The following is a 108,439-nucleotide window of genomic DNA, read 5'->3' as shown; positions in this document are numbered from 1 at the left end:
CTCCTCACCCGCATCGCCGTACCCGACCTCCGCCGACCGCCCTTCGCCCACGGCAGCGTTCCCAGCAGCCGTAGTCGCGCTGCCGGGCCCGAGGTCGGTGGGGTGTTCTTGGGGTGTGGGGTCGTTCCCGGCGGTCACAGGCCGTTCTGGGGTCGCGCTGCCGGGCCCCAGGTCGGTCCGGTGTCCCTGGAGTGCGGTGTCGGTCCCGTCGTGCGCAGGCCGATCCTCGGTCGCGGGTTCGAGCCCGGTGGAGGGCTCGGCCTTGACGGGCTCGGCGTCTGTGGACATGGGACCTCCATGGAGGGTCGTCGACGTGCGGTGCCGAGCCCGCACGGCGGCAAGCCGGCCCGGCAACAAAGAGAGAGCCTAGCGACGATCACGCCGCCAGGCTCTCTCAGCCGTCACTCAGCCCCCGTGCGAACTCCGGCTATTCCTGCCACCACTCGGCGTCGTCCTCCGACTTGGCCTCGGCCTTGGCGGCGGGCGCCGGCACCGGCTCCGCGGGCGAGGCCTCGACCACGGGCGCGGCGATCGCCTGCTTGGCCGGGGCGGCCGCGACCGCGGCCTCCGACGCCTCCTGACCCGGCAGGGCGGCGCCGCCGAGCAGCTGGCGCAGCTGAGCCAGGTGGCTGGTGATGCTGTCGCGCTGGCGGGTCAGCTCGTCGACCTGGCGCTGCATCGCCGTGCGGGTGCGCTCGGCTTCGTTCTTCGCCTCGGTGACGATCGTCTCCGCGCTCGACTTGGCGTCGGCCACGATGGTCTCGGCGCTCTTGCGGGCGTTGGCGACGAGCTGCTTGGCGTGCAGGTCGGCCTCGCGGCGGGTCTGGTCGGCCTGCTGGGTCGCCTTCGTGGCCCTCGACTCGGCCGTGGCGGCGCGCTGCTCGGCCTCGGCGACCAGCTTCTGCGTGGCGGCCTGGGCGGAGGCGTGGCGCTCGGCCTCCTGGCGCTCGGCGTCCTCACGGCGGGCGGCGAGCTGGATCTCGAACTCGGCCTCGTCCTGCGCCCGCTTGGCCTCCGACTCCTCCAGCACCCGCTGAGCCTGCGCGCGCATCTCGTCGGCCTGCCGCTTGGCGGTGGTCAGGACCTCGTCGCGCTCGCGCTTGGTCGAGGCCCGCAGCTGGGCGACCTCGCGCTCGGTGGTGGTGCGGAGCTTGGCGATCTCCCGCTCGGCGTCGGCCCGCTTCTCCGCCACCTCGTGGTCGGCCGTGGCCCGCAGCTTGGCGGCCTCGCGCTCGGTGGTGTTGGTCAGCTCGTCGGCCTCGCGGCGGGCCGTCGAGCGGATCTCCTCGGCATCCCGCTCAGCGGAGGTGCGCATCTCGTCGGACTCGCGCGTGGCCTGGGCGCGCTTCTCGGCGGCCTCGGCCTCCGCGGCGGCCCGCAGGTCGGCGGCCTCGACCTTGGCGGCGGCCTTGATCTCGTTGGCCTCGGACCTGGCGGCCTGCACGAGCTCGGTGGCCTGCTCCTCGGCCAGGCGGAGCAGCTGCTCGATGCGGGCGCCGAGACCGGAGTAGGTGGGGCGCTCCTGCTCCTGCAGCTGGCGCTGGGAGTCGGACAGATCGCGCTGCAGGCCGGCAACCTGCTCACGCGCCTGGCGCAGCTCTCCGTCGAGCTGCTTCAAGTGATCATGGACCTGGTGCCGGTCGTAACCACGGAGCACCACGTCGAACTCGCGCGCTGGGGCGTCCTCGAAAAAGTTGTTGAGCTGGGCGTCGATGTCGGACTGCATGGAGGCTCGATCCTGGGTTGTCGAGACGGCTACACGGGCCGGACGGGGGGTTCGGGGCATCCGATCCAGGAGCCTGTGCCTCGCGGCAGGCTCCATGTCCGGTGGAAGGTCAAGCGTACTCCGCTGGTGCCACCTGCGAAGCCCCGTCCAACTTTCTGCGTGACTAGTTACATATGCGCGTTTTAGGGCTTTTCTAGCGTCTGGCCGCCTGAACCAACTCGGTCAGCATTCCGCCCACGTCTTTGGGATGCAGGAACGCGATCCGGGAGTCCATCGACCCGTGTCGGGGACGCTCGTCCAGGAGCCTCACTCCTCTCTCGCTGATCTTATCCATGGCGTCCGTCACATCTCGTACGCCGAATGCCACGTGATGGACGCCCTCGCCACGCTTGGCGAGGAATTTTCCCACAGGGGAGTCCTCAGAGAGAGGCTCCAGGAGCTGAATGTAGGAGCCCCCACCTTCGCCGTCCGAGATGTGCAACATGGCCTCCTTGACACCTTGCTCCTCGTTGACCTCGCGAGCAACAACCGTCAGGTCGAATGTGTCAGAAAAGAGACTGATCTGCTGTTCGAGGTCACGGCACGCGATACCGATGTGGTCGATCCGCAGGAACATATGTGGCCCACCTCCATGGCGAACGGTCACCTACTCGTGGGTATGGTGTCAAAGAACCAGATGGCGAGCACAGGAGGCCCGTGTCCATGTCCAGTTCCGTCATCGTCGCCGGAGCTCGCACCCCCATCGGCAAACTGCTGGGCGCCCTGTCCGGGCTGACCGCCGTCGACCTGGGAGGCATCGCCATCAAGGCGGCGCTCGAACGGGCCGGAGTGGCGCCCGATTCGGTGGAATACGTGATCATGGGCCAGGTCCTCCAGGCCGGCGCGGGCCAGATCCCCTCCCGCCAGGCCGCCGTCAAGGCCGGCATCCCCATGACCGTCCCCTCGCTCACCGTCAACAAGGTCTGCCTGTCGGGCCTCGACGCCATCGCCCTGGCCGACCAGCTCATCAGGGCGGGCGAGTTCGACATCGTGGTGGCCGGCGGCATGGAGTCGATGACCAACGCTCCCCACCTGCTGCCCGGCCTGCGCAAGGGCGTCAAGTACGGCGGCGCCGACGTGGTCGACTCGATGGCCCACGACGGCCTGTTCTGCGCGTTCGACCAGTGCGCGATGGGCGAGTCCACCGAGCGCCACAACACCAGGCTGGGCATCGGCCGCGAGCAGCAGGACGCCCTGTCGGCCCGCTCGCACCAACTCGCCGCCGCCGCCGTCAAGAACGGCGTCTTCGAGGACGAGATCGTCCCCGTGCAGATCCCGCAGCGGCGCGGCGAGCCGGTCGTCGTCAAGGACGACGAGGGCGTACGCGGCGACACGACGGCGGAGACGCTGGCCAAGCTGCGCCCGGCCTTCGCCGCCGACGGCACCATCACGGCCGGTTCGGCCTCCCAGATCTCCGACGGCGCCTGCGCCGTGGTCGTCATGTCGAAGTCCAAGGCCGAGGAGCTGGGCCTGCCGTGGCTGGCCGAGATCGGCAGGCACGGCGTCGTGGCGGGCCCCGACGCCTCACTCCAGTCCCAGCCCGCGAACGCCATCAAGCAGGCCATGGCCAAGCAGGGCGTGACGGCCGGCGACCTGGACCTCGTGGAGATCAACGAGGCCTTCGCCAGCGTCGTGCTCCAGTCGGCGCAGGAACTGGGCATCCCGCTGGACAAGGTGAACGTCAACGGCGGCGGCATCGCGCTCGGCCACCCGATCGGGGCGTCGGGCGCCCGCATCGTGCTCACGCTGGCGTACGAGCTGAAGCGGCGGGGCGGCGGCCTGGGAGCGGCGGGCCTGTGCGGCGGCGGCGGCCAGGGCGACGCGCTGCTCATCCGCGTCCCCTGACCCCGCGTCACGCCGGACCCGCGGACGCCCGCGCGTGGCCTCCGACCATGCCCAAGGTGCTGATCACCGGAATGTCGGGCACGGGCAAGTCGTCCGCGCTGCGGGCTCTGGCGGCGCGCGGCCACCGGACCGTCGACACCGACACGGACGAGTGGAGCCGGTGGGTGACGCTGCCCGACGGCTCACGCGACTGGGTGTGGCGCGAGGAGGCCATCGCCGAACTGCTCGCGGGTCATGACGAGGGCGCCCTGTTCGTGGCCGGCTGCCGCAGCAACCAGGGCCGCTTCTACCCGCGCCGCACTCACGGGCCCGACGCTCACGGGCCCGGCGAGCACGGAGCCCGCGAGCACGGGGCCCGCGAGCACGGGGCCGTGGAGGGCCGGTTCGACCACGTCGTGCTGCTGAGCGCACCCGCCGACGTGATTCTGGCCAGGATCCGGGCGCGGACCGACAATCCCTACGGCAAACGACCGGAGGAGCGGGCCGCGATCCTGAACGACCTGGTAACCGTGGAACCGCTGCTCCGCGCCACGGCGACCGCCGAGATCGACGCCACCGCGCCGCTCGGCCAGGTCGTACGCCGGCTGGAGGAGCTCATCGAGGACCGGCGTACACGCCCGCGTTGATCTGAGGGACCGGCGTACGCGCGCCCGGGGCAGTCCTGAGGACCGGCGTACGCGCCCGGGCTAGTCTCCGGTCATGACAGCCGAGGAGTACCGGCGTTTCGCGGCGATGGAGGCCCGTGGGCGCCCAACCTGCTCTTCTCAGCCACCCGGTACGTCGCGGGCACGCCCTCCGGCTACGCGGAGTTCCGGCGGTCCGTCCTGGAGCACCGGGACGCGGTCGTCGCCATGATGCTCGCCCGCCGCGTCCAGACCAACGAGCCCGCCCGGTGCGCCGCGCTGTATCCCCTGCTCGCCTCACTCCCTCAGCCGCTGGCGTTGCTAGAGGTCGGCGGGGCTGTGCCTCCTGCCGGACCGCTACGGCTACGACTACGACGGGAGGCTCGTGGGAGACGTGGGCAGCCCGGTACAACTGCGCTGCCGCGTCGAAGGGGAGGTGTCCGGGGAGTGGCCGGGGCCGGGCGCGGTGACCGTCGTGTGGCGGGCCGGCATCGACCTCGATCCGCTCGACGTGACCGACCCCGACGACGTCGCATGGCTGCGTACGCTGGTCTGGCCGGAACACCATGACCGGCTCGACCGCCTGGACGCCGCGATCGCCGTGGCGCGCGACGATCCGCCCCGCATCGTGCGGGGAGACCTCAACCCCCGTCTCCGCGAGGTGGCCGCGCAGGCGCCCCCGCACGCCACCCTCGTGGTCGTCCGCACCGCGGTTTACGTCGTCGCGCTCGGCGGGCGGCCCGTCGCGTTCAGCGCGCTCCATGGCGGGTGGCTGCGCCGGCTCGGCTCATAGGTCCCGCCACCGACGCCCGGCGGGCCCCGGACAGCGCGATGCCCCGGTCCGACCAGGAATTGGACCGGGGCCCCGTAACGCACTGCTCAGGCCCTCGCCAGGAATTCGAGAGCCCGGGCGCGCCCCCTCAAGGGGGCTGTTCAGCCCGGCCGCGAGGGAGTATGCGGCCGGGCTGCTTGTGGGCGGTCATGGGGCCAGGAACCTGGCGACGACCGAGCGGTGGCGGCGCTCGCCCCGCGGGCCCTTGCGCGCCTCCATGACCCGGCGCTGCTCGGAGGCGGCGCGGCGCAACTCCGACGCGCGGTGCTGCATCACGGTGTATTCGAGTTCGGCGTTCATGCGAGTGCTCCTCTGCTTCGTTGCCTGCACTCTCAAGACTCGTCCTAAGGCCCTCCCCGCCACATCGGGCGGATGCCTTATCTCCGGACGCGGGCAGGTGCCAAGAGGGCGAACGCGCGGCTAAGGCCCCTGAGGTGGCGGCTAGGGCTCGCCGGTGAACTCGACCGTCACCTTCGTGAACCCGAGCGACCTGAGCATGCCCGACAACATCGCCTTGGTGTTGGCGTCGGCCCTGGCGCGCAGGTCGCTGGCCACGGCGGCCTCGGTGATCTTCTTCTCGGCCAGCAGGTAGAGCTCCCGCTGGTCACTCGGTGAACCCGACAGGAAGTCCTGCACCCGGTCGAACAGGCCCCGCTCGTGCGCGAACACGTAGGAGCGGCCGTTGTCCAGGTTGGGTTTCTCGAGCTGGGCGTGCGGCAGGCGGATGGTCGCCTGCGTGCGGTCGGGCGAGACGGTGACCGCGTCGGTGCCCATGGCGGAGAAGTCGACGTACGCGTCCACGCCGCCCGCCCCGACGAACAACGTACGGGTGCCCTTGACGGCGTCGGGCAGGAAAGCGGCGTCCTTCTCCAGGTCGACGACCACCTGGAAGGTGCCCGTCGCCGCCTCGAAGCGGCTCATGTCCTTGATGGACTGCAGCAGCGCCGGCTGGCTGCGGTCGATGGTCCGCCCGCCGAACGGGTCGAGCCACGACCAGGCCAGGCGTCCGCCCACCACGAGCAGGACCGCCAGCACCAGGAACGCCGCGAGATATCGCCACCTGCGGCGCCGCCCGGGAGCCACCTCGGGCGGCGTCGTACGCGAAGTCGTCATGGCAGCATGACTACCCGCATGACGATCATCATCGCCAGCCGATCGGTGACATCTCCGGTTCTTTCGCGTCAGCGGACCTGTACGCGACCGCGACCGCCGGCGCCGGCGTGACCGCCGCGACCGGCGAGGACGACCCCGGCACCCGCTCCGGAGGCGACGCGCTCGCGCCGGGGACGGAGGACGCCGCCGGGGTGCCGCCGGTGTCGGGGTAGACGGGGTAGACGTGGCTCGACGAGGGCGTGGGGCGTACGGGTGAAGGCGCCACCTGCGCGTGGGCGGGACCGCCGCCGAAGTGGGTGCCCGCCAGCCGGCAGCTCTGGAAGTCGCTGTAGAACATCCGCAGCCACTCCCTGCGCTGGTGCTCGGTCAGGCCCGAGAACCATGAGGCCGCGTACTGGTGCTCGGGCAGGGGCCCTCCGGGCAGCGGCTCGCCGCGCAGCCAGGCCATCACGATCTCCCTGTAGCCGTCGGCGACCGTTCCGGGGCACCGGGCGGCCAGGGACTCGATGTACTCGTACGCCGCCTCCTCCGCGAACCCCGCGGACAGGTCGGGCACGTGGATCGGCGCGAGCCCGTTGGCCGGTTTCAGCTCGTCGTCGAGCGGCCGCTGCTCCACCCGCGTGAACGCGGCGGGCGTGCCCGCCAGCCTGGAGGCGATCTGCGTGAACGACGCTCCCAGCTCGGTCAGCCCCGCCCGCATGCCCGGATGCACGCACACCGTGATCGGCCACTCCTGGCAGCTGTAGGCGATCTCCTCGGCGGCGGCCGGCTTGGACTGGGTCAGGACGCGCGAGACACCCATCCCCGCGGTCAGCACGGCCAGCAGCGCGCACGCCAGCACCAGGGCCTGCCTGGTCACCAGCGCCGCCCAGCCGAGCAGCAGCGCCGCCGTGAGGCCGAGCAGCCAGATCGTCTGGTCGAAGAAGGCGGCCCCGCTCAACCCCTGGAACAGGTCGTACGGCTCGCCGGTGCCCGGCGCCAGCTTGTCGGCCCACCCGCGGTCGTCGGCCAGCCACGAGAACACCCCATAGCAGGCAAGACCGGCGACCGGCGGCGTGAAGGGGTGCGGCAGCACCCAGCCGGCCACCCACCCGATCACGGAGTAAAGGGCCAGCCCCGCCATCCCCATGCCGAGGCCCGCCAGGCTCAGCCGGCCCGCCTGGTCGGTGAGAACCGTCTTGACGGCCAGCACCAGCACGGTCGCGCCGAACGACCCCAGCACCACCACCACGATGGCCAGCGGCGCCTTGAGCGCCCTCCACGTCGTGAGCGAGCGCCCGCGCAGCGCCTTGCGCTTGCGCAGCGCCACCCACGCGGCGAAGGCCGCGGCGACCGGCCCGGTCAGCCGGAGCGAGCCGATGACCGCGGCCACGATGTTCTCCCAGGCGTCGACGCCGGGGATCAGGACGTTCCACGCTGCGACCAGGCCGACAGCGAGCAGCACGGCCACAGTGACGGCCGCGCTCTGCTTCAGCTCCTCCCGTGAAACGCCCCCGTGCTCACGCACCCGTTTTCCCGTTGAAGTTCATCAAGCACCCCCCGTGCCCCTCGGCAAGGCGGAAACGATCAGTCCGGCCGGTCCCCACAGGCTGATGGACTTGGCGTCCGCGTCACCATTCGTAGGAGAACCATAACTGAGCGTGATGATTGATGTCCGGACTCTTGGCCAAGCGGAGAGGCCTGTCGCCGAGAGTAGCCAGACGAACCGGGACGACCGGCGCGCTACCGTATCGCTGTGATGCAGCCCAAGCCTCTCAACCTGCCGTTCGACCCGATCGACCGCGCCGCGGAGAGCTGGCGCGCCCACTTCGGTCCGTCAGGGGCCATGGCCGCGGTGACGTCGATCATGCGAGCGCACCAGATCCTTCTGTCGCAGCTCGACGCACTGCTCAAGCCCTACGGCCTGACCTTCGCGCGGTACGAGGCGCTCGTGCTGCTGACGTTCAGCAGGACGGGGGCGCTGCCCTTGTCAAAAATCGGGGAAAGATTGATGGTCCACCCCACCAGCGTCACGAACACGGTGGACAGGCTGGAGAAGTCCGGGTTCGTCCGGCGGTTGCCCAATCCCCGCGACGGGCGCGGCGTGCTCGCCGAGATCACCGAGCCGGGGCGCGACGTCGTACGCCGGGCCACGGGCGACCTGATGGCGGCGGAGTTCGGCCTGTCGATGTACGCCGAGGACGAACTCCAGGCGATGTTCGACCAGTTGCGCACCCTTCGGGTGGCGGCTGGTGACTTCGCCGGGCCGTCGATGCGGCAAGATGAGGAGCATGGCGGACTTCTCTAAACCCGGGTCGCTCTACGGAGCCGTGGACCTGGGCGCGCGCAAGCAGGCACTGGAGGCGCAGGCCCGGCGGGAGGCCGCAGGTCCCCAGGCGGCCGCGGCCTCGGTCGTCGACGTGACCGAGGAGACGTTCACGAGTGAGGTCATCGACAAGTCGATGACGGTGCCCGTCGTGCTCGACCTCTGGTCGCCGAGGGCGCCGGGCAGCGCCCAGCTCAGCCCGGTGCTGGAGAAGGTGATCGGCGACCTCGGGGGCAAGGCCGTGCTGGCCAAGGTCAACGTCGACGCCAGCCCGCAGATCGCGCAGGCGCTGCGCGTCCAGGCCGTGCCGACCGTGCTGGCGATCTTCCAGGGCCAGGCCGTGACCGGTTTCCAGCAGGTGCTGCCCGAGCAGGAGGTGCGGCGCTGGCTCGACGAGCTGATGGGCGCGGTCGAGCAGTTCTACCAGGCCAATCCCGACGCCAGGCCCGCCGAGGCCGGCGAGCCCGGGGAGCCCGGCGAGCAGGAGGAGCCGTCGGGGCCGCCCGCCGACCCCGACATGGCGGCGGCCGAGCAGGCGATCGACCGGGGTGACTTCGACGCGGCCATCGAGGCCTACGAACGGCTGCTGGCCCGCGTGCCAGGCAACGAGGACGCGAAGATGGGGCTGGCCGGGGTCGGGCTGCTCAAGCGCACGTCCGAGGCCGACCCCGCCGACGTCCTGCGCCGCGCGCAGGATGACCCTGCGGACATCGACGCGCAGCTGCTCGCGGCCGACTTCGAGATGATGTCGGGCGCGATCGACCAGGCGTTCGAGCGCGTCATCGCCGTGGTCAAGCGCACCTCGGGCGACGATCGCGACCGGGCCAGGCGGCACCTGCTCGGCTTGTTCGACGCTTTGCCCGCCGAGGACCCATCCTTGGCCAAGGCCCGTAGAGCATTGGCGAGCGCACTGTTCTAGCCTGGTTTTATGCGGGTCGTAACGATATCGGCGACATATGGCACGGCCGGAAGCCAGATCGGCCCGGCCGTGGCCGAGCGCCTGGGCGTGCCCTTCGTCGACCGTGCGATCCCGAGTGCCGTCTCCGAGGAACTGGGCTGCACGCTGGAGGAGGCGCTGGCCCACGACGACCGGGCCGAGCACGGCATCGGCCGGCTCTTCTCCGGGGCGATGCGGCTGCCGACGGTGACGTTCGGCGGCGTCGACATGTACGTTCCCGGCGCGATGCCGCTGGCGCCCGAGGAATACGTCAACCGCACCGAGCGGGTGCTGAAGGAGACCGCGCGCCTGCAGGGCGGAGTGTTCCTCGGCAGGGCGGGGGCGGTGGTGCTGGCCGACCACCCCGGCGCGCTGCACGTGCGGCTGGACGCCCCCCTGACCCGCAGGGTGCGGCAGACGGCCACGCTGGGGCAGATCGGTGAGCGCGAGGCCCGGCAGATCATCGAGGACAACGACCGGGCGAGGAGCGCCTACGTGCGCCACTTCTACCGCACCGACCCGGCCGATCCCTGCCTGTATCACCTGGTGATCGACAGCACCACCATTCCCGTGGCCACCTGTGCCGAACTGATCGTCATGGCCGCCGAGGCGCGGGATTGACCGAATGACCTCTAACATGGATGCATTCTTGGTCAGTCCCGAAGGAGCGATTGACGTGGCGACCGTCCCCAGTGTGTCGTACTCCATCACCGTGCGTCTCGAGGTGCCCGCAGGCGGCAAGGCCGTGAGCCTGCTCACGCACGCCGTAGAGTCGGCAGGGGGTGTCGTGACCGCCCTCGACGTCACCAACGCCGGCCACGAGAAGCTGCGCATCGACGTGACCTGCGCGGCCCGGGACACCGACCACGCCCAGGCCATCGTCGACCAGCTCGAGGCGGTCGAGGGCGTCGTCATCCACAAGGTGTCCGACCGCACCTTCCTCATGCACCTCGGCGGCAAGATCGAGATGGTCTCGAAGGTGCCGCTGCGCAACCGCGACGAGCTGTCCATGGCCTACACGCCCGGTGTGGCCCGCGTGTCCATGGCGATCGCCCGCAACAAGGAGGACGCGCGGCGCCTGACCATAAAGCGCAACACCGTGGCGGTCGTCACCGACGGCTCCGCCGTGCTGGGGCTGGGCAACATCGGGCCCGAGGCGGCGCTGCCCGTCATGGAGGGCAAGGCGGCGCTGTTCAAACGGTTCGCGGGCATCGACGCCTGGCCGATCTGCCTCGACACGCAGGACGTCGACGAGATCGTCCGCACGGTGCAGGTGATCGCGCCCGGCTTCGGCGGGATCAACCTGGAGGACATCGGCGCGCCGCGCTGCTTTGAGGTGGAGCGGCGGCTGCGCGAGCTGCTCGACATCCCGGTCTTCCACGACGACCAGCACGGCACGGCGATCTGCGTGCTGGCGGCGCTCACCAACGCCCTGCGGGTGGTCGACAAGAACATCGAGAACGTCCGGATCACGATGGCGGGCGCGGGCGCGGCGGGCTACGCCGTGCTGCGGCTGCTGCTGGCGGCGGGCGCCCGCAACGTCATCGTGTGCGACTACCTCGGGGCCGTCCACAAGGGGCGTGACGACCTCGACGACTCGCTGCGCTGGATGGCCGACAACACCAACTCCGAGGGCTACGCGGGCGACCTGAGAGGCGCGGTCAAGGACGCCGACGTCTTCGTCGGCGTCTCCGCGCCCGGCATCCTGACCGGCGACGACATCGCGTCGATGGCCAAGGACGCGGTCGTGTTCGCGCTGGCCAACCCCGAGCCTGAGGTCTCGCCCGACGACGCCCGCGAGCACGCCGCCGTGGTGGCCACCGGCCGCTCCGACTACCCCAACCAGATCAACAACGTGCTGGCCTTCCCCGGGGTCTTCCGCGGCCTGCTCGACGCCCAGGCGTCCGTCGTGACGGAGGAGATGCTGCTGGCCGCCGCGGGCGCGCTCGCCGCCGTCGTCACGCCCGAGGAGCTCGGCCCCAACTACATCATCCCGAGCGTCTTCCACCCTGACGTGTCCACCGCCGTGGCCGCCGCCGTCCGCGAGTCGGCCGGCGGGCGCGCGCGGGGCTTCACCGAAGCGTAGGATCTCCTGTCGCCCGCCTTCGCCGGCGGTGCGGGCCACCGCCGGCGACTCACGTGGAGGAAGTCCGCGTCACTTCCCGGGGCACAGCACCGATTCTGCCGCAGCCCGTGAGAGCGCGCTGAGGGCGGCATTGTCCTGTTTTGTCAGGGTGGTGGACACGGCGAACTGTACGCGCCCGTCGCTGGTCGTGAACGTGGTGGCGCGGAATCCCGGCGCGCTGCCCGTGACGGTGGTGATCTCGAGCCCTTTGCCCGCACAGGGCCGTTCGCCGCCGCCGCCCCCGCCTCCGAGCACGAGCCCCCGCAGCACATCTTGCAACTCCGGCGGCACCAGGCCGCCCTGAATGAACGCGCGCTCGAAGACACTGATGTCGCGCGCGGTCGAGACGACGCCGCCGGCCGCCCAGAGGGTGCTGGCGTTGATCCGGTCGACGTCGCGGAGTTCGCCCTGGGAGTCGGGTGCGTAGCCGTGTCCGTGCGGGCCACGGATACCCTCAGGAGGCTTGGTGGGCAGGTACGTGCGGTTCATGTGCAGAGGGCGGAACACTCGCCGGTCGAGCTCGTCGGCCGGGGGCTTCCCGGTCGGCCTTTCGATGATCATGCCGAGCAGGATGTAGTTGGTGTTGGAGTAGCTGAACGTTTCGCCCGGCTCCTGCTGCCGATCAGGGGAACGCGACCGCTTCACCAGCTCGGCCGGGGGGTAGTGGGTGGTGAAGTCGAACAGGGAGTTCTCGCCCAGCGCGCCGAAGTAGTCCGGGATGCCGGAGGTGTGGTCGAGTAACTGCCGGATGGTGATCTGGTCGGCCGGTTCCACCAGATCCTGGTCAGCCGTGTCCGGCAGGACGTCGCTGAGCTTGTCCTCCAGACTGATCCTGTCCTCGCCGACGAGCTGCACCACCACGGCGGCCACCATCTGCTTGGTCTGCGAGCCGATCCGGTAGCGGGCGTCGGCGGGAATCGTGCCGCCCCCGTTCAGGAGGCGGGTGCCCGCGGAGCCCTTGCCGACGAGCCTGCCGTCAACATAGAGGGCCCCGATGGCGCCCACCATCAGGTCGGACTCCGCCAGCTCGGTGAGGGCCCGCTGCACGTCGCCGAAACGGGGCAGGTCGGCGCCGGTGCTCGCGGCGGCAGGCGGGGAGGCCACGCTCAGCGTCAGCACGGCGCAGGTCAGGCCGGCCACACGCGTGGCGATCGATCGTCACGAGAAGCTCCCTGCGGTCGAAGGTCGGCACAGCGATGGGAACCGCCGGACGATCCTGCGCGGTGCCGCATTGCTGCCCTTTGTAAGGCCGCCGACGTTTCCAAGCCGTTTCCGATGCCTCGCAGAGAGGGCCCCGTTCTCCTTCGCGGCTACGTGGTCCTCCGCCCGCCGTCGGGAAGCGCGGGATTCTCGTGGCCCGGCCCCTCCCGGGTGAGGGCGGGCATCAGCCGATAGCTCTCCTGGAAGACCAGGTTGTGGGCGTCCCCGGCGGCGATCACCCGCAGCGTGCCGAGCTGCGCCGCCGCGTCCTCGGCGTCGAAGACGTTCAGCGGCCAGTCGCCGACCGTGTTACCCCGCAGGTGCGGATGGTGGAAGTCGCTGCCGTAGTGGGCGACCACCGCGACCGGCTGGGCGTGGCAGGCGCGCTGTTCCTGCCACGTCAGCGACCACATCGCGTTGAGCCCGCCCTCGCGCGACCGGGTGACGCCGCTGGCGACCACCTCCCCGGCGCCGAGCAGCAGGTCGGTGTTGAGCTCCTCGAGGGCGGTGCGCGCCACCGGGTCCAGCAACTCGACCGCCGTGATGAACACCTGCTCCTTGTCGTCCCGCGAGACGGCCCTGCCGTGGGTGCCGTCGCGCAGGTCGCGGAAGTGCCTGAGCAGGGCTTCGTTGATGGGAGTGCGCATGCCCTCCCCCTGCCCGGAGGGGTCGTCAGGCCACCTCCGCGGGCCTCAGGCGGCCTGGCCGAGCAGCTTCTCGATCCTGGCGCGCACGTCGGGTGTGTCGAGGCCGCGGACCGTGAGCGTCGTGCGGCGGCGTACGACGTCGTCGACCGTGGCCGCCCACTCGCGGTCACGGGCGTAGATCGCCTGGGCCCAGATGTCCGGCCCGTCGGGGTGGATGCGCTCGCCGAGCGCCGGGTCCTCGCGGATGAGCCGGGCCAGGTCGAACGCGATCGAGCCGTAGTGCGTGGCCAGGTGCCTGGCCACCAGCGGGTCCATGCGCGCGCCCGGGTCGCGGTCGGTCCACAGCCGCATGGCCACCGCGTCGGGGCTGGCCAGCCCCGGCAGCGGCACCGCGGGCAGGATGTCGGCCAGGTCGTCGCCGAGCGGCTGCCCCGGCAGACGGGCGAGCGTGGCGAGCACGTGCCTGCCGATGTGCCGGTAGGTCGTCCACTTGCCGCCGGCGACGGAGAGCATGCCGCCCGAGCCGCTGGTCACGACGGTTTCCCGCTTGGCCGCCGCGACCTGACCGGGGCCGCCGGGCAGCACGCGCAGCCCGGCGAAGGCGTAGGTGATGTCCTCGCGCCTGAGCTGGGAGTCGCGTACGGAGTGGCCCGCCTCGTCGAGGATCTGCGCGATGTCGGCCTCGGTGGCGCGGACCGCGGCCGGGTCACCGTCGTACGCCTCGTCCGTGGTGCCGAGCAGCAGGTGGTCCTCCCACGGGATGGCGAAGGACACCCGGTATTTGTCGATGGGCGTGGTGAGCGCGGCCTTCCACGGCTCCTGCCGGCGCAGCACCAGGTGGGCGCCCTTGGACAGCCGGATGCTCGGCGCGGCGGAAGGATCTTCCATGCGCCGCAGATGGTCGACCCACGGCCCGGTGGCGTTCAGCACGAGCCTGGCCGACACGCCGAACTCGGTCCCGTCGAGCCGGTCACGCAGTTCGGCGCCCGTCACGGTGCCGGCCGTCTTGCGCAGCCCGACGACCTCGGCGTGGTTGAGCACGACCGCGCCCGCGTCCACCGCGGCGCGTACGGTCATGACGGCGACCCGGCTGTCGTTCATCTGGTGGTCGCCGTAGACGGCGGCGGCCCGCAGTCCGTCGGAGCGCAGGGCGGGCACCTTGGCCATGGCCTGCTGCGGCGTGATCACGCGGCCCATGCCGTCGCCGAACACCGACAGGGCGGAGTACAGGAACACCCCCGCGCCGAGCTTGGCGGCGCCGTGCGGGCCGCCCCTGTAGATCGGCACCACGAACGTCAGCGGCTTGACCAGGTGGGGTGCGATGTCGGCGGCCAGCGCGCGCCGCTCGCGGTGGTTCTCCGCGACCAGCCGCACGTTGCCGGTCTGCAGGTAGCGCAGGCCGCCGTGGACGAGCTTGGAGGAGGCACTGGACGTGGCGCCGGCGAAGTCGCCCGCGTCCACCATCGCCACCCGCAGCCCCGCCTGCGCGGCCATCCACGTCACCGACGTGCCGAGGATGCCGCCGCCGATCACGAGCAGGTCGTAGGCGGTGCCGGCCAGCTCGTGCCTGGTCTCCGCGCGGTCGGTGCCGATCGCGAGTGTCATGGTCTGCTCCCCTCCTCCTGCTCGACCCAGCCGAGCGTGCGCGCCACGGCCTTCTTCCAGTTGCGGTATTCGCGGTCGCGTACGGCTTCGCCGATCGCGGGACGCCATTCGGCGGCCTTGTGCCAATTGGCCCGCAGGCTTTCGACGTCGGGCCAGTAGCCGGTGGCCAGGCCGGCCGCGTAGGCGGCGCCCAGAGCGGTGGTCTCGGCCACCATGGGCCGGATGACCGGCACCGCCAGCACGTCGGCGAGCGTCTGCATGAGCAGGTTGTCGGCGGTCATGCCGCCGTCGGCGCGCAACGTGGTCAGGTCGAGCCCCGAGTCGGCGTTCATCGCGTCGACCACCTCACGGGTCTGCCACGCCGTGGCCTCCAGCACGGCGCGCGCCAGGTGGCCCTTGTTGACGAACCCGGTCAGTCCCGCGATCACCCCGCGCGCGTCGGAGCGCCAGTGGGGCGCGAACAACCCCGAGAACGCGGGCACGAAATAGCAACCGCCGTTGTCGTCGACCGTCCTCGCCAGCGTCTCGATCTCGGCCGCGCTGGAGATCAGGCCCAGGTTGTCGCGCAGCCACTGCACCAGGGAACCGGTGACCGCGATGGCGCCCTCCAGCGCGTACGTGGCCGGGCCGGAGCCGATCTGGTAGCCGACGGTGGTCAGCAGCCCGTGCTTGGAGACGACCGGCTCGTGACCGGTGTTCATCAGCAGGAAGCTGCCGGAGCCGTAGGTGCTCTTGGTCTCGCCGGGGGAGAAGCACGTCTGCCCGAACAGCGCCGCCTGCTGGTCGCCGAGCGCGGAGGCGACCGGGACGCCGCCGGACGTGCGGCCGTAGACCTCGGCGGACGGGCGGATCTCGGGCAACATCGCGCGCGGCACGCCCATCGCGGCCAGCAGCTCGTCGTCCCAGCTCAGCGTGTGGATGTTCATCAGCATCGTACGGCTGGCGTTGGTGACGTCGGTGATGTGGCGGCCCGTGAGGTTCCACAACAACCAGCTGTCCATCGTGCCGAACAGCACCTCGCCCCGCTCGGCCCGCTCCCGCAGGCCGGGGATCTCGTCGAGCAGCCAGCGGATCTTCGGCCCGGAGAAGTAGGTGGCCAGCGGCAGCCCGGCCCGCTCCTTGAACAGGCTTTCGTGCCCGGCCAGCGCCCGGGTCAGCGCGTCGGTGCGGGTGTCCTGCCAGACGATCGCGTTGCAGACGGGCCTGCCGGTCTCGCGGTCCCACAACACGGTGGTCTCGCGCTGGTTGGTGATGCCGAGCGCGGCGATCTGCGCGTCCTCGATGCCGGCGCCGCTCACGGCCTCTCCGAGCAGGCCGCGCACGGCCTGCCAGATCTCGTCCGCGTCGTGCTCCACCCAGCCGGGCCTGGGGAAGATCTGGCGGTGCTCCCGCTGGGCGACGGAGATGATGTTGCCGGCCTCGTCGAAGACGATGCACCGGCTGGACGTGGTGCCCTGGTCGATGGCTGCGACGTAGTGCGGTCGAGGCACGTGCTTCCTCGCTTGGATCAGGGTTCGACAATGTCGAACGACGTGAAGAATGTTATGCGGTCGTCATAGGGGTGGACAAGTCAGCGGGCGAGGGCGCGCGTGATCGCGCGGGCCGCGTCGCGTACGTACGAGACGTACTCCATGTGCAGGGCTCCGTCCGGGGCCAGCCGCTCGACCGCGCCACGGATGCCGATGGCGCCCACCACGATGCCGCGCGCGTCCTTGATGGGTGCGGCGATGGCCACCTCGCCCTCCGTCAGCTCCTCCCTCTCGGCCGCCCAGCCCCGCGTCCTGACCTGGTCGAGCTCGGTCTCCAGGGCCTTGGGGTCGGTGAGCGTGGCCTTCGTGTACGCCCGCAGGGACGCCGCCGGCGCCTCGCCGTAGGGGTCGTGGGCGAGCAGGACCTTGCCGAGTGCGCTGGCGTGGGTCGGCAGGTAGGTGCCGACCTGCAGGGTCTGCATGCTGTCGTCCGGCCGGAACACGTGGTGGATCACCAGCACGTGCCCCTCGTGCAGGGTGCCGATCCAGGCGCTCTCCCTGCTGCGTCCCGCCAGGGCGTCGGCCCAGTTGATCGAGCGGGTCCGCAGCTCGTTGACGTCGAGGTAGCTGCTGCCCAGGTGGAGCAGCGTGGCACCGAGGCGGTACTTTCCCGTCGCCGGATCCTGTTCGACGAACCCCACGCGGACCAGCGTGCGCAGGATGCCGTGCAGCGTCCCTTTGGGCAGGCCCAGCGCCTTGGCCAGCTCGGCCACACCGAGCTGGCGCGGGCCCGAGGCGAGCAGCCGCAGGATGGCCGCCGCCCGCTCGACCGATTGAATCGTCTCTCCCACACCTCGCACCCTAACGCAGATCGGTTCGACAATGCCGAACGCCCACCGCGCGGCGTGAACAGGTGCATTGGACCGCCGCAAAATGCCCCCCACCAGCAGCGCGACAGGTCGAGTCGGCCTAGAATGTCGCCAGCGGTGAACCCCGGCGATTACGACGCCCCGTTCAGCTCCGCGCCCGAGCCCGGAATGCCCCCTCAGTGAAGACACGGTCGGCAGGGAGAGCCCGGCGGGCGTGTGATGGCGGCGGCGAGTCCCCCGGGCCACCTGCCATGAGCAGCACCCCCGGCGAGGTCGCCAGCCCTCCCCGTGACCGAGGAGAGCCGAGCACGCCATGCCCACAAGGAGATGCCTGCGCCGCCTGACCAGGCCGGCCCCCTGCCCGCGAGCAGGGGCACCTGGTACGCCGCGGGCCATGAAGTGCCGGGGCCGTCCAAACATGCCCGATTAACGGGATAGAAGTCCCGTTAATCGGGCATGCCGGTATGCGGTGAGGAGATTAGATGGAACAACCTTCCCGTTCGGCGGGAACCGTGCGGCCGGGGGGTCGCACCGCGCGGGTACGCGCGGCCGTGCTCGACGCCACCCAGGACATCCTGGTCGAGCACGGTTTCCATGGCCTGGCCATGGACCAGGTGGCGGCCAGGGCGGGCGTCGGCAAGACCACGGTCTACCGGCGCTGGGGAAGCACCCCGGGCCTGGTGGCCGACCTCATGAAAGAGCTGGCCAACCAGTCGTCGCCGCACGCCGACACAGGCGAGGTCGAGCGCGACCTGCTGGCCAACGCGGTGTCCGTCTGGGAGGCGGTCACCGATGGGCGGCTCGGTGTCACGCTCCAGGCGGTGATCGCCGCCGCGACCTGCGACGAGGAGGCTGCCGATGCGCTGCGGACCTTCTTCACCCGCCGGATCGAGGAGTGGGCCACCGTGGTGGAGCTGGCCGTCAAGCGGGGCGAACTGCCCGAGGGGACCGACGGCGGCGAGGTGATCAGGGCGATCTCCGCCCCGCTCTACTACCGCCTGGTGGTCACGAGGGAGCCGGTGACGCGGCGGGACGCCGAACGGTCGGTGTCACGCACGCTGGCCGCCGCGCGGGCCGGCGCCTTCGTGACCGACCCCTGACGGGCCGGCGCCGCGCGAAGCCACCGGCCTCACGGGGCTGAGCGGGGCCAGATCGATCCGTACCACCACAACACGCCTCCCATGATCACGAGCCCGCCCGCCGTGGCCAGCTTGGCCATGAGGTCCACGGGCGGGCCCGTGAAGGGGAGGCGGTCGAGGTGGTGGCCCCAGGGGCAGTCGTTCTCGACGTCGGTCGAGTCGATCAGCGTGTCGGCTTGGTGCTCGGCGACCGAGTACGCCTCGATCTCGGCGCGGCTGCCCCTTTTCACCCGCACCTGCTTGACGATGGTCTTGCGTGCCGGGATCGAGCCGCTGGCCACGGTTCTGCCGTCGGCCCGCAGGTCGTAACGTGCGAGCTGGCGCGTCACGTTGCGGAGCGTGACGGTGGCCCGGCTCGAGCGGCAGGCCACGTCGTCGACCGTCATCGTGAACGGGTCGCCCGGATCCAGCCGCGGCCAGGCCCAGGCGGTGGCGGGGAGGAGCAGCGCCACGGCCATGGGCAGCAGGGCCACGACGACACGAGTACCGATACGCATGCGCTCCCCCCGGAGTGTGATCTTTGCTACTTAAGGTGCCCAAGCGGGCACGAAAAGTAACATCGGCTCACTAGGGGAGCGCACGCCCCCGGATACACGCCATGATGGATGTATGGCGGAAGCGATCTACGTCGGCGGGTTGTTGGTGGCGACGCCGCTTCTCGACGACCCCAACTTCCGGCGTAGCGTCGTGCTGATCCTCGAACACGACCACGACGGGGGCACTCTGGGTGTGGTGCTCAACAGGCCGAGCGACATCTCGGTGACCCAGGTGCTGCCCGTGTGGGATCCGCTGGTGACAGGGCCTCCGGTGTTGTTCGAGGGCGGGCCCGTGCAGACCGACAGCGCGCTCGCGCTGGCGGCGGTCCCGAGCGGGGAGGAGCCGCTGGGCTGGCGCAGGCTGCACGCCGGCACGCCGGCCGTCTCGCGGCTCGGCACGGTCGACCTGGACGCGCCGCCCGAGATCCTTCAGGGGGAGATCGCGCAGATGCGCATCTTCGCGGGGTACGCGGGCTGGACGTCGGGCCAGTTGGAGAGCGAGATCGCCGAGGGCGCATGGTACGTCGTCGACTCCGAGGTCGGCGACACCTTTCACGCCGATCCGGGTTCGCTCTGGCGGCACGTGCTGCGGCGCCAGCACGGCGAGCTGGCCTTCGTGGCGACCTGCCCGGACGATCCGACGATGAACTGAACCCGCGAGCTGACCCCGCCGCTCAGAGGTCCCATCCCGGCCGCAGCGAGCGCTCGGCCAGCTCGATCGTCTCGGCCATGCGGCCGGTGATCTCCGGCACCCCGCCGTCGCGGCGCGGGCACTCGAAACCGACGCGCATCGCCGACATGGCGAAGGCGACGATCAGGTGGGAGAGCTGGTCCGAGTCGGCGTCGGCACCCCTGCGGGCGGCGACCAGCTCCGCGAGGCGGCGCTCGGTGCCGGCGGCCCTGGCCACCGACTGGCCGATCAGGTGCGGGTTCTCGTCGAGGATGCGGCGGAGTTTGAGGAACCTCTTGTGCTCGTCCTCCGTTGAGCCTTCCATGTCGCTCAGCACCGCGCGTACGGCGTGCATGAGCGCCGTGAACGGCGGCTCGTCCTGCGGGCGGGAGCGCAGGGTCTCCACCATGAGCTCCTCGCCGTGGTCGTGGAACCACAGCACCAGATGGTCCTTGCTGGTGAAGTAGCGGAAGAAGGTGCGGGGGGAGATCTCGACGGCCCCCGCGATCTGCTCGACGGTGGCCGACTCGTATCCTTGTTCGAGAAACAGGTCGAGCGCCGCGTCGAGGATCGCCAGGCGCGTCTTCTCCTTCTTGCGTTCACGCAGACCCACGGGCGTCACTCCCTAGAAACCTTTCTGTCACAGTGTGCCATATGTCATAGCTCGCAAACTGAAAGTCGGTTGTCACAAGTCATCGGCTGACATACATTGCTGAGGCTTGCGATATCTGTGCCCCAAGTGGGGCTTATGTCATCAGGGGGACTCATGGCTCACGCGAAGGCGGTCGGCGCGCCGTCATCGCCCGGCCCGGACCGGACGGAGGCCGGCCGCAATCCGTGGCTGGTGCTGCTGGCGGTCAGCCTGGGCGTCATCATGGTGATGCTCGACGGCACCGTGGTGGGCATCGCCAACCCGGTCATCCAGGCCGATCTGAAGGCCTCGTTGTCTGACCTGCAGTGGGTGACCAGCGGCTACCTGCTGGCGCTGGCGGTGTTCCTGATCACGGCGGGCAAGCTCGGCGACCTGTTCGGGCACAAGCGCGTCTTTCTCATCGGGGTGGCCGGCTTCGCGATCACGTCCGTGGGCATCGGCCTCAGCGCCGAACTGGCCGGCGTCATCCCCGGCCTGTCGCCCGTCGGCGCGCTCATCGGGCTGCGGGTGCTGCAGGGCCTGTTCGGCGCGCTGCTCCAGCCCGCCGCGCTGGCGCTGCTGCGTGGAGCGTTCCCCGGGCCGAAGCTGAACCAGGCGATGGGAGCCTGGGGCGGCATCATCGGCCTGTCCAGCGCCGCCGGCCCGATCGTGGGCGGCGTGCTGGTCGAGAACGTCAATTGGGAGTCGGTCTTCTTCATCAACGCGCCGGTCGGGATCATCGCCCTCGTCATGGGCATCTTCCTGATCCAGGACAACCGCGTCCAGACCATGGCGCGGATCGACTGGCTCGGCGTGCTGCTCCTGTCGGGCGCGATGTTCTCGCTGGTGTGGACGATCATCAAGGCCCCCGACTGGGGCTGGGGCGACAGCACGACGCTGAGTTTCCTGGCTGTGTTCGCGGTGCTGATCGGCGCGTTCATCTTCTGGCAGCACCGGGCGCAGAAACTCGGCAGGCAGCCGCTGGTCCCGCTGTCGCTGTTCAGGAACATCTCGATCTCCATCGGCACCGTGCTGATGATGATGGTGGCGTTCGCGATGTTCGGCGCGATGTTCTTCCTGGGCTTCTTCTTCCAGGGCGTGCACGGCCTGAGCCCGCTGGAGGCGGGTCTGCGCATGTTGCCGATGAGCGCCGGCATGATCGTCGCCTCGCCACTGGCCGGCCTGGCGATCGGCAGGCTCGGGCCGAAGATCACGATGGCGGCCGGCCTGCTCATCACCGCGTTCGCCATGTTCCTCATGTCCCAGCTCAGCATCGACGCGTCGTTCCTCGCCAGCGCCATCCCGTTCGTGCTGCTGGCCTTCGGCATGTCGCCGGTCTTCGTGGGCGCCACGGAGATCATCGTGGGCAACGCGCCACTGGAGCTGAGCGGCGTCGCGGGCGGCGTCCAGCAGTCGGCCATGCAGGTCGGCGGCGCGCTGGGCACCGCGATCCTGGGCGCCGTGATGGCTGCGGAGATCTCCGGCACGCTGCCCGGCCATCTCGGCCCCGCGGCGCAGGCCATCCCGCCCGAGCAACTGGCCGGGCTGGAGAAGGCGGCCGCCTTCGGTGCGGCGCCTCCCGGGGTGCCGCAGCCGATCGTCGACGCCGTGCACCTCTCGTTCATGGACGGCATGCATCTCGCCTTCCTGGTGAGCACCGGCATCGCCGTGCTGACCGCCCTGCTGACGCTGTTCGTCAAGGCGGGGCGCAAGGCCGAGGGCGTGCAGGTGCACGTGGGCTGACCCTTGAGGTGGCCCGCCGCGGCCCTCGCCCTCGCGGCGGGGGCCGCGGCGTTCGGTGCAGGACGTGGTCGCGCGGGCATAAACTCGGTGGGGTGAGCAGCACGAAGATCCTCCCAGAGCAGGAGACCACGCCGCGGACCTCGCACGGCGACGGCGATCACGAGCGCTTCGCCCACTACGCGGACAAACACAAGATCACCGAGAGCATGGTGACGGGCACGCCCATCCGCGCCCTGTGCGGCAAGATCTGGGTGCCCAGCCGTGACCCCAAGAAATACCCGGTCTGCCCGGAGTGCAAAGAGATCTACGAGGGCCTTCCCTCCGGCGATGGCGAGGGCGACGACAAGCAGTGAGTGTTGCTGAGCGGTGATCCTTCCCTGAGCGGCTACGGTCTGTATCCATATCGGATCATTCCGTAGTGGGGGGATTGTATGGCTCGGCGTGCGACCGCCGTCTCGTTGGCATGCCTGCTGGCGATCTGGTTCGCCCCGCCGCTGCGGGCCGGCGCCGCCCACGCGGCCGCGTGCGGCCATCGCGCACCGGAGGGGCCAGGGCCGCGCTCGCCCCAGCCGGGAGACGTGGCCAAGGTCCGGTCCGAGCTCGCCCGGCGCCTGGCCGGCGTCACGCCGCCGACTCAGATCACCGTGCCCACCGTGGTGCACGTCATCACGAGGCCTGACCGCCAGGTCTCCGACCAGGAGATCGAAGCGCAGATCAACGTGCTCAACTCCGCGTACGCCGGCCGCTTCGGCGGCGTCGACACCGGCGTGCGGTTCCGCCTCGACGGCGTCAAGGTCAGGCGGAACGCCGCCTGGTTCGGCGATCCGGTCGGCCACGAGCGGGCCATGAAGAGCGCACTGCACCAGGGCGGCCCCGGCACGCTCAACCTCTACATCGCCCAGCTCAGCAAGCAGATGCTGGGCTTCGCCAGCTACCCCTACTGGTACACCGACGACCCCGCGCTCGACGGCGTCGTCATCGACTGGCGTGGCCTGCCCGGGGGCGCGATGAGCAACTACAACCGCGGCTTCACCGGCGTGCACGAGATCGGCCACTGGCTCGGGTTGTTCCACACGTTCGAGAACGGCTGCAAGGAGCCGGGCGACGGCATCGACGACACCCCCGCCCAGGCCAGGCCCACCCAGGGGTGCCCCGAACGCTCCGACACCTGCGCGAAGGCGGGGCTCGACCCCGTGCACAACTTCATGGACTACGCCCACGACCGGTGCATGTCGGAGTTCACGCAGGGGCAGGCCAGGCGGATGCACGAGATGTGGGCGGCGTACCGGCAGGCCGCGCCGGGCGCGATGCGCCGCTGATTACGATGTGCGAGTGACAGCACCGAAAGCACTCGACACTCCCCACCAGCCGCCGCGGATCTTCGGCGCCCGCTACCGCACCGCGACCTTCGGCATCCTGCTCGTGGTCACGCTGGTCGCTTTCGAGGGCATGTCGGTCGGCGTCGCCATGCCGGCCATCGCCGACGAGCTCGACGCGCTCAACCTCTACGGCATCAGCTTCTCGGCCTTCCTGATCGCCAGCCTGTTCGCCAACGTGGTGTCGGGCCTGTGGTCGGACCGGCAGGGCTATCCCTTCCCGTTCGTGACGGGGATGGTGTTGTTCGTCGTCGGGATGGCGCTGGCCGGGGCGGCCACAACGGCGGTGATGTTCCTCGTGGCGCGGGCCGTGCAGGGGCTGGGGGCGGGCTCCACGATCGTGGCGCTGTACGTGATGATCGCGCGGGTCTATCCCGTGGAGTCGCGGCCCAAGGCGTTCGCGGCCATCTCGGCGGCCTGGGTGGTGCCCGCCATGGTCGGCCCCGCCGTGGCCGGGTTCGTGGCACAGAACTGGGGCTGGCGCTTCGTCTTCTACGGCATCATCCCGCTCGTGGTGCCCGCACTGCTGATGCTGCTCCCGTCGCTGCGCAGGCCGTCATCGCCGGACGAGGCGCCGTCGGGCGGGCCGAGGTCGCGGCCGGTGGCCATGACGCTGGCCGCCACCGCCGCGGCCGCCGGCGCCGGAGTGCTGCTGCACGGCGTCGACCGGCTGCACCTGCATCCCGTCTCGGGAGCCGTGGAGACGGCGGCCGGGCTCGCCTCGCTCATGTACGGGTTGTCCCGGCTGCTGCCTCCCCGGGCGCTGCGGTTCGGGCGCGGGCTGCCCACGACCGTGATGATGCGGGGCTTCTTCTCGGCCTCCTTCTTCGGCGTCAACTCCTTCATCCCGCTGGCGTTGCAGGAGGTGAAGGGCTTCGACCTGTCGAGCGCGGGCATCGCGCTGACCTCCGGGGCGCTCGGCTGGTCCGCCGGCTCCTACCTGCAGAGCAGGAAGGAAGGGACGGCGCACCTGCGGATGCGGCTCGGCACGAGCTGCATCGCCGTCGCCATCCTGCTCTGCCTGCTGGCCGTCCTGCCCGGGACCAGCGGGTGGATCGCCGTGCCCGCGTGGGTCCTGGCCGGCTTCGGGATGGGGTTCGGCATGACCACGGTCAGCATCACGGCGCTGAAGCAGTCGCCCGTCAACGAACAGGGGGCCAACTCCGCGGCGCTGTCCGTGACGGACATGCTGGGCTCGGCGCTGGCCATCGGCATCGGCGGCGCGCTGGTCAACCTGATCGGGCACTCCTCCGCCGAGATCGCCACCGGGTTCGTCGCCATCTCGATCCTCATGGCCTCGATCGCCCTGAGCGGCGCCGTGCTCGCCGGTCGCACCCGCTGAATCCCGTCACACCTGTCACATCGGCAACGGATCGCCTGATCGCCGTCGCGAGGAGTGATAGGACAGCGGGACAAGGAGGTGTCATGGAGGGTGATCACCGTGTCTGGCCCCCGCGGACGGGCGCCCGGCATCGCCGTACGCCTCCTGAGGACCGCGACCGTACGCCTCCTGAGGGCGGCCGTACGTCCCCTGAGCCCGGCACCCCTCCCGACGGCGCCCCGGCGGAGGGCGGAGGGGCCGTGTGGGGCGCTCACCACGGCCAGAGGCCCCGGCGGGGCAGAAACCCCTTCGAGAGCGTCAGGGACACCACCGCCAGGACTGAGCGGCCTCCTGAGCCCCCGCGACAACCCGTCCATGACACGGGCTGGGGAGGTGACCCGGAGCCTGAGCCCGCGTCGTCGCGGCGGCGGGAACGGTCCCATCCGCTGGACCTCGGCCCTGACCTGGAGGACGAGGAGCCCTGGAACCCGCGGATCCGCGGCGCCGTGGACGCCGGTAGGGGCAACGGACGTGGCGCGGGCCGAGCGGAGGCGCAGGACGGCGAGTCCCTGCCCCCGTCGGCCAGGCTCCGGGGTTCGCCGGTCGCTCCGGGACCGCGCGGGCGGGCGCGAGGCGGAGGGTGGCGCCGGTGGGCGGGCGCCCTGGTGGCGGTGCCGGCCGGGGCGGGGCTGATCGTGGTGGCCGCCGTGGTGCTGCGGTTCACGGCGCCGCCGACGGAGAACGGCCGGGTGGGCGACTCACCCGCGGGAGTGTCGGCGGCCCTGCCGCGGGGGTGGCACGAGGGAGCGGTGCCGCCGGTGACCGGGTTCACCTCGGTCGTCAGGGACGACGCGGGGGCGCTCGTCATGGCCAGGCCGATGCCGCCGGCGAAGGACGCGGGCAAGGCCGCCAAGGAGGCGGCGGAGCTCTACTCCAGGCTCCTGCTCAAAGGGGACCGCGTGAGCGTCGTCGAGGACAAGAAGCTCCCGGACGGCCACACGCGGGCGCTGCGGGCGGAATATCGGGACGTGGTCAACCGGCCGGCGTTCCTGCGCGTGATGCTGCTCACTCGCGGCACCGATACCGTCCTGCTCGTCGGACTGCTCCAGCCCGCCGACACCGATCGCAGGCAGGAGCTCGACGCGGTCATGGCGAGCATCGGGCCGGGATGAGAGCCTTGGCCCTCCTAACACGTGAGGATCACCTTGGCCAGAATCCTCGGCTCACGGCACGTCTTGTCGGTGGGCCCGATTACCCTAGGGTCACTGTGAGAAAGCGAAGCACACCAACCCCAGAGGTGATGCGGTGAGCACCTTCGCCGCGTCCCACCTTTCGCCTTCCTATCCCGACCGAGCAGCCTGGGGCACCGCCCCCAAGCTGCGCGCGTGGCAGCAGGAGGCGTTCGACCTCTACTTCAGGCGCGAGCCGCGCGACTTCCTCACCGTGGCGACCCCGGGCGCGGGAAAGACGACCTACGCCCTGCGCATCGCCAGCGAGCTGCTCGCCAAGGGGGCGATCAAGGCGGTCACCGTCGTGACGCCCACCGAGCACCTCAAGCGCCAGTGGGCCGACGCGGCCGGGCGGGTGGGCATCACCATCGACCCCGAGTTCAAGAACAGCCAGGGCGCCACGTCCCGCGACTACACCGGCGTCGCGGTGACCTACGCGCAGGTCGCCATGCACCCGGCGCTGCACCGGGCGCGCACCGAGGCGCGCAAGACCCTGGTCATCTTCGACGAGATCCACCACGCGGGCGACGCCAAGTCGTGGGGCGACGGCGTGCGCGAGGCGTTCGAGCCCGCCGCGCGGCGGCTCCAGCTCACCGGCACCCCGTTCAGGTCCGACGACAACCCCATCCCGTTCGTCGGTTACGAGGAGGACGCCGAGGGCTTCAAGCGCAGCGTCGCCGACTACTCCTACGGCTACGGTCCCGCCCTCGACGACGGGGTCGTGCGGCCGGTCATCTTCCTGGCCTACTCCGGCGAGATGAAGTGGCGCACGCGGGCCGGCGACGAGATCGCCGCGACCCTGGGCACCCCGCTCACCAAGGACCAGCTCTCCCAGGCCTGGCGGGCCGCGCTCGACCCGAAGGGCGACTGGATCCGCCAGGTCATGCAGGCCGCCGACCGCCGGCTCACCGAGGTGCGCAGAGGCGTCCCCGACGCCGGGGGCCTGGTCATCGCCACCGATCACGAGACCGCCCGCGCCTACGCCCGCCACCTGCGCAACATCAGCGGTGAGGGCGCCACCGTGGTGCTCTCCGACGACCCCGGCGCGTCGAAGAAGATCAAGCAGTTCGCGGCCTCCGAGGACCGCTGGCTGGTGGCCGTGCGCATGGTGTCCGAGGGCGTCGACATCCCCCGGCTCTGCGTGGGGGTCTACGCCACCTCGACCTCGACCCCGCTCTTCTTCGCCCAGGCCGTGGGCCGCTTCGTCCGCGCCCGCAAGCGCGGCGAGACCGCGTCCGTCTTCCTGCCCTCGGTCCCCACGCTCATGGGCCTGGCCAACGAGATGGAGACCGAGCGCGACCACGTCCTCAACAAGCGGCCCCCGGAGGACGGCCTCGACGACACCCTGCTCGAACAGGCCAACCGCGAGAAGGACAATCCCGACGTCCTGGGCGACGAGCTGCCGTTCGAGACGATGCAGACGTCGGCCACGTTCGACCGGGTGCTGTTCGACGGGGGTGAGTTCGGCACAGGGGCGGAGCTGGGCTCGGCCGAGGAAGAGGACTTCATCGGCCTGCCCGGCCTGCTGGAGCCCGACCAGGTGGCCACGCTGCTGCGCAAACGCCAGTCCGACCAGCAGGCCGCCAAGCGTAAGCAGCCGGACGCCGAGCCGCGGCAGACCCTGGCGCCGCACGAGCAGATCGCCGAGCTGCGGCGCGAGCTCAACGGCCTGGTCGGCGCCTGGAACCACCGCACGGGCCAGCCGCACGGGGTCATCCACTCCGAGCTGCGCCGCGCCTGCGGCGGGCCGCCGATCGCGCAGGCGACGGCCGAGCAGATCCATGAACGCATCGCCACCATCCGCCGCTGGGCCACCCAGCGACGCTAGACGCAACCCCCGCCTGAAACCGGTCAGCCGGTGGGGGTGAGGTCTCTGACCATGATGATGCATCGCTCGGGCCGCAGTTCGTGCCGGCCGTCCTGGCGGTAGACGACCTCGGTGGTGGCGACCTCCCCGTACGGCCATTCGGTGTATCCGCGGCGCAGGTAGAGCCGTTGCGCGTCCGCGTTGTCCAGCCCGACGCCCAGGGCGACCCGGTCGTGGCCCAGGGCGGAGAGCCGGTCCTCTGCGGCCTCCAGCAGCGCGGTCCCGATGCCCTGCTTGCGCCGCCAGGGCACGACCTCCAGGTGGGTGAGCAGGGCGACGCCCGGCAGGCGGGCGCGTAACTCGGGCTCCTCGGCGGGGGCCAGCCAGACGTACACGTCGCCCACCGCCTCCTGCCGGTCCCAGGCGACGAGCAGGTGCCCGTGGCCGGTGTCCTGCCTGGTCAGCCGGTCGGCGAGATAGGCCTCCTGCCCGAGGGAACGGACCAGGGCAGGAAGGTCGGTATGGATGGCTTTGCGAATTTCGGGGGCCCCCACGGACCACAGATTCCCGGATGCCGCCGCGCTGAATCAACGAGCGTTTACCGGGGGGCCCACCAGCGCAACGGTTCGGCACCGGGCCGGACCACCCACTTCATGGCGTCCGTCACGTCCGACTCGAGCGGCGGGATCCCGGCCAGGTGGCCGGCCCAGCGCCGGCGGTCCGCCTTCCAGGCCCGCAGATAGGCGACGCAGAAGTCCGGAGTGATCAGCTTGAGCCGGCCGAGCGCGGCGAGCAGCGACTCCTCCATGGCCGTACGGTCGGTGGAGGCCGGCCGCCGTCTGACGCGGCGCAGCACGTCCTCGACGAACGCCCTGCGCCTGGCGAGGAAGCCGGTCCAGTGCGCGGGCCGGGTCGCCGCCTCCCAGCTGGCCCCGTCGCTGTCGAGCAGCCAGTAGACGCCCTCCGCCAGCACGTCGCCCAGCTCCTGGTCACGGGCGCGGACGGGCCGGTCGAACGGGTTGTACGGGCGTTGCGTCACCATGCCCGTCACCGCGAGCCGGCGCAGCGACGTCTCGCCCAGCAGGTAGAACCAGTCCTCGTTGTAGATGTTCGGGAAGAACGAGGGCGTCCGGGTGGTCTCGACGGCGAGGGCGCCGCCGCCCACGAAGGAGTCCTGGTCGCCGCCGGTCAGCCGATGCGCGTGGCACACCACCGAGTTGTCCGGATAACCGCCGATGTGCATGCCCACGGCGTCGTACCGGTCCAGCAGATCCGCCGCCGCCGCGACCTCCTTGTGCCCTCCGACCACGATGTCGTCGTCCAGGAAGACGACCCGCTGCCAGCCCATCAGGCGGGCGAGCAGCAGGCCGGTGTTGCGTTTCGCGCTGAGGTCGGTCGTCCGGTGGAACGGCGTGCCCTTCACCAGGCGGGAGGTCGCGAAGTCGGGCAGGTTGAGCCTGGCCGTGTCGTCGACGTCGATCACGAGGTAGTTCACGCCGTCCGGCATCAGCTTCGGCGCCTCGTCCGGCCGGCTCCACCTGCGGCTGTGCAGGGTCACCAGGGGGCAGTCCAGCGCGACGGCCAGGCGGATGGCATGACCGAGCCAGCTCGGATGCCGGATCGTCGGCACGACGATCGCGTCGACGGCCGCGTGTCCCGCGTGCTCGCCGTACAGGTCGACCAGCTGCCTGTGGGAGCCGTGGTGATGCTCCGTGGTGCCCTGCGCTGCCTCATGCTCCATCGGCGGGACCCGGCCATTCGTGTAGCCGGTAAGAGGCGACGGTCCAGTCCGGTGTGACGGCGACGCGGCCCTGCACCCTGACCCGCGTGAGAAGGCTGTACGCCTCGGCGTCGCCGAACCGGTCACGCAGGTAGGCGGCATTACGGTCACGGAAGCGGGCGTCGGTGAGCGCCCGCACCACGCCGTACACGCCGCGTGAGTGCATGCCGTTGCAGATGGTCAGGCTGTGGCTGGTGTTGTCCGGGTTGACGCCACGGTAGAAGAAACCGACATCCTCCGTGAGCCGTACCTTGTCGCCTGAGCCGTTGGTGACGGTGTAGTGCCTGCGCGTCTCGCCGTCCTCGTCGACCTCGAAGTACGGCCCCCACTCGCCCTCCCAGTCGGCCACCTGCCGCACCGGCAGCTCGATGCGCGAGAGCATGTACGCGGTGACCTCGTTGTAGTCGACGCCGCCCAGGAGCACGACGTGGGTGGTGAGGTCGTCGGCGCGAAGGTCCTCCGTCGCCCGCAGCGTCACGAGGCTGTGCGGGTTGGAGGCTCTGACGTGGCCCCACAACTCGAACAGGGAGTCGAGGTCGGAGTATTTGTACAGCTCGATGTAGTCGGGGCTCGACGGGTCGGCGTAGCTGATCTTCTCGCGTTCCTCGTAGGGGATCTGCGAGCAGATGATCGTGATCGGCTCCCCGTCGGGGAAGTGCCACGGGCCCTCGTGCAGGGCGTCCGGGATCGGGCCGGGATGCTCGGCGGAGGCCTGGTGGCGCAGCGCGTTCTTGCGCAGCCGGGTCAGCTCGTCGAGCAGCGCGCGGTGCTCGGCCAGCTCATCGGCCGTCATGTCCGACAGCGGCAGCACGCGGGCGGGCCCGTTGGCCAGCGATCGCCTGGTGGCGAAGAACGCGGCGTACTTCTCGAGGCGGTGCACGGGCGGGATCTTGATCTGGTGGGTCGACTCCCACGACGAGATCAGCGGAACGCTGACCCCGAACGCGTCGCGCAACTGCCCCTGGGTGACCCGCAGGCCGGGCCACCGGCTGTCGCGGAGCTCGCGCAGCCGCAGCGCCAGCGCGGTCCGCGCGGATTCGTCGCCGCTCATGCCAAGCCTCATTCAAGTGAACTTCAGTGAATATTAGCCCCGGTGGCGAAGTTGGAGATGAAGTCGCAGCTAGGGCGCCACAAACAGGCTGCGTGTGCGAACGGGTCGCACAAGGAGCACCAGTCTAGTCACAGGTCCGTGGCCGCTGGGAGTGAATGTCCGGGATCAAGAGTGGGTAAATCTCTGTACATAGAGATTCAGTTAAGGACACTGAATTTACTGAATAGAGGTGAGGTGGTAGTGCCGGCCCGAGTTCCATGAGCCGTACCAGACAAGAGCGGCATCCCACGCGGAAACAAGCGCAGGCGACCCGGAGAGGGCCGTCGGCGGTCCGATGTTGCTGTCAGAACACGATCTCCGCACAGGGGAACCTCCATGACGACACTAGCCCTCCACCTCTCGGTGGCCACGCCCATGACATCCGACACCCGGTCCATATCCCTCCTCGTGCTGGCGACCATGATCACGCTGACGCTGGCCGTGATTCGCGGGCTGATCAGACGTACGCACTTGGTGATGGTGGTCAGCGGCACGAGCGCCCTGCTCGTCGTGCTCGCCGTCCTCGGCCTCGCGTACCTGATCACCTTCGGGGCGATCTGAGGCCGTCACCGCGCGCGGCGCACCGCCCCCCTGCGCTGCGCGCGTACCGGCCGCGCCGCCGCGGGCTCGGTCACGCTGAGTGACTCTGTGTGTTTGGACACAGAGCAGTGACCTTCTGTTAGAAGCTCGACTCAAGCGGCAACAACCACGATTGGCTGTCTCGAGCTATGCAGAAGGACTCCGCCCATGTCGTCTGAGGCCACCGGCAGGTCGACGCTGATCGTCACGTCCGGCCTCTCCCGGAACGCCGTCATCATCAGACTCGAAGGCGAACTCGACGTCAACGGGTTGCCGGTGCTGCGGGAGCACCTGCAGCGCGTGTGGGACCTGCCGCCGAAGCCGTTCCTCGTCATCGACCTGAGCGCCGTCTGGTTCTGCGACTCGATGGGCGTGAACGAACTCGTCGAGATCCTGCAGCGCTGCGAGACCAGGGGCACCAGGCTGCTGCTCGGAGGGGTGCAGGGGGTGATGGAGCGCGTGCTGTCGATCACCGGGCTCCGGCACGCCTTCGAGGTCTTCGATCAGACCGACGACGCCCTGCGGCTGGCCCAGGACTGAAGATCCTGCCGCCTTGGTGGAGATCTTCCACTCCCCGTATGAGGTTGCCGCCCGCCGCCGTTGACCTCTTCATCGGATACCTCCGAGGAAACCCCCGCCTTCAGGCGGGGGAGGGATCGGACCCCTGCGGAGCAGGACAGGGGTAGCCGATTCGCCGCCAGGCGAACCGGCGTCACAACGCCGCACGACATCGCACGGTTCGGTAGTGTGTTCGACGGTGGTGATGACCAAGCCACCGGACGAACGATCAGAAGCACCCTCGCCGCAGGGCTTGCGGAGAGGTGAAACGCCTGTGGAGCTGGTGTAAGACCTCAACGGGAGTTCCCTTTCCCGGGCGGGCGACCGGCGGTGAAGCAGGAAGGCCAGTCGGCGACGGCTGGAATCCCCGTCCTTCAGGGCCGGGAGGATGTCAAGACCGCAGGGTTGCCACATGAGTACCCTTCGTGATCGCCGGTGCCGCGAGGGTCCCGGGTTACCGTGGAAAGGTGCCTGAAGTGAGCCTGTACCTGCCCGAGGACGTCCTCAGCCGGGTCGCGGAGGCGGCCCGCGCGCACGAGATGTCCGAAGGGGACTACATTCGCGAAGCGGTCACACGCGCTCTCGCCGAAGAGATCGGCGGCGAACGCCCTCGTCCGCGCCTGCCGCTGTTCCCGCTCAGCGAGGAGAACCTCACAGCGGAACGCGTCGACGAGATCCTCGCTGAGGGTTTCGGAAAGGACGGGCTCGGCTGATGCTGGTCCTCGACACGAGCGGCCTGCTCGCCGCGATCGGCCCCGAGCAACCGCACCACGAGGAGGCGCGCCGGGTGTTGCTGTCCGAGCCCGGGCCGCTCCTGCTTTCCCCTTACGTGCTCGCCGAGGTGGACTACATGCTCCTCAAACTCGCCGGGGGAGCGCAGGGAGCTTCAGTTCCTGCACGACGTCAGCGACGGGAGCTACGAGATGGTCTCCATGACGGCCGCCGACGTCAGACGGGCGGTGCACATCGTCGAACGCTATCGAGGGATGTGCATCGGGCTGACGGACGCCTCGGTCGCGCTCGTGGCCGGACGGCATGCCACGACCAGGGTGCTGACGCTCGATCAGCGGCACTTCCGGGCGATGAAGCCGCTCTGGGGGGACGCCTTCACGGTGCTCCCCGCGGACGCCAACTGATCGGCCCGACTGATCAGCCGGGCTGATCGGCCCGGTTGATCGGCCCGGTTGATCGGCGCGGTTGATCGGCGCGCGTCAGCCGTCCAGCACGGGAGTGCCGTGCAGGGTGGCGCCGGCGGCCTCGAGTTCCGCCAGCGCCGCCTCCGTGGTCGCCGGTGCCACGCCCGCCGTGAGGTCGAGCAGCACCCGCACCTCGAACCCGTGCTTGAGCGCGTCGAGGGCGGTGGCGCGCACGCAGTGGTCGGTGGCGATGCCGGCCACGTCGACCTTGCTCACCCCGCGTTCCTTGAGCCACTCGCGCAGCGGCGCGTCCGCGCGCGAGGTGCCCTCGAACCCGCTGTACGCCGCGTCGTAGGCGCCCTTGCTGAACACCTCTTCCACCCCCGACAGGTCGAAGGCCGGGTGGAAGTCGGCGCCGGGCGTGCCCGCGACGCAGTGGGCGGGCCAGGTGGAGGAGTAGTCGGGGGTCTCGGAGAAGTGCTCGCCCGGCGAGATGTGGTGGTCGCGGGTGGCCACCACGTGGTCGTAGTCGTGGCCGGCCACGTGACGGGTGATCGCCTCCGCCACCTGCGAGCCTCCGGCGACGGCGAGGCTGCCGCCCTCGCAGAAGTCGTTCTGCACGTCGACGATGATCAGCGCGCTGCCCATGGTGCCACGATACGTCAGGTGAATTCGGTGGGGATCGCCGCATAGCCCCGGCCGAGGTGGAGGGCGTCCTGGGGGAGCGTGGCGATGGCCTTGGCGTGACGTTCGCGGGCGGCGGACAGGGGTTCCCCGCCGACGACCTCGCCGTCGCGTACGAGCTCGTGCAGCAGGGGGATGCCGCCCTCCGGGGCGAGCCCGCCGGTCGTGATCAGCTCGGTGTCGCAGTGGCCGTTCTCGTCGTACAGCCGGTACGCCTCCTTGCGCCCCCCGCGCGACGGTTTGCCGACCGAGCGTTTGGCCACGGCCTCCAGCTTGCCCGTCGCCGTCTCCCGCGCCACCAGCTTGTACACCAGCGCCGCCGTTGGCACGCCCGACCCGGTCACCAGGGAGGTGCCCACGCCGTAGCCGTCCACGGGGGCGGCCGCCAGCGCGGCGATGGCGTACTCGTCGAGGTCGGAGGTGACGAGGATGCGGGTGTTGAAGGCTCCGAGGGCGTCCAGTTGCTCGCGCACCTCCTGCGCGGCCGCCGCCAGGTCGCCTGAGTCGATGCGGACGGCTCCCAGCTTGGGGCCGGCCAGCTCGACGGCCGTGCGGACCGCCTCGGCCACGTCGTACGTGTCCACCAGCAGCGTCGTCTCCGGCCCGAGGGAAGCGATCTGGGCCTCGAACGCGTCGCGTTCCGAGTCGTGCAGCAGGGTGAACGCGTGGGCGGCCGTGCCGGCCGTGGGGACCTCGTACACGCGCCCGGCCATCAGGTTGGAGGTGGAGGCGAACCCCGCGACGTACGCGGCCCGCGCGGAGGCCACTGCGGCGCTCTCGTGCGTACGGCGCGAGCCCATCTCGATGAGGGGGCGCTTGCCCGCGGCGTTGGCCATGCGGGAGGCGGCGGAGGCGATGGCGCAGTCGTGGTTGAGGATCGACAGCGTGATCGTCTCCAGGAGGACGGCCTCGGCGAAGGTGCCCTCCACGATCATGATGGGGGAGGCGGGGAAGTAGAGCTCGCCCTCGCGATAGCCGTAGATGTCACCCGAGAACCGGTAATCGGCCAGAAACGCCAGAGTGGACTCGTCGACGACCCGGTGCTCGCGCAGGTAGGTGAGTTCTTCGTCACCGAATCGGAAGCGTTCAAGCTCGTCCAGGACACGTCCCGTTCCCGCGACAACCCCGTAACGCCGCCCGCCCGGCAGGTGCCTGGCGAACACCTCGAAGACGGCGCGCCTGTGCGCCGCGCCGCTCCGCAGGGCCGCCTGCAGCATCGTCAGCTCATAGTGATCTGTGAGCAACGCAGTGCTCATGGTCATTGTCACGAGTCGAAGACTACGGCTCAGATAGGGCAGACTCGGGGATGTGGGTAGCACCGCTCCAATCGCCGTTGAGCGTCCGTCATCGGACGTCCGACCCGATCTGCCTTGGGTGACCATCGTCTGGAACGACCCGGTCAACCTCATGTCCTACGTGACCTATGTCTTCCAAACGGTCTTCGGCTATACCAGGGAGAAGGCCGAGAAACTCATGCTGGACGTCCACCACAAGGGCAAGGCCGTCGTGTCCAGTGGCACACGTGAAGAGATGGAACGCGATGTGCAGATTCTCCACTCCTACGGCCTGTGGGCGACGGTCCAGCCGGATTCGGTCAAGTGAGGCGGCACGGGTGAGTTCGGGGTTCAAGCCGGGCAGGAACGGCGGCGTCATCGCGGTCTTCGAGGCCGCGGAGGTCTCGCTGCTGCGCTCGCTCGTGTCGATGATGCTCGGCATCGTCTCTCCGGGGCAGACGAGCGACGACCCGCTGGAGCGGGCGCTCGGGATCGGTGACACGGCGGTGCCGTCCGATCCGGTGCTGGCCAGGTTGTTCCCCTCGGCGTACGAGGACGAGAAGGACTCCGCCGAGTTCCGCCGCTACACCGAGGCGACGCTGCGCGACGGCAAGCGGGCCGACGCGCAGACGGTCTTCGACACCGCCGCTCCCGGCCATGCGGAGCTCACGCCCGAGCAGGCTCAGGCGTGGCTGCGCTCGCTCAACGACGTGCGCCTGACGCTCGGCATCAAGCTCGACGTGACGGAGGAGGTCCACGACGAGATCGCGATGATGTCGGAGGACGACCCCCGCTACCCGGCCTACGTCACCTATGACTGGCTGACCTACCTGCAGGACAGCCTGGTCCGGGCCCTCTGGTAGCTTCCGGGTCATGCTGTCGATCTCGCGAGAACTCGCCGACAAGATCATCGCGCATGCCCGTGCCGATCATCCCGACGAGGCGTGTGGCATCATCGCGGGCCGGGGCGGCGTGCCCGAGCGCTTCGTCCCGATGGAGAACGCCGAGCGTTCGCCGACCTTCTACCGCTTCGACTCGATGGAGCAGTTCAGGGTCTGGAAGGAGATGGACGAGCGCGACGAGGAGCCCGTCGTCATCTACCACTCCCACACCGCCACCGAGGCCTACCCGTCGCGCACCGACGTGGCCTACGCCTCCGAGCCGGACGCCCACTACGTCCTGGTCTCCACCAAGGACGACACCGAGGTGGAGTTCCGCTCCTACCGCATCCTCGAAGGTGTCATCACGGAGGAAGAGGTAAGGTTCATCCCATGATGGTCCGGCAGGTGCAGAGCTTCCTCTTCGCGCACACCCCGGCTGTCGTCGTCTACGACTGTCCGTGAGAGAGCCGCTGCGCGGGCTGTCGTCATGCCCCTGAAGGGCGCGGCGGCCCGGCGAGCAGATACCTGGTGAAAGTTCCCCGGAATCCGCATCCTGCCGTCGGCGTTGCTGCCGATGGGACGACGACCGACCTGAGGAGACTGACCGCGATGGCCATCGAGGTTCGCATTCCGACCATTCTGCGTAACTACACTGACGGCGCCAAGGCCGTCAACGCCGAGGGCGCCACCCTCGACGAGCTGATCAGCAATCTCGAGTCGCGCCACCCCGGCATCAAGGACCGCCTGGTCGACCAGGGCAATTTGCGCCGATTCGTCAACGTCTACCTCAACGACGAGGACGTGCGTTTCCTGGGCGGCCTCGGCACGCCGCTGTCCGACGGTGACACGGTGACCGTGCTTCCCGCCGTCGCAGGTGGCTGACATGCGTTTCGACTCGTTGATCGACTCGGTCGGGCGCACGCCTCTGGTGGGGCTGCCGAGGTTGTCCCCTTCCGCCGAGGTGCGGGTCTGGGCCAAGCTCGAAGACCGCAACCCGACCGGGTCGATCAAGGACCGTCCGGCGCTCTGGATGATCCAGGAGGCCGAGAAGGACGGACGGCTCACCCCCGGTTGCACCATTCTCGAACCCACCAGCGGCAACACCGGCATCTCGCTGGCCATGTCGGCCAAGCTCAAGGGCTACAACCTGATCTGCGTGATGCCGGAGAACACCTCGGAGGAGCGCCGCCAGCTGCTGCGCATGTGGGGTGCCGAGATCATCTCCTCGCCGGCCGCGGGCGGCTCCAACGAGGCCGTGCGCGTGGCCAAGGAACTGGCCGAGAAGAACCCGTCGTGGGTGATGCTCTACCAGTACGGCAACCCCGCCAACTGGCGCTCCCACTACGAGTCCACGGGCCCGGAGATCCTGGAGGACCTGCCCACCGTCACGCACTTCGTGGCCGGGCTCGGCACGACGGGCACGCTGATGGGGGTCGGGCGGTTTCTGCGCGAGCGCGTCCCGGACGTGCAGATCGTCGCCGCCGAGCCGCGCTATGGCGAGCTGGTCTACGGACTGCGCAACGTGGACGAGGGCTTCATCCCCGAGCTCTACGACGAGTCCGTGCTGACCACGCGCTTCTCGGTCGGCTCGGCCGACGCGCTGCGGCGCACCCGCGAGCTGCTGGCCGCCGAGGGCATCTTCGCCGGGGTGTCGACCGGGGCGGCGCTGCACGCGGCCCTGGGCGTGGCCAGGAAGGCGGTCAAGGCGGGCGAACGCGCCGACATCGTCTTCGTGGTGGCCGACGGCGGCTGGAAATACCTGTCCACGGGCGCGTACGAAGGCACGCTCGAAGAGGCGGAGGACCGCCTCGAAGGCCAGCTCTGGGCCTGACAGCCTCCCGCACCGAAGAACGGCCGCGAGGGGCGTCCGGTGCGCTGCATCACGGCACGAGACGCGTCCGGCGCGCTGACCGCAGCCGCGAGGGCGGCCGGTTCGTCGAACCGGCCGCCCTCGTCCCGTGTACGGCTGTCTCGCAACCCGTCTAGTTGACCAGCACCCGCAGCGAGAACGTCGCCGAGCTGTCGGTCATCGTCGTGCTCATGCCGACGGCCCTGAGCACCTGTGCGTTGGCCTTCTCGTCGCCCTGCATGGAGTTCAGGTACAGGCTCTCGATCTTGTCGAGGTCGACGAAGAGCGCCATGTTGGCCTCGTCCGGGTTGGCGATCGCCGTCTGGAACGTCTCCGAGTCGGCCAGCGTGCCCGTCTCGGCCAGCTTCTTGGCGTAGTCGTCCGTCGTCGCCACGGTGAAGACGCCGTCACCGGCGACCTTGGCGATCTGCGGAGCACCCTGCCCGCCGGAGGCCATCGCCTGCTGGATCTTGTCCAGGATGGCCTGGGCCTTGGCCGGGTCGGTGGCGATGCGCGCGCCGGCCTTGAACTGGTTGGTGCTCAGGCCCTCGCTGTCGAGCGCGAACGTGAAGTTCTTGCCGACGAGCGTCGCGAGGTCGCCCGGCAGCTCCAGACCGAAGCGGGTCTTGATCTGCGCGAGCATCTGCTGGACCTCGGTGGCGCCGGTGGCCGTGGCCTGCTTCTCGATGTTGGCCCAGTTCTTGGTGAGGACCTGGTCGAGGCCGGAGATCGACAGGGCGCCGGCCGTGCTCGCGGGCAGGACGCCCAGGTCGGCCGGGGGCAGTTCGCCCTCGGGGGTCATGCCCTTGGCGCCGTTGACGACGCCGGCCAGCTCGACGTAGGCGCTGTCGAAGCGGAGCGCGCCGGCGAACCTGGCGTCCTTGACCTGCTCGAGGCTCGCCGCCTGCTCGGGGGTCATCCCCTTCTTGGCCGCCTCGGCGAGGCTGCCGGCGTGGGCCCAGAACGACAACACGCCCTGCTCGCCGAGCGCGGCGAAGTCGTCGTTGAAGTCGGTGTTGTCGCCCAGGCTGCCTTCGGCCTGCGCGTACTTGTCGGCCAGCTCCTGCGTGGCGGAGAGGAGCGCGTAGTCCTCACGGAAGGCGATGCCGTACTTGTCGCCGTCCATCAGCTTGGCGATGCCGGCCTTGGCCTGCTCCTCGTCCGTGACCTGGACGGCCACGGCGAAGTCGGGCTCGTCCTTGCCGGAGGGGACGGCGGCGAAGCCGATCCTGCTGCCCAGCCACGGGTCGACGTCCTGGGCGAAGTCGACCTTGGAGTCGTCGCCCTTGGTGATGGTGTCGAACAGCGCCTTGCGCGGGTCCTCGCCGGAGAAGGTGTCCTTGGTGGCCGTGAACTTCCTGGCCAGCTGGAACAGCGCCACCTTCTGGTTGGCGGCCGGGTCGAGGTCGAGCCGGGCGTAGGCGATGCTGTCGGCGGGCAGCACCTCGTGCGGCTGCGTGCCGCCGCCGCCGATGGCGCCCACGGCCCACACGGCGCCGCCGCCGAGCAGCACCACGGCCAGCGCGGCCGCCACGGCGATGATCCACGTCTTGGGGCCCTTCTTGGGCTCCGCCGGGCCGACGCCGTCAGGGCCCTGCTGCTGCCAGCCGCCACCTTGCGCGTACTGGCCCTGCTGCTGCCAGCCCTGCTCCTGCTGCCAGCCCTGCTGGGGCTGCTGCTGTTGCCAGCCGCCCTGCTGCCACTGCTGCTGCGGTTGCTGCTGCCCGTACGGCTGCTGTGGCGGCGGCTGCTGGCCATAGCCCCCCTGAGCCTGCTGCCCGTACGGCTGCTGCTGCGGCGGCTGCTGGCCGTAGCCCCCCTGGCCCTGCTGGCCGTACGGCTGCTGCGGCGGGTACGGGCTGCCCGATGACGTCGGCATCGTCGGGGGGTGCTCCGGCTGCTGCCCCTGGTTCCAGTTGTATGCCGTGGTCCGGTCAGGATCCTGACCGGACGGGGGATTATTCACAGACATCACTCAACTCACAATGTGGACTTATGGCCACAGTGAAGGTAGCTGATGTCGGTAGACCACCGCTTGCAATGCGCTGAAGTACGGCTTCCCACCAGGAGCTCCATCCGTGGCGGTACGCCCGCTCGCCACCCGGCTACAGTAGGAAGCCACTAGAACTAAGTTCCAGACGAGGTGGGTGCGGATGACGAAGTTCGACGAGGCGACACAGGCGATCAGGGTCGACGACCACACCTATGACGTGTGCCTCGACCCGGGATACGGCATCGGCGGACCGCTCAACGGCGGCTACCTGCTGGCCGTGATCATGCGTGCGGCCGTGGAGGCCTCGCCGTTCGACCATCCGGTGACCACGAGCGCGCAGTTCCTGAAGGCGCCGGTCCCCGGCCCCGCCCAGGTCGTCATCGAACCGCTCAAGGCCGGCAGGACCGCCGCGTTCGCCAGGGCCATGCTCGTGCAGGACGGCGTGGCCCAGATCGCGAGCTCGGTCACGACCGCCACCCTGCACGGGGCCGAGCCGGTCTACGCCGGCGAACCGCCCTTCGCGATGCCTGGCATGGACGACTGCGTCCCGCTGCCCGACCCCAAGCCCGAGTCGGGCATGATGCTGAACGCCCAGATGGAGGTGCTGTTCGACCCGCCCACGATCGGCTGGCTGAAGGGCGAGCCCAGTGGCAGGCCGGAGTCGCGGGCCTACTTCAGGATGGCCGAGCCGCAGGACCCCGACCCGTACGTGCTGGCCCTGGCCGTGGACGCGCTGCCGCCCGTGGTGTTCTCCGCGGGCGCGCGCGGCTGGGCGCCGACCGTGGACCTCACCCTGCACCTGCGCGCCCTGCCCGCGCCCGGCTGGCTCACCGTGCTGTGCGGCGGCCGGCTCGTCTCGGACGGCTGGTTCGACGAGGAGGCGGAGGTGCGAGACTCGACCGGCAGGCTCGTGGCCCAGTCGCGCCAGCTGGCCCGCGTCGGCAGGGGATGAGGGTGTGGTGGCGGCCAAGGCGGCACCACATCACGACCAAGTTTCACAGATGAGCGAGCGCGGCGCGCGACTGTGAGCATTCTTACGCAGAGTTGATCGGGCAGGTCGCCTACCCTCGAAGGCGTGCCGGACGCGAGTATTGGGATCTTCGACAGCGGGGTCGGCGGCCTGACGGTCGCCCGCGCGATCATCGACCAGCTGCCCTGCGAGTCGATCACGTACGTGGCCGACACGGCCCGCCAGCCGTACGGGCCCAAGAGCATCGCGCAGGTCCGCGCCTACGCCCTGGAGGTGATGGACCACCTTGTCGAGCACGACGTCAAGATGCTCGTGATCGCGTGCAACAGCGCGAGCGCCGCCGTGCTGCGCGACGCCCGCGAGCGTTATGACGTGCCGGTGGTCGAGGTGATCCAGCCCGCCACCAGGCGGGCGGTGCGCGCCACCCGCACCGGCAGGGTCGGCGTGATCGCCACCCGGGCCACCATCGACTCGATGGCCTACCACGACGCCTTCACCGCGGCCCCCGACGTGCGGCTCACCGGCGTGGCCGCGCCACGCCTGGTGGAGTACGTCGAACGAGGGGAGACGATGAGCGATGAGCTCATCGAGGTCGTCCGCGACTACCTGGAGCCCATCAGGACCGCCGGGTGCGACACGCTCATCCTCGGCTGCACCCACTACCCGCTGCTCACCGGCGCCATCTCCTACGTCGTCGGCGACGGGGTGACGCTGGTCTCCAGCGCGGAGGAGACGGCCAAGGACGTCTACCGGATCCTGCACGACCGCGGTCTGGCGGCGGGAGGCGAGGCAACCCCCCGGCACCGCTTCCGCGCCACCGGCGACTCCCTGCTCTTCGCCCGGCTCGGGCAGCGCTTCCTGGGGCCGGAGATCGACGCGGTCGAAGTCGCCCCGCTGGGGGGCATCAGCTGGAACGGTCACTCGCCCGTTTCCGGGGCCTGGAACGGCGGCGGCCCGGCGAGGGAGCACACCGGGATCGAAGGGCCGAACCACGACGGGCGACGTCGTACGGGGAAGGAGCCCACGTGACCTCATCCCCACGGCCGAAATCCCCACGGCCGAGGCCGGGGGCCCCGCTGCACCGGCGACCGCACCCGTTCGCCCGCCGCACCGGGGTGCTTGGCCGGTGGCACCGGCAACGGTGCCGCTCGACGTCGTTCCGCCCGGACGGCGAACCGACGTGCACGGCGCCGCTCCGCGGCGTGTTCGCTCTCCTCCCCAGGGCCGAAGCCCGGGGTCCCCAGCGAAGGAGAAACCGATGAAGGTGACCATCGTCGGATGTTCGGGGAGCTACCCCGGCCCCGACAGCCCCGCGTCCTGCTACCTCATCGAGGCGGACGGGTTCAGGATGGTGCTCGACCTCGGCAGCGGCTCGCTCGGCGCGCTCCAGCGCCACATCGGCCTGTACGACGTGGACGCCGTCTGCCTGAGCCACCTGCACGCCGACCACTGCCTCGACGTCTGCGGCTATCACGTCGCCCGCACGTACGGCCCGGCGGCCCCCTACCCGCTGGTGCCTGTCTACGCGCCCGCGGACGCGCCGCGCCGGCTGGCGGCCGCGTACGGCATGCCGGACGAGCCCGGTCTTGAGACGGCGTTCGACTTCGTGCCCCTGGAGCCCGGCTCGTACGAGATCGGGCCGTTCACGGTCACCGCCGGCCTGGTCAACCACCCGGTCGAGGCGTACGGCTTCCGGGTGAGCGGCGGCGGCAGGTGCGTGGCCTACAGCGGCGACACCGGCGAGTCCAACGAGTTGGTGAAGCTGGCCGCGGGCGCCGACCTGCTGTTGTGCGAGGCGTCGTTCGTCGACCGTCCGAACCTGCCGTCCGGCTTGCACCTGACCGGCCGCCAGGCCGCCGAGCACGCCGCCATGGCCGACGTGGGCCGGCTCGTGCTCACCCACCTCGTCCCGTGGAACGACCAGGCGACGGTGCTCAGGGAAGCCTCGGAAGGCGGCTACGGCGGCCCGATCGAACTGGCCCGCAGCGGCGCCGTCTACGACCTGGCCTGAACCTCGCCGAAGTCGCGCATGCGGGGCAGCGGCGAGAACACCAACGGCAGGAACGCCAGCAGCCTGCCCCCCATGAACACCCATAAGGCCTGACGTACGCCGATCTGCTGGGCCACCAGGCCGCCGAGCAGCGCGCCCAGCGGCATCATGCCCCAGGTCATGAACCGCACGGAGGCGTTGACCCGGCCGAGCACGTGCTCGGGGGTCACGGTCTGCCGGTAGGTGACCTGCCCCACGTTCAGCAGGACCGAGCTCCACGACAGGCCGATCGAGGTGATCGCGAAGAACACCGCCCGCCAGTCGGGCTCCGTCATCGGCAGCAGCAGGCCGAAGGGCGAGCCGATGGTGACGGCCAGCCAGGTCATCCGCGCGGTGCCGTACTTCCTGGACAGCCAGCCGCCGGTCAGGCCGCCCATCAGGCCGCCGATGCCGCCCGACATGAGCAGCACGCCGATGAGGCCGGGCGTGAGCATGACCTCGTCGGCCAGGAACAACACCGACTGGCCGAGTACGGCGCTCACGAAGAGGTTCATGGCCGCCGACGTGATCACGAACGTGCGCATCAGGCTGTCCTGCCAGACGTAGGCGAGCCCTTCGCGGATGCCGGGTATCAGCGGTGTGGGCTCGGCGACGGCCGGCGGTTTGTCCGGCACCTTGATCCTGCTCAGGACGAGCACCGAGGCGAGCGCGCCGAGCGCCGTCGCGACCAGCGTGCGCGAGGCCCCCAGCAGTTGCACGAGCGCGCCGCCGAGGGCGGGCCCCGACAACGACCCGCTGGAGCGTACGAGCTCCAGCTTGGAGTTGGCGTCGGCGAGCTGCCCGGTGCTGATGAGATCGGGCAGGTACGTGCGGTCGGCCACGTCGTTGAAGACCTGTGCCGTGCCCGCCAGCAGCGCCACCAGGAACATCATCTCGATGCTCAGCACGCCCAGCTCGGCCGCGACGGGAATGCTGCCCAGCAGCAGGAACCTGGCCAGGTCGGAGACCATGAGCACGCGGCGTCTTCGCATCCGGTCGACCCACACCCCCGCGGGCAGGCCGATCAGGAGCAGCGCCGTCGTCTGCAGCGCCGACAGCAGGCCGACCTCTGTGGGGCCGGCGTGCAATACCAGCACGGCCACCAGCGGCAGCGCCACTCGCGAGATATTCGCGCCGAGTTCGTTGGCGACGTGAGAACTGAGGAACCGTAGGAAGTCAGGGTTTCGCAACACCCCCGTTGTCATTGCGTAAGGATCCATGTGTCGGACACATTTGGTCAAGAGTGATGTGGCGCGGAGATAGGGTGATCTGCATGTCGCGACAGGATGGCCGCCGCCCTGACCAGCTTCGTCCCATAACCATCACGAGGCAATGGCTCACCCATGCCGAAGGATCCGTGCTCGTCGAATTCGGCGGCACCAGGGTGTTGTGCGCGGCCTCCGTCCAGGACAGCGTGCCCCGGTGGCGGCGCGGCAGCGGCCAGGGATGGGTTACGGCCGAATATGCCATGTTGCCCCGCGCGACCAATACTCGTAACGATCGTGAATCGGTTCGGGGAAAAATTGGTGGCAGGACCCACGAGATTTCGCGGTTGATCGGCCGTTCGCTGCGCGCCTGCGTCGATTACAAAGCGTTGGGGGAAAACTCCATTCTGCTCGACTGTGACGTCCTGCAGGCCGACGGCGGCACCCGCACCGCCGCCATCACCGGCGCCTACGTCGCGCTGGCGGACGCGGTGGCGTGGATGCGCGGGCGCAAGATGTGCCCGGGCGACCCGCTGATCGGCTCCGTCGCGGCCGTGTCCGTCGGCGTGGTCGGCTCGGTGCCGATGCTCGACCTCTGCTACACCGAGGACGTCGCCGCCGAGACCGACATGAACGTCGTGATGACCGGCGAGGGCAGCTTCGTCGAGGTGCAGGGCACCGCGGAGGGCGCGCCGTTCGACCGTGCGGCGCTCGACCGGCTGCTCGACCTCGCCGTGCAGGGGTGCGAGGAGCTCACGCTCGTCCAGCGGGAGGCTCTGGAGTCATGAAGATCGTGCTGGCCACCCGCAACGCGGGGAAGATCGCGGAGCTGCGCCGCATCCTGGCCGGGTTCGAGATCGTCGGGTTGGAGGAGTTCCCCGAGATCGGCGAGGTCGCCGAGACCGGCGTCACGTTCGAGGAGAACGCCCTGCTCAAGGCGCACGCCGTCGCCCAGGGTTCCGGGCTGCCCGCGGTCGCCGACGACTCGGGGCTCTGCGTCGACGTGCTCAACGGCATGCCCGGCGTCTTCTCCGCCCGCTGGTCGGGCCGGCACGGCGACGACCAGGCCAACCTCGACCTGCTGCTGGCCCAGCTGTCCGACGTGCCCGCCGGCCGGCTGGCCGCCCACTTCACCTGCAGCGCCGCGCTGGCCCTGCCGTCGGGGGAGTCGCGGGTGGTCGAGGGCGTCCTGCCGGGCAGGCTCGTCAAGACCCCGCGCGGCACCAACGGGTTCGGTTACGACCCGATCCTGGTGCCCGACGGCTACGACCGCACGACGGCGGAGATGTCGCCCGACGAGAAAGACGCGATCAGCCACCGGGGACGGGCCTTCCGCGCGCTGACGCCGATCGTGCGCGAGTTGCTCGGCTCGTAACCACCGCGTAAGAACCGCGGGGCAGGGGTCGGCGTACCGTCGAGATGTGCAGAGTGAATCGGTGGTGCCCGCCTGGGCCAGGGCGTTGCTGGGGCTGGTCGCCGGATGCGCGGCTCTTGCGACGGCGCAGCTGGTGTCCGCGTTCGTCGGGCCTGAGACCTTTCCCGTGCTCGCCGTGGGCGATGCGACGGTCGACCTGACGCCCGCGCCGGTCAAGGATTTCGCGATCCGGACGTTCGGCGAGAGCGACAAGGCTGTCCTCGTCGGTGGTGTGCTGGTGGTGGTGCTGTTCGGGATCGCGCCGCTCATCGGGATGCTGGCCCTGCGCCGGCTCACCTACGGCTTCGCGGGGCTGGCCGCGTTCGGCGTGGTGGGCCTGCTGGCGGTGCTGACCCGGCCGGAGGCGGGGCTGCTGGACGCGCTCCCGACCCTGGCCGGCGTGGGCGTGGGCGCCTGGGTGCTGGCCTGGCTCGTAGGGCGGGTGGCCGGGGACGGCGGCCCCGCCCAGGGGATCGGCGCCCGCCCGCCCCTGCGCCCCGTCGAGGCCGGCGCGCCGGCGAGCTCCTCCACGGGCGCCCAGGGGAGCGGTGCGCGCAGCACTGAGGAGGGCGCCTCGGCGAGCGGCACCGGGAGCGGGGCCGCTCGTGACGGCGGCGGGGATGTCGTGGAGCGGCCCGCCGTGATGTGGGTCGCGGGGCAGCCGCGGGTGTTCGACCGGCGGCGGTTGCTGACCGGCGCGGCCGGCGGCGTGGCCGCGGCCGGGGCCGTCTACCTGCTCGGGCAGACACTCGGCGGCAGGCAGAGCGTCGGCGTCGCGCGGGCCGGGGTGGCGCTGCCCGGACCCGCGACCCCCGCGAAGCCGATCCCGGCCGGCGCGGATCTGCGCATCGGCGGGCTGTCGCCGTTCGTCACGCCCAACAAGGACTTCTACCGGGTCGACACCGCGCTCATCGTCCCCCAGGTCAACCCGGACGACTGGACGTTGCGCATCCACGGCATGGTCGACCGGCCCGTCGAGATCACGTACGCCGACCTGCTGAGGATGCCGCTCACCGAGGCGGACGTCACGCTCACCTGCGTCTCCAACGAGGTCGGCGGTCCGCTGGCCGGCAACGCCCGGTGGCTGGGCGTGCGCATGGCCGACCTGCTGCGCCGGGCCGGGCTCCAGCCCGGCGCCGACATGCTGCTGTCCACCTCCGCCGACGGCTTCACCTGCGGCACCCCGGTGGACGTGGTGATGGACGGGCGCGACGCGCTGTTCGCGGTCGCGATGAACGGCGAGGTGCTCCCCGTCGACCACGGCTTCCCCGTGCGCCAGGTGGTGCCGGGCCTGTACGGGTACGTCTCGGCCACCAAGTGGGTCGTGGACATCAAGGTGACCCGCTTCGACCAGGATCAGGCGTACTGGACGCCCCGGGGCTGGTCGGCCAAGGGCCCGATCAAGACGCAGTCGCGCATCGACGTCCCGAAGGTCGGAGACACGCTGAAGCCGGGGCGCAACACGGTCGCCGGGGTGGCGTGGGCGCAGCACAAGGGGGTGGACGCCGTGGAGGTGCGCTTCGACGGCGGGGAGTGGGCGCAGGCGAAGCTGGCCGAGGTGCCCGGGCCCGACACCTGGCGGCAGTGGTCGATCGACTGGGACGCCAAACCGGGCGAGCACCGTATCGAGGTGCGCGCGACGGACGCGTCCGGCTACACCCAGACCGACCAGCTCGCGCCGTCGGCCCCTGACGGTGCGACGGGCTGGCACACGATCACGGTGAACGTCGTCTGATCCCTGTCATGGTTTGCTCTGTTTGCCCAGGTAGAGAGGGGAACTCTGGCGGTCAATCTGCCTGACTTCACCTCCCTGGCACGGCGACGCCTCTACGATCGGTCGTCGAGCATGACAGGAGGCAGGCCGTGTTCCGCGAGCGCAAGCCGAGTGTCCGGTGGGTCCTCCCAGATGGGCGTTACGACCCTGTGGTGGCCGAAGGGGCGCGATGGCTCGACTACGAGCGGGCCGCCGAGGCGCCCCCCGACAGTGGCTCCGCCCCGGCGAACCGGGCCGCCTCGGTGCGCGAACACTCCACCGCCGACCCCGCGGAGCGCACCGGACGCGCCGATCCCTGGGAGTGGCCGGCCCACGAGGAGGAAACGCATGGCGGGAAGCCGGAGCAGTGGGTGGGGGAGGCGGAGGCTCCCGAGCCGGTCGAGCGTGACTGGTTCGACGGACCGCGGCGGCCGCCCAGGCTGGCCGACTCCCGTCCGTACGGCGTGCCCGGCGGGCTGGCCCGGCCGGACCCGCAGGTCGAGCGGGACCTCGCCGAGTCGATCGCGCCGGGCACCCGCTTCCCCGACCCGCGCGGCACCTGGGTGCGGCTGATCAACGGCGGCGGGCCCGCCGACGACCCGTTCCGGGCCTCCAACGCCGCCGACTGCGCGCTGGCCGTGTTGTCCACCTGGCACGGCGAGCCCGCGACGGCCGCGCCGCGGCTGCCCGAGTACGACAGGATCGGCCGGCCGGTGCTGACCGGCGAGCGGGGCGGCACGGCCAGGATCGAGCGGTGGGCGGGCCACCGCCTGCAGTACGCCGGGCAGGGGCGGCACGCCTACCCGCTGATCGCCCGGCGGCTGCTCGACGCCGGGCACGGGGCCGGCGCCGTCATCGTGGTGCGCTGGCCCGGCGGCGGCTCCCACGCCTGGAACGCGGTCAACGCCGACGGCGAGGTGATCTGGATCGACGCGCAGCGGGGGCACATGTCCGTCGAGCCGCCCTACACGACGGTGACCGGGGTGTTCTGCCTGATGCTCGACCGGCAGGGGCATCCGCGATGAACCTGGACCAGGCCAGGTCGCTGGCGGAGGAGTACTTCAACGGGGTGCTCCCGCCCGATGAGGCGCTGCCGGTGGGGGTGTACAAGTTCGACGCGGGTTATGTCGCCTGGGTGCGGGATCTCGAACCCGACGACCCGGCCAGGCTGCCGGACGTCGTGGGCGGCGGGTGCATCGTGATCGACCGGGCCACGGGCGAGGTGGTGGCCCGGCCGCTCCTCGACCCCGAGACGGTGGCCGAGTTGTGGCCGGGCCGCACACCCCGCTGAACCGTTGCCGGCCGGCCGTCAGGTGACGGTCTTGGGACACACGGTGCCTTGTGCGGGCAGGCGCAGGCTGATCAGATAGCGGTTGACGTGGCCGATGATGCAGGAGTTGCCGGCGTTGTAGAGGCCGTGGCCGTGTCCCAGGTACTGGACCGCTGCCGAGCCCGGTACCCGCCGTACGATGTTCGCGCTCCTGCCGTAGTCCGTCCAGGAGCCGACACCCAGATAGGGCGGCAGCTCCTCGGCAGGCAGTGGCCCGGGCGGGTTGGTGACGGGGGTCGGCCAGCCGACACAACCGAGCGGGTGCCAGAGCTCGGTCCCGGCGAGGTTGGGCAGCAGGCGCTCACCTTCGCGGCGCCTCTTCCGGTATTCCTCGTAGTCGCGGAACACGATGCCGTCGAGGCAGTGGACCATGTTCATCCCCGTGGACGAGGGCACCTTCGGGCTTTTCCTGGCCTGCCGGACGTAGTCGGCGAACCCCGAGGCGTCACCGTCGACGGCCCGCTTGATCGCCTCTGCAAGCTCCGTCCACCGGGAAAGTTCGGGCTCCTCACCTGGCGAGATGATGCTGGGGGCGGCGGCCTCCTTGATGTCGAACCCGCTGTAGGCGACCGCCGGCCATTCGCCTCTGACCGGCACCGGGACCCGGTCGGCCCGCGCCACCAGCGCCCTCCAGACCTCGCCGACGTCCTGGCCGTGCAGCGCGCAGGTGGTGCTCGCCGCGCACCAGGCGGCGAAGCGGGCGAAGGACTTCTCCTGGGGGAGCCAGCTCTGCGCACGGTCCTCGTACGGGCTGACCGAGCCGTCGAACACCATCGCGCGCACCCGCCCGGGGAACAGCCGGGAGTATTCGATCCCGGGTCTGCCGCCGTAGGAGTTGGCGATGAAGCTCAGCTTCTCCTCTCCCAGAGCGACGCGGATCGCCTCCATGTCACGCGCCACGGAGGCGGAGTCCATGTGGTCGAAGAACTCGGGGTCGGCGCTGCGGCATCGCTCCGCCGCCGCCCGGTTGCGCCTGCCCAGCTCGGCGTACTCGGCGCGGGTGTCGGGCAAGGCGATCCACGGGCCGGAGAAGAGGCAGTCGAAGGACAGCACGCCCTTGTCGACGGTGTTGCGGGGCTCGACGCTGACCACGTCGAACCGATCGCGCAGTTCGGCGAAGCTGCCCGCGTTCTTGCTCAGGTCCTCCACGCCCGAGCCGCCCGGTCCGCCGGGGATCGCGAACACCGTGCCCATCCTGCGTTGGGCGCCGGTGGCCGGGAGCAGGCCGACGGTCAGGTCGATCTTCCGTCCGGACGGCTGGGCCCAGTTCACGGGCACCTCGACCGAGGCGCAGCGCATCTCCTTGACGAGGGTCTTGTCCGCGCAAACCGCCCAGGCGAGCCTCGATGAGGGGCCCGGCGTACTCGCCGCGGCGGCAGGCACAGCCGAGACCAGGACGGCCGCGGCAGCGCCGATCGCCAGCACCTTGATCCGGCGCCCGGCCATCGTGATCATCGTGGCGCCCGCGGTCAGCGCGGCGAGCACGTACGCGACCAGCAGTCCCGCCGCCGCGGCGGGAGGCAGGATCCCGCCCCCGACGCCCGCGATCTGGAGCGGCAGGTTCTCGATCATGAAGGAGCCGGCCGGCGCGCGCAGCGGCATGGGCAGCGTCTTGGCCACCACCGGCAGCACCACGATGAGCACGGTCAGCACGACCAGCGCGCCCGGGGTGGAGCGGACGGCGGCCCCGACGCCGAGCCCGATCAGCGCGACCGCGGCCATCGACAGCCCGGCGACGACCACAGAGGTGAGCACGCCCGGCTCTGACAGCGGCGTGCCCAGCGTCACCCCTTCGCGGAGCAGTTGCCCGGCCCGGTCGCCGAGCGCCGTCATGGAGGCCGCGTGCATGACGAACGCCAGAACCTGACCGGCCACCAGCGCGACAGCGGCCAGGCCGGGAATCTTGGCCAGCAGGAGAACCCGCCTGCGGGGCACGGCCACCAGGCTCGTCTGGATCATCCCGGTGCTGTGCTCCGAGGTGATCGCCAGCGCGCCCAGCACGGCGAAGACGAAGTAGGCGACCGCGATGCCGTTGCCGAGGCCGTCCCCGTTGCCGGGGAAGGCCATCTTCTCGTCCAGCGTCTGGCCATCGAACCCGCGGCCGATCATGAACGCGATCCCGGCGCAGGCGATGACGGCCGCCACCGAGCAGGCCAGCACGTAGACGTTCGAGCGGAGTGTGCGGAGCTTCATCCACTCGGAAGCGATGACGTCGATCATCGCACGGCCTCCTTCTGAGCGGTCCCGCTCTCGCTCCTGTACTCGGTGCTGTCCTCCGTGAGCCGCATGAACGCCTCCTCCAGGGACGCGGCGCGCGGCGTCAGCTCCTCCAGCGCGATCCCCTGGGACAGCGCCAGTACGCCGATCTCGGACGCGTCAAGGCCATGGACGGACAGGGCAGCGGGCCGGGCACCGGACTGGGCACCGGACTGGGCAGCGGGCTGGGCAGCGGGCTGGGCTGCGGGCTGGGCAGCGGGCTGGGCGCCGTCGTCCTCGGTCACCACCGTCGCGCCGTGCGCGCGCATGATGGCGGTGAGCCGCTCCGGGTGACGCGTGCGGACCAGCACGTCGCCCTGGAAGTGCGCGGCCAGGGCGTTCATGGCGGCGTCAGCGATCAGCCGGCCGCGTCCGATGACGATGACGTGGTCGGCAGTGAGCGCCATCTCGTTCATCAGGTGGCTGGACAGCAGCACGGTACGGCCCTCGTCCGCCAGCGAACGCAGCAGGCCGCGGAGCCAGCGGATGCCCTCAGGGTCCAGTCCGTTCAGCGGCTCGTCGAACATCAGCACCGCCGGATCTCCGAGCAGCGCCGCCGCCATGCCCAGCCGCTGCTTCATGCCGAGGGAGAACCCGCCGATCCTCTTGCCGGCGACGTCCGTCAGGCCGACCTGATCGAGGACGGCGGTCACGCGAGCCCGGTCGATGCCGTTGCTGCGCGCCAGGCAGCCGAGATGGTCGCGGGCCGACCGGCCGCCGTGCACGGCCCCGGCGTCCAGCAGCGCCCCCATCGTGCGCATGGGCCGGCGCAGCGACGCGTACGGTCGCCCGTCGACCAGCGCCTCACCCGAAGCGGGGACCTCCAGCCCGAGTACGGCCCGCATGGTCGTGGACTTGCCGGCGCCGTTCGGTCCGAGGAATCCGGTCACCAGCCCCGGTTTCACCGTGCAGGTCAGGTCGTCGACGGCGAGCGTGCGGCCGTACCGCACGCTCAGTCCCCTCACTTCGATCACGTCGCGCTCTCCTTGGCTTGCCGGGCACGATCGGCACGTTCCGATCGGACCCGTCCAGCTTCGCGGCCAGGAAGGCCGGCCTCGATGGAAGCCGGCCCACCTCGCGGGGTAGGAAATCGCCACTTGAGAGGTGGACCCAGCACTACCGCCCGTGCGTGACCAGGCGTCGAAAGCCCTGGGTCAGCCGGCGGCGAGTGCCCCGATGATCGACGCCCGTGCGGCGCGGCGGGCCGGCAGCACGGCGGCCAGCACCCCGGCGACGCCGGAGAGCGCCACGAACAGCGCGATCTGTCCCACCGGCACCGAGAACAGGGCGCCGTCCAGCATGGCCATGATCGCGGCCCAGCCGAAGACGCCGCCGAGCACGACCCCCACCAGCGCCCCGATCAGCCCGAGCACCAGAGCCTCGACCGACAACATCGCGCGCAGTTGCCGCCGCGTCAGGCCCAACGCCCGCAGCAGCGCCGACTCCCTGGTGCGCTCGTGCACCGACAGCGAGAGCGTGTTGGCGATGCCCAGCAGCGAGATCAGGATGGCCAGCCCCAGCAGCCCTGTGATGATCATGAGGAGCATGTCGAGCGTCTCGTCGAACTGGCCGCGGGTCTCCGTCGCGCTCGACACCTTCACGCTCGGATAGGGCGCCGCGGCCGCGTCGACGACCTCGCGCGCCCGTTCGGGCGGTACGCCGTCCGCGATGCGGATCAGCAGCCGCGCGTCGGGCACCGCGCCGAAGTACGTCTCGAAGGCCGCCTCCGGAACGGTGACCGGCGGCAGCGTCCCCTGGTTCCCGTCGAGCAGGGCGACCACCTTGAGCGGCACCGTCCCGGCCCGCCCGGTCCGGAGCCGCACCGAGTCGCCGACCTGGACGCCCAGTCTCCCGGCGTCATCGTCCCGCAGCGCGACCTGGCCAGGACGGAAGCCCGCCATGGAACCGGCGGTCACGTACGGCTCGACGGGCCCCCGGAAGGTGCCGGCGAACACCTGCCGGCCGCCGATCGTGGCGTCCGCCTGCCGGATCTGCACCACGGAGGCCAGCTCCGGCGCGTTCCGGAGGCGCTCGGCGACGGATCTCGGGATGACGGAGTCACGCTCCTGGTCCATCAGGACGTAGTCGACGGGAAACTGCGCGTCGAGCTTGGCCGTCATCGTCACCCGGGTGGACGCGGTGACCACCGAGATCAGCGTCATGAGCGTCACCCCGATCGTCAACGCGACGGTGGTGGTCGCGGCCCGCTTGGGGTTGCGCCCGGAGTTGCCGACGGCCAGACGGCCCGGCACCCCGAACATCCTGCCGGGGATCCAGCCGACCAGCGCGCTCAGCGGCCTGACGAGCACCGGCCCGAGGATCAGCACGGCCAGGAACGTCAGCGCGCCCCCGGCCATCACGGCGAGCAGCGACTCCTCCCGGCCGGGTTCGAGCACGAACACGCCGACGGCGGTGACGCAGGCCCCGGCCACGAGGAAGAGGGCGGCGAACAGCCCGCGCAGCAGGCCCGCGCGGAACGTCTGTTCCCCGGCCTGGGTGCGCAGCGCGGCGACCGGCGGGACGCGGGTGGCGGACCTGGCGGGCAGCAGGGCCGCGCACACCGTGACCACCAGGCCCACGGCCATCCCGGTGGCGATCGTGACGGGGGAGAGCGTGGCGCCGGCGTCGGTGGGCAGCGGGGCGTCGACCGCGCCGAGCACCGCCAGCGCGAGCCTGGCCAGGCCGTACCCGAGCAGCAGGCCGAGCGCCGAGGCGAGCACGCCCACGACGGCCGACTCCAGCAGGATCGAGCCGAACACCTGCCCTCGCGTGGCGCCGATGCACCGCAGCAGCGCCATCTCCCTGGTGCGCTGGGCGACGAGGATGGTGAAGGTGTTGTAGATGACCAGGGCGGCCACCATCATGGCCACGACGCCGAACAGCAGCAGGCCGAGCGTGAACATCCGCGTCTCCACCCCGGCCGCGCTCGCCAGGTCGGAGGCCAGCTCGTCGCCGGTCTTGACGGTGTACGCCTCGCCGAGGGCCGCCGCGACGGCCTGCTTCAGTCCTGGGGCGGTGCCGGCGACGTCGATCTCGCGGTACCCCTCGAGGTCCGTCATGCGCTTCGCGGTGGCCGTGGTGAAGCCGACCGCGCCGGTGAACGAGAGCTCCTGGTCGACGCCGGTGTCGAGGAGACCGACGAGCCTGAACCGGTGCTCGGCCTTGCCGGCGTCGAGCACGGTGATGGTGTCGCCGAGCCGGAAGCCCTGCGCCTTGGCGGTGTTGTCGTCGAGCACGGCGGCCCGGTCGTCGGTGCCCGGTCCGGTGCCGGCGACGATGTCGGCGCGGTCGAGCGGGCCGGTGACGATCGAGACGGCCGTGGTGGGGAGGTTCCCGACGGTCTTGCCGTCCTTGCCGATCAGCGGCGCGGCGCCGCGTACGAGGCCCTGCGCCTCCGTCACGCCGTCCAGGGCGCGGATGCGCTCCAGCACCCGCTCGGACAGCACGGCGTCGGCGCCCTTGGGCAGGACGGCGACGTCCACCTTGCCCGCGTCGGCGGTGACCCGCTGGGCGAAACCCGCCTGTACGGTGTCGTTCAGCACGAACGTGCCCGCGATGAACCCCACGCCCAGCATGATCGCCAGCGAGGTGAGCAGCAGCCGGAAGGTGTGGGCGCGCAGCCCGGCCAGAGCGGTCCTCAGCACCTCACGCCTCCAGCTTCACGAGCGTGTCCAGCACGCTCTGCGGCGTCGGCGTGGCGAGCTCGGTGACCAGCTCGCCGTCGCGCAGGAACACCACGCGGTCGGCGTACGACGCCGCGACCGGGTCGTGCGTGACCATGACGATGGTCTGGCCCAGCTCGCGCACCGACACGCGCAGGAACGACAGGACCTCGGCGCCGCTGCGGGAGTCCAGGTTGCCGGTCGGCTCGTCGGCGAAGATCACCTGCGGCTTGCTGATGAGCGCCCTGGCCACGGCCACGCGCTGCTGCTGGCCGCCGGACAGCTCGGTCGGCCGGTGGGAGAGCCGGTCCGTCAGCCCGACGGTCGCGACGACCCGGTCGAACAGCGCCTGATCGGCCTGGCGGGCGGCGATCTCCAGGGGCAGGCGGATGTTCTGCTCGGCGGTCAGCGTGGGCAGCAGGTTGAACGCCTGGAAGACGAACCCGATCCGCTCGCGGCGCAGCAGGGTGAGCCGCCGGTCGGACAGCCCGGTCAGCTCCACGTCGCCGAGGTGCACCGTGCCCGACGTGGCCGTGTCGAGACCGGCCAGGCAGTGCATCAGCGTGGACTTGCCCGAGCCGGACGGGCCCATGATGGCGGTGAACGCCCCGGTGGCGAAGGCCACGTTCACCGCGCGCAGGGCGTGCACCCGGGCGTCGCCCTGGCCGTACACCTTGGTCAGATCCGTGGCCACGACGGCGGGCGCGGTTCGGCGTTCCGTGAGAGTCACCAGCACTCCTTCTCCCTGGCGGGGGCGGGTTTCGGACCCGACCCACGCTAGGTGTGGAGTTTTCGCGATCCATGGGCCCTGAGGAGGGACTTCAGGTGCGCCCGCGGACGACCCCGGTCAGCCTTTCGGCCGATGGGACGGCACGACCAGCCCGGCCTCGTACGCGTACACCACCACCTGCACCCGGTCGCGCAGGCCCAGCTTGGCCAGCACCCGGCCCAGGTGGGTCTTCACCGTCGCCTCCGCGACCGCCAGCCGGGCCGCGATCTCCCCGTTGGACAGGCCACGCGCCACCATGAGCAGCACCTCGCGCTCGCGCGGCGTCAGGTCCTCCGCCGCCGCCGGCTCCTCGTCAGGGAGCTGCGCGGCGAACGTCTCCAGCATCCGCCGCAACGTGCGCGGCGACATCGCGGCGTCGCCCGCGTGCACGAGCCTGATGGCGTTGACCAGGTCGGCGGGGGGCACGTCCTTCAGCAGGAACCCGGCCGCGCCCGCCTTGACCGCCGCGAACACGTACTCGTCGAGGTCGAACGTGGTGAGGATCAGCACCTTCGCCCCATCGATGAGGCGGGTGGCCTCGACGCCGTCCATGCGGGGCATCCGCACGTCCATGAGCACGACGTCGACCTCGGCGGTATCGAGGACCTCCAACGCGGTGACCCCGTCGCAGGCCTCGGCCACGACCTCGATGTCGGGCTGGGCGTTCAGCACCATCCTGAACCCGGCCCGCAGCAACTCCTGGTCGTCGACGAGCATCACGCGTATCACCCGGCAGCCTCCTCTACGCCGCTTCCGCCATGGGCAACCGGGCCAGCACCTCGAAGCCGCCGCCCCGCAGAGGGCCGGCCGAGACGTCGCCGCCGTACATGCCGACGCGCTCGCGCATGCCGATCAGGCCGTGCCCGCCGGCGCTCCTGGGCGCCGCCGCGCCCCGGCCGTCGTCGGTCACCCGTACGAGCACGTCGGGGCCGGTGAAGTCGATCTCGACGTCCGCCCGGACGCCGGGGCCGCCGTGCTTGAGGGCGTTCGTCAGCGCCTCCTGCACGATGCGGTACACCGCGAGTTGCTGGCCCTCGGGCAGGTCGGTGGGGGCACCTTCGACGCGCAACCGGGTGGGCACGGCCGATTCGCGCACCATCTTCTCCAGCTGGTCCAGGCCGGGCTGCGGGGTGTAGTCGGTGTCCGGGTTCTCGTTCTCACGCAGGACCCCGACGAGCCTGCGCATCTCGGCGAGCGCGACCCTGCCGGTTCTCGAGATGGTCGTGACGGCCTGGCGGGCCTGCTCGGGATCGTGGTCGAGGGCGTAGCCCGCGCCGTCGGCCTGCACCACCATCACGCTGACGTTGTGGGCCACGACGTCGTGCAGTTCCCTGGCGATCCTGGCGCGCTCGGCGGCGGCCGCCATCCTGGCCTGCTGGTCGCGCTCGCGTTCGGCCCGTTCTGCGCGCTCCTCCAGGCCTTCGAGATAGTGCCTGCGCGTCCTGGCGTACAGGCCGGTCAGCCAGATCGTCACCACGAGGATCGAGCCGGTGGAGAACATGCCGAACGTGGGCGCCATCCAGTCGACCAGCAGCAGCAGCACCCCCAACTCGGCCACGAGCAGCGCCGCCAGCGCCCATTGCCACGTGCACCGGTAGGCCACGCCCCAGAGGGCGATCAGCACCGCCACGTTGGCGGGCACCGGGCCGAGGTCCGCCAGCCACTGGCCGAAGCTGACGAGGGCGACGACGGCGAAGGACAGGCGTGGCCTGTCGCGCCACGCGAGCGGCACGAGCAGTGCCACGGAGACGCCCACGTACCAGATCACGCCGGGGTCGACGCCGCCGTCCGGGGTGTCGCGGTTCGCGTACAGTATCGACGTCAGCAGGCACAGCGCGGCGAGCGGCGCCACCCGCAGGACGGCGGCCACCTTCTCGTGGCGCCTCGACCACGCCTGTACGCTCCCGAACACATCCTCACGATAATTACCTATAGTTGGGTCCTGGTCAGCCTGAAGGGTGAAGTGCGAGTACGACCCAGGTCTGACGTCACAGGCGCTTACGCTCGGCTTACGCGCGACCGGGCATCATGGGTGATCGGGAGCGCCCCTTGTGGGTGAGTAAAGGGAGATCGTGTGAATCATGATCATGATGCCCGGGTCGCGCGGCGGTGAGGAAACGCCGCGCGACCCAGTAGGCACGCCCCGCTCCTAACGGCGGACGTGCAGGCTGACCACGGTGCTCATCTCGTCGTCACGGATCTCGCGCCGGATGCGCCCCACGATGTCCTGGTCGAGTTTGCCCACCACCGCGCCCATGTCCGTCTCCGACGGGCAGGTCACGCTGAGCCGCAGGCCGTCGTCACCGACCCGCACCCTCGCCTTCCCCAGGCCCTCCACGTTCTTCAGCCCGACGAACAACATGGCGGTGCCCGTGCCGTTGGGCGTGCCGCGCCGGCCCCAGCCCAGGCAGAGCAGCAGCCAGCGCAGCGAGACCAGCGACAGGAGGACCAGGGCGAAGGCCAGCAGCCACAGGCTCCACGGCTCCTCCGCGAGCGTCCGGTGCAACTGCGCCGGCACCACCCTGCCCTTGGCGGGCAGGCCGGACAGGCGGCCCTCGCCGCGCAACCACGCGTACGTCCCCAGCCCCGCCAGCACGGTGCCCACGACGGCCAGCCCGATCCGGTTGCCGGCGTACTGCCGCATCACAGCGCCTTCCTGCGCAGCCGGACGACGACCTCGCCCGTGCCCAGCGTGCCCACACCCGCCAGCCGGTCGCCCACCGCGGTGCCGACCTGCCTGAGCATTGCGCCGGTGCTCTCCGCGTCCGTCACGACGGTGACCTCGATGGTGCGCAGGCGCAGGCGTACCCGGGCCTTTTCCACGCCGGCCACCTGCTGGGCCGCGGCGGCCAGCGTACGGCGCAGGCCCGAGCGGGTGATGCCGATGACGATCAGCGGGTCCGACGTCTCCACCGCGACCAGCCTGGACCTGCCCGGCACGACGGCCAGCAGCACCATCAGCACGCCGATGCCCGCCACGACGAGGGCGGCGGTGGACACCTTCGGCCACGCGGTTCTGCCCGCCAGCTCGACCACCTCGTTCACCGGCACCCAGCCGAGCGGCGTGCCGAGCAGCCCCGACACCAGCTCCGCCGCGGTCAGGCCCATCACGGTGGTCAGCACGATCGCCACGACGGCCCCCGGAACGGTCCGTGCCGGTCTGAGCGCCTTGTTCGCCCTGCGCAGTCCGGTGAGCCGTGGGGTGGCGGCGGCGCCGGGCAGTATCTGCTGAAGCGTGGTCATCACAGGGACACACGTACAGGGGGGCCGCATGCCCTGTACCGCACCCTCGCCGCCGATTTGCCCGATCATTACGGGGAGCAGGGCTCGCCGGGGTAAGCCCGGTCGCGGCTGTCACCATCCGTGCCGGTGCGGGCGGATGTGCCGGGTCCGCGCGCCCGGCCCCTGGGTTCGTCGCCGACCAGCCGTTACGCTGCTGGTATGGATGCCCGCCAGCGCTATGATCGCGCCACCGCGGCGATCGAGCCTCCGTTCGCGATCCTCGACCTGGCGGCCATGCGGGCCAACGCGGCCGAGCTCGTACGCCGGGCGGCGGGCAAGCCGATCCGGGTGGCGAGCAAGTCGGTGCGCAGCCGGCCGCTGCTCGAACGCATCCTGGCGATGGACGGCTTCGCGGGTGTCATGGCGTTCACGCTGCCCGAGGCGCTGTGGCTGGCCGGGCACGGCTTCGACGACGTCCTGGTCGCCTATCCGACGGCCGACCGCCACGCGCTCGCCGCGTTGGCCGGTGACGCGGTCGCGGCTGGCCGCGTCACCGTGACCGTCGACTCGCTCGCACATCTCGACTTCATCGAGGCAGCCGTGGCGGGGGCGCGCCGGCGGGCCGAGCTGCGGATCTGCATCGACATCGACGCTGGATATGTCGCGTTCGGTGGGAAATTTCGGGCGGGAGCTCTCCGTTCCCCGATCCGCGAGCCCGAGGACGCCGCCGACCTCGCCGCCGCTGTCGCCAAACGCCCCGGGCTGCGCCTGACCGGACTGCTGGCGTACGAGGCCCAGATCGCCGGAGTCGGCGACGACCCTCCCGGCAACGCCCTCCTCGCCCGCGCCATCAGGCTCATGCAGGCCCGCTCCGCCCGCGAGCTCATCGTCCGGCGCGGCCGCGTCGTGAACGCCGTCCGCCGGGTCACCGACCTCGAGTTCGTCAACGGCGGCGGCACCGGCTGTGTCGAGCGCACCGTACGCGAGAAGGCCGTCACGGAGGTGGCGGCCGGATCGGGCCTCTTCCATCCGAGGTTGTTCGACTTCTACCGCGGTTTCACCGGCCGTCCGGCCGCGCTCTTCGCCCTGCCGGTCGTACGCCGCCCGGCCCCGGACATCGCGACCGTGCTCGGGGGCGGCTATCCGGCCTCGGGCGAGCCCGGCAGCAGCCGGCTGCCGCAGCCGTACCTGCCGGCCGGGCTGCGCTACTCACCGGACGAGGGCGCGGGCGAGGTGCAGACGCCGCTGCTCGGCCAGGCCGCCGAGGACCTGCGGATCGGCGACCGCGTGTGGTTCAGGCACGCCAAGGCGGGCGAGCTGTGCGAGCGCTTCGACACGCTCCACCTCGTGGACGGCGACACCCTGGCCGGGTCGGCGCCGACGTACAGAGGCGAGGGCAAGACCTTCCTGTGATCACCGCAGGAGGCGGCGCGCGCCGGCCTCAGCCGCGCCTGCGGCGGCGCCAGAGCACGATGGCCGCCCCGACGATCAGCACCGCCCCGACCCCGATCAGGACGGGACCCAGGTCGGGCCGCTCGTCCTCCCACAACCGCTCGGGGTCGTCGTCGTAGGCGACCGGCCGCGGCGCCACCCCGAGCGCGTCGCCCACGGACGCCACGAACTGGCCGGCCCTGCCCTTGACGTCGGTCACCGTGCGCTCGGCGACCCGCTTGGGGCTCACCCGGTCGGCAATGGCGTCGACCGTCTGCGCCAACTCGGCGCGTGTCCGCGCGATCCGCCGCTCCAGTTCGTCGGGATCGGTGTCAGCCATGGCGTCTCCTCTCGACCGTACGTGTGGCCGCGCCCGCTTCGTGTGCCGTGCGGGCTCCGTCCGTAGTGGTCGTGATCAGTCTGTCAGGTCGGCGGGCCGTACGGCACGGCGGCCGGGCCGGTAGCTTCGCGGGAAGCCGGTAGGTTTGCGGCAAGCACTGAGGAGGGCCCATGACAGAGACCAAGCTCGCGCCAGGCGACGCCGCGCCCGAGTTCACGCTGCCCGCCGCCGACGGAACCACCGTTTCCCTCGGTGACCACCGCGGCAAGCGGGTGATCCTCTATTTCTACCCCGCCGCGATGACACCCGGCTGCACCAAGCAGGCCTGCGATTTCCGTGACAACCTCAGCCAGTTGACCGCCGAAGGTTTCGTGGTCCTCGGCGTGTCGAAGGACAAACCGGAAAAGCTGGCCAAGTTTGTCGAGCGTGACGCCCTGACGTTCCCGCTGCTGTCCGACCCCGACCTCGTGGTCCACAAGGCGTACGCCGCCTACGGTCCGAAGAAGTCCTACGGCAGGGAGATCGTGGGGGTCATCCGCTCGACGTTCGTCATCGACGGTGACGGCAAGGTCGAGCAGGCCCTCTACAACGTGAAGGCGACCGGGCACGTGGCCTCGCTGAAGAAGAAGCTGGGCCTGGCCTGAGCCGGTCGGCGGGCCCCGGTGAAAAAGGCCGTGCCCTTCTGAGCCGGGGTCATCAGCGGATGCGCCTCGCCGCCACCCAGAGCGCTAAACTGTCACGAGCCCGCTTTCGGCGGGGACTGCGCGGGCGTGGCGAAATGGCATACGCGGCAGGTTTAGGTCTTGTTGGTGGTGACACCGTGGGGGTTCGAATCCCCCCGCCCGCACAATTCGAGCGCCCGGCCTTTGGAATAGGCCGGGCATTTTCCTGACGCGAGTCAGCACCACGTCAGCACTCGATCACGTTGACGGCCAGGCCGCCGCGTGAGGTCTCCTTGTACTTGTCGAGCATGTCGCGGCCGGTGTCGCGCATGGTCTTGATCGCCTTGTCCAGCGCCACGAAATGGCGGCCGTCGCCGCGCAGGGCGATCCTGGCCGCGGTGATGGCCTTGTTCGAGGCGACCGCGTTCCGCTCGATGCACGGGATCTGCACGAGCCCGCCGATCGGGTCGCAGGTCAGCCCCAGGTTGTGCTCGATGCCGATCTCGGCGGCGTTCTCGACCTGCTCCGGCGTGCCGCCGAGCGCCTCCGTGAGGCCCGCCGAGGCCATGGAGCAGGCGGAGCCGACCTCGCCCTGACAGCCCACCTCGGCGCCCGAGATCGAGGCGTTCTCCTTGAACAGCACGCCGATCGCGCCGGCCGTGAGCAGGAAACGCACCACGCCGTCCTCGTCCGCGTGGGGGACGAAGCGGGTGTAGTACGTCAGGACCGCCGGGATGATGCCGGCGGCGCCGTTGGTGGGGGCGGTGACGATGCGGCCGCCCGCGGCGTTCTCCTCGTTGACCGCCAGCGCGAACAACGTCACCCAGTCCATGGCCTGCAGCGGGTCCTTCTCGGCCGGCTCCGACTGCAGGCGGCGGTGCAACTGGTTGGCGCGGCGCTTGACCTTGAGCCCGCCGGGCAGGACGCCCTCCTTGGAGATGCCGCGGCGCACGCACTCCGACATGACCTGCCACAGGCGCAGCAGTTCGGCGCGGACCTCCTCCTCGGTGCGCCCGAACGCCTTCTCGTTCTCCAGCATGATCGCGGACATGGACAGGCCGGTGTTCGTGCAGTGTTTGAGCAGTTCCTCGCCGGTCGTGAAGGGATAGGGCACGACGGTGTCGTCCGGCTTGATGCGGTCGGCGCCGGTGGCCTTCTCGTCCACGACGAAGCCGCCGCCGACCGAGAAGTAGACCTTCTCCCTGAGCCGCTCGCCCGCCGCGTCGTAGGCGGTGAAGCGCATGCCGTTCGGGTGCTCGGGCAGCGTGATCTTGCGTTCGAAGACGAGGTCCTGGCCGACGACGAAGGGGATCTCGTGGCTGCCGTACAGCCGGACGGTGCCCGACTCGCGCATCTCGGCCAGGCGGCCGTCGATGGTGTCGACGTCGACCAGCTCGGGCTTCTCCCCGGACAGGCCGAGCAGGACCGCCTTGTCGCTGCCGTGGCCCTTGCCGGTCAGGCCGAGCGAGCCGTAGAGGATGGCCTCGACGCGGGCCACGCGCGCCAGCAGGCCGTCCTGGTGCAGCCCGCGGGCGAACTTGTGTGCGGCGGCCATCGGGCCTCCCGTGTGGGAGCTCGACGGGCCGATACCGATCTTGAAGAGGTCGAAGACGCTGATCGCCATTGATGATGCGCCCTTCATGAGTGCCGGGGCCCGGCCGCGGGCCCCGGCGTCAGCCGATGAGACCTGGCAGGGTCAGGACTCGCCCGAGGTGAGCGCGGCGTACTCCTCGGCGGACAGCAGCTCGTCAGGGTCGCCCTCCATGCGCACCCGGAACATCCAGCCCTCGCCGTACGGGTCGCTGTTGGCCAGGCTCGGGTCGTCCACGAGGGCCTGGTTGACCTCGACGATCTCGCCGCCGACGGGTGTGTAGATCTCGCTGACCGACTTGGTCGACTCGACCTCGCCGACGGAGTCGCCCGGCTCCGAGATCGAACCGACCTCCGGGAGCTGCACGAAGACGACGTCACCAAGGGCGTCGGCGGCGTAGGCCGTGATGCCGACGGTCACGGTCAGGCCGTCCTCGACCCCGGAAACCCACTCGTGTTCCTTGGTGTAGCTCAGGTCGTCAGGGATGTTGCTCACTTGTTCCTCCTGTAAAAGGGCAGCTCGACCAGGTCCATGGGTTCATGGCTGCCCCGGATGTCCACAGCCAGGCCTGAGTCGGCTCCGGTGTCCACGTAGGCCAGCGCGATGGGCTTGCCCAGGGTCTGGGAGGGCGCACCGCTGGTGACCTCGCCGACGACGGCGCCGTCCTTGGTGACCGGGTAGCCGTGGCGCGGCACCCGGCGGCCCCGGGCGACCAGACCGACGAGCCGGCGCCGCGGCGGGTCGTCCTTGACCGCCTCCAGCGCCGACCGGCCGACGAAGTCTCCCGGCTTGTCGAATTTCACCACCCTGCCCAGCCCCGCGTCGAACGGAGTCAGCTCGGCGCTCAGTTCGTTGCCGTACAGCGGCATGCCCGCTTCGAGCCGGAGCGTGTCGCGGCTGGACAGGCCGGCGGGCTTGAGCCCGTACGGCTCGCCCGCGGCCATGAGCGCGTGCCAGAGCGGCACCGCGTCCTGAACGGCCACGAACAGCTCGAAGCCGTCCTCGCCGGTGTAGCCGGTACGGGCGACGAGCGCCTGACGCCCGTCGACCTGTCCAGGCAGGCCCGCGTAGTACTTGAGCCCGGTCAGGTCGGCGTCGGTGAGTGTGGCGAGGATCTCCTGGGAACGGGGTCCCTGGACGGCGATCAGCGCGTACTGCTGGGAACGGTCGTCGACCACGGCGTCGAACGCCTTGCAACGGCTCTCCAGCTCGTCCGCGACCTTCTCGGCGTTCGAGGCGTTCGCGACGACCATGAACTCCTCGTCGGCGAGCCGGTAGACGATGAGGTCGTCCAGCACCCCGCCCCGCTCGTTGACGATCATGGTGTAGCGGGCGCGTCCCGGCGTCACGGCCGACAGGTTGCCGATCAGCGCGTAGTCCAGCGCCTGTGCGGCCTGCGGCCCGGTCACGAAGATCTCGCCCATGTGCGAGAGGTCGAACAGTCCGGCGGCCTCGCGGACGGCCCTGTGCTCCGCGGACTCGCTTCCGTACCGGAGCGGCATGAGCCACCCCGCGAAGTCGGTCAGCGTCGCGCCGAGGCTTTCGTGCACGTCTCGTAGCGGAGTAGGTCGGGACATTTATCGCACCTCAGGACAGGATTGGATGCCAGCATCCTCCCCCTCTGTCATCGATGCCTGAGAGCTTCGCCCGAGTTTTGCCGGACTTTCACCTTCGGCGAGACCCTGTGGGCCTGCTTTCCAGAGGTCACCTTCCGAGGAGACGGGCTCCCGGTCAGCCGTGCGGTCCTTTGCCTTGAGAGGTTCGCGGGGAGGGCTTGCTCCTTCAGGGACCCTGACCGGCTGTCAGGGTGCTCTCCCGCACGGTTTGCTGGTGTGTCCAGCCAGCCTAGTAGTGATTTGGGGGTCTTGTCGCGTTCGCCCCTCAGCAGGCCGCGACCAGGGCTTCGAAGAGAGCGTGGTCCTCGGCCGCCTCCGGATGCCACTGCGCCGCCACGGTGAACGGCCCCGAGTCCAGCTCCACGCCCTCGACGGTGCCGTCGGCGGCCGTCGCGGTCACGGTGAGGCCCGGGGCCAGGCGGTCGACGGCCTGGTGGTGGTAGTGCGGCACCGTCACGGGCGCCGTGCCCAGCGCCTTGGCCAGGCGGGTGCCGGGGACGGTGGTGATGGGCAGGTGACCGAAACGGCCGGGCGCGGGGGAGTGCTCCGTGTGGCCCACCACGTCGGGCAGGTGCTGGTGGAGGCTGCCGCCGAGGGCGACGTTGAGCACCTGGAGGCCCCGGCAGATGCCGAGGAAGGGCAGCTCGGCGTCGAGGGCCGCGGTCAGCAGGGCGAACTCGGCCTGGTCACGAAATCTGCGGATATAGCCGGTACGTTCCTCCGGCGTCTCCCCGTACCTCGCCGGATCGATGTCGCCGCCCCCGGCCAGCACCAGCCCGTCCAGCCGGCCCACCACCTGCGCGGCCTCCCCGGCGGGCGGCAGCACGACCGGCTGCCCGCCCGCCCGGACGACCTGCTCCACGTACATGTACGGCAGCAGCGCGACCGGCACGTTCTCCCAGACCGTGAACGTCGCCGGCTCCACGTAACAGGTGACCCCGATGACGGGACGTCGCACGATGAACCCTCCTAGAGCGGCGTGACGTAGGCGCCGGAGATGCCGCCGTCCACCAGGAACTCGCTGCCCGTGATGAACGAGGCGTCGTCGCTGGCCAGGAACGCCACCGCGGCCGCGATCTCCGACGCCTCCGCGAAGCGCCCGAGCGGGACGTGCACCAGCCGCCGCTGCGCCCGTTCCGGGTCCTTCGCGAACAGCTCCCGCAGCAGCGGCGTGTTCACCGGGCCGGGGCACAGCGCGTTCACCCGGATGCCCTCCCTGGCGAACTGCACGCCCAGCTCGCGCGACATCGCCAGCACCCCGCCCTTGGAGGCCGTGTAGGAGATCTGCGAGGTCGCCGAGCCCATGACCGCCACGAACGACGCGGTGTTGATGATCGAGCCCTTGCCCTGGCGCCGCATGTAGGGGATGGCGTGCTTGCAGCACAGGTAGACGCTGGTCAGGTTCACGTCCTGGACGCGGCGCCAGGCGTCGATGCCGGTATCCAGGATCGAGTCGTCGTCGGGCGGCGAGATGCCGGCGTTGTTGAAGGCGATGTCCACGCTGCCGTAGGTGTCGAACGTCGTACGGAACATCCGGACGACGTCGTCCTCGTCGGCCACGTCGGCCCGTACGAACAGGCCGCCGACCTCGTTCGCGGCCTTGACGCCCGCCTCCTCGTCCAGGTCGGCGCAGACCACCTTCGCGCCCTCGTCGGCGAACCTGCGCGCGGTGGCCAGCCCGATGCCGCCGCCTGCGCCCGTGACCACCGCCACCCGGTCCTGCAACCGCTTCATGTGCACGTCGCTTTCTACCTCACTCCCAGGAGATGAAGACGTTCTTGGTCTCCGTGAACGCCGCCAGGGCGTCCGGCCCGAGCTCGCGGCCCAGCCCCGACTGCTTGAAACCGCCGAACGGGGTCCAGTGGCGGACCGCCGCGTTGGAGTTCACCGACAACGCGCCCGCCTCGACCGCCCTGGACACGCGGAGCGCGCGCCCGACGTCGCGGGTCCAGATGGAGCCGCTCAGCCCGTACGGGGTGTCGTTGGCGATGCGTACGGCGTCCGCCTCGTCCTCGAAGGGCGCCACCGACACGACCGGCCCGAAGATCTCCTCGGTGAACGCCCGGTCGGTGACGTCCGGGGTGAGCACGGTCGGCGGGAACCAGTAACCCTTGCCGGCCGGGCAGGACCCCTGGAGGTAGGGGGTGCCCTGGACGAAGCCGCGTACGCGGTCGAGCTGCTCGGCGCTGATCAGCGGGCCCATCTCGGTGCGCTCGTCGAGGGGGTCGCCGACGACGACGCCGCGTACGGCCTCGGTGAGGCGCTCCATGAAGGCGTCGTACACGTTTGCCTGGACGAGCAGCCGGGACCTGGCGCAGCAGTCCTGCCCCGCGTTGTCGAACACGGCGTAAGGGGCGGCTTGCGCTGCTTTGTCGAGATCGGCATCCGAAAAGACGATATTTGCGGATTTGCCGCCTAGCTCCAGCGTGACCCGCTTGACCTGGGCCGCCGCCTTGGCCGCGATCTCCTTGCCCACCTCCGTCGAACCGGTGAACACGATCTTGGCCACGCCGGGATGCTCCACCAGCCGGGCGCCCGCGACCTCTCCCGCTCCGGGCAGCACCTGGAGCACCCCCTCGGGGAGGCCCGCCGCCAGGGCCAGCTCGGCCAGCCTCAGCGCGGTCAGCGGGGTCCACTCGGCCGGCTTGACGATCACCGTGTTACCGGCCGCCAGCGCGGGGGCCACCCCCCACGACATGATCAACATCGGGAAGTTCCACGGCACGATGACGCCCACCACGCCCAGCGGCTCCTGGAAGGTGACGTCCACGCCGCCGGGCACCGGGATCTGCTTGCCGTGGTCGCGCTCGGGCGCCCCGGCGTAGAAGTGCAGCACGTCGCGTACGGCGCCCGCCTCCCAGCGGGCGTTGGCGATCGGATGCCCGGCGTTGGCCAGCTCCAGCCGCGCCAGTTCCTCGCCGTGCTCGTCCACCAGGTCGGCGAACCTCCTCAGCAGCCGCGCCCGGTCGCCCGGAGCGACCTGCCGCCAGGCGGCGTACGCCGTCCTGGCACGCTCCACCGCCCGGTCCACCTCGGCCGCGTCGGCGAGTTCGACGTCGGCGACGACGTCCTCCGTCGCCGGATTGACGATCTTCATCGGTCACCCGTCACATTCGCTCGAAACCACGGAACATCTCCCAGTCCGTCACCGCCGCGTCGAACGCCGCCAGCTCCACGCGCGCGTTGTTCGCGTAGTGCTCGACGACGTCCTCGCCGAACGCCTCGCGCGCCAGCTTCGACCCCTCGAACAGGGGCAGCGCGTCACGCAGCGTGTGCGGCACGGTCTCCGCGCCCGAGTCGTAGGCGTTGCCCTCGAACGCGTCCTCCAGCGGGAGCTCGTTGTCGATGCCGTGCAGCCCGGCCGCCACCAGCCCCGCCACCGCGAGGTAGGGGTTGACGTCGCCGCCCGGCACCCGGTTCTCGATCCGCAGCGACGGCCCGTGGCCGACGAGCCTGAGCGCGCAGGTGCGGTTGTCGACGCCCCACTTGATCGCCGTGGGGGCGAAGCTGCCCGGCATGAAACGTTTGTAGGAGTTGATGTTGGGGGCGTACAGAAGGGTGAGCTCGCGCAGGCAGGCCTGCTGGCCGGCAATGAACCGGGCGCCGAGCTCCGAGAGCCCGTACGGACCCGGCCCGGCCATCACGGGGTCGCCGTCGGGGCTCCTGAGCGAGATGTGGACGTGGCAGGAGTTGCCCTCACGCTCGTTCGGCTTGGCCATGAAGGTGATCGACTTGCCCTCCTGGGCGGCGATCTCCTTGGCGCCGTTCTTGTAGATGGCGTGGTTGTCGCAGGTCCGCAGCGCCTCGGCGTAGCGGAAGGCGATCTCGTGCTGGCCCAGGTTGCACTCGCCCTTGGCGGACTCGACGTAGAGCCCCGCGCCCTCCATGTCGCGCCTGATCCGCCGCAGGAGGGGCTCGATGCGGGCGGTGCCCAGCAGCGAGTAGTCGACGTTGTAGAGGTTGGCGGGCGACATGTCGCGGTAGCCGCGCTGCCACGCCTGCTCGTAGGTGTCCTCGTAGACGCAGAACTCCAGCTCGGTGCCGACGTACGCGGCCAGCCCCCGCTCCGCGAGCCGGGCGAGCTGCCTGCGCAGGATCTGGCGCGGGGAGGGCGGCACGTCGCCGCCGTCCTCCCAGGTCAGGTCGGCCATCAGCAGGGCGGTGCCCTCCTGCCAGGGCACCCGGCGCAACGTCGTCAGGTCGGGTTTCATCACGAAGTCGCCGTAGCCGCGCTCCCAGGACGACATCGCGTAGCCGCCCACGGTGTTCATGTCCACGTCGACCGCGAGCAGGTAGTTGCAGCCCTCGGAGCCGTGGTCGAGCACTTCGTCGAGGAAATACCGGGCGGACAGCCTCTTGCCCTGCAATCTGCCCTGCATGTCGGCGATCGCGAGGAGCACGGTGTCGATCCGCCCGGACGCCACCTCGTCGCGCAGCTCGCCGACGGAAAGGTATCCGGTGTTCGCTCCATCGCTCACGCTACGCCGCTCCCATCTGCGCTGACACGCTTCCCTGCTGATTGGGCTAGTCTTAGACCATTGATGTGTATGGCGGGATCGCTTGTCAAGACCTGAGGACACCTTGGACGAGTCGGCGCGTTTGATGACGGTGCTGCGCCCGGTCAGGGCCGGCAACGCCTTCGAGGAGACCGTGGAGCGCCTGCTCCAGGCCATCAAACTCGGCCTGGTCGCGCCGGGCGAGAAGCTTCCTCCCGAGCGCGAGCTGGCCGTCACACTCGGCATCAGCAGGGTGACCCTGCGCGAGGCCATCCGCGCGTTGTCCGACGCGGGCTACCTTGACGTGCGCCGGGGCCGTTACGGCGGCGCTTTCGTCACGTACGCGCCGCCCGAGCCGGACGCCGGCCACCTGCGCGAGGCCGTCAACGAGATGGGCATGGCCGACCTGTCCGACGCCCTCACGTTCCGCCTGGCGGTGGAGTGCGGCGCCGCCCAGGTGCTGGCGATGTCCCGGCCCGCGCGGGAGCAGCGGGCGGTACTCGTGCGCAGGCTCACCGACGTGAACGAGGCCGGCCTGGAGGACTACCGCCGGCTCGACACCGCCTTCCACCTGTCGATCGCGGAGCTGACGGGCTCGCCGCTGCTCGCCACGACCTGCGCGGACGCCCGCTCGCGGGTCAGTGACCTGCTCAACGCCATCCCCATGCTCCAGGTCAACCTCGACCACGCCGCCGTGCAGCACCAGGCCATCGTGGACGCCATCCTGGCGGGCGACCCCGACGCGGCCCGTCAGGCGGTGGCCGAGCATCTGGAGGGCACAGCGGCCCTCCTGCGCGCGTTCCTGGCCTGAGGTCCGCCGGTTGCGCGCATAAAGGGCTCATCGGCTCGTAGCATCGGTTCCAGCATCATGGGGAACTGGTTTCAGCACACCATCATCGCCACAGGACGGCTGCCGCTGTTCTGCTACTTCGTCGCGCTCATCGTCGCCTTCATCGCCACGCGCATCAACGTCCGCCTGATCAGGGCGAAGATCGGCTGGTTCCGCAACGTCAGCGTGGGCGAGATGCACATCCACCATGTCGTGTTCGGCGTCGTGCTGATGATGGTCGGCGGGGTCGCCGGGCTCATCGTCTCGCCCGGCTCGCAGGTGGGCACGGCCGCCGCCGCGTGCGTGTTCGGCATCGGGTCGGCGCTCGTGCTGGACGAGTTCGCGCTGATCCTGCACCTGCACGACGTCTACTGGGAGGAGGAGGGGCGCACCTCGGTCGACGCCGTCTTCATCGCGGTCGCCGTCACCGGCCTGCTCCTCATGGGGCTGCGCCCGCTCACCTGGGACTACGGCACCCCCGTCAACCCCGCCGTGCTCATCATCGCCAACCTGGCGCTGGCCGTCGTCACCCTGCTCAAGGGCAAGATCTGGACGGGGATGGCGGGGCTGTTCGTCCCGCCCATGCTGCTGGTCGGCGCGATCCGCCTGGCGCGGCCCGGCTCGCCCTGGGCCCACTGGTTCTTCACCGGGAAGTCGCCGCGCAAGATGGCCAAGGCGATCCACCGCGAGGAACGGTGGCGGCGGCCGGTGATCCGGGTCAAGATCGCCTTCCAGGAGTTCCTTTCGGGGCGGCATGATCTGCCGTCCACGCGCCGCCAGCGCCGGCACACGTGAGCCCGGTGCGTCTCGCCCCCTTCCACGAACGGCTGCTGCACGCGGTGCTGCCCGTCTTCGACCGGTACGGCCTGGTGCTCGCGGGCGGCCATGCGATGAGGGCGCACAGGTTCACCGACCGCCCGAACGCCGACCTCGACCTGGCCACGACCGCCGAGGTGCCCCCGGTGGCCGAAGGCGTGCGCGCGGCCTTCCGCGCGGCCGGGCTGCGGGCGTCCGTCATCGAGGTCACGCCGCGTACGGGGCGGTTGACGGTCGAGGACGCCGGCGAGAGCTGCCCGGTCGACCTGATGCGTGAGGTGTTCCGGCGCCCGCCGGTCCGGTGCGGGATCGTGCCGGTGCCGAGTGTGGAGGACACGATCGGGCTCACCATGAGGGCCCTGCACGACCGGGGCCACGCGCGCGACATCATCGACGTCGCCTCGGTGGCGCACCTCTACGCCTTCCGCGAGCTGGAAGGTCTGGGCAGGGCCCACGACGACGGGTTCGAGCCGTACGAGCTGGCTTCGCGGCTGGAGTGCGCCGAGTTCATCGGGGACGACGAGTTCCTGGCCCATGGGGTGGATCCGCGGCGGATCGCCGAGATCCGGGGGTTCGCGCGCGCGTGGGTGGAGGACATCAAGCTGCGGCGGGTCGATGACGGTGACGCCGACCTTGACGATCCCGATCTGCCGGACATCGACTGACCCTTCGGCTGGAGGGCCGATCACCGGGGCACGACCGGCCGGCGCGGCGGCATGTCCTCTCCTCCTCAAGAAGGAGAAGTCAACCAAAGTTGACATACTCAGGTCGTCAATTTAGGTTGACCCTGACGGAGTGGTGCCGATCGAGGGCTCCCGTTCGTTGGCGAAAAGTCGAGAAATGTCGTGAAAGGGGATGCGGTGATCAAGGAGTTGCTCGCCTACGTACGCCCGCACAGGAAGATCCTGTTCGTGGGCGGCCTGCTGGGGCTGATCGGCTCGGTCGCGGGCCTGGCGATGCCGTTGCTGGCCAAGTACGTCGTCGACGCCTTCGGAGAGAACACCTCGATGGCCGGCCCGCTGTTAGGGCTCACCGTCGCGGTGCTGGTGGGCGCGGTGGTGTCGGCCGGAGGCAGTTACCTGATGGAACGCACGGGCGAGGGCATCGTGCTCGGCGCCAGGCGCGGCCTCGTGGACCGGATGTTGCGGCTCAAGGTCGCCGACGTCGACCGGCTCAAGCCCGGCGACCTGATGTCGCGGGTGACCAGCGACACGACGCTGCTGCGCGCCGTGCTGACCAACGGCATCGTCGAGTCGGTGAGCTCGGCGTTCATGCTGGTCGGGGCCGTCGTCATGATGGCGGCCATGGACGGCGTGCTGCTGCTGATCACGCTGCTCGTGGTCGTGGTGATCGGCGGGCTGGTCGCGTTGATCATGCCGAGGATCCAGCGGGCCCAGTCGCACGCCCAGGAGGCCGTGGGCGAGATGGGGGCCGTGCTGGACCGGGCGCTGCAGGCGTACCGGACCGTGAAGGCGAGCGGCGCAGAGGAGCGCGAGATCGCCGAGGTCGGCGAGGCGGCGGTGCGCGCCCGCGACAGGGGGCTGCAGGTCGCCGGATGGACCTCGCTCGCGGGCGTGGCGACGTGGATGGCGGTGCAGATCGCGTTCCTGTGCGTGCTGGGCGTCGGCGGCTCGCGGGTGGCCTCCGGCACGCTGGAGGTGTCGTCGCTGATCGCGTTCCTGCTCTACCTGTTCTACCTCGTGCCGCCGATCGGGCAGCTCGTCCAGGGCGGTGTGCAGCTCCAGCAGGGGCTCGCCGCGCTCAAGCGGATCAAGGAGATCGAGGAGCTGCCGGCGGAGCCGGCCGAGCCGGTCCGCCGCGCGCAGGGCGGTGTGGAGCCGGTCGGGGTGACGTTCGAGGACGTGGTCTTCCGCTACGGCGACGACCGGCCGATCGTGCACGACGGCGTCACCTTCGAGGTGCCGCCCGGCGGCCTGACCGCGCTGGTGGGGCCGTCGGGAGCGGGAAAGTCGACGGTGTTCGCCCTGCTCGAACGCTTCTACGACCACCAGGGCGGGACGATCAGGATCGGCGGGCGCGACATCCGCGACTGGCCGCTCGGGGAGCTGCGCGCCGCGCTCGGCTACGTCGAGCAGGACGCCCCCGTACTGGCGGGCACGCTGCGGGAGAACCTGATGTTCGCCGCCAGGGACGCCACCGACGAGGAGCTGCGCCGCGCGATCGCCCGCACCCGGCTCGACGACCTGGTGGCCAGGCTGCCCGAAGGGCTGGAGACGGCGGTCGGGCACCGCGGCGTGCTGCTGTCGGGCGGCGAGCGGCAGCGCGTCGCCATCGCCAGGGCGCTGCTGCGCAAACCCAGGCTGCTGCTGCTCGACGAGGCCACCTCCCAGCTCGACGCGGTCAACGAGCTGCGGCTGCGCGAGGTCATCGCCGAGGTGGCCGCGGAGACCACGGTGCTGGTCATCGCGCACCGCCTGTCCACGGTGACGGGCGCCGACCGGATCGTGGTCATGGAGAGCGGGGGCGTGCGCGCGGTCGGCACGCACGACGAGCTGGTCGGCCTGGACGAGCTCTATCGGGAGCTGGCCGCCACCCAGTTTCTGGTGAGTTGAGCGATGTAGTGTGCGGGTGACATAGATGAATGCTCTCATTCAGGAGGGTCACCATGAGCCGCAGCGTGCGCGCGCCCCGAGGCACGACGATCACCGCCAAGGGGTGGCCGCAGGAGGCGGCGCTCCGCATGCTCCAGAACAATCTGGACCCGGAGGTCGCCGAGCACCCCGAGCAGCTGGTCGTCTACGGCGGCTCGGGCCGTGCCGCGCGCGACTGGCCGTCGTTCGACGCGCTGGTCAGGACGCTGACGACGCTCGAAGGCGACGAGACCCTGCTGGTGCAGTCGGGGCGCCCCGTGGGCGTGTTCCGCACCCACGAGTGGGCGCCCCGCGTGCTCATCGCCAACTCCAACCTCGTGCCCGACTGGGCGAACTGGGAGGAGTTCCGGCGGCTGGAGGCGGCCGGGCTCACCATGTACGGGCAGATGACCGCCGGCTCGTGGATCTACATCGGCACGCAGGGCATCCTGCAGGGCACGTACGAGACGTTCGCGGCGGTCGCCGACAAGCGCTTCGGCGGCTCGCTGGCCGGGACGATCACGCTGACGGCCGGGCTCGGGGGGATGGGCGGCGCCCAGCCGCTCGCCGTCACCATGAACGGCGGCGTGGCCATCTGCGTCGACTGCGACCCGCGCTCGGTCACCCGCCGCATCGAGCACCGCTACCTCGACGTGGCCGCGGAGTCGCTGGACGAGGCGCTGCGGCTGGCCTACGAGGCGCGCGACGCCCGCAGGCCGCTGTCGATCGGGGTGGTGGCCAACGCCGCGGAGGCGGTGCCCGGCCTGCTGGCGCGCGGCGCGGAGATCGACATCGTCACGGACCAGACCTCGGCCCACGACCCGCTGATGTACCTGCCGGAGGGGGTCGCCTTCGAGGACATGGCGGCCGAGCGTGACAAGGACCCGGCCGGGTTCACCGAGCGGGCGCGGGCCTCGATGGCCCGGCACGTCACGGCCATGGTGGGCTTCAAGGACGCCGGCGCGGAGGTGTTCGACTACGGCAACTCCATCCGCGGCGAGGCCAGGCTGGCCGGCTACGCGCGGGCGTTCGACTTCCCGGGGTTCGTGCCGGCCTACATCAGGCCGCTGTTCTGCGCGGGCAAGGGCCCGTTCCGGTGGGCGGCGCTGAGCGGCGACCCGGCCGACATCGCCGCGACCGACCGGGCGATCCTGGAGCTCTTCCCCGAGAACGAGGCGCTCGCCAGGTGGATCAGGAAGGCCGGCGAGAAGGTGCACTTCCAGGGCCTGCCCGCGCGCATCTGCTGGCTGGGATACGGCGAGCGCAACGTCGCGGGCGAGCGGTTCAACGACATGGTGGCCTCAGGCGAGCTCAAGGCGCCCGTCGTGATCGGGCGTGACCACCTCGACAGCGGGTCGGTGGCCTCCCCCTACCGCGAGACGGAGTCCATGGCCGACGGGTCCGACGCGATCGCCGACTGGCCGCTGCTCAACGCCATGCTCAACACCGCCTCGGGGGCCGCCTGGGTGTCCATCCACCACGGTGGCGGGGTCGGCATCGGGCGTTCGATCCACGCGGGCCAGGTCACGGTGGCCGACGGCACCGCGCTGGCGGCGGAGAAGCTCGACCGCGTGCTGACCAACGACCCGGGCACCGGCGTCATGCGGCACGTGGACGCCGGCTACGAGGAGGCCGCCCGGGTGGCCGCCGACCGCGGCGTCCGCGTCCCGATGCGGGAGTCCTGACCGCCCCTGTGACCAGGGTGGGGGATGAGAACGCGGGCCGGGTGACGTTGGAGGTGGCGTGGCGGACGGATATCACGATGGGCTGAGCGTGCTGCTGGACGGCCGGCGGTTGTCGCCCGTGCAGCGCAGGATCGCCCACTACCTCAGTGAGCACCTCGACGAGGCGATCTTCCTGTCCAGCGTCGAGCTGGCCGAGCGGGCCGGCGTGAGCCAGCCCTCGGTGACGAGGTTCGCGATGGTGCTGGGGTTCGCCGGATATCCGGAGCTGCGGCAGGCGCTGCGGCCGCTCGTGCTGGGCGGCGGGCCGCACGCGCCGCAGGAGAGCCTGCTGCGCGGGGCCATCGACGCCGAGATCCGCAACCTCGCGCTCGTCAGGGAGCGGCTGCCGGCCTTCCCCCTGAAGGAGCTGGGCGAGCAGCTGGCCGCCACCGAGCCGCTGCCCGTCATGGGGCTGCGGGTCTCCTGCGGGCTGGCCACCACCTTCGCCTACTACGCCCGCCGCGTCCACCCCGACGTGCGGCTGCTCACGCACGGCGGGTCGGAGCTGGCCGACGGGCTGCACGCGGCCCGCCGGGCGGGCGGCGAGTGGCTGGTGGCCGTGGTGCTGCCGAGATATCCCGTCGAAGCGCTCCAGGCGCTGGAATACGCCGGCAAGCTCGGCCTGCGGGTGGCCGCCATCACCGACAAGGCCACCTTCCCGGCGGAGGTGGTGCTGGACGCCCCCGTCGGCGACCGCCTCGTGTTCGACTCCCACGCGGCGCCGCTCGCCCTGGCGATGGCCCTGGTGGAGGCCATCGCCGACGCGGCGCCGCTGCGCACCAGGGCGCGGCTGGAGGAATATGAGCGGATGACCGACGAGACCGGTACGTTCCTAACCGGCGATCCTGCGTAGCGAGCGCATCGACCAGATCGTGGTGAGCACCGCCAGCACGATGAACATCCCGAACGCGACCGGGATCGACGAGTCGGACAGCCGGCCCGCGAACAACGAACGCCCCGCCTCGACCGCGTGATAGAGCGGGTTGACCGGGGCCAGCAGCTTCATCCAGTCGGGCGCGAACGCGATCGGCACGAACAACCCGGCCAGCAGCATGATCGGCAACATGAACAGGTTGAGCGTCTGCGACATGCCGTTCTCGTCGCGCACGGTCAGCGCCAGCCCCTGCGACAACCCCGAGGCGAACAAGCCCGTGGCCGCCATGAGCAGCAGCACCAGCACCAGCTCGGCGATCCCGATGCGCACGCCCATCGCCACCGCCACGACCAGCACCAGGATCGCCTGGCACACCAGCACGACCATGTCCTTGGCGACCCGGCCGAGCACGATGGCCGGCCGCCAGGCGGGGCTGACGGCGAAACGTTCGAGCGAGCCGTTGCGCAGGTCGGCGATCAGGCCGAACCCGGAGAACAACGACCCGAACACGGCGATCATCATCATCGCCGCCGGTGTGAACATGCGCAGCGCTTCGACGGTCGTGCCGCCCGGGGTCATGGTCTTGAGCAGCGGCGCGAACATCAGCAGATAGAGCACCGGCTGGATCATGCCGAACAGCGGCCAGACGGGATTGTTGAACGACTTCTTGAACTCGTAGCCGGTGAACAGGACGGTGTGGCGGATCATGAGTCGGCTCCAGCGTCACGAAGGGTGCGGCCGGTCTTGGCCAGGAAAACGTCGTCGAGGGTGGACCTGTCGAGCGCGATCGAGCTCAGCCCGACGCCCGCGCCCTCCAGCACCCGCAGCAGCGCGGGCAGAGTGCGCTCGCCGTCGTCGACGTAGACGCGCAGCACGTCCCCGTCGACACGGGTCTCGCGGGCCAGCGACTTGAGCGTGCCAGCGGCCTTGTCCAGGTCGTCGGCCCTGAGTGTGATCACGTCGCCGGACACCTGCCGCTTGAGCTCACCGGGGGTGCCCTCCGCCACGACCTCGCCGTGGTCGACGATCATCAGCCGGTCGCACAGCACGTCGGCCTCGTCGAGGTAGTGGGTGCTGAGCAGCACGCTCGTGCCGGCCTCGCGCAACTGCCTGATGCGCTCCCACAGGTTGGCGCGGTTCTGCGGGTCGAGGCCCGTCGTGGGCTCGTCGAGGAAGAGCAGCGGCGGGTTGTGCACCAGCCCGATGGCGATGGCCACCCGCCGCTTCTGCCCGCCGGAGAGCGTACGGCCCGGTCGGTCGGCCATCTCGGTCAGGTCGAAGCGCTCCAGCACCTCGGCGGCCGCCTGCTTCGGGTCGGCCACGTCGTGGATCCTGGCGGCCAGCACGACCTGGGCCCTGGCACTCGTGGTGTCCTCCACGCCGCCGGCCTGGCTCACGTAGCCGAGGTTGCGGCGCACGGCGGCGGGCTCCTTGAGCAGGTCGTGGCCCGCGATGACGGCCGTGCCCGCGTCGGGGGCGATCAACGTGGAGAGCATGCGGATCGTCGTGGTCTTGCCGGCGCCGTTGGGGCCGAGCACGCCGAAGATCTCGCCCTTCTTCACCTCGAGGCCGACGCCGCGTACGGCCTCGACGGTCTGGGTGCCCTTCCTGCTCCTGGTGGTGAAGGTCTTGCGCAGGCCGTCTGCCTGAATGATCATGAGGGTTCCCGCTCCTTCTAGGGCAACTCGTCCGCTTCGACCCGCCCGATCGCCTGCTCCACCCAGTCGAGCTGGGTCTGCAGCATGGCTTGGGTCAGGCGGAGGTTCTCGTCAACGTGCCGGGGGGTGCCATAACGCTCTTTGGCGGCGAAGACGTGTCCGAAGGTCTCCACGGTCATCGTGAGCTGACGCATCCTGCCATACAGGGCGTCCAGAATCTCCTGCTTTTCCAGCCGGTCCATGAATGTCATCGCGACCTGGAAGGGGTCGATGATCGGCCGCACCTCGTGCCAGGCCCCGAGCAGCAGGCGGTGGAACTCCGCCCGGCCGGCATCGGTGATCGCGTAGACGACCTTGCCCCCCTTGCCGGCCTCGACGATCTCCAGCAGGCCCTCGTCGGCCATCTTGGCCAGCCCGTGGTAGATCGAGCCGAAGGCCACGTTGGCCCAGCGGTCGACGTTCATGGTCTCCAGTCGCCTGCGGACGCCGTAGCCGTTCATGGGCTCGTCGAGCAGCGCGCCGAGGATGAGAATGCGCGTGGAGGACATGTGTTCAAGTTTGAGTACAAACTTGAGTTTTCGTCAAGGTCAAATAGGCTGGGCTCATGAGTGAACGACCAACGGCGCTGGTCACCGGCGCTTCCCGGGGTGTCGGCGCGGCTGTCGCCAGAGCTCTGGCCCCGACATATGACGTCGTGCTGGGCGGCCGCGACGAGGCCGCGCTCGCCGCGGTGGCGGCCGAGCTGCCCGGTGCGCGGCCGTGGCCGGTGGAGCTGACCCGGGTCACGCAGGCCGACGTCGAGCACGTCGAGCGGCTCGACGTGCTCGTGCACTGCGCCGGGATCAGCGAGCTCGGCCGGATCGCCGACCAGCCCGCCGACGTGTGGCGCAGGACGATGGACGTCAACGTCGTCGCCGTCGCCGAGCTGACCAGGCTGCTCCTGCCGGCGCTGCGGCGGGCCGGTGGCCACGTCGTCTGCGTCAATTCGGGGGCGGGCCAGCGGGCCAACCCAAGCTGGGGTTCCTACTCCGCCAGCAAGTTCGCGTTGAAGGCCCTCGCCGACGCGCTGCGCCTGGAGGAGCCCGAGCTCCGCGTCACCACGGTCTATCCCGGGCGGACGGCCACCGACATGCAGCGCGGCGTGCGCGCCTTCGAGGGCGGGGAGTTCGAGCCCGATCGGTATCTCACGCCGGAGAGCGTGGCGCGGGCCGTGCTGGCCGCCGTCACCGCCGGTCCCGACGCCCACCTCACCGAGCTGACCATCCGCCCGCGGGCCTGAATGGAGTCATTCACTACAGTGGGGTCATGCTCGAACCACTCGCTCACGTAGGACGCGACCCGGCGACCGGCGGCTACGTCAGGGACGCGTGGTCGCCCGCGGACCTCGAACTGCGCGGATGGTTCGCGGGCGAGGCCCGGCGAAGGGGCCTCGACCTGCGGGAGGACCGCAACGGCAACCTGTGGGGATGGTGGGGCGACCCCTCGCCGCGGCGGCCCGGCGTGGTCACGGGCAGCCACCTCGACTCGGTGCGCCAGGGCGGCGCCTACGACGGGCCGCTCGGCGTAGTCTCGGCCTTCGCCGCGCTCGACCTGCTGAGAGCGCGCGGCGTCACCCCGGCCGTGCCCCTCGGGGTCGCCTGCTTCACCGACGAGGAGGGCGCGAGGTTCGGCGTCCCCTGCATGGGGTCGCGGCTGCTCACCGGCCTGCTCGACCCCGAGCGGGCGCTCGCGCTCAAGGACGACGACGGCGACACGCTGGCCGACGTCATGACCAGGGCGGGGCGCCGACCCCACGAGGCCGGGCGTGACGACGAGACGCTTGCCATGATCGGCACGTTCGTCGAGCTCCACGTCGAGCAGGGCCGCGGCCTCGTCACCGAGGGCCGCCCCGTGGGCGTGGCCGGGGCGATCTGGCCGCACGGCCGCTGGCGCTTCGACTTCCGCGGCCGGGCCGACCACGCGGGCACCACCCGGCTGGCCGACCGCGACGACCCGATGCTGCCGTTCGCCCGCATGGTGCTGGCCGCGCGCGAACTGGCGGCGCGGCACGGCGTGGTGGCCACGGTGGGCAAGCTGCGCGTCTCGCCCGGCAACGCCAACGCCATCCCCGGCCACGTTTCGGCCTGGCTCGACGCGCGCGGCGCCGACGAGAGTGCCGTACGCGCCCTCGTCGCGGACCTGACGGCCGGGGCGGCGGCCGACGTACGGGAGGAGTCGTGGACGCCGGTCGTCGACTTCGACGCGGCGCTGCGCGACCGGCTGGCCAGGGCCGCGGGAGGCGACACGCCCGCGCCGATCCTGGCGACAGGAGCCGGGCACGACGCGGGAATCCTCGCGACGGCGGGCGTCCCGAGCGCCATGGTGTTCGTCAGGAACCCCACCGGCGTGTCCCACTCGCCCGATGAGCACGCCGAACAGGCAGACTGCGAGGCGGGAGTCGTGGCACTCGCGGACGTGCTGGAGGATCTGTGTCGCTGACCGAGACGAAGCCGAGGTCCTGATGGGGGCGGGGAGCGGTGGATCCGCCGTGGGCGGAGCCTCCCACGTGTACTGGTGCGAGCAGGCGTGGCTGCCCGAAGGCGTCACCGACGGCGTGCTCGTCGAGATCGAGGGTGAGCGGATCGCGCGCATCGGCCAGGGCCCGCCGGGTCCGGCGGAGCGGCTGGCGGGGCTCACCATCCCCGGCCTGGCCAACGCCCACTCCCACGCCTTCCACCGCGCGCTGCGCGGCAGCACCCAGGAGGGCAGGGGCGACTTCTGGACCTGGCGCGAGCGGATGTACACCGCGGCGGCCAAGCTGGACCCCGGCTCCTACCTCCGCCTGGCGAGGGCCGTCTACGCGGAGATGGCGCTGGCCGGGGTGACGTGCGTGGGCGAGTTCCACTATTTGCACCACGCCGGGGACGGCCGGCCCTACGACGACCCCAACGCGATGGGCCACGCCCTGATCCAGGCGGCCCGCGACGCCGGTCTGCGCATCGCGCTGCTCGACACCTGCTACCTGTCGGGAGGCATCGGCGCGCCGCTGACCGGCACGCAACTGCGTTTCACCGACGGCGACGCCGAAGGCTGGGAGACCAGGGCGGAGGAGCTGGTGGCGGCGTACGACGGGCAGCCCGACGTGGAGATCGGCGCGGCCATCCACTCGGTGCGCGCGGTGCCGCCCGAGCAGATGCCGGTCGTGGCGGAGTTCTCCCACCGCAACGCGGCGCCGCTGCACGTGCACGTCTCCGAGCAGCAGGCGGAGAACACGGCCTGCGTCGAGATGTACGCGGCCACGCCCGTCCAGGTGCTGCACGAGCGGGGCGTGCTGGGGCCGCGCTCGACCGCCGTGCACGCCACCCACCTGACCGACGTGGACATCGAGCTGCTCGGCCAGTCGGGCTCCTACGTCTGCATGTGCCCCACCACCGAACGCGACCTCGCCGACGGCGTCGGTCCCGCCAGGGCGACGGCCGACCGGGGAGCCTCGATCACGCTCGGCTCGGACAGCCACGCCGTGATCGACCTGTTCGAGGAGGCCAGGGCCGTCGAGCTGGACGAGCGGCTGGCCACCCACACGCGCGGCCACTGGCGCGCGGACGAGCTGCTCAGCGCCGCCACCGTCACGGGCCACACCTCGCTCGGCTTCCCCGGCGCGGGCCTGCTCGTGCCGGGCGCGTGGGCCGACCTGGTCTCCGTACGCCTCGACTCCGTGCGCACGGCGGGCGCGCGAGGGCTGGAGTCCGTGGTGTACGCGGCCACGGCGTCCGACGTGCACGCGGTCGTCTCCGGCGGCCGGCGCGTGGTCACCGAGGGCCGGCACGTGCTCGGCGACGTCGGCCCCATGCTCATCGAGGCGATCGCCGCCCTGCGATGACCGCTCGCGCGGGCGCCCACCGACAACCCAGGAGGAACCCATGACGGGCACGACGCTGATCGACGGGATCGGGCTCCTGTACACCGGCGACCCGGAACGCGAGGAGATCCCCGACGCCGCGCTCGTCATCGAGGACGGCCTGGTCGCCTGGGCCGGGCCCGCGAGCCGGGCCCCGGACGCCGACGCGCGTGTGGACGCCGGGGGCAGGGCCGTCATCCCGGGCTTCGTCGACAGCCACGCCCACCTCGTCTTCGCCGGCGACAGGACCGCGGAGTTCCAGGCCCGCATGTCCGGCGAGCCCTACACGGGAGGCGGCATCAGGACCACGGTCGCCGCCACGCGCGACGCGGGGGACGCCGAGCTGGCCACCCACGCCTTCGGCCTGGTGAACGAGATGCTCGCGCAGGGCACCACCACCGTGGAGATCAAGAGCGGCTACGGGCTGTCCGTCGAGGACGAGCGCCGCTGCCTGGAGATCGCCACCGTGCTGACCGACGAGACCACCTTCCTCGGCGCCCACGTGGTGCCCTCCGGCGTGGACGCCGACGCCTACGTGCGGCTCGTCGCCGGAGAGATGCTCGAGGCGTGCGCCCCCTACGCGAAGTGGGTGGACGTGTTCTGCGAGCGCGGGGCGTTCGACGGCGACCAGACCCGGGAGATCCTCACGGCGGGCGTGAAGGCGGGGCTCGGGGCGCGGGTGCACGCCAACCAGCTGACCGAGGGGCCGGGCGTGCGGATCGCCTGCGAGCTCGGGGCCGCCTCCGCCGACCACTGCACCCACCTTTCGGCGGCCGACGTGGACGCGCTGGCCTCCTCGGGCACCGTGGCGACGCTGCTGCCGGGGGCGGAGTTCTCCACGCGCTCGCCGTACCCGGACGCGCGGCGGCTGCTCGACGCGGGCGCGACGGTGGCGCTGGCGACCGACTGCAACCCGGGGTCGTCGTTCACGTCGTCGATGGCGTTCTGCGTGGCGCTGGCCGTACGCGAGATGCGGATGACGCCGCTGGAGGCCATCAGGGCGGCCACGTACGGCGGGGCACGCGCGTTGCGGCGCACGGACGTAGGCTGGTTGCGGCGCGGAGCTCGCGCGGACCTCGTCATTCTCGACGCCCCCTCCTATGTGCATCTGGCCTACCGACCTGGCGTTCCCCTTGTCCACCAGGTGTTCCACGGCGGCCTCCTCCTTGAGGAGGACATCCAGAACCCTCCCTCCGACGTAGTGCTTTAGGGAATCTTTGCCTCGGGCCGGACGTTGGGCCGGTAGGGAACGCAGCTGCGGGAACGAGGTGCCTGGGGATGGCAAGGCCTACGGGGAGTCGCACGCAGGAGCAGCATGTCGCCGATCGCGACCTGCTGGGGACCTATCTGGCCGAGATCGGCCGGGTCCCCCTGCTCACGGCAGAGGAAGAGGTGGAGCTCGCCAAGCGGATAGAGGCGGGTCTCTTCGCCGAGCAGTTGCTCGACAGCGGGGGCTCGGAGCCGCGCATCGGGGACGCGGCGGACGAGGAGCTGGAGCGCCTGGCCATTTCCGGCCAGCGGGCCAAAGACGAGTTCATCCAGGCCAACCTGCGCCTGGTGGTGGCGGTGGCCAGGAAATACTCAGGCCGGGGGATGCCGCTCATCGACCTGGTGCAGGAGGGCAATCTCGGCCTGGTCCGCGCCGTGGAGAAGTTCGACTACCGGCGGGGCTACAAGTTCTCCACCTACGCGACGTGGTGGATCAGGCAGTCGGTGGGGCGGGCGATCCACGAGCAGGCGCGGCCGGTGCGGCTGCCCACACACGCGGGCGAGCAGATGACCCGGTTGATGCGTGTGCGGCGCGACATCCTGGCGGAGTTCGACGCCGAGCCGACCGACGACGATCTGGCCCAGATCCTCGACCTGCCGATCGAGCGGGTGCGCGAGCTGCGGCGGTGGGCGTCCGACCCGGTCTCGCTCCAGCTCGGGGTGGGCGACGAGGACGAGACCGAACTGGGCGACATGATCGCCGACGAGACGTGGGCCGACCCGGAGCAGCAGGCCATCGACATCCTGGAGCGCGAGCGGCTGGACGAATGGCTGACCGGGCTGGAGGGCGTCACGAGCGAGATGCTGCGCTGGCGCTACGGTCTGCTCGACGGGCGCGAGCACACGCTGACGGAGGTCGGCGAACGTTACGGCATCGGCCGCGACCGCGCCCGCCGCATCGAGCGCGACGCCCTGGCCCGCCTACGCAAAATGGCCACGGCCGCCGCCTGAGACAACCTGCGCGCCCGCCGATCTGCCGACGTCTGTCGAGTGGCTGCTCAGGTCGCGTTCAGGCTGCTCCCTTTTGGGAACCCCCCGGGCTGACCGCCGCACCGCGGCAGAAGCAAGCAGATCGGGCGGGACCACCGGCACGCCGCGAAGCACGCACTCGTATGGTCGGGGGATGCATGTGGAGATGGTGCGGCGGTATCCGGTGAAGTCGATGCTGGGCGAGGAGGTCGGGCGGAGCGAGGTGACCGAGCGCGGCCTCGTGGGGGATCGGGTGCGTGCGGTGCTCGACGTGGCCACCGGCAAGATCGCCAGCGCGAAGAATCCGCGGCTCTGGCGTGGCCTGCTGACGGTGGAGGGCGCGCGGGTCCCCGGTGACGAGGAGTTGTCGCGGCTGCTCGGACGCGAGGTGCGGGTGATCGATGTGCCGCCGGCGGGCGCCGAGTTCGAACGGTCGGTGCCGGAGCAGGTGCTGGCCGAGGGGATCGAGGCGGAGGTGCCGTACACGGTGGGCACGCTCGGCGGGGCGTCGCCGGACGGCACGTTCTTCGATTTCGCCCCGGTTCACCTGATCTCCACGTCCGCTGTCGAGAGGATCGGCGCGCTGAGCCCGCGCGGGCGGGTCGAGGTGGTCCGCTACCGGCCCAACCTGGTGATCGCGACGGACGAGGAGGGGTTCCCGGAGAACGCCTGGGTGGGCCGGGAGTTGCACGTGGGCGACGCGGTGGTGCTGAAGGTCATGGTGGCCACGCCTCGCTGCGCCGTGCCGACGCTGGCGCACGGGCCGCTGGAGCGCGACACGGAGGCCCTGCGCACCGTGGCCAGGCACAACCGGGTGCCGGTGTTCGACATGGGGCCGCAGCCGTGCGCGGGGGTGTACGCGCGGGTGCTGCGGCCCGGTCTGGTCAGGAAGGGCGATCGGGTCACACCAGTGGGGTGAGGTGTTCGTCGAGGTCGTCGAGGATCTTGCCGGCGGCGGTGACGCCGATGCCGGTCATCCAGATCTCGTCGTCCACGTTGTGGGCGTTGCCCGAGGTGACGGCTTCGAGGTTCTTCCACAGGGGGCCGGCGGTGACGGTGGCCTGTGACTTGGCGGCGGCCTCGCCGTACGCGCTGTAGAAGAGGGCGTCACCGTCGGCCTTGGCGATGTTCTCCTGGCTGAGCTTGCCGAAGCGCTTGTCGTCCTGGTCCTTCAGCAGTTGTGTCTCGGGCCGCGGGATGGCGGCGTCGCCCAGCACGATGCCGCTGAAGGACTCGGGCCCGTACATGCGGATCTCGGTGGGCATGAAGCGCACGATGCTCACCTTGAGCTCGGCGAACTTGGCGCCCACGTCCTTGGCCCGCTGCTCGTAGTCCGACAGCAGCCGCGTGGCCTGTTCCTTCTTGCCGAGCGCTTCGGCGTCGAGCAGGAAGTTGTCCTTCCAGGTGATGCCGACGCGGTCGGTGAAGACGGTGGGCGCGATCTTGCTGAGCTTCTCGTAGAAGGGCGCCTGCCGGAACTTGGAGCCGAGGATGAGGTCGGGCCGGAGCGCCATGATGGCTTCGAGGTTCAGTTCCTGGAGGGTGCCCACGGCCTTGGTGGTGTTGAGCGTGGGGCCGAGGTAGTCGGGCCAGGTCTGGTTCTGGGAGGCCTGCGCGGCCCCGACGGGCGTGAGGCCGAGCGAGACCATGGTGTCGAGCTTGTCGGTGTCGAGCACCACCACCCGCTTGGGGTTCATGGGCACCTTGGTCTCGCCCATGGCGTGCTTGACGGTCCGCGTGGGACCGGCCTCCTGGGTGGAGGTGGAACTACCGCAGGCGACGAGGGCGAAGGAGAGCGTGGCGGCGAGGGCCAGGCGGAGACGCATGGGCATTCCTTGATCGGTTAGGTTAGGCAAGCCTAAGTATTCCACGTCCCGATAGTGCGGTGCCGTAACCCTTCCTGTGAGAAGGCCGAAACTCGCCCGAAACACCCGCACGGCGAGATTCACGAATGTGAAACACACCTGGTCGAGCCACGAAACCCCGGCCGAACACGCTGTGGCAACACGTCACATGTAAGGAGGGTCGCGTCGTGGAGATCGATAGCGGCACGACTGCCTGGATGCTCACGGCCGCCGCACTGGTGCTGTTGATGACTCCGGGCCTCGCGTTCTTCTACGGGGGAATGACCAGGGCCAAGAGTGTCCTGAACATGATGATGATGTCGTTCGGCGCCATCGTCACCGTCACCGTCACCTGGATGCTCTTCGGGCACTCGCTGGCCTTCACCGACAACCCCAGCTCGGCCCTCAACACCTTCGTCGGCGGTTTCGACGCCCTGGGCCTGCAGAGCCTGGTCGACACCGCCACCGCGGACGACGGCACCGGCATGCCGAGCCTCGTCTTCTCCATGTTCCAGATGACCTTCGCCATCATCACGGTCGCCCTGATCAGCGGCGCGATCGCGGACCGGGCGAAGTTCGGGGCGTGGATGCTCTTCACCGTCATCTGGGCCACGGTCGTCTACTTCCCGGTCGCGCACTGGGTGTGGGGCACCGGCTGGCTCAACACCATGGGCATCGAGGACTTCGCCGGCGGCACCGTCGTGCACATCAACGCCGGAGCGGCGGCGCTCGCACTCGCCCTGGTGCTCGGCAAGCGGCAGGGCTGGCGCAAGGAGCCGATGCGCCCGCACAACCTGACGCTGGTGCTGCTCGGCGCGGCCCTGCTGTGGTTCGGCTGGTTCGGCTTCAACGCCGGCTCCGAGCTCGCCGTGGACGGCATCACCGGCCTGGCCTTCATCAACACGCAGGTCGCCACCGCGGTCGCCGTGGGCGCCTGGCTCCTGGTGGAGAAGCTGCGCGACGGGCACGCCACCAGCCTGGGCGCCGCCTCCGGCGCGGTCGCCGGTCTGGTCGCCATCACCCCGGCCTGTGGTTTCGTCGACCCCTGGGCCGCGATGGTCATCGGCCTGCTGGCCGGTGCGGCCTGCGCGTACGCCGTCGGCCTGAAGTACCGGCTCGGCTACGACGACTCGCTCGACGTGGTCGGCGTGCACCTGGTGGGCGGCGTGGTCGGCGCCGTCGCCCTCGGCTTCCTGGCCGCCTACCCCGCCACGGACCAGCAGAGCGAGGGCCTGTTCTACGGAGGCGGCTTCGGGCAGCTCGGCCTGCAGGTGCTCGGCCCCGTCGCGGTCGGCGCCTACTCCTTCGTCATCACGTGGATCATCGGCACGGTCATCCACAAGACGCTCGGTTTCCGCATCTCCTCCGAGGACGAGGTCACCGGCGTCGACATCACCACCCATGCCGAGACGGGCTACGATCTCGGCACCGTTCACGCCTCCGGCGTGAGCTCGCCCAACGGCCCCGTCACCGCTCCCGCTACGAAGAAGGTGGACGCATGAGGCTCATCACGGCGATCGTCAAGCCCTTCAAGCTGGATGACGTCAAGGCGGCGCTCGAGCAGTTCGGCATCAAGGGCATGACGGTCAGCGAGGCGAGCGGCTACGGCCGCCAGCGCGGCCACACCGAGGTCTACCGCGGCGCCGAATACCAGGTCGACCTGGTGCCGAAGGTCAGGATCGAGGTCCTCGCCGAAGAGGACGACACCGAGGACGTGATCGACGTCATCGTCAAGGCCGCGCACACCGGCAAGATCGGTGACGGCAAGGTCTGGTCCGTGCCCGTGGACACCGTCGTCCGCGTCCGCACGGGAGAGAGGGGCCCGGAGGCCCTGTGATGAAACCCAGGCGACGCCCGGACGACGGGGTCCGGGCGGAGCTAGGCGAGGGGGCGCAGGAGTGAGGGGCGAGGCTCGTTCGTACGCCGCGGCGCGCAAGGAGCGGGCCGCGGACACCGACCGCTGGCTCAAGGATCTCTTCCGTACGGCCGGCGGCGGCGAGCACGTCTCTCTGGTCGCCGTCGGGAGCCTGGGCAGGGGCGAGCTGGCCCCCGGCAGCGACCTCGACCTCGTCCTGCTGCACAACGGGCGGGCCGACGTCGCCAGGATCGCCGACCGGATCTGGTATCCGATCTGGGACTCGGCGGTCAACCTCGACCATTCCGTGCGCACGGTCGAGGAGGCGGTGACCGTCGCGCGGCAGGACCTGAAGGCCGTGCTCGGCCTCATCCAGGCCAGGCACGTGGCGGGCGATCCCGAGCTGACCCGCAAGGCCAGGGAGGCGGTGCTCGCCGAGTGGCGGGCCGACTCCCGCCGCCGGCTCGGCGAGTTGCGCGCCGCCGCGGACCGGCGGGCCCGCGCCAGCGGCGAGCTGGCCTTCCTGCTCGAACCCGACCTGCGGGACGGTCGCGGCGGGCTCCGCGACGTCCAGGCCATGCAGGCGGTGGCCGCCGCCTGGGTCGCCTCGGCGCCCGGCCCCAGGGCGCGGGAGGCGTACGAACTCATCCTCGACGTGCGGCACGCGCTGCACGTCGTCACCGGCCGCGGCACCGACCGGCTGGTGCTGCAGGAACAGGACGCGGTGGCCGGGCTGCTCGGGCTGCTCGACGCCGAGGCGCTGATGCGCAGGCTCGCGGAGGCGGGCCGTACGGTCTCCCACGCCTTCGACGCCACCTGGCGCACCGTTGACAGGCTCCTGTCAGGCCCCGCTCCCCGGGGCCGCCGCCCGCTGGCCGACGGCGTGGTCGAGCACGGCGGCGAGGTCGTGCTCGCCAGGGGAGCCGACCCGCGCAAGGATCCCGTGCTGGTGCTGCGGGCCGCCGCCGCGGCGGCCGACTCGGGGCTGCCCCTCGCGCCCGCCACGGTCTCCGTTCTGGCCGCTCAGTCGCCGCAGATGCCGGTGCCGTGGCCTGAGGAGGCGCGCGACGCGCTGGTGTCGATCCTCGGCGCGGGCCGCGCCGCCGTGCCCGTGTGGGAGGAGCTCGACCAGGCGGGCATCCTTGTCAAGCTGCTTCCTGACTGGGAGCGCGTACGCCACCGCCCCCAGCGCAATCCGATCCACCGGTTCACGGTCGACCGGCACCTGATCGAGGCCGCCACGAACGCCGCCGGCCACACCCGCGAGGTCTCCCGCCCCGACCTGCTGCTCATCGGGGCGCTGCTGCACGACATCGGCAAGGGCTGGCCCGGCGACCACTCGGCGACGGGCGAGGTCGTGGTCCGCGACATCGCCGCGCGCGTCGGCCTGCCCCCGGCCGACGTGGAGATCCTCGCCACCGTCGTACGCCATCACCTGCTGCTGCCGGAGACCGCCACCCGCCGAGACCTCGACGATCCCGTCACGATCGAGAAGGTCGCGGCGACGGTCGGCACGCGGGAGGTGCTCGACCTGCTGGCCGCGCTGGCGGTGGCCGACGGCCACGCGACCGGTCCGGCCGCGTGGAACGCCTGGAAGGCGGGGCTGGTCACCGACCTCGTACGCCGGGTCAGGTCGGTGCTGGCCGGTTCGCCCCCGCCAAAGCCTCCCATGCTCTCGCCCGAGCAGGCGGCGCTCGCCCGGCACGGAGGCGGGGCCGTCCGCGTCCACGGGGGAGCGGTCACGGTCGTCGCCCCCGACCGGGTGGGGTTGTTGTGGAGCGCCGCGGGCGTGCTGGCGGCGCACCGGCTCGTCGTACGCTCCGCCTCGGCCGCCTCCGCGGGGTCCACGGCCGTGATCGAGTTCTCCGTCATCCCCGAGTACGGCTCGCCGCCCGACCCCGCGACGCTGGAGGCGGACCTCCGTCTCGTCCTTGCTGGGCGTCTTGACATCGAACAGCGCCTGGCCCGCCGTACGCGGTCGATGAGGCCTCCTCGCGTGCCCGTCGCTCCACCCCGCGTGACGTTGGTGGACGACGCCTCGGCGACCGCCACCGTGGTGGAAGTCAGGGCCCATGACAGGCCGGGGCTGCTGTGGCGCATCGGACGGGCGTTCGGTGAGTGTGGTCTTGACGTGAGAGCCGCTCGCGTGGAGACTCTCGGCGCGGAGGCGGTGGACGTCTTCTACGTAGTGGATCGCGCCGGTCGCTCCCTCCGCGACGACGCGCAGAGGGCTCAAGTCCGCGATCAAGTGCTTGCCGCACTGAGATAACCAACAGCACACGACTGGCGGACACCTTTGTAACAATGGTGTCCGAAATGCCTGGTAAGTCGGATGCTGTGGATACCTTGTGGACGACTTGAGGGCTCATTGACTGAGGGGACGATTGAGGGGTAGCGGAAGCAGTGACTACGGGGAACTCCGGCGGCGGCCCAGCCGCGCAGCGGGACCGCGAACGGCGGTCACTGCCACGTTTCGGCCTGCGTAACTGGCGTGTGAGGTGGCGGCTCACCGCGCTCATCCTGGTACCGACCATCGCCGGCGTCGTGCTCGGGGGAGCGCGGGTGGTCGAATCCGTGGAGAGCATCGGCGTCTACGACCGCACGGCCATCGGCGCCGAGCAGGCCGGGCGCCTGCGTGACCTCACGCAGGCGATCGGGCTGGAGCGTGATACGGCCGGCTGGGCGGGCGCGAACCGCACCGTGCGCAGGAAGCTCGCCGCCGCGCTGGAGCAGCGCAAGGCCGCCGTCGACACCCTGGTCAAGACCGTGCGCTCCGACCTCGACGCGATGGACGCCTCCTACGGCCCGCGCATCGTCAAGGCCGCCGAGCAGGCGAAATACGACCTCAGCCGGCTGCCCCAGATCAGGGAGGAAGGCCAGACCGACACCGTACGCTACGACTTCCTCACCGACACCCTGCTCAAGCTGCACGACGAGCTGAGCCTGCTGTCCGACGACTCGCAGATCATCGGGCAGTTCCGCGCGCTGAGCGCCCTCGCCTCGGCCAAGGAGGAGATCTCCCGGCAGCGCGTCCAGCTGCTCCAGGCGTCCTACAACACCCATCGGGTGGGCGCCGACGACGTGGAGGCGTTCATCGCCTCCAACGCCCGTCAGTTGAGCGACATCGCCGCCGTTGGCGCGGAGGCCGGACCCGACGTCGGGCTCACGTTGTCCAGGCGGCTGACCGGCACCGAGGAGTACGTCAACGTCCAGCTCACCAAGTCACGCGCGATCACCCTGGTCAGCGGCCGGTCGCCGGGCGCGCGGATCACCGAGAACCTGATCTCCGCCACGGGCGACCGCGAGCAGTGGTTCAAGCAGAACACCACCACCATCGACGTGCTCCAGGGCATCGAGGAGGACCTGGCCGGCAAGGTCGGCCTGCGCAGCCAGGAACTGCGCAGCGCCGAGATCCGCAACGCGGTCATCGCCGGAGTGCTCATCGTGGCGTTGCTGCTGCTCGTCCTGCTCCTCACCGTGGCCATCGCCCGCTCGATGGTCGGCCCGCTGCGCCGGCTGCGCACCGAGGCGCTGGAGATCGCCGGCTTCCGGCTGCCCGACGTGGTGCGGCGGCTGCGCGTCAGCGGCGAGGGCTCCGTGGGCGAGGTACGCCCCATCGAGGTCGAGGGCAACGACGAGATCGGCGAGGTGGCCAGGGCCTTCGACCAGGTGCACCGGCAGGCCGTGCGGCTGGCGGGCGAGGAGGCCGAGCTGCGCAGCAACATCAGCTCGATGTTCGTCAACCTCTCGCGCCGCACCCAGACGCTGGTCGAGCGGCAGATCTCGCTGATCGACGGCCTGGAGAAGGGCGAGCAGGACGGCGCCCGGCTGGCCGACCTGTTCAAGCTCGATCACCTGGCCACCCGCATGCGCCGCAACTCCGAGAACCTGCTGGTCCTCGCCGGCCACGAGGCCACCCGCCGACGCAGCCAGCCGGCCAAGCTGGTCGACGTCGTACGCGCCGCGCTGTCGGAGGTCGAAGGCTACGAGCGCGTCCAGGTCAAGGTGCACCGGGGCACCTCGGTGGTCGGCAGCGCCGCCAACGACCTGGTCCACCTGGTCGCCGAGCTGGTCGAGAACGCCATCCAGTTCAGCCCGAGCAACTCCCAGGTCACCGTCACCAGCAGCCTCATCGAGGGCGGCGGCGCGCTGGTGTCGGTGACCGACACCGGCATCAGCATGACCGAGGACGAACTGGCCGAGGCCAACCGCCGCCTGGCCGAGCCCCCGGTCGTGGACGTGTCGGTGTCCCGGCGGATGGGCCTGTTCGTGGTCGGCCGGCTGGCGCTGCGCCACGGCATCAGGGTGCAGCTCAGGAAGGGCGAGGGCTCTGGGCTGATCGCCATGGTGCTGCTGCCACCGGCGTTGATCGCCGACGGTGCGCAGCAGCCGCTGCCACAGCGCCCGGCGTTCGGCGGCGGAACCGCGCCGGGTCAGGCGGGTGTGCCGGGTCAGGCGGGGGTTCCGGGCCAGGCCGGTGTGCCGGGCCAGGCGGGCGTTACGGGCCAGGCCGGTGTGCCCGGACAGGCCGGTCAGCCTGCCTCGAACGGGACGTTCCGGTCGTTCGGCAGCTTCGACTCCTTCGACCCGGGCGCCCTCCGACCCGGCGCCAACGCCCGGTTCGGCGGAGGGCCCAGGCACGGCGGCCCGGGCACGTACGACAGCGCGCCGGGAACGCCCGGCCCGGCGTTCGGCACGCACCCGTCCGACCCCGGCAGGGCGGGCGTCAACGGCTTCACCGCCGACACCGACGGCGGGTCCTACCGCAGGCACCCGGCGTCGTTCGACTCCGGGACCTTCCCGTCGTACCCGAGCCAGGGCTCCGCGCGATCAGGAAATGGCGCGTTCCAGACGCCGCCGCCCCAGTCGTACTCCACGAACGACGTGCGCCGGCCCGACCCGGCCCTCTCGGCCGACGTGTCGCCCGTGGAGCAGGAGGACTTCCTGCCGATCTTCGCGTCGGTGGAGTCGGCGTGGTTCCGCAGACCGCCGGAGGATCAGGCGGCGCAGGCGGAGGGCGGCGGTGATGCCACGCCGGCGCAGGCCGTACGCTCTGGGGAGGAAGCGTGGCGAACCGCCGCCGATGCCGGCTGGCAGGCGGCGGCCGCCGCGAGCGAGCCGAGTCTCGGCGGCATCACCGCCGCCGGGCTTCCGAAACGCACTCCCAAGGCGAATCTGGTCCCCGGCACGGCGGCCGGCCAGGCGGCACAGCAGCAGCCGCCGCGACGGCAGGCGCCCGCGCCCCCGGTCTCCGCAGACCGGATGCGCAGCCGGATGGCCGGTTTCCAGCAGGGTGTGCGACGGGCCCGCCAGGAAGTTCGTGGACAGGAGGAACAAGAGTGAGTAAGCGTCCCGCTGGGGAGGATGCGTGACAACCCTGAGCCATGAGGCACATCGCTTCGACTGGCTGATCACCGACTTCGTCCGCAACACGCCAGGTGTGGCGCACGCCGTCGTCGTCTCGGCCGACGGCCTGTGCCTGGCGGCGTCGGAGGGCTTCCCACCCGACAGGGCCGACCAGCTCGCCGCGGTCTCCGCCGGCCTGCTGAGCCTGACGGTGGGCGCGTCCAGGGTCTTCGAGGGCGGGTCGGTGACGCAGACCGTCGTCGAGATGCAGCGTGGCCTGCTCCTGGTCATGGCGATCAGCGACGGTTCCGTGCTCACGGTGCTGGCCGCGCCCGACTGCGACATGGGGCTGGTGGCGTACCAGATGACGCTGCTGGTGGACCGGGCGGGACAGGCGCTCACCCCGGCCCTGCGCGCGGAGCTCCAGGCGGCCAGGACGCGGTGACGAACTGATGGGAGAGGGTCGTGTACGGCGTTGACGGGGCCGGGGACGACGAGCCCCTGTTCCGCCCTTACGCGGTGACCGGCGGACGATCCGAGCCCCGCTATCACCTCGCGATGGAGACGTTGGTCTCGTCCATGTCGATCCCGGACGACGAGATGGCCCTGCTCACCCCCGAGCAGGAGGCCATCATGCAGTTGTGCAGGACGTTCCGGTCGGTCGCCGAGATCTCGGCCCTGCTCCGCGTCCCACTGGGCGTCGCCAGGGTGCTCGTGGCGGACATGTCCGACGAAGGGCTTGTCCGCCTGCACCAGCCACACCTCTCCGAGGGACAGCCAGACCTCAACATGCTCGAAAGGGTGCTCAGTGGACTACGCAGGCTCTAGCCCCGGCCTCACGTCGACCAAGATCGTCGTCGCGGGAGGCTTCGGCGTCGGCAAGACGACGTTCGTGGGGGCGGTGTCCGAGATCCTCCCGCTCACCACGGAAGCGGTGATGACCGACGCGTCCGCGGGCATCGACGACCTCGGCCTGACGCCCAACAAGCAGACCACGACCGTGGCGATGGACTTCGGCCGCCTGTCGCTGGACCGTGACCTGATCCTCTACCTGTTCGGCACGCCCGGGCAGCACCGGTTCTGGTTCATGTGGGACGACCTGGTGCGCGGCGCGATCGGCGCCGTGGTGCTGCTCGACACCCGCCGCCTGGCCGACAGCTTCCCGGCCATCGACTACTTCGAAGAGGCCAAGCTGCCGTTCGTGATCGGCATCAACGGCTGGGAGGGGCAGTTCCCGCACTCCGACCAGGAGGTCAGGGAGGCGCTGGCGCTGTCGCCGCAGGTGCCGATCATCCGCACCGACGCCCGTAACCGCGAGGCGGTCAAGTCGACGCTGATCTCGCTGGTCGAGCACGTCGTGCGGCTGCGCTCCGCGCCCGTGCGCTAGCGTTCCCGCGGGCTCCACGGCACGTCGACGAGTGAGTTGAGCACCGGCACGAGCTGCTCCTCCTCGTAGGCGAGGTGGCTTGAGGTGGCGGCGGCCTACGGGCGGGCGTCGTCCGGCGCCTGACCGCCCGCGGCGGCCCGGTTGTCCACCAGCGCCTCGATGCCGTCGAGCACGCGCTGAAGGCCGAACTCGAAGGCGTGCTCGGGGCTGTAGGCGGCGTTGAGCTCCTCTCCTACCGCCTGCCCCACCCGGGTCGCCGTGGGATAGCGGTCGACGTCGGCGATCCTGCCGAGGAAGGGCGAGTGCGCGGCCCACCACTGCTCGTCGGTCATGCCCGTCCGGGTCTCGGCCTGCGCGGCCTCCACCGCGCCCCGGGCCGTACCGTGCACGAAACCGGTGATCAGGGTGATCACCGAGTCCATCTCCACGTCCGTCAGCCCGATCCCGTCGATCGCACGCAGTTCGTAGTCGTACTTCGCGGTGACGTTCGGGCCGAGCACGGGGCGGCTCGTCGCCACCTGCAGCAGCCAGGGGTGGCGCAGGTAGAGGGCCCAGTTCTCCCTGGCGATCTGCTCCAGCCGGCCCCGCCAGCCCCCGGGCACGTCCGGCGGCCGCGCGGTCTCGCCGTAGACGGTGTCCAGCATGACGTCGAACAACTCTGGTTTGCCCGGCACGTACGTGTAGAGCGACATCGTCCCGACGCCCAGCCGCTCGGCCACGCGGCGCATGGACAGCGCCTGCAGCCCCTCCGCGTCGGCCACCTCGATGGCGGCGCGCACGATGCGGTCGACGCTCAGCTCCGGCTTGCCCTTGCGGCTGGCCCGCTCGCCGGTGCGCCAGAGCAGCGCCAGGCTGCGCGCCGGGTCGCCCTTGCCCGAGTACTCGACGGTCACCGTCGTACGGTACACCGTACGGCGCTCTGGCATCGCGCCGCATCCATGGACTGCCGGTCCCAACCGTCGTCTGTCGGTGAAGGCTCCGTGGAATGTCGGTCCTCGATGCCGTGAAGTGTCGGTGCGCTGTGGACAATCTGTCGGTCAGAAGGTCCGTCAAATGTCGATGCGCTGTGGTATACCTGTCGGTCAGAAGGTCCGTCAATTGTCGGTGCCAGGTCTGTAGAATGTCGTTTCTGCAGATGGGAGCTTGCGATGGATCTGGTTGCGCGGCGTGTTGTCAATCATGCGCTGGAGTTCCTTGAATCGTTCCGGGTGGTGATCGTCAACGGTCCTCGACAGTCCGGCAAGACCACCTTGCTGCGGCAGTTGCAGGCATGTCGCGGAGGCACCTATCTGACGCTCGACGATGCGTCGTTGCGCGCGGCGGCGCAGGCCGACCCTGAGGTCTTCGTCGCCGACGGGTCCAGGCCGATGATGGTCGACGAGATCCAGCGAGGGGGGGACGATCTGGTTCTGGCCATCAAGGCGTCAGTCGACGCTTCGCCCAGCCGGGGACAGTTCGTTCTCGCCGGGTCGACCCGGTTTCTGGCCACGCCCTCTCTCAGCGAATCCCTGGCTGGACGGGCGAGCATCGCCGAGGTGTGGCCGTTCGCGCAGCAAGAGCTCGTAGGTGGCGACACGTCCTTCCTCACGAGGGCGTTCGAGGACCCTGAGTCCTTCAGGACAACGCAACACAGCGCGTACGGCAGGGCCGACTACTTCGATCTCATCGCCCGGGGTTTCTACCCTGAGGCGATGGCGATGAGATCCGAACTGGCCCGCGACGAGTGGTATACCGCCTATGTTCAGTCCATCATCGACACCGACATCCGCGAGATGGCTCGGCTCGATGAGCCGAGCAGCCTAGGGCGGTTGCTGAGACTCGTCGCAGCCTCCACCGCTCAGGAGCTCAACTTCGTCAAGACCGGCAGTGACCTCGGACTGCATCGCACAACGGTCAACCGCTACCTCGGTCTGCTGGAAACGGTCTTCCTGGTGCAGTCACTCCCCCCGTGGTCGCGCAATCTCAATGCCAGGGCAGTGCGGCGGCCGAAGGTGCACATCACCGACACCGGTCTCGCCGCACATCTGCTGTCGGTCGACGCCGAGGGCCTGGGCGCGCGAGTGTCACCTGCTCGAGGGGCGCTCGTGGAAACGTTCATCGTCAACGAGCTGACCAAGCAGGCGACCTGGTCTCCCTTCCGCCTGAATCTGTTCCACTGGCGCGTCAGTCAGGGGGCCGAGGTGGACCTCGTGGCGGAGCGGACGAACGGCCGGGTCGTCGGGGTGGAGGCCAAGGCCACGGACGCCGTCGGCCCCGATGACTTCAAGGGGTTGAGCACGCTCAGGGATTCGCTCGGGGACCAGTTCGTCCATGGGTTCGTCCTCTACACCGGCAGGCGGTCACTCGCCTTCGGCGATCGGCTCACCGCCCTGCCGATCAGTGCGCTGTGGGACCGGTAGCGGCCGCGCACCCGCGCGGCGTAGTGCGGGTCAGGCCGGTCGCGGGTCGCGGTAGAACTCCACGGGGTCCGGAGGTAACGGGGAGTTGCCCAGGATGAGGTCGGCCGCCTTCTCGGCGAGCATCATGACCGGGGCGTAGATGTTGCCGTTGGTGACGTACGGCATCGCCGAGGCGTCCACCACGCGCAGCCCGTCGAGGCCGTGCACGCGCATCGTCGCCGGGTCCACCACCGCGTCCTCGCCGGTGCCCATCTTGCAGGTGCACGACGGGTGGAGCGCGGTCTCGGCGTCCCTGGCCACCCAGTCGAGGATCTCCTCGTCGCTCTGCACCGCGGGACCGGGGGACAGTTCGCCGGCGTCGAGGTCGGCCCAGGCGGGCTGGGACAGGATGGTCCTGGCGTGCCTGACGGCCTCCACCCACTCGCGGCGGTCCTGGTCGGTGGAGAGGTAGTTGAAGCGCAGGGCGGGCTTGGCGCGGGGGTCGGCCGACGTGATCCGCACCGAGCCCCTGGCGTCGGAGTACATCGGGCCGATGTGCACCTGGTAGCCGTGGCCGCCGGCCGGGGCGGAGCCGTCGTAGCGCACCGCGATGGGAAGGAAGTGGAACATCAGGTTGGGGTAGGCCACGTCGTCGTTGGAGCGGATGAAGCCGCCGGCCTCGAAGTGGTTGGTGGCGCCCGGGCCGCTCCTGCGGAAGAGCCAGTCGGCGCCGATGAAGGGCCTGCGCCACCTCGCCAGCGACGGCTGCTGTGAGACCGGCTGCCTGCAGCCGTGCTGGACGTACACCTCCAGGTGGTCCTGCAGGTTCTCGCCCACGCCGGGCAGGTCGTGCACCATCGGCACGCCCAGGGGCTCCAGCAGGGCGCGCGGGCCGACGCCTGACAGTTGCAGGAGCTGCGGGGTGTTGACGGCCCCGGCGCTGAGGATGACCTCGCCCGCCTCGATGCGGTCGCCGTCGCAGCGCACGCCGACGGCCCTGGTGCCGTCGAAGAGCACCCGTTCCACGAGCGCGCGGGTCCTGACCGTGAGGTTGCGCCGGCGGCGTACGGGGTGCAGGTAGGCGCGGGCGGCGCTGAGCCGGCGGCCGCGGTGCACGTTGCGGTCGAAGGCGGCGAAGCCCTCCTGGCGGTAGCCGTTCACGTCGTCGGTGAGCGGGTGGCCGGCCTGCTGCACGGCCTCGAAGAACGCCTCGAAGAGTGGACCTCGGGCCGGGCCGCGTTCGAGCTTGAGCGGGCCGTCGCCGCCGCGGAAGTCGGTGTCCGGCTCGGCCAGGCAGGTCTCCATGCGCTTGAAGTAGGGCAGGCAGTGCGCGTAGTCCCAGCGCTCCATGCCGGGATCGGCGGCCCACCGTTCGTAGTCGAGCGGGTTGCCGCGCTGGAAGATCATGCCGTTGATGCTGCTGGAGCCGCCCAGCACCTTGCCGCGGGCGTGGTAGACGCGGCGGCCGTTCATGTGCGGCTCGGGCTCGGACTCGTACTTCCAGTCGTAGAAGCGGCTGCCGATCGGGAACATCAGGGCGGCGGGCATGTGGATGAACACGTCCCACAGGTAGTCGGGCCTGCCTGCCTCCAGCACCAGCACGGACGTCGAGGGGTCGGCGCTGAGCCGGGCGGCCAGGGCGCAACCGGCGCTGCCGCCGCCCACGATGACGTAGTCGTACCTCAACGGGGTATCCAGTCCTTCCACACGATCTTGTTCTCGGCGACCCACCGCTCGGCCGCCTGCTCGGCGGTCATCTTTTCGTTGATCATGTCACTGGCCACGGTGTTCTGGTCGTCGTTGGTCCAGTTGAAGTTGCGGACCAGCTCGTACGCCCGCCCGCCGGTCTCCGCGAACCGCCGGCTGACGATCTTGTCGAGCAGGTAGGGCGGGTAGTCGCAGGCGACCTTGGCCGGGACCTCGTCGCAGCCCACCGCGTACGCGGGCAGCGCGACCTTGACGAGTTTCACCTTGGTGAACAGCCATTGCGGTTCGTAGAAATACATGAGCAGAGGCGTCCGATTCCTCGTCGCGGACTGGGCCGCCTTGATCAGTTCCTCCTCGCTGCCCGAGTAGACGACCTTGTAATTGAGGTTGAGGTTCTTGACGAGTGCCTCGTCGTTGGTGACGAACGTCGGATCGCCGTCCAGGATCTGTCCGGCATTTCCCGTCTTCTCGGTTCGGAAGAGGCGTGCGTATTTATTGAGGTTTCGGTAGTCCGTAATGTCGGGGTATTTTTTGGCCATCCACTCGGGGACGTACCAGCCGATCACTCCCTTGTTCCCCGTGAGGCCGGCCGACAGAGCGACCTTCTTCTCCTCGATGAACTCTTTCTTCAGATCGTTGTGCCCCCAGTTCTCGACGATCACGTCCACCTTGCCGGATGCGAAGTCGCGCCAGGATTCTTCCTCCGCCGCCTTGCGCGTCTTCACCGTGTAGCCCAGCTCGTGTTCGAGCAGGTACGCCAGCACGGCCGCCTGGGCCTCGTACCCCACCCAGGCGTGCACGTCGATGTTGACCGTGCCCTTGGACACGGTGGCCGAGTCGGGCTCCTCGCCGGAGCAGGCCGCCAGGAGCAGGGCCGCGACCAGCGGCCCGACGAGCGTCTTCGTTCGCATGAGAGGTCTCCGTGCCCGGGCCCCGCGTGCGGGGGCCCGGGTCATCGAGGGGCTACTTGGGGATCCACGCCTGCCACTTGGCGGGGTTGGCCTCGATCCACTTCTTGGCGGCCTCCTCGCCGGACATGCCGTTGTTGGTCATGTCGTCGGCGACCGCGTTCTGGTCCTCGTTGGTCCAGCTGAAGTTCTTGATCAGCTCGTACGCCTTGCCGCCGGTGTCGGCGAACTTCTTGCTGACGATCTTGTCGAGGTCCATCTCCGGGTAGTCGCAGGCCACCTTCTTCGGGTCGGCGTCGCACCCCTCGGTGTAGGGAGGCAGGTTGACCCGGACGAGCTCGGTCTGGCTGAACAGCCAGTGCGGGTCCCAGAAGTAGAACAGCAGCGGCTTCTTCTGCGCCTGCGCCTGCTGGGCGCCCTTGATCAGGGCCGCCTCGCTGCCGCCGGTGACGATCTTGTAGTCGAGCTTGAGGTTCTTGATCAGCGCGGCCTCGTTGCTGACGTACGACGGGTCGCCGAACAGCAGCTGGCCCTTGCCGCCCGACTCGGAGGTCTTGAACAGCTCGGCGTGCTTGTTGAGGTTCTTCCAGTCGGTGATGCCGGGGTGCTCGTCGGCCATCCACTTGGGGATGTACCAGCCGATGACGCCCTTGTTGCCGGTGGAGCCCGCCTCGACGGCGACCTTCTTCTCCTCGATGAACTGTTTTTTCAGGTCGGGGTGGCCCCAGTTCTCGATGATGACGTCGACGTCGCCGGTCTCGAAGCCCTCCCAGGCCAGCTGCTCCTTGATCTCGGGCAGCTCGACCTCGTAGCCGAGCTCGTTCTTCAGCAGGTACGCCACGACGTTGGCGCTGGCCTCGTACCCGACCCACGGGTTGATGGCGATCTTCACCGTGCCGGCGGAGCTGCCGGAGGCACTGGCGTCGGCCTCGGGAGCGGCCGAGCCGGTCGCGGTGTCGACCGTGGCTCCGCCGCAGCCCATCGCGGTGAGTCCCAGGGCGAGAAGGCCTGCGAGCAGGCGAATCTTCATGTGAACTTCCTCTTTCGGGGGGAAGAGCGCCTGTCGGCGCCCTGCGTGATGCGGTCGAGCATGACTCCGAGGAGCACCGTGGCGATGCCGGCCACGAAGCCCATGCCGAAGTCGGTCCGCTGGGAGAAGCCGAGGACCACGTCGTAGCCGAGCGCGCCCGCCCCGACCAGGCCGCCGATGACGACCATGGCCAGCGTCATCACGATGCCCTGGTTGGCCGCGAGCAGGATGGCCTTCCTGGCCATCGGCAACTGCACCTTCCACAGCAGCTGGCGCGGGGTCGAGCCGGCCGAGGCGGCGGCCTCGACGACCGTGGCGGGCACGGCCCTGATGCCGTCCTCGACCAGCCGTACGACGGGCGGGACCGCGAAGATGACGGACGCGAAGATCGCGGTGAACCTGGTGGTGCCGAAGAGCGCCAGCGCCGGCAGCAGGTAGACGAACGCGGGCATGGTCTGGGCGGTGTCGAGCACGGGCCGCTGCACGGCCGAGAACCGCGGCGAGCGGGCCGCGGCCACCCCGAGCAGCAGGCCGATGGCCAGCGTGACGAGCACCGCGACGGCCACGGTGCTCATCGTCATCATGCTGTGCTCCCACAGGCCGAGCAGCGCGATGGCGAGCAGGCAGGCCAGCGCCGTCAGCGCGGGACGCAGCCCGCTCACCCGCCAGGCGGCCGCCAGCACGGCGAGCGCCACCAGCCACCACGGGGCCGAGGTGAGCAGCGACTCCAGCGGGTTGAGCAGGATGCGGGTGGTGGTGTCCTTGATGAACGTCGTCACCGGGTACCAGTTCGTCTCCGCCCAGCGGACGGCGTCGTTCACCTGCGCCACGACGTTGACGGTCAGGTTCTCCGGCCAGACACGCGGCAGCACGGGGATGAGCGCGAGCCCGGCCACCGCCAGCAGCCCCGCCCCGGCGAGGTCCAGCCGGGAGGTCGTGGCGTGCGGGTCCCGGCGGGCGAGCGCCATCGTCATCCGGTCGAGCATCACCGCCATGATCACCACGGCCACGCCCGCCGGGAGCATGATGCCGACCTGCGCCCGCGACAGGCCGCGGATGATGTCACCGCCCAGGCCTGGGGCCGAGATCAGGTTCGCGATGACGACCATGGACAGCGCCATCATGATCGTCTGGTTGACCGCCAGCGCCATCGTGGACCTGGCCAGCGGCAGGTGGACCTTGAACAACGTCTGCCGGCCCGTGGCGCCCAGCGAGGCGGACGCCTCGACCGCCGTGGGGGAGACCCCGGAGACGGCGAGGGCGGTGATGCGGATGGCGGGCGGGATCGCGTAGATCATCGTCGCGATGGCCCCGGCGGGCGCCCCGATGTGGAAGAACAGCGCGAGCGGCGCCAGGTACGCGAACGTCGGCATGATCTGCATGACGTCGAGAACCGGCGTCAGCACCCTGCGCACGCGCTCGGACAGCCCCGCCCACACGCCCAGCGGGATGCCGACGGCCAGCGACAGCAGCACCGCGACCGCGACCAGGGCCAGCGTGTCGACGCTCGACTCCCAGAGGCCGAGCAGGCCGAACGCGCTCACACTGCCCACCGCGAGCGCCGCGATCCACCGGCCGCCTGCCAGCCAGCCGAGCGCGCCCATGACGCCCGTGATGCCGGGCCAGCCGAGCGCGTACAGGACGGCGTGGAAGGCGTCGTAGAGCCCGCCCACGAAGAGCCTGATGTAGTTGAGGAAGTACAGGAAGAGCGGGTTGTCGTTCCTGTTGTCGTCGATCCACTCGCGCAGCTCGGTGACGGCCAGGAACGGCGCCGCCTCCCTGCTGTGCGGCAGCGTCCCCGTGTCGCGGAAGACCAGGTACGCCGCCGCGAACACGACCGCCGCCCCCGCCGGCGCCGCCCATTTCGGCAGGCCGAGCCTGGAGGGCGTGCCGACGGCCGTGGCGCTGCTCATGCGCCCGCTCGCACGGGGCGCTCCTGATCCGACAGGAACGACAGCAGGTCGACCCGGTCCACGACGCCCGCCAGTTCGCCGTCGTCCACGACCCTGATCGGCTGGGCGGAGGCGGAGGCGGCGGCGATGGCGTCCTTGATGACCGTGGTGACGGGCAACTCGGGCCCGTCCAGCGACTCGCCCGGCTCGGGCGGCCGGCAGAGCCAGCGCAGCGTCAGCACGTGGCTTCTCGGCACGTCGCGCACGAAGTCGGCCACGTAGTCGTCGGCGGGCGCGCCCACCAGCTCCTCCGCGGTGCCGAGCTGCACGATCGAGCCCGCCCGCATGATCGCGATCCGCTCGCCCAGCTTGAGCGCCTCCGACAGGTCGTGCGTGATGAACACCATCGTCTTGCCGACCTCCCGGTGCAGGCGGATGACCTCGGCCTGCATGTCGCGCCTGATCAGCGGGTCGAGCGCGCTGAACGGCTCGTCGAACAACATCACCTGCGGGTCCACGGCCAGCGCGCGGGCCAGCCCGACCCGCTGCTGCATGCCGCCGGAGAGCTGGTCGGGGTAGGCGTCGGCGTGGCCGTCGAGGCCTACCAGGGTGAGGATCTCCGCGGCCCGCTCGTGCCTGGCGGCCTTGGGGGTGCCCTGGATCTCCAGCCCGTACGCGACGTTGTCGATCACCTTGCGGTGCGGCAGCAGACCGAAATGCTGGAAGACCATGCTGACCTGGTGCCGCCGGACCTCGCGGAGCCGGGCGGGCGAGGCGCGGCCGATGTCCTCGCCGCCGATCCGGATCTCGCCCGCGCTGGGTTCGACGAGCCGCGTGAGGCAGCGTACGAGGGTCGACTTGCCGCTGCCGGACAGTCCCATGACCACGAAGACCTCGCCGGGGCGCACCTCGAGACCGACGTCCCTGACGGCGGCGGTGCAGCCGGTCTTCTCTCGCAGCGCGGCCGGGTCGAGATGTCTGTCCTCGCTGTTCAGCACTTTCTGCGCCCTGGGCCCGAAGATCTTCCAAAGGCCCTCGACGGTGATGGCCGCGCTGTGAGAATCGCCCACACTCGCCTCCTCGTTATGACGTCGCTCAACATATGTGGTGATTAGCGCCATTCTCAACGCTGTGACACTCCAGAGATCACGGCGCGGCTTCCGTGTTATGCGCTGAAACGTACTAACCGCTCATTAGAGGACATCTATCTAGATGTGGGTTATTTTCTCGCCGGGGGTGCTTCCCGCGTGGGATCCCAAGTTCTATCCTCATGAGTCACACGACTCGACTTTTGTCGCGTTAAGTTCGGTTGGCCGTCCTGTATGGGATGTGTTCCAATTACCCGCACTTGCTGATTTCCCCGGGGCGTATGCCCCCTCATATACGCCGATTCGGGCGAGGTGCGTTCGGTGAGTACAGAGCTGGGCGAGAGGCAGGCCGGCAACGGCGGCTGGCGGCTGCGCAACTGGCGTGTGCGCGCGCGGCTGGTCGCGCTCATCCTCATCCCGACGGCCGCCGCCGTGCTGCTCGGCGGTGTCCAGGTGCTCACGTCGACCGCCGCCGCCACCGACTACGCCCGTACGAACCAGTTCGCCCGGATGTCGGCGGAGCTCGGCGAGCTCACCCACCAGGTCTCCGCCGAACGGGCCAGAACGGCGTGGTACATCGCGCGCGACCGGCCCGCGGACGAGCTGAACGCCGTACGGACCCAGATGGGCCTGGCCGACCAGTCGGTCAAAGAGGTGCGCGGCCTCGCGCAGGCCCTGCTGGGCGACGCGACCGGCCGCACCGCGGACCAGATCGAGACCCTGCTCACCCGCCTGAACGACCTGAACGCCCTGCGCGCGCAGGCGCTCGACGCCAACCTGCTGCCCGGCCCGGCCGTCGAGCTCTACACGACCGTGATCGCCGACCTGCTGTCCGTGCACAACGAGCTGGTCAAGGGCAGCACCGACGACGAGCTGTTCCGCCAGACCCGCATGCTCGACGCGCTCGCCAGGGCCAAGGAGAGCGTCTCCTACCAGCAGGCGCTGGTCACGATCGTGCTGGTCGAGGGCGCGTTCGACCCCGACCAGCTCAAAAGGTTCCTCGGTGAGCAGTCCAAGGAGGCCAACGAGCGCAAGGGCTTCGCCGAGGAGGCCACCGCCGAGGAGCGCCGCTTCTTCGACGAGACCGTCAACGGCAGGTCCGCCGAGCGCATGTTGTTCCTGCGCGAGCTGGTGCTGATCAGGGCCACCAACGAGCTGCCGCTGCGCGGGCTCGACCAGGCCAGGCGCGACGACGCCAAGGAGTGGCACGACGCCGCCGCCGTGGTCGTCGACACCATGCGCACGGTCGAGCGGCGCCAGGCCCAGGGGATCGTGGCCCGCAGCGAGGCGCTCAGCGCGGACGAGCGGAGCAAGGCGTTCGTGATCGCGGGAGCGGTGCTCGCGCTGCTGGTGGCCGTGCTGCTGATCACCACCGGCGTGGCCAGGTCCCTCGTACGCCCCCTGCGCCGCCTGCGCGGCGAGGCGCTGGAGATCGCGGGCCGGCGGCTGCCCGACTTCGTGCAGCACCTGCGCGAGTCGCGCGACGGCGCGGTCAACGCCGAGGTGCCGCCCATCGGCATCTTCTCCAAGGACGAGGTGGGCGAGGTCGCGCGCGCGTTCGACGAGGTGCACCGCGAGGCCGTACGGCTGGCGGGCGACGAGGCCCGGCTGCGCTCCAACGTCAACGCCATGTTCGTCAACCTGTCCAGGCGCAGCCAGACCCTGGTCGAGCGGCAGCTCACGCTGATCGAACGGCTGGAGCGCGGCGAGCGCGACGACGCCCGGCTCGGCGACCTGTTCAAGCTCGACCACCTGGCCACCCGCATGCGGCGCAACAGCGAGAACCTGCTCGTCCTGGCCGGTCAGGAGGCCGCGCGCAAGTGGAGCGAGCCGGTCGAGCTGATGGACATCGTACGAGCGGCGCTGGGCGAGGTGGAGAGCTACGACCGGGTCAGCATCCAGGTCGAGTCGAACGTCGCGATCGCCGGACAGGCCGTCACCGACGTGGTGCACCTGCTCGCGGAGCTGGTGGAGAACGCCGTGTCCTTCTCCTCCAGGGACACCAAGGTCATCATCTCCAGCAGTCGCATCGACGAGGGCAGCCTGATGTTGTCGGTCACCGACCGGGGGATCGGCATGAACGCCGACGAACTGGCCGAGGCCAACTGGCGGCTGGCCAACCCGCCGGTCGTGGACGTGTCGGTGTCGCGCCGCATGGGCCTGTTCGTGGTCGGCCGGCTGGCGCTGCGGCACACCATCCGGGTGCAGCTGCGGGCCCAGGACATCGGCGGCCTGACCGCCATGGTGCTGATCCCGCCGATGTTGCTCACCGAGGTGCCGAACGCCGTGTCGGTGCCGGGACGGATCCCGGTGCCCAGGCAGGCGCAGGTGCACACGCCGTCGTTCGAGACCGCCGAGTCGTACGCGGCGCCCGTCCACACTCCGCCGCCCGCCACCCTGACCGGGCCTCCGCCGGGACATCCGTCGTTCGACGGCGCTCCCGTGGCGCCCGAGCCGTCGTCGTGGTTCGGCCCGCCGGCCGGCGGCCAGGACGCGCAGCCGCCGTACACCCGCGCGGCCGAGCCGCCGCCCGACCTGCCGGAGCCGCCGCAGGAGGAGTTCCTGCCGATCTACACCGCCGTCGAGGGGAGCGGCTGGTTCAGCAAGGCGGCGCCCACCGCCGACCACCGCGACGACTCCTGGGCCTCGCCCGCCGACCAGGGATGGCAGGCCGCGGGCGCGGCCTCGGAGCCCGCCCAGGGCGGCACCACGAACTCGGGCTTGCCGAAAAGGACGCCGAAGGCGAATCTGGTACCAGGCACCGCGAATCCGGCGCCCGCTCCAGCTCCCGCTCCACCGCTGTCCCCTGATCGGCTGCGTTCCAGGCTGGCCGGTTACCAGCAGGGCGTGCGCAAGGGCCGTGCTGAGCTCGAGGAGGACTCGTGAAGGAGCTGAGCCAGGCCGCCAGGGACATCAACTGGCTGGTCACCGCCTTCGTCGAAGAGGTGCCCGGCGTCGCGCACGCCGTGGTCGTCTCCGCCGACGGGCTGCCGATGGCATATTCGCGGGGCTTTCCCAAGGACCGCGCCGACCAGCTCGCCGCCATCGCGGCGGGCCTGGTCAGCCTCACGCAGGGGTCGGCGCGGGTGTTCGAGGGCGGAGGCGTCACCCAGACCCTTGTCGAGATGGATCGCGGGCTGCTGCTCGTGATGTCGATCAGCGACGGATCCTGCCTGGCCGTGCTGGCCGCCCCCGACTGCGACATGGGGCTGGTCGCCTACCAGATGACGATCCTGGTGGAGCGCGCGGGCCAGGTGCTCACGCCCGCCGTACGGGCGGAGCTGTCCGCCTCACGTCCGTGGTGATGGGAGTGAATCGTGGCATCGTGGGATAACGGTGAGCCCGAGCGCAGCTCGCTCGTCCGCATGTACGCCGTCACCGGCGGCAGGACGGCCCCGCGCACCGAGCTGGCCATGGAGGCTCTGGTGTCGTCGGCGACCTCGGCCCAGCTCGGCATGACCTACACCCGCGAATACCGGGCGATCAGCGAGCTGTGCCGGCAGGTGAGGTCCGTCGCGGAGATCTCGGCACTGCTGGGCGTCCCGCTCGGGGTGGCGCGGGTCCTGATCGCCGACATGGAGGCGGACGGGCTGGTCAGGGTGTACCAGCCGCAGCTGAACGCCGGCCTCCCCGACCAGAAACTGCTTGAAAGGGTGTTAAGTGGACTTCGCAGGCTCTAACCGGCTCACCTCGACGAAGATCGTCGTAGCGGGCGGGTTCGGCGTGGGCAAGACCACGTTCGTGGGCTCCGTGTCCGAGATCCTGCCGCTGACCACCGAGGCGGTCATGACGGACGCGTCGGCGGGCATCGACGACCTCGGCCACACGCCGGGCAAGACCACCACCACCGTCGCCATGGACTTCGGGCGGCTCTCCCTGGCCGACGACCTGATCCTCTACCTGTTCGGCACGCCCGGCCAGTACCGGTTCTGGTTCATGTGGGACGACCTCGTGCGCGGGGCCATCGGCGCGGTGGTGCTGGTCGACTCGCGCCGGCTCGCCGACAGTTTCCCCGCCGTCGACTACTTCGAGGAGTCGCGGATCCCGTTCGTGGTCGGCCTGAACGGCTGGAACGGCGAGTTCCCGCACGACGAGAGCGAGGTGCGCGAGGCGCTCACCCTCTCCCCGCACGTGCCGATCGTGCGCACGGACGCGCGGGCGCTCCCGGCGGTCAAGCACACCCTCATCACGCTCGTCGAGCACGCGCTGACCGTGCGGGCCGGCTGACCTACCGGCCGCTCCACCAGTGGGCGGCCACCAGCTCGGCCACCAGGGTCTCGGTCAGCAGGGCCACGTCGGGGTCGTCGTCGTGCCGGTACCGTACGGCGGCCGCGGCGTCCTTCACCTCCGCGCCGACGGTGAGCACCGTCGAACCCCGCCGGCGCACCCAGTCCATGGCCTGGTCGTCGTAACGCGAACCCGGGTAGAGCAGGGCCCGGTAGTCCAGGGTCTTGGTGAGGTAGACGTCCACGTGGGACCAGTCACCCGTCTCGCAGGCGTCGGCCGGGCGGCGCGGGCCCTCGCGGAACATCAGCGCCGACTGCTCCGCGGACGACAGGCGCTCGGCGGGCGCGACGGTGTAGACGCCGTGCGGGCCGTCGAGCAGCTCCAGCGCGCGCGGGAGCCAGGCGTCCGCGCGTTCCAGCAGGTCGGAGGTGGCTTCGGCGGCCCGGCGTACGAGGGCGGGCACGTCGCGGTCGCGCCCGGTGAGCGCAGCCTCCATGAGCAGCAGCAGCGCCAGGGTGTGCTGGAACGTCCGGCACGCGACGCCGCCGCGCTCCTCGCCCGCGTGCATGGGGATCACCAGGTCGGCCGCCTCGGCGAGGGGCGAGGCCGTGGTGTTGGTGAGCGCGGCCACGGGGGAGGGGCCGCCCGCGTACCTGGCCACGGCGTCGAGGGTCTCGCCGCTGGCGCCGGTGGCGGAGATCGGCACGACCAGGGTGTCCGGCCGGGCCGGGTAGGTGGCGGCGGCTGAGGCGTAGTCGGCGTGGGCGTCGACGCCCGCCGCCCGCAGGCGCAGGGCCGCCACCCCGGCGGCGTACCGGGAGCTGCCCATGCCGAGGAAGAGCACCCTCGTGATGCCTTCGGGCAGGGCGCGGAACGGGTCGTCCTCGGCCAGGGCGGCGGCGAGGCGCCGCAGCGCCTCCGGCTTGGCCCGCAGGTCGGACAGGTAGAGCTCGGGATTCACGCGTCATTCTCCTCGGGGTACCAGGTGCGCAGGACGCCCATGGGGGCGTAGCGCCAGCGGGGCAGGTGCCGGGCGGCGTAGATGAGCTCCCGGCATTCCTGCTCCACCTCGAACGGCCGGATCAGCCGGTCGTCGAGCAGTTCGGCCCTGCCGCGCTCGGCCAGGCGGGCGCGGTAGGCCGACAGCAGGGCGGCGCGGGCGGCGGCGGCCCACGCGGCGGCCTCGGCGGGCGGCGTGGACCGGCGCTTGATCGCCACCTGCGCCACGTGGTCCAGGCTGGTGGTGAGCTGGGCGACGTCCCTGGCCGCCGGCTGGTACGGGTCCGCGCCGGCGACCGTGGGATTGCCGTCGAAGTCGATCACCGCGTACCCGCCCTCCCAGCGCAGGACCTGGCCGACGTGCAGGTCGCCGTGGATCCTGATGCGCGGACCGGCCGCGAGCGTGTCCAGCGGGGCCAGGTCGCGCCGGATGGCCTCGGACCTGGAGGCCAGCCACGCACCGTCGTCGCCGCCGGTCAGCTCCAGGGCCTGCGCGAGCGCGCCCGCCGCCCGTTCCGCCAGGTCAGGGCCGCTCACTCCGGTGGGCGGGGGCAGCGTGGCGAGGGCGAGGTGCAGGTCGGCGGCCAGGCGGCCGAGAGAGCCGGCGAAGGCGGTGACGCCGGCCCTGTCCGGTGCGGCGGCCTCGTCGACGCACCACTCCCAGCCGTCCCGCGCCCCGGGCAGATAGCCCGTGACCAGGGCGAGGAGATGGTCACGGCCGTCCAGCACCGCGGTCAGCGCCGCGTAGGGAGGAGCGGTGTCCCGGAAATCCGCCGCAACGAGGTGCGCGAAAAGCTCCGGGGCGGGGTGGGGC

At 70.7% G+C, this 108,439-nt stretch carries 105 protein-coding genes, 1 tRNA gene, 1 pseudogene and 2 riboswitches; of the genes and pseudogenes, 59 read left to right on the top strand and 48 right to left on the bottom strand.

What is annotated here, in order from left to right; all coding sequences use genetic code 11:
- The 3 genes from E1295_RS50020 to mce form a co-directional block, all read right to left on the bottom strand.
- On the bottom strand, nucleotides 1–288 hold a 288-nt coding region (locus E1295_RS50020; RefSeq protein WP_220448596.1), incomplete at its 3' end, for a hypothetical protein.
- A 139-nt stretch (nucleotides 289–427) separates the two neighbouring features.
- A complete protein-coding gene (locus E1295_RS07975) occupies nucleotides 428–1,726 on the bottom strand; it encodes a DivIVA domain-containing protein (RefSeq protein WP_132629078.1) in 1,299 nt (432 codons plus the stop codon).
- 193 nt (nucleotides 1,727–1,919) lie between these two features.
- The gene (gene mce / locus E1295_RS07970) at nucleotides 1,920–2,342 is read right to left on the bottom strand and encodes a methylmalonyl-CoA epimerase (protein WP_132629076.1); all 423 of its coding nucleotides are present in this window, start codon (nucleotides 2,340–2,342) and stop codon (nucleotides 1,920–1,922) included.
- An 86-nt stretch (nucleotides 2,343–2,428) separates the two neighbouring features.
- Between mce and E1295_RS07965 the strand changes: the two genes are divergently transcribed.
- From E1295_RS07965 to E1295_RS07955, 3 genes and pseudogenes are all read left to right on the top strand, one after another.
- The gene (locus tag E1295_RS07965) at nucleotides 2,429–3,610 is read left to right on the top strand and encodes an acetyl-CoA C-acetyltransferase (protein WP_132629074.1); all 1,182 of its coding nucleotides are present in this window, start codon (nucleotides 2,429–2,431) and stop codon (nucleotides 3,608–3,610) included.
- A gap of 47 nt (nucleotides 3,611–3,657) precedes the next feature.
- Nucleotides 3,658–4,236, top strand: a complete 579-nt coding sequence (locus E1295_RS07960; RefSeq protein ID WP_132629072.1) for an AAA family ATPase — start codon at nucleotides 3,658–3,660, stop codon at nucleotides 4,234–4,236.
- A 225-nt stretch (nucleotides 4,237–4,461) separates the two neighbouring features.
- Nucleotides 4,462–5,026: pseudogene (locus E1295_RS07955) on the top strand (DUF2332 family protein).
- A gap of 186 nt (nucleotides 5,027–5,212) precedes the next feature.
- Here E1295_RS07955 and E1295_RS48570 read toward each other — a convergent pair.
- The 3 genes from E1295_RS48570 to E1295_RS07945 all read right to left on the bottom strand — a co-directional run bounded on the left by E1295_RS48570 (nucleotide 5,213) and on the right by E1295_RS07945 (nucleotide 7,685).
- Nucleotides 5,213–5,365, bottom strand: a complete 153-nt coding sequence (locus tag E1295_RS48570; RefSeq protein WP_166427134.1) for a hypothetical protein — start codon at nucleotides 5,363–5,365, stop codon at nucleotides 5,213–5,215.
- Nucleotides 5,366–5,506: 141 nt separating this feature from the next.
- Nucleotides 5,507–6,178: a DUF4230 domain-containing protein gene (locus E1295_RS07950; RefSeq protein WP_132629070.1), complete on the bottom strand. Its 672-nt coding sequence runs from the start codon at nucleotides 6,176–6,178 to the stop codon at nucleotides 5,507–5,509.
- A 28-nt stretch (nucleotides 6,179–6,206) separates the two neighbouring features.
- Nucleotides 6,207–7,685 carry a hypothetical protein gene (locus tag E1295_RS07945; protein WP_132629068.1) on the bottom strand — a complete coding sequence of 493 codons (1,479 nt, stop codon included), beginning with the start codon at nucleotides 7,683–7,685 and terminating at the stop codon, nucleotides 6,207–6,209.
- Nucleotides 7,686–7,916: 231 nt separating this feature from the next.
- On the opposite strand from E1295_RS07945, the gene E1295_RS07940 reads away from it, so the two are divergent.
- Genes E1295_RS07940 through E1295_RS07925 form a run of 4 tightly spaced genes read left to right on the top strand, consistent with a single transcriptional unit; the run spans nucleotide 7,917 to nucleotide 11,506 of the window.
- Entirely contained in the window at nucleotides 7,917–8,465 is a 549-nt protein-coding gene (locus E1295_RS07940; protein WP_132629102.1) for a MarR family winged helix-turn-helix transcriptional regulator, read from the top strand.
- Nucleotides 8,449–9,402: a tetratricopeptide repeat protein gene (locus E1295_RS07935; protein ID WP_132629066.1), complete on the top strand. Its 954-nt coding sequence runs from the start codon at nucleotides 8,449–8,451 to the stop codon at nucleotides 9,400–9,402. The genes E1295_RS07940 and E1295_RS07935 overlap by 17 nt, the downstream gene beginning before the upstream one ends.
- Nucleotides 9,403–9,411: 9 nt before the next feature.
- A complete protein-coding gene (locus tag E1295_RS07930; RefSeq protein WP_132629064.1) occupies nucleotides 9,412–10,041 on the top strand; it encodes a cytidylate kinase-like family protein in 630 nt (209 codons plus the stop codon).
- Nucleotides 10,042–10,096: 55 nt separating this feature from the next.
- Nucleotides 10,097–11,506: an NAD-dependent malic enzyme gene (locus E1295_RS07925; RefSeq protein ID WP_132629062.1), complete on the top strand. Its 1,410-nt coding sequence runs from the start codon at nucleotides 10,097–10,099 to the stop codon at nucleotides 11,504–11,506.
- A gap of 69 nt (nucleotides 11,507–11,575) precedes the next feature.
- Here E1295_RS07925 and E1295_RS07920 read toward each other — a convergent pair whose 3' ends face one another.
- The 5 genes from E1295_RS07920 to E1295_RS07900 form a co-directional block, all read right to left on the bottom strand.
- The gene (locus tag E1295_RS07920) at nucleotides 11,576–12,685 is read right to left on the bottom strand and encodes a serine hydrolase domain-containing protein (protein WP_132629014.1); all 1,110 of its coding nucleotides are present in this window, start codon (nucleotides 12,683–12,685) and stop codon (nucleotides 11,576–11,578) included.
- A 170-nt stretch (nucleotides 12,686–12,855) separates the two neighbouring features.
- Nucleotides 12,856–13,392 (bottom strand): hypothetical protein, encoded by a 537-nt coding sequence (locus tag E1295_RS07915; RefSeq protein ID WP_132629013.1) that lies wholly within the window; start codon nucleotides 13,390–13,392, stop codon nucleotides 12,856–12,858.
- A gap of 45 nt (nucleotides 13,393–13,437) precedes the next feature.
- Nucleotides 13,438–14,997, bottom strand: a complete 1,560-nt coding sequence (locus tag E1295_RS07910) for a glycerol-3-phosphate dehydrogenase/oxidase (RefSeq protein ID WP_132629012.1) — start codon at nucleotides 14,995–14,997, stop codon at nucleotides 13,438–13,440.
- Nucleotides 14,994–16,487 carry a glycerol kinase GlpK gene (glpK, locus tag E1295_RS07905; protein WP_132629011.1) on the bottom strand — a complete coding sequence of 498 codons (1,494 nt, stop codon included), beginning with the start codon at nucleotides 16,485–16,487 and terminating at the stop codon, nucleotides 14,994–14,996. Before glpK ends, E1295_RS07910 begins: the two co-directional genes overlap by 4 nt.
- An 80-nt stretch (nucleotides 16,488–16,567) precedes the next feature.
- Nucleotides 16,568–17,317 (bottom strand): IclR family transcriptional regulator, encoded by a 750-nt coding sequence (locus E1295_RS07900; protein ID WP_132629010.1) that lies wholly within the window; start codon nucleotides 17,315–17,317, stop codon nucleotides 16,568–16,570.
- A 500-nt stretch (nucleotides 17,318–17,817) separates the two neighbouring features.
- On the opposite strand from E1295_RS07900, the gene E1295_RS07895 reads away from it, so the two are divergent.
- The gene (locus E1295_RS07895; RefSeq protein ID WP_132629009.1) at nucleotides 17,818–18,435 is read left to right on the top strand and encodes a TetR/AcrR family transcriptional regulator; all 618 of its coding nucleotides are present in this window, start codon (nucleotides 17,818–17,820) and stop codon (nucleotides 18,433–18,435) included.
- 29 nt (nucleotides 18,436–18,464) lie between these two features.
- On the opposite strand, the gene E1295_RS07890 is transcribed toward E1295_RS07895, so the two are convergent.
- Nucleotides 18,465–18,971 carry a hypothetical protein gene (locus E1295_RS07890; RefSeq protein ID WP_132629008.1) on the bottom strand — a complete coding sequence of 169 codons (507 nt, stop codon included), beginning with the start codon at nucleotides 18,969–18,971 and terminating at the stop codon, nucleotides 18,465–18,467.
- 112 nt (nucleotides 18,972–19,083) lie between these two features.
- Between E1295_RS07890 and E1295_RS07885 the strand changes: the two genes are divergently transcribed.
- Nucleotides 19,084–19,662, top strand: coding sequence for a YqgE/AlgH family protein (locus tag E1295_RS07885; RefSeq protein WP_132331907.1), 579 nt, complete (start codon nucleotides 19,084–19,086; stop codon nucleotides 19,660–19,662).
- 22 nt (nucleotides 19,663–19,684) lie between these two features.
- On the opposite strand, the gene E1295_RS07880 is transcribed toward E1295_RS07885, so the two are convergent.
- Complete coding sequence (locus E1295_RS07880; RefSeq protein WP_166427133.1) at nucleotides 19,685–20,293, bottom strand: TetR family transcriptional regulator; 609 nt, start codon at nucleotides 20,291–20,293, stop codon at nucleotides 19,685–19,687.
- Nucleotides 20,294–20,446: 153 nt separating this feature from the next.
- On the opposite strand from E1295_RS07880, the gene E1295_RS07875 reads away from it, so the two are divergent.
- From E1295_RS07875 to E1295_RS07850, 6 genes are all read left to right on the top strand, one after another.
- The gene (locus E1295_RS07875) at nucleotides 20,447–22,054 is read left to right on the top strand and encodes an MFS transporter (RefSeq protein ID WP_220448595.1); all 1,608 of its coding nucleotides are present in this window, start codon (nucleotides 20,447–20,449) and stop codon (nucleotides 22,052–22,054) included.
- A 92-nt stretch (nucleotides 22,055–22,146) separates the two neighbouring features.
- On the top strand, nucleotides 22,147–22,407 hold the full coding sequence (locus E1295_RS07870; RefSeq protein WP_132509798.1) for a DUF3039 domain-containing protein: 261 nt from the start codon (nucleotides 22,147–22,149) through the stop codon (nucleotides 22,405–22,407).
- Nucleotides 22,408–22,485: 78 nt separating this feature from the next.
- The gene (locus E1295_RS07865) at nucleotides 22,486–23,373 is read left to right on the top strand and encodes a zinc metalloprotease (protein WP_132629005.1); all 888 of its coding nucleotides are present in this window, start codon (nucleotides 22,486–22,488) and stop codon (nucleotides 23,371–23,373) included.
- Between the two features lie 13 nt (nucleotides 23,374–23,386).
- Nucleotides 23,387–24,772 carry an MFS transporter gene (locus E1295_RS07860; protein ID WP_246079904.1) on the top strand — a complete coding sequence of 462 codons (1,386 nt, stop codon included), beginning with the start codon at nucleotides 23,387–23,389 and terminating at the stop codon, nucleotides 24,770–24,772.
- Between the two features lie 83 nt (nucleotides 24,773–24,855).
- The gene (locus E1295_RS07855) at nucleotides 24,856–25,923 is read left to right on the top strand and encodes a hypothetical protein (protein ID WP_132629003.1); all 1,068 of its coding nucleotides are present in this window, start codon (nucleotides 24,856–24,858) and stop codon (nucleotides 25,921–25,923) included.
- 133 nt (nucleotides 25,924–26,056) lie between these two features.
- Nucleotides 26,057–27,808, top strand: a complete 1,752-nt coding sequence (locus E1295_RS07850; protein WP_132629002.1) for a DEAD/DEAH box helicase — start codon at nucleotides 26,057–26,059, stop codon at nucleotides 27,806–27,808.
- A gap of 23 nt (nucleotides 27,809–27,831) precedes the next feature.
- Here E1295_RS07850 and E1295_RS07845 read toward each other — a convergent pair whose 3' ends face one another.
- Genes E1295_RS07845 through E1295_RS07835 form a run of 3 tightly spaced genes read right to left on the bottom strand, consistent with a single transcriptional unit; the run spans nucleotide 27,832 to nucleotide 30,618 of the window.
- Complete coding sequence (locus E1295_RS07845; protein WP_166427132.1) at nucleotides 27,832–28,341, bottom strand: GNAT family N-acetyltransferase; 510 nt, start codon at nucleotides 28,339–28,341, stop codon at nucleotides 27,832–27,834.
- A 44-nt stretch (nucleotides 28,342–28,385) separates the two neighbouring features.
- Entirely contained in the window at nucleotides 28,386–29,528 is a 1,143-nt protein-coding gene (locus E1295_RS07840) for a hypothetical protein (RefSeq protein ID WP_132629000.1), read from the bottom strand.
- The gene (locus tag E1295_RS07835; protein WP_132628999.1) at nucleotides 29,518–30,618 is read right to left on the bottom strand and encodes a helix-turn-helix domain-containing protein; all 1,101 of its coding nucleotides are present in this window, start codon (nucleotides 30,616–30,618) and stop codon (nucleotides 29,518–29,520) included. The genes E1295_RS07840 and E1295_RS07835 overlap by 11 nt, the downstream gene beginning before the upstream one ends.
- Before the next feature lie 375 nt (nucleotides 30,619–30,993).
- On the opposite strand from E1295_RS07835, the gene E1295_RS07830 reads away from it, so the two are divergent.
- The 4 genes from E1295_RS07830 (at nucleotide 30,994) to E1295_RS07815 (ending at nucleotide 32,930) form a co-directional block, all read left to right on the top strand.
- Nucleotides 30,994–31,218: a hypothetical protein gene (locus tag E1295_RS07830; protein WP_132628998.1), complete on the top strand. Its 225-nt coding sequence runs from the start codon at nucleotides 30,994–30,996 to the stop codon at nucleotides 31,216–31,218.
- A 186-nt stretch (nucleotides 31,219–31,404) separates the two neighbouring features.
- Nucleotides 31,405–31,776 carry an STAS domain-containing protein gene (locus E1295_RS07825; protein ID WP_132628997.1) on the top strand — a complete coding sequence of 124 codons (372 nt, stop codon included), beginning with the start codon at nucleotides 31,405–31,407 and terminating at the stop codon, nucleotides 31,774–31,776.
- A gap of 485 nt (nucleotides 31,777–32,261) precedes the next feature.
- Complete coding sequence (locus E1295_RS07820; RefSeq protein WP_166427131.1) at nucleotides 32,262–32,507, top strand: ribbon-helix-helix domain-containing protein; 246 nt, start codon at nucleotides 32,262–32,264, stop codon at nucleotides 32,505–32,507.
- A 210-nt stretch (nucleotides 32,508–32,717) separates the two neighbouring features.
- Nucleotides 32,718–32,930: a PIN domain-containing protein gene (locus E1295_RS07815; protein WP_132628995.1), complete on the top strand. Its 213-nt coding sequence runs from the start codon at nucleotides 32,718–32,720 to the stop codon at nucleotides 32,928–32,930.
- Between the two features lie 75 nt (nucleotides 32,931–33,005).
- On the opposite strand, the gene E1295_RS07810 is transcribed toward E1295_RS07815, so the two are convergent.
- Both E1295_RS07810 and E1295_RS07805 read right to left on the bottom strand, forming a co-directional pair.
- Nucleotides 33,006–33,578 carry an isochorismatase family protein gene (locus E1295_RS07810; protein ID WP_132628994.1) on the bottom strand — a complete coding sequence of 191 codons (573 nt, stop codon included), beginning with the start codon at nucleotides 33,576–33,578 and terminating at the stop codon, nucleotides 33,006–33,008.
- A gap of 14 nt (nucleotides 33,579–33,592) precedes the next feature.
- Nucleotides 33,593–34,876, bottom strand: a complete 1,284-nt coding sequence (locus tag E1295_RS07805) for a nicotinate phosphoribosyltransferase (RefSeq protein ID WP_181957967.1) — start codon at nucleotides 34,874–34,876, stop codon at nucleotides 33,593–33,595.
- Nucleotides 34,877–34,922: 46 nt separating this feature from the next.
- Between E1295_RS07805 and clpS the strand changes: the two genes are divergently transcribed.
- The 5 genes from clpS to E1295_RS07780 all read left to right on the top strand — a co-directional run bounded on the left by clpS (nucleotide 34,923) and on the right by E1295_RS07780 (nucleotide 37,600).
- Nucleotides 34,923–35,216: an ATP-dependent Clp protease adapter ClpS gene (gene clpS, locus E1295_RS07800; protein WP_132330654.1), complete on the top strand. Its 294-nt coding sequence runs from the start codon at nucleotides 34,923–34,925 to the stop codon at nucleotides 35,214–35,216.
- A 10-nt stretch (nucleotides 35,217–35,226) separates the two neighbouring features.
- Entirely contained in the window at nucleotides 35,227–35,751 is a 525-nt protein-coding gene (locus E1295_RS07795; RefSeq protein ID WP_132628992.1) for a DUF2017 domain-containing protein, read from the top strand.
- 10 nt (nucleotides 35,752–35,761) lie between these two features.
- Nucleotides 35,762–36,163: a M67 family metallopeptidase gene (locus tag E1295_RS07790; protein WP_132628991.1), complete on the top strand. Its 402-nt coding sequence runs from the start codon at nucleotides 35,762–35,764 to the stop codon at nucleotides 36,161–36,163.
- Between the two features lie 215 nt (nucleotides 36,164–36,378).
- Complete coding sequence (locus tag E1295_RS07785; RefSeq protein ID WP_132629100.1) at nucleotides 36,379–36,651, top strand: MoaD/ThiS family protein; 273 nt, start codon at nucleotides 36,379–36,381, stop codon at nucleotides 36,649–36,651.
- Nucleotide 36,652: 1 nt separating this feature from the next.
- Complete coding sequence (locus E1295_RS07780; protein WP_132628990.1) at nucleotides 36,653–37,600, top strand: PLP-dependent cysteine synthase family protein; 948 nt, start codon at nucleotides 36,653–36,655, stop codon at nucleotides 37,598–37,600.
- A gap of 151 nt (nucleotides 37,601–37,751) precedes the next feature.
- On the opposite strand, the gene E1295_RS07775 is transcribed toward E1295_RS07780, so the two are convergent.
- The gene (locus tag E1295_RS07775) at nucleotides 37,752–39,497 is read right to left on the bottom strand and encodes a DUF3352 domain-containing protein (RefSeq protein ID WP_246079903.1); all 1,746 of its coding nucleotides are present in this window, start codon (nucleotides 39,495–39,497) and stop codon (nucleotides 37,752–37,754) included.
- A 274-nt stretch (nucleotides 39,498–39,771) separates the two neighbouring features.
- Here E1295_RS07775 and E1295_RS07770 point away from each other — a divergent pair, with 274 nt between their 5' ends.
- From E1295_RS07770 to E1295_RS07760, 3 genes are all read left to right on the top strand, one after another.
- Entirely contained in the window at nucleotides 39,772–40,563 is a 792-nt protein-coding gene (locus tag E1295_RS07770) for a thioesterase family protein (protein WP_132628989.1), read from the top strand.
- A gap of 123 nt (nucleotides 40,564–40,686) precedes the next feature.
- Entirely contained in the window at nucleotides 40,687–41,610 is a 924-nt protein-coding gene (gene murI, locus E1295_RS07765) for a glutamate racemase (protein WP_132628988.1), read from the top strand.
- Nucleotides 41,611–41,839: 229 nt separating this feature from the next.
- Nucleotides 41,840–42,592 (top strand): MBL fold metallo-hydrolase, encoded by a 753-nt coding sequence (locus tag E1295_RS07760; protein ID WP_132628987.1) that lies wholly within the window; start codon nucleotides 41,840–41,842, stop codon nucleotides 42,590–42,592.
- Here the strand turns inward: E1295_RS07760 and E1295_RS07755 are convergent.
- The gene (locus E1295_RS07755) at nucleotides 42,577–43,815 is read right to left on the bottom strand and encodes an MFS transporter (protein ID WP_166427130.1); all 1,239 of its coding nucleotides are present in this window, start codon (nucleotides 43,813–43,815) and stop codon (nucleotides 42,577–42,579) included. The two genes, E1295_RS07760 and E1295_RS07755, sit on opposite strands and share 16 nt — an antisense overlap.
- Nucleotides 43,816–43,883: 68 nt before the next feature.
- Here E1295_RS07755 and rph point away from each other — a divergent pair, with 68 nt between their 5' ends.
- From rph to E1295_RS07730, 5 genes are all read left to right on the top strand, one after another.
- The gene (rph, locus tag E1295_RS07750; protein WP_132629096.1) at nucleotides 43,884–44,603 is read left to right on the top strand and encodes a ribonuclease PH; all 720 of its coding nucleotides are present in this window, start codon (nucleotides 43,884–43,886) and stop codon (nucleotides 44,601–44,603) included.
- On the top strand, nucleotides 44,600–45,190 hold the full coding sequence (gene rdgB / locus E1295_RS07745) for an RdgB/HAM1 family non-canonical purine NTP pyrophosphatase (RefSeq protein ID WP_132628985.1): 591 nt from the start codon (nucleotides 44,600–44,602) through the stop codon (nucleotides 45,188–45,190). The genes rph and rdgB overlap by 4 nt, the downstream gene beginning before the upstream one ends.
- 46 nt (nucleotides 45,191–45,236) lie before the next feature.
- Nucleotides 45,237–46,964, top strand: coding sequence for a molybdopterin-dependent oxidoreductase (locus E1295_RS07740; RefSeq protein WP_246079902.1), 1,728 nt, complete (start codon nucleotides 45,237–45,239; stop codon nucleotides 46,962–46,964).
- A gap of 128 nt (nucleotides 46,965–47,092) precedes the next feature.
- The gene (locus tag E1295_RS07735) at nucleotides 47,093–48,007 is read left to right on the top strand and encodes a toxin glutamine deamidase domain-containing protein (protein WP_132628984.1); all 915 of its coding nucleotides are present in this window, start codon (nucleotides 47,093–47,095) and stop codon (nucleotides 48,005–48,007) included.
- Nucleotides 48,004–48,273, top strand: a complete 270-nt coding sequence (locus E1295_RS07730) for a hypothetical protein (RefSeq protein ID WP_132628983.1) — start codon at nucleotides 48,004–48,006, stop codon at nucleotides 48,271–48,273. The genes E1295_RS07735 and E1295_RS07730 overlap by 4 nt, the downstream gene beginning before the upstream one ends.
- Before the next feature lie 18 nt (nucleotides 48,274–48,291).
- On the opposite strand, the gene E1295_RS07725 is transcribed toward E1295_RS07730, so the two are convergent.
- The 8 genes from E1295_RS07725 to E1295_RS07690 form a co-directional block, all read right to left on the bottom strand.
- The gene (locus tag E1295_RS07725; RefSeq protein WP_132628982.1) at nucleotides 48,292–50,532 is read right to left on the bottom strand and encodes an alpha/beta fold hydrolase; all 2,241 of its coding nucleotides are present in this window, start codon (nucleotides 50,530–50,532) and stop codon (nucleotides 48,292–48,294) included.
- Nucleotides 50,529–51,542: an ATP-binding cassette domain-containing protein gene (locus E1295_RS07720; RefSeq protein WP_132628981.1), complete on the bottom strand. Its 1,014-nt coding sequence runs from the start codon at nucleotides 51,540–51,542 to the stop codon at nucleotides 50,529–50,531. The genes E1295_RS07725 and E1295_RS07720 overlap by 4 nt, the downstream gene beginning before the upstream one ends.
- Nucleotides 51,543–51,722: 180 nt before the next feature.
- Entirely contained in the window at nucleotides 51,723–54,212 is a 2,490-nt protein-coding gene (locus E1295_RS07715) for an ABC transporter permease (protein WP_132628980.1), read from the bottom strand.
- A gap of 1 nt (nucleotide 54,213) precedes the next feature.
- Nucleotides 54,214–54,960 carry an ABC transporter ATP-binding protein gene (locus tag E1295_RS07710; protein ID WP_425465333.1) on the bottom strand — a complete coding sequence of 249 codons (747 nt, stop codon included), beginning with the start codon at nucleotides 54,958–54,960 and terminating at the stop codon, nucleotides 54,214–54,216.
- 117 nt (nucleotides 54,961–55,077) lie between these two features.
- The gene (locus tag E1295_RS07705; protein WP_220448594.1) at nucleotides 55,078–55,728 is read right to left on the bottom strand and encodes a response regulator; all 651 of its coding nucleotides are present in this window, start codon (nucleotides 55,726–55,728) and stop codon (nucleotides 55,078–55,080) included.
- A 13-nt stretch (nucleotides 55,729–55,741) separates the two neighbouring features.
- Nucleotides 55,742–56,911, bottom strand: a complete 1,170-nt coding sequence (locus tag E1295_RS07700; protein ID WP_132628979.1) for a sensor histidine kinase — start codon at nucleotides 56,909–56,911, stop codon at nucleotides 55,742–55,744.
- Between the two features lie 237 nt (nucleotides 56,912–57,148).
- Complete coding sequence (locus E1295_RS07695; RefSeq protein ID WP_132628978.1) at nucleotides 57,149–57,643, bottom strand: hypothetical protein; 495 nt, start codon at nucleotides 57,641–57,643, stop codon at nucleotides 57,149–57,151.
- Nucleotides 57,643–58,242: a DUF6286 domain-containing protein gene (locus E1295_RS07690; RefSeq protein WP_132628977.1), complete on the bottom strand. Its 600-nt coding sequence runs from the start codon at nucleotides 58,240–58,242 to the stop codon at nucleotides 57,643–57,645. Before E1295_RS07690 ends, E1295_RS07695 begins: the two co-directional genes overlap by 1 nt.
- Nucleotides 58,243–58,440: 198 nt before the next feature.
- On the opposite strand from E1295_RS07690, the gene E1295_RS07685 reads away from it, so the two are divergent.
- Nucleotides 58,441–59,634, top strand: coding sequence for an amino acid deaminase/aldolase (locus tag E1295_RS07685; RefSeq protein ID WP_132628976.1), 1,194 nt, complete (start codon nucleotides 58,441–58,443; stop codon nucleotides 59,632–59,634).
- A 28-nt stretch (nucleotides 59,635–59,662) separates the two neighbouring features.
- Here the strand turns inward: E1295_RS07685 and E1295_RS07680 are convergent, their stop codons facing one another.
- Complete coding sequence (locus E1295_RS07680; RefSeq protein WP_132628975.1) at nucleotides 59,663–59,992, bottom strand: DUF3618 domain-containing protein; 330 nt, start codon at nucleotides 59,990–59,992, stop codon at nucleotides 59,663–59,665.
- A 170-nt stretch (nucleotides 59,993–60,162) separates the two neighbouring features.
- Here E1295_RS07680 and bcp point away from each other — a divergent pair, with 170 nt between their 5' ends.
- The gene (bcp, locus tag E1295_RS07675; RefSeq protein ID WP_132628974.1) at nucleotides 60,163–60,636 is read left to right on the top strand and encodes a thioredoxin-dependent thiol peroxidase; all 474 of its coding nucleotides are present in this window, start codon (nucleotides 60,163–60,165) and stop codon (nucleotides 60,634–60,636) included.
- A gap of 120 nt (nucleotides 60,637–60,756) precedes the next feature.
- Nucleotides 60,757–60,839 (top strand) — tRNA-Leu (locus E1295_RS07670).
- Between the two features lie 62 nt (nucleotides 60,840–60,901).
- On the opposite strand, the gene E1295_RS07665 is transcribed toward E1295_RS07670, so the two are convergent.
- The 7 genes from E1295_RS07665 to E1295_RS07635 form a co-directional block, all read right to left on the bottom strand.
- Complete coding sequence (locus E1295_RS07665) at nucleotides 60,902–62,278, bottom strand: L-serine ammonia-lyase (RefSeq protein ID WP_132628973.1); 1,377 nt, start codon at nucleotides 62,276–62,278, stop codon at nucleotides 60,902–60,904.
- A 72-nt stretch (nucleotides 62,279–62,350) separates the two neighbouring features.
- A complete protein-coding gene (gene gcvH / locus E1295_RS07660; protein ID WP_132628972.1) occupies nucleotides 62,351–62,740 on the bottom strand; it encodes a glycine cleavage system protein GcvH in 390 nt (129 codons plus the stop codon).
- Complete coding sequence (gene gcvT / locus E1295_RS07655) at nucleotides 62,737–63,822, bottom strand: glycine cleavage system aminomethyltransferase GcvT (protein WP_132628971.1); 1,086 nt, start codon at nucleotides 63,820–63,822, stop codon at nucleotides 62,737–62,739. The genes gcvH and gcvT overlap by 4 nt, the downstream gene beginning before the upstream one ends.
- A gap of 34 nt (nucleotides 63,823–63,856) precedes the next feature.
- Nucleotides 63,857–63,956: riboswitch (glycine riboswitch) on the bottom strand.
- 19 nt (nucleotides 63,957–63,975) lie between these two features.
- A riboswitch (glycine riboswitch) is annotated at nucleotides 63,976–64,073 on the bottom strand.
- Nucleotides 64,074–64,126: 53 nt separating this feature from the next.
- Nucleotides 64,127–64,819, bottom strand: a complete 693-nt coding sequence (locus E1295_RS07650; protein ID WP_132628970.1) for a gamma-glutamyl-gamma-aminobutyrate hydrolase family protein — start codon at nucleotides 64,817–64,819, stop codon at nucleotides 64,127–64,129.
- Nucleotides 64,820–64,830: 11 nt separating this feature from the next.
- Nucleotides 64,831–65,595: a 3-oxoacyl-ACP reductase gene (locus E1295_RS07645; protein ID WP_132628969.1), complete on the bottom strand. Its 765-nt coding sequence runs from the start codon at nucleotides 65,593–65,595 to the stop codon at nucleotides 64,831–64,833.
- A 19-nt stretch (nucleotides 65,596–65,614) separates the two neighbouring features.
- Nucleotides 65,615–66,958 (bottom strand): aldehyde dehydrogenase family protein, encoded by a 1,344-nt coding sequence (locus E1295_RS07640; RefSeq protein ID WP_132628968.1) that lies wholly within the window; start codon nucleotides 66,956–66,958, stop codon nucleotides 65,615–65,617.
- Between the two features lie 10 nt (nucleotides 66,959–66,968).
- Entirely contained in the window at nucleotides 66,969–68,339 is a 1,371-nt protein-coding gene (locus E1295_RS07635) for a glutamine synthetase family protein (protein ID WP_132628967.1), read from the bottom strand.
- Between the two features lie 124 nt (nucleotides 68,340–68,463).
- On the opposite strand from E1295_RS07635, the gene E1295_RS07630 reads away from it, so the two are divergent.
- The 6 genes from E1295_RS07630 (at nucleotide 68,464) to E1295_RS07605 (ending at nucleotide 75,170) form a co-directional block, all read left to right on the top strand.
- Complete coding sequence (locus tag E1295_RS07630; RefSeq protein WP_132629088.1) at nucleotides 68,464–69,168, top strand: FadR/GntR family transcriptional regulator; 705 nt, start codon at nucleotides 68,464–68,466, stop codon at nucleotides 69,166–69,168.
- Between the two features lie 57 nt (nucleotides 69,169–69,225).
- The gene (locus E1295_RS07625; RefSeq protein ID WP_132628966.1) at nucleotides 69,226–69,981 is read left to right on the top strand and encodes a hypothetical protein; all 756 of its coding nucleotides are present in this window, start codon (nucleotides 69,226–69,228) and stop codon (nucleotides 69,979–69,981) included.
- Nucleotides 69,978–70,667 (top strand): nucleotidyl transferase AbiEii/AbiGii toxin family protein, encoded by a 690-nt coding sequence (locus E1295_RS07620; RefSeq protein ID WP_246079901.1) that lies wholly within the window; start codon nucleotides 69,978–69,980, stop codon nucleotides 70,665–70,667. Before E1295_RS07625 ends, E1295_RS07620 begins: the two co-directional genes overlap by 4 nt.
- A 195-nt stretch (nucleotides 70,668–70,862) precedes the next feature.
- Nucleotides 70,863–72,575, top strand: coding sequence for an ABC transporter ATP-binding protein (locus E1295_RS07615; protein WP_246079900.1), 1,713 nt, complete (start codon nucleotides 70,863–70,865; stop codon nucleotides 72,573–72,575).
- Between the two features lie 53 nt (nucleotides 72,576–72,628).
- On the top strand, nucleotides 72,629–74,278 hold the full coding sequence (gene hutU / locus E1295_RS07610; RefSeq protein ID WP_220448593.1) for a urocanate hydratase: 1,650 nt from the start codon (nucleotides 72,629–72,631) through the stop codon (nucleotides 74,276–74,278).
- Nucleotides 74,279–74,336: 58 nt separating this feature from the next.
- Nucleotides 74,337–75,170: a MurR/RpiR family transcriptional regulator gene (locus E1295_RS07605; protein ID WP_132628963.1), complete on the top strand. Its 834-nt coding sequence runs from the start codon at nucleotides 74,337–74,339 to the stop codon at nucleotides 75,168–75,170.
- Here the strand turns inward: E1295_RS07605 and E1295_RS07600 are convergent.
- From E1295_RS07600 to E1295_RS07590, 3 genes are read right to left on the bottom strand one after another with little or no spacing between them, the layout of a single operon-like run.
- Nucleotides 75,150–75,899 (bottom strand): ABC transporter permease, encoded by a 750-nt coding sequence (locus E1295_RS07600; RefSeq protein WP_132628962.1) that lies wholly within the window; start codon nucleotides 75,897–75,899, stop codon nucleotides 75,150–75,152. The two genes, E1295_RS07605 and E1295_RS07600, sit on opposite strands and share 21 nt — an antisense overlap.
- A complete protein-coding gene (locus E1295_RS07595; RefSeq protein WP_132628961.1) occupies nucleotides 75,896–76,849 on the bottom strand; it encodes an ATP-binding cassette domain-containing protein in 954 nt (317 codons plus the stop codon). Before E1295_RS07595 ends, E1295_RS07600 begins: the two co-directional genes overlap by 4 nt.
- Nucleotides 76,850–76,866: 17 nt before the next feature.
- Nucleotides 76,867–77,397 (bottom strand): PadR family transcriptional regulator, encoded by a 531-nt coding sequence (locus tag E1295_RS07590; protein ID WP_132628960.1) that lies wholly within the window; start codon nucleotides 77,395–77,397, stop codon nucleotides 76,867–76,869.
- Between the two features lie 56 nt (nucleotides 77,398–77,453).
- On the opposite strand from E1295_RS07590, the gene E1295_RS07585 reads away from it, so the two are divergent.
- The 6 genes from E1295_RS07585 (at nucleotide 77,454) to E1295_RS07560 (ending at nucleotide 83,883) form a co-directional block, all read left to right on the top strand.
- On the top strand, nucleotides 77,454–78,128 hold the full coding sequence (locus E1295_RS07585) for an SDR family oxidoreductase (RefSeq protein ID WP_132628959.1): 675 nt from the start codon (nucleotides 77,454–77,456) through the stop codon (nucleotides 78,126–78,128).
- 26 nt (nucleotides 78,129–78,154) lie between these two features.
- Nucleotides 78,155–79,327, top strand: a complete 1,173-nt coding sequence (locus E1295_RS07580; RefSeq protein ID WP_132628958.1) for an allantoate amidohydrolase — start codon at nucleotides 78,155–78,157, stop codon at nucleotides 79,325–79,327.
- A gap of 22 nt (nucleotides 79,328–79,349) precedes the next feature.
- Nucleotides 79,350–80,708, top strand: coding sequence for a formimidoylglutamate deiminase (locus tag E1295_RS07575; protein WP_132628957.1), 1,359 nt, complete (start codon nucleotides 79,350–79,352; stop codon nucleotides 80,706–80,708).
- Nucleotides 80,709–80,748: 40 nt separating this feature from the next.
- Nucleotides 80,749–81,936, top strand: coding sequence for an imidazolonepropionase (gene hutI / locus E1295_RS07570; protein WP_132628956.1), 1,188 nt, complete (start codon nucleotides 80,749–80,751; stop codon nucleotides 81,934–81,936).
- A 68-nt stretch (nucleotides 81,937–82,004) separates the two neighbouring features.
- Nucleotides 82,005–82,946, top strand: coding sequence for a sigma-70 family RNA polymerase sigma factor (locus tag E1295_RS07565; RefSeq protein WP_132628955.1), 942 nt, complete (start codon nucleotides 82,005–82,007; stop codon nucleotides 82,944–82,946).
- 172 nt (nucleotides 82,947–83,118) lie between these two features.
- Nucleotides 83,119–83,883 (top strand): MOSC domain-containing protein, encoded by a 765-nt coding sequence (locus tag E1295_RS07560; RefSeq protein WP_166427129.1) that lies wholly within the window; start codon nucleotides 83,119–83,121, stop codon nucleotides 83,881–83,883.
- On the opposite strand, the gene E1295_RS07555 is transcribed toward E1295_RS07560, so the two are convergent.
- Complete coding sequence (locus E1295_RS07555; protein ID WP_246079898.1) at nucleotides 83,867–84,790, bottom strand: ABC transporter substrate-binding protein; 924 nt, start codon at nucleotides 84,788–84,790, stop codon at nucleotides 83,867–83,869. The two genes, E1295_RS07560 and E1295_RS07555, sit on opposite strands and share 17 nt — an antisense overlap.
- Before the next feature lie 206 nt (nucleotides 84,791–84,996).
- Between E1295_RS07555 and E1295_RS07550 the strand changes: the two genes are divergently transcribed.
- The 7 genes from E1295_RS07550 (at nucleotide 84,997) to E1295_RS07520 (ending at nucleotide 93,396) form a co-directional block, all read left to right on the top strand.
- A complete protein-coding gene (locus E1295_RS07550; protein WP_132628953.1) occupies nucleotides 84,997–86,310 on the top strand; it encodes an ammonium transporter in 1,314 nt (437 codons plus the stop codon).
- On the top strand, nucleotides 86,307–86,645 hold the full coding sequence (locus E1295_RS07545; RefSeq protein WP_132330737.1) for a P-II family nitrogen regulator: 339 nt from the start codon (nucleotides 86,307–86,309) through the stop codon (nucleotides 86,643–86,645). Before E1295_RS07550 ends, E1295_RS07545 begins: the two co-directional genes overlap by 4 nt.
- Nucleotides 86,646–86,706: 61 nt before the next feature.
- Nucleotides 86,707–88,932, top strand: coding sequence for a [protein-PII] uridylyltransferase (locus E1295_RS07540; RefSeq protein WP_132628952.1), 2,226 nt, complete (start codon nucleotides 86,707–86,709; stop codon nucleotides 88,930–88,932).
- Between the two features lie 224 nt (nucleotides 88,933–89,156).
- Nucleotides 89,157–92,006, top strand: a complete 2,850-nt coding sequence (locus tag E1295_RS51775; RefSeq protein WP_166427128.1) for a nitrate- and nitrite sensing domain-containing protein — start codon at nucleotides 89,157–89,159, stop codon at nucleotides 92,004–92,006.
- 25 nt (nucleotides 92,007–92,031) lie between these two features.
- Nucleotides 92,032–92,454, top strand: a complete 423-nt coding sequence (locus E1295_RS07530) for a roadblock/LC7 domain-containing protein (protein ID WP_132330743.1) — start codon at nucleotides 92,032–92,034, stop codon at nucleotides 92,452–92,454.
- 20 nt (nucleotides 92,455–92,474) lie between these two features.
- On the top strand, nucleotides 92,475–92,837 hold the full coding sequence (locus E1295_RS07525) for a DUF742 domain-containing protein (protein ID WP_132628950.1): 363 nt from the start codon (nucleotides 92,475–92,477) through the stop codon (nucleotides 92,835–92,837).
- Nucleotides 92,818–93,396 (top strand): GTP-binding protein, encoded by a 579-nt coding sequence (locus E1295_RS07520; protein ID WP_132628949.1) that lies wholly within the window; start codon nucleotides 92,818–92,820, stop codon nucleotides 93,394–93,396. The genes E1295_RS07525 and E1295_RS07520 overlap by 20 nt, the downstream gene beginning before the upstream one ends.
- A 95-nt stretch (nucleotides 93,397–93,491) precedes the next feature.
- On the opposite strand, the gene E1295_RS07515 is transcribed toward E1295_RS07520, so the two are convergent.
- The gene (locus E1295_RS07515; RefSeq protein ID WP_220448592.1) at nucleotides 93,492–94,289 is read right to left on the bottom strand and encodes a TetR/AcrR family transcriptional regulator; all 798 of its coding nucleotides are present in this window, start codon (nucleotides 94,287–94,289) and stop codon (nucleotides 93,492–93,494) included.
- Between the two features lie 255 nt (nucleotides 94,290–94,544).
- Between E1295_RS07515 and E1295_RS07510 the strand changes: the two genes are divergently transcribed.
- On the top strand, nucleotides 94,545–95,795 hold the full coding sequence (locus E1295_RS07510) for an ATP-binding protein (protein ID WP_181957966.1): 1,251 nt from the start codon (nucleotides 94,545–94,547) through the stop codon (nucleotides 95,793–95,795).
- Between the two features lie 30 nt (nucleotides 95,796–95,825).
- Here E1295_RS07510 and betA read toward each other — a convergent pair whose 3' ends face one another.
- Genes betA through E1295_RS07485 form a run of 5 tightly spaced genes read right to left on the bottom strand, consistent with a single transcriptional unit; the run spans nucleotide 95,826 to nucleotide 102,432 of the window.
- The gene (gene betA, locus E1295_RS07505; protein ID WP_181957965.1) at nucleotides 95,826–97,460 is read right to left on the bottom strand and encodes a choline dehydrogenase; all 1,635 of its coding nucleotides are present in this window, start codon (nucleotides 97,458–97,460) and stop codon (nucleotides 95,826–95,828) included.
- Nucleotides 97,457–98,392 (bottom strand): ABC transporter substrate-binding protein, encoded by a 936-nt coding sequence (locus tag E1295_RS07500; RefSeq protein ID WP_132628947.1) that lies wholly within the window; start codon nucleotides 98,390–98,392, stop codon nucleotides 97,457–97,459. Before E1295_RS07500 ends, betA begins: the two co-directional genes overlap by 4 nt.
- A 52-nt stretch (nucleotides 98,393–98,444) precedes the next feature.
- Nucleotides 98,445–99,419 carry an ABC transporter substrate-binding protein gene (locus tag E1295_RS07495; RefSeq protein ID WP_132628946.1) on the bottom strand — a complete coding sequence of 325 codons (975 nt, stop codon included), beginning with the start codon at nucleotides 99,417–99,419 and terminating at the stop codon, nucleotides 98,445–98,447.
- Entirely contained in the window at nucleotides 99,416–101,332 is a 1,917-nt protein-coding gene (locus E1295_RS07490; protein WP_132628945.1) for an ABC transporter permease, read from the bottom strand. Before E1295_RS07490 ends, E1295_RS07495 begins: the two co-directional genes overlap by 4 nt.
- Nucleotides 101,329–102,432 (bottom strand): quaternary amine ABC transporter ATP-binding protein, encoded by a 1,104-nt coding sequence (locus tag E1295_RS07485; protein ID WP_132628944.1) that lies wholly within the window; start codon nucleotides 102,430–102,432, stop codon nucleotides 101,329–101,331. The genes E1295_RS07490 and E1295_RS07485 overlap by 4 nt, the downstream gene beginning before the upstream one ends.
- 288 nt (nucleotides 102,433–102,720) lie before the next feature.
- On the opposite strand from E1295_RS07485, the gene E1295_RS07480 reads away from it, so the two are divergent.
- From E1295_RS07480 to E1295_RS07465, 4 genes are read left to right on the top strand one after another with little or no spacing between them, the layout of a single operon-like run.
- Nucleotides 102,721–105,285: a nitrate- and nitrite sensing domain-containing protein gene (locus E1295_RS07480; protein WP_132628943.1), complete on the top strand. Its 2,565-nt coding sequence runs from the start codon at nucleotides 102,721–102,723 to the stop codon at nucleotides 105,283–105,285.
- Nucleotides 105,282–105,704 (top strand): roadblock/LC7 domain-containing protein, encoded by a 423-nt coding sequence (locus E1295_RS07475; RefSeq protein ID WP_132628942.1) that lies wholly within the window; start codon nucleotides 105,282–105,284, stop codon nucleotides 105,702–105,704. The genes E1295_RS07480 and E1295_RS07475 overlap by 4 nt, the downstream gene beginning before the upstream one ends.
- A gap of 60 nt (nucleotides 105,705–105,764) precedes the next feature.
- Complete coding sequence (locus E1295_RS07470; RefSeq protein ID WP_246079905.1) at nucleotides 105,765–106,079, top strand: DUF742 domain-containing protein; 315 nt, start codon at nucleotides 105,765–105,767, stop codon at nucleotides 106,077–106,079.
- Nucleotides 106,060–106,626: a GTP-binding protein gene (locus E1295_RS07465; RefSeq protein WP_132628940.1), complete on the top strand. Its 567-nt coding sequence runs from the start codon at nucleotides 106,060–106,062 to the stop codon at nucleotides 106,624–106,626. The genes E1295_RS07470 and E1295_RS07465 overlap by 20 nt, the downstream gene beginning before the upstream one ends.
- Before the next feature lies 1 nt (nucleotide 106,627).
- On the opposite strand, the gene E1295_RS07460 is transcribed toward E1295_RS07465, so the two are convergent.
- Nucleotides 106,628–107,587: an SIS domain-containing protein gene (locus tag E1295_RS07460; RefSeq protein ID WP_132628939.1), complete on the bottom strand. Its 960-nt coding sequence runs from the start codon at nucleotides 107,585–107,587 to the stop codon at nucleotides 106,628–106,630.
- A partial coding sequence (locus tag E1295_RS48565) for an aminoglycoside phosphotransferase (RefSeq protein WP_166427127.1) occupies nucleotides 107,584–108,439 on the bottom strand: 856 nt, incomplete at its 5' end. The genes E1295_RS48565 and E1295_RS07460, both read right to left, overlap by 4 nt.

It is taken from the genome of Nonomuraea mesophila (genome assembly GCF_004352805.1).
Lineage (GTDB): Bacteria > Actinomycetota > Actinomycetes > Streptosporangiales > Streptosporangiaceae > Nonomuraea > Nonomuraea longispora.
Note: the sequence above shows the minus strand (reverse complement) of the source record. Positions and strands in the feature narration are given on the sequence as shown.

Excerpts from the sequence above, each read along its gene's own strand:
- E1295_RS07785 (WP_132629100.1), top strand. The coding sequence starts at position 36,379 with ATGGCCATCGAGGTTCGCATTCCGACCATTCTGCGTAACTACACTGAC.
- E1295_RS07685 (WP_132628976.1), top strand. The coding sequence starts at position 58,441 with ATGGATGCCCGCCAGCGCTATGATCGCGCCACCGCGGCGATCGAGCCT.
- E1295_RS07760 (WP_132628987.1), top strand. The coding sequence starts at position 41,840 with ATGAAGGTGACCATCGTCGGATGTTCGGGGAGCTACCCCGGCCCCGAC.
- E1295_RS07600 (WP_132628962.1), bottom strand. The coding sequence starts at position 75,899 with ATGATCCGCCACACCGTCCTGTTCACCGGCTACGAGTTCAAGAAGTCG.
- E1295_RS07725 (WP_132628982.1), bottom strand. The coding sequence starts at position 50,532 with ATGATCGACGTCATCGCTTCCGAGTGGATGAAGCTCCGCACACTCCGC.
- E1295_RS07665 (WP_132628973.1), bottom strand. The coding sequence starts at position 62,278 with ATGGCGATCAGCGTCTTCGACCTCTTCAAGATCGGTATCGGCCCGTCG.
- E1295_RS07975 (WP_132629078.1), bottom strand. The coding sequence starts at position 1,726 with ATGCAGTCCGACATCGACGCCCAGCTCAACAACTTTTTCGAGGACGCC.
- mce (WP_132629076.1), bottom strand. The coding sequence starts at position 2,342 with ATGTTCCTGCGGATCGACCACATCGGTATCGCGTGCCGTGACCTCGAA.
- E1295_RS07510 (WP_181957966.1), top strand. The coding sequence starts at position 94,545 with ATGGATCTGGTTGCGCGGCGTGTTGTCAATCATGCGCTGGAGTTCCTT.
- E1295_RS07690 (WP_132628977.1), bottom strand. The coding sequence starts at position 58,242 with ATGACCACGCTTCAGCAGATACTGCCCGGCGCCGCCGCCACCCCACGG.
- E1295_RS07940 (WP_132629102.1), top strand. The coding sequence starts at position 7,917 with ATGCAGCCCAAGCCTCTCAACCTGCCGTTCGACCCGATCGACCGCGCC.
- E1295_RS07935 (WP_132629066.1), top strand. The coding sequence starts at position 8,449 with ATGGCGGACTTCTCTAAACCCGGGTCGCTCTACGGAGCCGTGGACCTG.
- E1295_RS07495 (WP_132628946.1), bottom strand. The coding sequence starts at position 99,419 with ATGAAGATTCGCCTGCTCGCAGGCCTTCTCGCCCTGGGACTCACCGCG.
- E1295_RS07565 (WP_132628955.1), top strand. The coding sequence starts at position 82,005 with ATGGCAAGGCCTACGGGGAGTCGCACGCAGGAGCAGCATGTCGCCGAT.
- E1295_RS07645 (WP_132628969.1), bottom strand. The coding sequence starts at position 65,595 with ATGAAGCGGTTGCAGGACCGGGTGGCGGTGGTCACGGGCGCAGGCGGC.
- E1295_RS07560 (WP_166427129.1), top strand. The coding sequence starts at position 83,119 with ATGCATGTGGAGATGGTGCGGCGGTATCCGGTGAAGTCGATGCTGGGC.
- E1295_RS07895 (WP_132629009.1), top strand. The coding sequence starts at position 17,818 with ATGGAACAACCTTCCCGTTCGGCGGGAACCGTGCGGCCGGGGGGTCGC.
- hutU (WP_220448593.1), top strand. The coding sequence starts at position 72,629 with ATGAGCCGCAGCGTGCGCGCGCCCCGAGGCACGACGATCACCGCCAAG.
- E1295_RS07770 (WP_132628989.1), top strand. The coding sequence starts at position 39,772 with ATGACGAAGTTCGACGAGGCGACACAGGCGATCAGGGTCGACGACCAC.
- E1295_RS07485 (WP_132628944.1), bottom strand. The coding sequence starts at position 102,432 with ATGGCGCTAATCACCACATATGTTGAGCGACGTCATAACGAGGAGGCG.
- E1295_RS07885 (WP_132331907.1), top strand. The coding sequence starts at position 19,084 with ATGGCGGAAGCGATCTACGTCGGCGGGTTGTTGGTGGCGACGCCGCTT.
- bcp (WP_132628974.1), top strand. The coding sequence starts at position 60,163 with ATGACAGAGACCAAGCTCGCGCCAGGCGACGCCGCGCCCGAGTTCACG.
- E1295_RS07730 (WP_132628983.1), top strand. The coding sequence starts at position 48,004 with ATGAACCTGGACCAGGCCAGGTCGCTGGCGGAGGAGTACTTCAACGGG.
- E1295_RS07805 (WP_181957967.1), bottom strand. The coding sequence starts at position 34,876 with ATGACCATGAGCACTGCGTTGCTCACAGATCACTATGAGCTGACGATG.
- E1295_RS07500 (WP_132628947.1), bottom strand. The coding sequence starts at position 98,392 with ATGCGAACGAAGACGCTCGTCGGGCCGCTGGTCGCGGCCCTGCTCCTG.
- E1295_RS07950 (WP_132629070.1), bottom strand. The coding sequence starts at position 6,178 with ATGACGACTTCGCGTACGACGCCGCCCGAGGTGGCTCCCGGGCGGCGC.
- E1295_RS07815 (WP_132628995.1), top strand. The coding sequence starts at position 32,718 with ATGGTCTCCATGACGGCCGCCGACGTCAGACGGGCGGTGCACATCGTC.
- E1295_RS07545 (WP_132330737.1), top strand. The coding sequence starts at position 86,307 with ATGAGGCTCATCACGGCGATCGTCAAGCCCTTCAAGCTGGATGACGTC.
- E1295_RS07575 (WP_132628957.1), top strand. The coding sequence starts at position 79,350 with ATGGGGGCGGGGAGCGGTGGATCCGCCGTGGGCGGAGCCTCCCACGTG.
- E1295_RS07490 (WP_132628945.1), bottom strand. The coding sequence starts at position 101,332 with ATGAGCAGCGCCACGGCCGTCGGCACGCCCTCCAGGCTCGGCCTGCCG.
- E1295_RS07470 (WP_246079905.1), top strand. The coding sequence starts at position 105,765 with ATGTACGCCGTCACCGGCGGCAGGACGGCCCCGCGCACCGAGCTGGCC.
- E1295_RS07640 (WP_132628968.1), bottom strand. The coding sequence starts at position 66,958 with ATGAAGATCGTCAATCCGGCGACGGAGGACGTCGTCGCCGACGTCGAA.
- E1295_RS07585 (WP_132628959.1), top strand. The coding sequence starts at position 77,454 with ATGAGTGAACGACCAACGGCGCTGGTCACCGGCGCTTCCCGGGGTGTC.
- E1295_RS48570 (WP_166427134.1), bottom strand. The coding sequence starts at position 5,365 with ATGAACGCCGAACTCGAATACACCGTGATGCAGCACCGCGCGTCGGAG.
- E1295_RS07830 (WP_132628998.1), top strand. The coding sequence starts at position 30,994 with ATGACGACACTAGCCCTCCACCTCTCGGTGGCCACGCCCATGACATCC.
- E1295_RS07930 (WP_132629064.1), top strand. The coding sequence starts at position 9,412 with ATGCGGGTCGTAACGATATCGGCGACATATGGCACGGCCGGAAGCCAG.
- E1295_RS07595 (WP_132628961.1), bottom strand. The coding sequence starts at position 76,849 with ATGATCATTCAGGCAGACGGCCTGCGCAAGACCTTCACCACCAGGAGC.
- E1295_RS07790 (WP_132628991.1), top strand. The coding sequence starts at position 35,762 with ATGCTGTCGATCTCGCGAGAACTCGCCGACAAGATCATCGCGCATGCC.
- E1295_RS07840 (WP_132629000.1), bottom strand. The coding sequence starts at position 29,528 with ATGGAGCATGAGGCAGCGCAGGGCACCACGGAGCATCACCACGGCTCC.
- E1295_RS07825 (WP_132628997.1), top strand. The coding sequence starts at position 31,405 with ATGTCGTCTGAGGCCACCGGCAGGTCGACGCTGATCGTCACGTCCGGC.
- E1295_RS07865 (WP_132629005.1), top strand. The coding sequence starts at position 22,486 with ATGGCTCGGCGTGCGACCGCCGTCTCGTTGGCATGCCTGCTGGCGATC.
- E1295_RS07965 (WP_132629074.1), top strand. The coding sequence starts at position 2,429 with ATGTCCAGTTCCGTCATCGTCGCCGGAGCTCGCACCCCCATCGGCAAA.
- E1295_RS07590 (WP_132628960.1), bottom strand. The coding sequence starts at position 77,397 with ATGTCCTCCACGCGCATTCTCATCCTCGGCGCGCTGCTCGACGAGCCC.
- E1295_RS07810 (WP_132628994.1), bottom strand. The coding sequence starts at position 33,578 with ATGGGCAGCGCGCTGATCATCGTCGACGTGCAGAACGACTTCTGCGAG.
- E1295_RS07835 (WP_132628999.1), bottom strand. The coding sequence starts at position 30,618 with ATGAGCGGCGACGAATCCGCGCGGACCGCGCTGGCGCTGCGGCTGCGC.
- rph (WP_132629096.1), top strand. The coding sequence starts at position 43,884 with ATGTCGCGACAGGATGGCCGCCGCCCTGACCAGCTTCGTCCCATAACC.
- E1295_RS07695 (WP_132628978.1), bottom strand. The coding sequence starts at position 57,643 with ATGCGGCAGTACGCCGGCAACCGGATCGGGCTGGCCGTCGTGGGCACC.
- E1295_RS07680 (WP_132628975.1), bottom strand. The coding sequence starts at position 59,992 with ATGGCTGACACCGATCCCGACGAACTGGAGCGGCGGATCGCGCGGACA.
- E1295_RS07915 (WP_132629013.1), bottom strand. The coding sequence starts at position 13,392 with ATGCGCACTCCCATCAACGAAGCCCTGCTCAGGCACTTCCGCGACCTG.
- rdgB (WP_132628985.1), top strand. The coding sequence starts at position 44,600 with ATGAAGATCGTGCTGGCCACCCGCAACGCGGGGAAGATCGCGGAGCTG.
- hutI (WP_132628956.1), top strand. The coding sequence starts at position 80,749 with ATGACGGGCACGACGCTGATCGACGGGATCGGGCTCCTGTACACCGGC.
- E1295_RS07855 (WP_132629003.1), top strand. The coding sequence starts at position 24,856 with ATGGAGGGTGATCACCGTGTCTGGCCCCCGCGGACGGGCGCCCGGCAT.
- E1295_RS07755 (WP_166427130.1), bottom strand. The coding sequence starts at position 43,815 with ATGACAACGGGGGTGTTGCGAAACCCTGACTTCCTACGGTTCCTCAGT.
- E1295_RS07555 (WP_246079898.1), bottom strand. The coding sequence starts at position 84,790 with ATGCGTCTCCGCCTGGCCCTCGCCGCCACGCTCTCCTTCGCCCTCGTC.
- E1295_RS07780 (WP_132628990.1), top strand. The coding sequence starts at position 36,653 with ATGCGTTTCGACTCGTTGATCGACTCGGTCGGGCGCACGCCTCTGGTG.
- E1295_RS07960 (WP_132629072.1), top strand. The coding sequence starts at position 3,658 with ATGCCCAAGGTGCTGATCACCGGAATGTCGGGCACGGGCAAGTCGTCC.
- E1295_RS07875 (WP_220448595.1), top strand. The coding sequence starts at position 20,447 with ATGGCTCACGCGAAGGCGGTCGGCGCGCCGTCATCGCCCGGCCCGGAC.
- E1295_RS07625 (WP_132628966.1), top strand. The coding sequence starts at position 69,226 with ATGGGGAACTGGTTTCAGCACACCATCATCGCCACAGGACGGCTGCCG.
- E1295_RS07630 (WP_132629088.1), top strand. The coding sequence starts at position 68,464 with ATGACGGTGCTGCGCCCGGTCAGGGCCGGCAACGCCTTCGAGGAGACC.
- E1295_RS07775 (WP_246079903.1), bottom strand. The coding sequence starts at position 39,497 with ATGCCGACGTCATCGGGCAGCCCGTACCCGCCGCAGCAGCCGTACGGC.
- E1295_RS07910 (WP_132629012.1), bottom strand. The coding sequence starts at position 14,997 with ATGACACTCGCGATCGGCACCGACCGCGCGGAGACCAGGCACGAGCTG.
- E1295_RS07890 (WP_132629008.1), bottom strand. The coding sequence starts at position 18,971 with ATGCGTATCGGTACTCGTGTCGTCGTGGCCCTGCTGCCCATGGCCGTG.
- gcvT (WP_132628971.1), bottom strand. The coding sequence starts at position 63,822 with ATGTCCCGACCTACTCCGCTACGAGACGTGCACGAAAGCCTCGGCGCG.
- E1295_RS07580 (WP_132628958.1), top strand. The coding sequence starts at position 78,155 with ATGCTCGAACCACTCGCTCACGTAGGACGCGACCCGGCGACCGGCGGC.